Origin of the sequence: Winogradskyella pelagia (assembly GCF_017581965.1) — a bacterium.
In the GTDB taxonomy this organism is placed as follows: domain Bacteria; phylum Bacteroidota; class Bacteroidia; order Flavobacteriales; family Flavobacteriaceae; genus Winogradskyella; species Winogradskyella pelagia.
This window is the reverse complement of record NZ_JAGEVF010000008.1, coordinates 1-115,343: the sequence shown is the minus strand read 5'-3', so window position 1 is coordinate 115,343 and position 115,343 is coordinate 1. Positions and strand designations below refer to the sequence as shown.

Annotated in this window: 118 protein-coding genes (1 of these 118 running past the window's edge); 79 read left to right on the top strand and 39 right to left on the bottom strand. The window is 35.9% G+C overall.

Annotated features, from left to right (window positions below):
- A protein-coding gene (locus tag J4050_RS10950; protein ID WP_208154625.1) for a TolC family protein crosses the window boundary here: on the top strand, positions 1–385 show its final stretch. It extends 1,019 nt beyond the left edge of the window; the window shows 385 of its 1,404 coding nt (coding positions 1,020–1,404); the start codon falls outside the window, past its left edge; it ends in the stop codon at positions 383–385.
- A gap of 76 nt (positions 386–461) precedes the next feature.
- Positions 462–1,814 carry a UDP-N-acetylmuramate--L-alanine ligase gene (locus tag J4050_RS10945; protein ID WP_208154624.1) on the top strand — a complete coding sequence of 451 codons (1,353 nt, stop codon included), beginning with the start codon at positions 462–464 and terminating at the stop codon, positions 1,812–1,814.
- Between the two features lie 36 nt (positions 1,815–1,850).
- On the opposite strand, the gene J4050_RS10940 is transcribed toward J4050_RS10945, so the two are convergent.
- From J4050_RS10940 to J4050_RS10925, 4 genes are read right to left on the bottom strand one after another with little or no spacing between them, the layout of a single operon-like run.
- Positions 1,851–3,017, bottom strand: coding sequence for an MFS transporter (locus tag J4050_RS10940; protein ID WP_208154623.1), 1,167 nt, complete (start codon positions 3,015–3,017; stop codon positions 1,851–1,853).
- Positions 3,018–3,042: 25 nt separating this feature from the next.
- Positions 3,043–3,933: a dienelactone hydrolase family protein gene (locus J4050_RS10935; RefSeq protein WP_208154622.1), complete on the bottom strand. Its 891-nt coding sequence runs from the start codon at positions 3,931–3,933 to the stop codon at positions 3,043–3,045.
- A 55-nt stretch (positions 3,934–3,988) separates the two neighbouring features.
- Positions 3,989–4,582, bottom strand: a complete 594-nt coding sequence (locus J4050_RS10930) for an FMN-binding negative transcriptional regulator (RefSeq protein WP_208154621.1) — start codon at positions 4,580–4,582, stop codon at positions 3,989–3,991.
- Positions 4,582–5,025 carry a DUF1569 domain-containing protein gene (locus J4050_RS10925; protein ID WP_208154620.1) on the bottom strand — a complete coding sequence of 148 codons (444 nt, stop codon included), beginning with the start codon at positions 5,023–5,025 and terminating at the stop codon, positions 4,582–4,584. Before J4050_RS10925 ends, J4050_RS10930 begins: the two co-directional genes overlap by 1 nt.
- A gap of 59 nt (positions 5,026–5,084) precedes the next feature.
- On the opposite strand from J4050_RS10925, the gene radC reads away from it, so the two are divergent.
- The 4 genes from radC to J4050_RS10905 all read left to right on the top strand — a co-directional run bounded on the left by radC (position 5,085) and on the right by J4050_RS10905 (position 8,664).
- On the top strand, positions 5,085–5,783 hold the full coding sequence (gene radC / locus J4050_RS10920; RefSeq protein ID WP_208154619.1) for a RadC family protein: 699 nt from the start codon (positions 5,085–5,087) through the stop codon (positions 5,781–5,783).
- 96 nt (positions 5,784–5,879) lie between these two features.
- Positions 5,880–7,175, top strand: a complete 1,296-nt coding sequence (locus tag J4050_RS10915; RefSeq protein ID WP_208154618.1) for a polysaccharide deacetylase family protein — start codon at positions 5,880–5,882, stop codon at positions 7,173–7,175.
- Complete coding sequence (locus tag J4050_RS10910; RefSeq protein WP_208154617.1) at positions 7,172–7,858, top strand: YjjG family noncanonical pyrimidine nucleotidase; 687 nt, start codon at positions 7,172–7,174, stop codon at positions 7,856–7,858. The genes J4050_RS10915 and J4050_RS10910 overlap by 4 nt, the downstream gene beginning before the upstream one ends.
- Positions 7,858–8,664 (top strand): hypothetical protein, encoded by an 807-nt coding sequence (locus tag J4050_RS10905; RefSeq protein ID WP_208154616.1) that lies wholly within the window; start codon positions 7,858–7,860, stop codon positions 8,662–8,664. Before J4050_RS10910 ends, J4050_RS10905 begins: the two co-directional genes overlap by 1 nt.
- Here the strand turns inward: J4050_RS10905 and J4050_RS10900 are convergent.
- Positions 8,661–9,938, bottom strand: coding sequence for a replication-associated recombination protein A (locus J4050_RS10900; protein WP_208154615.1), 1,278 nt, complete (start codon positions 9,936–9,938; stop codon positions 8,661–8,663). The two genes, J4050_RS10905 and J4050_RS10900, sit on opposite strands and share 4 nt — an antisense overlap.
- A gap of 110 nt (positions 9,939–10,048) precedes the next feature.
- Between J4050_RS10900 and J4050_RS10895 the strand changes: the two genes are divergently transcribed.
- Complete coding sequence (locus tag J4050_RS10895; RefSeq protein WP_208154614.1) at positions 10,049–10,795, top strand: rhomboid family intramembrane serine protease; 747 nt, start codon at positions 10,049–10,051, stop codon at positions 10,793–10,795.
- Here J4050_RS10895 and rlmB read toward each other — a convergent pair.
- The 3 genes from rlmB to J4050_RS10880 form a co-directional block, all read right to left on the bottom strand.
- Positions 10,792–11,529 carry a 23S rRNA (guanosine(2251)-2'-O)-methyltransferase RlmB gene (gene rlmB, locus J4050_RS10890; protein WP_208154613.1) on the bottom strand — a complete coding sequence of 246 codons (738 nt, stop codon included), beginning with the start codon at positions 11,527–11,529 and terminating at the stop codon, positions 10,792–10,794. The two genes, J4050_RS10895 and rlmB, sit on opposite strands and share 4 nt — an antisense overlap.
- A gap of 59 nt (positions 11,530–11,588) precedes the next feature.
- On the bottom strand, positions 11,589–13,229 hold the full coding sequence (locus tag J4050_RS10885) for an aryl-sulfate sulfotransferase (RefSeq protein ID WP_208154612.1): 1,641 nt from the start codon (positions 13,227–13,229) through the stop codon (positions 11,589–11,591).
- A gap of 167 nt (positions 13,230–13,396) precedes the next feature.
- Positions 13,397–15,076, bottom strand: a complete 1,680-nt coding sequence (locus J4050_RS10880) for a POTRA domain-containing protein (protein WP_347879113.1) — start codon at positions 15,074–15,076, stop codon at positions 13,397–13,399.
- A 189-nt stretch (positions 15,077–15,265) separates the two neighbouring features.
- Between J4050_RS10880 and rpsL the strand changes: the two genes are divergently transcribed.
- From rpsL to J4050_RS10700, 36 genes are all read left to right on the top strand, one after another.
- Positions 15,266–15,640, top strand: a complete 375-nt coding sequence (rpsL, locus tag J4050_RS10875; RefSeq protein ID WP_008269190.1) for a 30S ribosomal protein S12 — start codon at positions 15,266–15,268, stop codon at positions 15,638–15,640.
- A gap of 22 nt (positions 15,641–15,662) precedes the next feature.
- Positions 15,663–16,139: a 30S ribosomal protein S7 gene (gene rpsG / locus J4050_RS10870; protein ID WP_208154611.1), complete on the top strand. Its 477-nt coding sequence runs from the start codon at positions 15,663–15,665 to the stop codon at positions 16,137–16,139.
- A gap of 5 nt (positions 16,140–16,144) precedes the next feature.
- Complete coding sequence (gene fusA / locus J4050_RS10865; protein ID WP_208154610.1) at positions 16,145–18,274, top strand: elongation factor G; 2,130 nt, start codon at positions 16,145–16,147, stop codon at positions 18,272–18,274.
- Positions 18,275–18,286: 12 nt separating this feature from the next.
- Positions 18,287–18,592 (top strand): 30S ribosomal protein S10, encoded by a 306-nt coding sequence (gene rpsJ / locus J4050_RS10860; protein WP_007650482.1) that lies wholly within the window; start codon positions 18,287–18,289, stop codon positions 18,590–18,592.
- 141 nt (positions 18,593–18,733) lie between these two features.
- The gene (gene rplC / locus J4050_RS10855) at positions 18,734–19,351 is read left to right on the top strand and encodes a 50S ribosomal protein L3 (protein WP_208154609.1); all 618 of its coding nucleotides are present in this window, start codon (positions 18,734–18,736) and stop codon (positions 19,349–19,351) included.
- Positions 19,351–19,980 carry a 50S ribosomal protein L4 gene (rplD, locus tag J4050_RS10850; RefSeq protein WP_208154608.1) on the top strand — a complete coding sequence of 210 codons (630 nt, stop codon included), beginning with the start codon at positions 19,351–19,353 and terminating at the stop codon, positions 19,978–19,980. Before rplC ends, rplD begins: the two co-directional genes overlap by 1 nt.
- Before the next feature lie 7 nt (positions 19,981–19,987).
- On the top strand, positions 19,988–20,278 hold the full coding sequence (gene rplW / locus J4050_RS10845; RefSeq protein WP_208154607.1) for a 50S ribosomal protein L23: 291 nt from the start codon (positions 19,988–19,990) through the stop codon (positions 20,276–20,278).
- A 10-nt stretch (positions 20,279–20,288) separates the two neighbouring features.
- Positions 20,289–21,116 carry a 50S ribosomal protein L2 gene (gene rplB / locus J4050_RS10840; protein ID WP_208154606.1) on the top strand — a complete coding sequence of 276 codons (828 nt, stop codon included), beginning with the start codon at positions 20,289–20,291 and terminating at the stop codon, positions 21,114–21,116.
- Between the two features lie 10 nt (positions 21,117–21,126).
- A complete protein-coding gene (gene rpsS / locus J4050_RS10835) occupies positions 21,127–21,405 on the top strand; it encodes a 30S ribosomal protein S19 (RefSeq protein WP_094969259.1) in 279 nt (92 codons plus the stop codon).
- Between the two features lie 5 nt (positions 21,406–21,410).
- Positions 21,411–21,818 (top strand): 50S ribosomal protein L22, encoded by a 408-nt coding sequence (gene rplV, locus J4050_RS10830; RefSeq protein ID WP_208154605.1) that lies wholly within the window; start codon positions 21,411–21,413, stop codon positions 21,816–21,818.
- Between the two features lie 9 nt (positions 21,819–21,827).
- Entirely contained in the window at positions 21,828–22,541 is a 714-nt protein-coding gene (gene rpsC, locus J4050_RS10825) for a 30S ribosomal protein S3 (RefSeq protein ID WP_208154604.1), read from the top strand.
- Positions 22,542–22,561: 20 nt separating this feature from the next.
- The gene (gene rplP / locus J4050_RS10820; RefSeq protein WP_208154603.1) at positions 22,562–22,981 is read left to right on the top strand and encodes a 50S ribosomal protein L16; all 420 of its coding nucleotides are present in this window, start codon (positions 22,562–22,564) and stop codon (positions 22,979–22,981) included.
- An 11-nt stretch (positions 22,982–22,992) separates the two neighbouring features.
- A complete protein-coding gene (rpmC, locus tag J4050_RS10815) occupies positions 22,993–23,184 on the top strand; it encodes a 50S ribosomal protein L29 (protein ID WP_208154602.1) in 192 nt (63 codons plus the stop codon).
- Positions 23,185–23,201: 17 nt separating this feature from the next.
- The gene (gene rpsQ / locus J4050_RS10810) at positions 23,202–23,459 is read left to right on the top strand and encodes a 30S ribosomal protein S17 (RefSeq protein ID WP_111685488.1); all 258 of its coding nucleotides are present in this window, start codon (positions 23,202–23,204) and stop codon (positions 23,457–23,459) included.
- Between the two features lie 2 nt (positions 23,460–23,461).
- Positions 23,462–23,830 (top strand): 50S ribosomal protein L14, encoded by a 369-nt coding sequence (gene rplN, locus J4050_RS10805; RefSeq protein ID WP_208154601.1) that lies wholly within the window; start codon positions 23,462–23,464, stop codon positions 23,828–23,830.
- 12 nt (positions 23,831–23,842) lie between these two features.
- Complete coding sequence (gene rplX, locus J4050_RS10800; RefSeq protein ID WP_208154600.1) at positions 23,843–24,154, top strand: 50S ribosomal protein L24; 312 nt, start codon at positions 23,843–23,845, stop codon at positions 24,152–24,154.
- Between the two features lie 2 nt (positions 24,155–24,156).
- Positions 24,157–24,708 carry a 50S ribosomal protein L5 gene (rplE, locus tag J4050_RS10795; protein WP_208154599.1) on the top strand — a complete coding sequence of 184 codons (552 nt, stop codon included), beginning with the start codon at positions 24,157–24,159 and terminating at the stop codon, positions 24,706–24,708.
- 2 nt (positions 24,709–24,710) lie between these two features.
- Positions 24,711–24,980 carry a 30S ribosomal protein S14 gene (gene rpsN, locus J4050_RS10790; protein ID WP_114300021.1) on the top strand — a complete coding sequence of 90 codons (270 nt, stop codon included), beginning with the start codon at positions 24,711–24,713 and terminating at the stop codon, positions 24,978–24,980.
- A gap of 108 nt (positions 24,981–25,088) precedes the next feature.
- A complete protein-coding gene (rpsH, locus tag J4050_RS10785) occupies positions 25,089–25,487 on the top strand; it encodes a 30S ribosomal protein S8 (RefSeq protein ID WP_208154598.1) in 399 nt (132 codons plus the stop codon).
- Positions 25,488–25,499: 12 nt separating this feature from the next.
- Positions 25,500–26,042 carry a 50S ribosomal protein L6 gene (rplF, locus tag J4050_RS10780; RefSeq protein WP_208154597.1) on the top strand — a complete coding sequence of 181 codons (543 nt, stop codon included), beginning with the start codon at positions 25,500–25,502 and terminating at the stop codon, positions 26,040–26,042.
- Positions 26,043–26,052: 10 nt separating this feature from the next.
- The gene (gene rplR / locus J4050_RS10775) at positions 26,053–26,409 is read left to right on the top strand and encodes a 50S ribosomal protein L18 (RefSeq protein ID WP_208154596.1); all 357 of its coding nucleotides are present in this window, start codon (positions 26,053–26,055) and stop codon (positions 26,407–26,409) included.
- A 6-nt stretch (positions 26,410–26,415) separates the two neighbouring features.
- On the top strand, positions 26,416–26,940 hold the full coding sequence (gene rpsE, locus J4050_RS10770; protein WP_208154595.1) for a 30S ribosomal protein S5: 525 nt from the start codon (positions 26,416–26,418) through the stop codon (positions 26,938–26,940).
- Between the two features lie 16 nt (positions 26,941–26,956).
- Positions 26,957–27,136 carry a 50S ribosomal protein L30 gene (rpmD, locus tag J4050_RS10765; protein WP_208154594.1) on the top strand — a complete coding sequence of 60 codons (180 nt, stop codon included), beginning with the start codon at positions 26,957–26,959 and terminating at the stop codon, positions 27,134–27,136.
- A gap of 18 nt (positions 27,137–27,154) precedes the next feature.
- Positions 27,155–27,607, top strand: coding sequence for a 50S ribosomal protein L15 (gene rplO, locus J4050_RS10760; RefSeq protein WP_208154593.1), 453 nt, complete (start codon positions 27,155–27,157; stop codon positions 27,605–27,607).
- 10 nt (positions 27,608–27,617) lie between these two features.
- Positions 27,618–28,973: a preprotein translocase subunit SecY gene (gene secY, locus J4050_RS10755; protein WP_208154592.1), complete on the top strand. Its 1,356-nt coding sequence runs from the start codon at positions 27,618–27,620 to the stop codon at positions 28,971–28,973.
- 12 nt (positions 28,974–28,985) lie between these two features.
- Complete coding sequence (gene infA, locus J4050_RS10750; protein WP_007094967.1) at positions 28,986–29,201, top strand: translation initiation factor IF-1; 216 nt, start codon at positions 28,986–28,988, stop codon at positions 29,199–29,201.
- Between the two features lie 26 nt (positions 29,202–29,227).
- Entirely contained in the window at positions 29,228–29,344 is a 117-nt protein-coding gene (ykgO, locus tag J4050_RS10745; protein ID WP_008269159.1) for a type B 50S ribosomal protein L36, read from the top strand.
- 99 nt (positions 29,345–29,443) lie between these two features.
- On the top strand, positions 29,444–29,818 hold the full coding sequence (gene rpsM / locus J4050_RS10740) for a 30S ribosomal protein S13 (protein WP_208154591.1): 375 nt from the start codon (positions 29,444–29,446) through the stop codon (positions 29,816–29,818).
- Positions 29,819–29,924: 106 nt separating this feature from the next.
- Positions 29,925–30,308: a 30S ribosomal protein S11 gene (gene rpsK / locus J4050_RS10735; protein ID WP_208154590.1), complete on the top strand. Its 384-nt coding sequence runs from the start codon at positions 29,925–29,927 to the stop codon at positions 30,306–30,308.
- Positions 30,309–30,472: 164 nt separating this feature from the next.
- On the top strand, positions 30,473–31,078 hold the full coding sequence (gene rpsD / locus J4050_RS10730) for a 30S ribosomal protein S4 (RefSeq protein ID WP_208154589.1): 606 nt from the start codon (positions 30,473–30,475) through the stop codon (positions 31,076–31,078).
- 94 nt (positions 31,079–31,172) lie between these two features.
- Positions 31,173–32,165 (top strand): DNA-directed RNA polymerase subunit alpha, encoded by a 993-nt coding sequence (locus J4050_RS10725; RefSeq protein ID WP_208154588.1) that lies wholly within the window; start codon positions 31,173–31,175, stop codon positions 32,163–32,165.
- 114 nt (positions 32,166–32,279) lie between these two features.
- Positions 32,280–32,759 (top strand): 50S ribosomal protein L17, encoded by a 480-nt coding sequence (rplQ, locus tag J4050_RS10720; RefSeq protein ID WP_208154587.1) that lies wholly within the window; start codon positions 32,280–32,282, stop codon positions 32,757–32,759.
- 108 nt (positions 32,760–32,867) lie between these two features.
- Positions 32,868–33,971: a glutamine-hydrolyzing carbamoyl-phosphate synthase small subunit gene (carA, locus tag J4050_RS10715; RefSeq protein WP_208154586.1), complete on the top strand. Its 1,104-nt coding sequence runs from the start codon at positions 32,868–32,870 to the stop codon at positions 33,969–33,971.
- A 152-nt stretch (positions 33,972–34,123) separates the two neighbouring features.
- A complete protein-coding gene (eno, locus tag J4050_RS10710; RefSeq protein WP_208154585.1) occupies positions 34,124–35,413 on the top strand; it encodes a phosphopyruvate hydratase in 1,290 nt (429 codons plus the stop codon).
- A gap of 150 nt (positions 35,414–35,563) precedes the next feature.
- Positions 35,564–36,850, top strand: a complete 1,287-nt coding sequence (locus J4050_RS10705) for a citrate synthase (RefSeq protein WP_208154584.1) — start codon at positions 35,564–35,566, stop codon at positions 36,848–36,850.
- Positions 36,851–36,914: 64 nt separating this feature from the next.
- Complete coding sequence (locus tag J4050_RS10700) at positions 36,915–37,826, top strand: dimethylarginine dimethylaminohydrolase family protein (RefSeq protein ID WP_208154583.1); 912 nt, start codon at positions 36,915–36,917, stop codon at positions 37,824–37,826.
- 14 nt (positions 37,827–37,840) lie between these two features.
- Here J4050_RS10700 and J4050_RS10695 read toward each other — a convergent pair whose 3' ends face one another.
- From J4050_RS10695 to J4050_RS10670, 6 genes are all read right to left on the bottom strand, one after another.
- Positions 37,841–38,716 carry a sterol desaturase family protein gene (locus J4050_RS10695; protein WP_208154582.1) on the bottom strand — a complete coding sequence of 292 codons (876 nt, stop codon included), beginning with the start codon at positions 38,714–38,716 and terminating at the stop codon, positions 37,841–37,843.
- An 11-nt stretch (positions 38,717–38,727) separates the two neighbouring features.
- On the bottom strand, positions 38,728–39,639 hold the full coding sequence (locus tag J4050_RS10690) for a sulfurtransferase (RefSeq protein WP_208154581.1): 912 nt from the start codon (positions 39,637–39,639) through the stop codon (positions 38,728–38,730).
- On the bottom strand, positions 39,623–40,096 hold the full coding sequence (locus J4050_RS10685; RefSeq protein WP_208154580.1) for a monoheme cytochrome C: 474 nt from the start codon (positions 40,094–40,096) through the stop codon (positions 39,623–39,625). The genes J4050_RS10690 and J4050_RS10685 overlap by 17 nt, the downstream gene beginning before the upstream one ends.
- Positions 40,096–41,316 (bottom strand): sulfite oxidase, encoded by a 1,221-nt coding sequence (locus J4050_RS10680; RefSeq protein ID WP_208154579.1) that lies wholly within the window; start codon positions 41,314–41,316, stop codon positions 40,096–40,098. The genes J4050_RS10685 and J4050_RS10680 overlap by 1 nt, the downstream gene beginning before the upstream one ends.
- Before the next feature lie 81 nt (positions 41,317–41,397).
- Positions 41,398–41,883: a nucleoside-triphosphatase gene (locus J4050_RS10675; protein WP_208154578.1), complete on the bottom strand. Its 486-nt coding sequence runs from the start codon at positions 41,881–41,883 to the stop codon at positions 41,398–41,400.
- Positions 41,884–42,900 (bottom strand): hypothetical protein, encoded by a 1,017-nt coding sequence (locus J4050_RS10670; protein WP_208154577.1) that lies wholly within the window; start codon positions 42,898–42,900, stop codon positions 41,884–41,886.
- A gap of 124 nt (positions 42,901–43,024) precedes the next feature.
- Between J4050_RS10670 and J4050_RS10665 the strand changes: the two genes are divergently transcribed.
- On the top strand, positions 43,025–43,708 hold the full coding sequence (locus J4050_RS10665) for a hypothetical protein (protein ID WP_243878617.1): 684 nt from the start codon (positions 43,025–43,027) through the stop codon (positions 43,706–43,708).
- A 50-nt stretch (positions 43,709–43,758) separates the two neighbouring features.
- Here J4050_RS10665 and J4050_RS10660 read toward each other — a convergent pair whose 3' ends face one another.
- The 6 genes from J4050_RS10660 to rsfS all read right to left on the bottom strand — a co-directional run bounded on the left by J4050_RS10660 (position 43,759) and on the right by rsfS (position 48,559).
- A complete protein-coding gene (locus tag J4050_RS10660; RefSeq protein WP_208154576.1) occupies positions 43,759–44,025 on the bottom strand; it encodes an acyl-CoA-binding protein in 267 nt (88 codons plus the stop codon).
- Positions 44,022–44,675, bottom strand: a complete 654-nt coding sequence (locus J4050_RS10655) for a phosphatidylserine decarboxylase family protein (protein ID WP_208154575.1) — start codon at positions 44,673–44,675, stop codon at positions 44,022–44,024. The genes J4050_RS10660 and J4050_RS10655 overlap by 4 nt, the downstream gene beginning before the upstream one ends.
- Before the next feature lie 2 nt (positions 44,676–44,677).
- A complete protein-coding gene (locus J4050_RS10650; RefSeq protein ID WP_208154574.1) occupies positions 44,678–45,487 on the bottom strand; it encodes a phosphatidate cytidylyltransferase in 810 nt (269 codons plus the stop codon).
- A complete protein-coding gene (locus J4050_RS10645; protein WP_208154573.1) occupies positions 45,487–46,095 on the bottom strand; it encodes an LUD domain-containing protein in 609 nt (202 codons plus the stop codon). The genes J4050_RS10650 and J4050_RS10645 overlap by 1 nt, the downstream gene beginning before the upstream one ends.
- 110 nt (positions 46,096–46,205) lie before the next feature.
- Positions 46,206–48,173 carry an ATP-dependent zinc metalloprotease FtsH gene (ftsH, locus tag J4050_RS10640; RefSeq protein ID WP_208154572.1) on the bottom strand — a complete coding sequence of 656 codons (1,968 nt, stop codon included), beginning with the start codon at positions 48,171–48,173 and terminating at the stop codon, positions 46,206–46,208.
- A gap of 14 nt (positions 48,174–48,187) precedes the next feature.
- On the bottom strand, positions 48,188–48,559 hold the full coding sequence (gene rsfS, locus J4050_RS10635) for a ribosome silencing factor (protein ID WP_208154571.1): 372 nt from the start codon (positions 48,557–48,559) through the stop codon (positions 48,188–48,190).
- Positions 48,560–48,653: 94 nt separating this feature from the next.
- On the opposite strand from rsfS, the gene J4050_RS10630 reads away from it, so the two are divergent.
- Positions 48,654–49,385 carry a biotin--[acetyl-CoA-carboxylase] ligase gene (locus J4050_RS10630; protein WP_208154570.1) on the top strand — a complete coding sequence of 244 codons (732 nt, stop codon included), beginning with the start codon at positions 48,654–48,656 and terminating at the stop codon, positions 49,383–49,385.
- Here the strand turns inward: J4050_RS10630 and J4050_RS10625 are convergent.
- Both J4050_RS10625 and pyrE read right to left on the bottom strand, forming a co-directional pair.
- Positions 49,382–49,777: an SRPBCC family protein gene (locus J4050_RS10625; protein ID WP_208154569.1), complete on the bottom strand. Its 396-nt coding sequence runs from the start codon at positions 49,775–49,777 to the stop codon at positions 49,382–49,384. The genes J4050_RS10630 and J4050_RS10625 overlap by 4 nt on opposite strands.
- Before the next feature lie 28 nt (positions 49,778–49,805).
- Entirely contained in the window at positions 49,806–50,450 is a 645-nt protein-coding gene (gene pyrE / locus J4050_RS10620; protein ID WP_208154568.1) for an orotate phosphoribosyltransferase, read from the bottom strand.
- A 113-nt stretch (positions 50,451–50,563) separates the two neighbouring features.
- On the opposite strand from pyrE, the gene J4050_RS10615 reads away from it, so the two are divergent.
- The gene (locus J4050_RS10615; protein ID WP_208154567.1) at positions 50,564–51,145 is read left to right on the top strand and encodes an NUDIX hydrolase; all 582 of its coding nucleotides are present in this window, start codon (positions 50,564–50,566) and stop codon (positions 51,143–51,145) included.
- 29 nt (positions 51,146–51,174) lie between these two features.
- Here J4050_RS10615 and J4050_RS10610 read toward each other — a convergent pair whose 3' ends face one another.
- Positions 51,175–52,920: a M14 family metallopeptidase gene (locus J4050_RS10610; protein ID WP_208154566.1), complete on the bottom strand. Its 1,746-nt coding sequence runs from the start codon at positions 52,918–52,920 to the stop codon at positions 51,175–51,177.
- 124 nt (positions 52,921–53,044) lie between these two features.
- Between J4050_RS10610 and ctlX the strand changes: the two genes are divergently transcribed.
- A complete protein-coding gene (ctlX, locus tag J4050_RS10605; protein WP_208154565.1) occupies positions 53,045–53,977 on the top strand; it encodes a citrulline utilization hydrolase CtlX in 933 nt (310 codons plus the stop codon).
- A gap of 4 nt (positions 53,978–53,981) precedes the next feature.
- Here ctlX and J4050_RS10600 read toward each other — a convergent pair whose 3' ends face one another.
- On the bottom strand, positions 53,982–54,737 hold the full coding sequence (locus J4050_RS10600) for a sulfite exporter TauE/SafE family protein (protein WP_208154564.1): 756 nt from the start codon (positions 54,735–54,737) through the stop codon (positions 53,982–53,984).
- 25 nt (positions 54,738–54,762) lie between these two features.
- Complete coding sequence (locus J4050_RS10595; RefSeq protein ID WP_208154563.1) at positions 54,763–56,817, bottom strand: tetratricopeptide repeat-containing sensor histidine kinase; 2,055 nt, start codon at positions 56,815–56,817, stop codon at positions 54,763–54,765.
- 539 nt (positions 56,818–57,356) lie between these two features.
- On the opposite strand from J4050_RS10595, the gene argS reads away from it, so the two are divergent.
- Positions 57,357–59,135 carry an arginine--tRNA ligase gene (gene argS / locus J4050_RS10590; protein WP_208154562.1) on the top strand — a complete coding sequence of 593 codons (1,779 nt, stop codon included), beginning with the start codon at positions 57,357–57,359 and terminating at the stop codon, positions 59,133–59,135.
- Positions 59,136–59,247: 112 nt separating this feature from the next.
- Positions 59,248–60,534, top strand: a complete 1,287-nt coding sequence (locus tag J4050_RS10585) for a carboxypeptidase-like regulatory domain-containing protein (protein ID WP_243878616.1) — start codon at positions 59,248–59,250, stop codon at positions 60,532–60,534.
- A 110-nt stretch (positions 60,535–60,644) separates the two neighbouring features.
- On the opposite strand, the gene J4050_RS10580 is transcribed toward J4050_RS10585, so the two are convergent.
- The 3 genes from J4050_RS10580 to J4050_RS10570 all read right to left on the bottom strand — a co-directional run bounded on the left by J4050_RS10580 (position 60,645) and on the right by J4050_RS10570 (position 64,438).
- A complete protein-coding gene (locus tag J4050_RS10580) occupies positions 60,645–62,951 on the bottom strand; it encodes a TonB-dependent receptor plug domain-containing protein (protein ID WP_208154561.1) in 2,307 nt (768 codons plus the stop codon).
- Complete coding sequence (locus tag J4050_RS10575) at positions 62,944–63,840, bottom strand: FecR family protein (protein WP_243878615.1); 897 nt, start codon at positions 63,838–63,840, stop codon at positions 62,944–62,946. The genes J4050_RS10580 and J4050_RS10575 overlap by 8 nt, the downstream gene beginning before the upstream one ends.
- A gap of 79 nt (positions 63,841–63,919) precedes the next feature.
- Positions 63,920–64,438 carry an RNA polymerase sigma factor gene (locus J4050_RS10570; protein ID WP_208154560.1) on the bottom strand — a complete coding sequence of 173 codons (519 nt, stop codon included), beginning with the start codon at positions 64,436–64,438 and terminating at the stop codon, positions 63,920–63,922.
- Between the two features lie 104 nt (positions 64,439–64,542).
- On the opposite strand from J4050_RS10570, the gene J4050_RS10565 reads away from it, so the two are divergent.
- The 3 genes from J4050_RS10565 to J4050_RS10555 all read left to right on the top strand — a co-directional run bounded on the left by J4050_RS10565 (position 64,543) and on the right by J4050_RS10555 (position 69,271).
- Complete coding sequence (locus J4050_RS10565) at positions 64,543–66,831, top strand: FIDD domain-containing protein (RefSeq protein ID WP_208154559.1); 2,289 nt, start codon at positions 64,543–64,545, stop codon at positions 66,829–66,831.
- A 170-nt stretch (positions 66,832–67,001) separates the two neighbouring features.
- Positions 67,002–68,333, top strand: coding sequence for a signal recognition particle protein (gene ffh / locus J4050_RS10560; protein WP_208154558.1), 1,332 nt, complete (start codon positions 67,002–67,004; stop codon positions 68,331–68,333).
- A gap of 59 nt (positions 68,334–68,392) precedes the next feature.
- A complete protein-coding gene (locus tag J4050_RS10555) occupies positions 68,393–69,271 on the top strand; it encodes a bifunctional 5,10-methylenetetrahydrofolate dehydrogenase/5,10-methenyltetrahydrofolate cyclohydrolase (protein WP_208154557.1) in 879 nt (292 codons plus the stop codon).
- Positions 69,272–69,277: 6 nt separating this feature from the next.
- Here J4050_RS10555 and J4050_RS10550 read toward each other — a convergent pair whose 3' ends face one another.
- Genes J4050_RS10550 through J4050_RS10520 form a run of 7 tightly spaced genes read right to left on the bottom strand, consistent with a single transcriptional unit; the run spans position 69,278 to position 74,561 of the window.
- Positions 69,278–69,700 carry a VOC family protein gene (locus tag J4050_RS10550; protein ID WP_208154556.1) on the bottom strand — a complete coding sequence of 141 codons (423 nt, stop codon included), beginning with the start codon at positions 69,698–69,700 and terminating at the stop codon, positions 69,278–69,280.
- Between the two features lie 2 nt (positions 69,701–69,702).
- Complete coding sequence (gene rluF / locus J4050_RS10545) at positions 69,703–70,464, bottom strand: 23S rRNA pseudouridine(2604) synthase RluF (protein WP_208154555.1); 762 nt, start codon at positions 70,462–70,464, stop codon at positions 69,703–69,705.
- 37 nt (positions 70,465–70,501) lie between these two features.
- Positions 70,502–71,227 carry an acetolactate decarboxylase gene (locus J4050_RS10540; RefSeq protein WP_208154554.1) on the bottom strand — a complete coding sequence of 242 codons (726 nt, stop codon included), beginning with the start codon at positions 71,225–71,227 and terminating at the stop codon, positions 70,502–70,504.
- Positions 71,220–72,047, bottom strand: a complete 828-nt coding sequence (locus J4050_RS10535; RefSeq protein ID WP_208154553.1) for an alpha/beta fold hydrolase — start codon at positions 72,045–72,047, stop codon at positions 71,220–71,222. Before J4050_RS10535 ends, J4050_RS10540 begins: the two co-directional genes overlap by 8 nt.
- A 1-nt stretch (position 72,048) precedes the next feature.
- Positions 72,049–72,423: a cupin domain-containing protein gene (locus J4050_RS10530; RefSeq protein WP_208154552.1), complete on the bottom strand. Its 375-nt coding sequence runs from the start codon at positions 72,421–72,423 to the stop codon at positions 72,049–72,051.
- 24 nt (positions 72,424–72,447) lie between these two features.
- On the bottom strand, positions 72,448–73,005 hold the full coding sequence (locus tag J4050_RS10525) for a hypothetical protein (protein ID WP_208154551.1): 558 nt from the start codon (positions 73,003–73,005) through the stop codon (positions 72,448–72,450).
- Positions 73,006–73,022: 17 nt separating this feature from the next.
- Complete coding sequence (locus tag J4050_RS10520; protein WP_208154550.1) at positions 73,023–74,561, bottom strand: helicase HerA-like domain-containing protein; 1,539 nt, start codon at positions 74,559–74,561, stop codon at positions 73,023–73,025.
- Positions 74,562–74,619: 58 nt separating this feature from the next.
- Here J4050_RS10520 and J4050_RS10515 point away from each other — a divergent pair, with 58 nt between their 5' ends.
- The 3 genes from J4050_RS10515 to J4050_RS10505 all read left to right on the top strand — a co-directional run bounded on the left by J4050_RS10515 (position 74,620) and on the right by J4050_RS10505 (position 76,350).
- Positions 74,620–75,066 (top strand): RidA family protein, encoded by a 447-nt coding sequence (locus J4050_RS10515; RefSeq protein WP_208154549.1) that lies wholly within the window; start codon positions 74,620–74,622, stop codon positions 75,064–75,066.
- A gap of 82 nt (positions 75,067–75,148) precedes the next feature.
- The gene (locus tag J4050_RS10510) at positions 75,149–75,781 is read left to right on the top strand and encodes a 7-carboxy-7-deazaguanine synthase QueE (RefSeq protein ID WP_208154548.1); all 633 of its coding nucleotides are present in this window, start codon (positions 75,149–75,151) and stop codon (positions 75,779–75,781) included.
- 2 nt (positions 75,782–75,783) lie between these two features.
- Positions 75,784–76,350, top strand: coding sequence for an NUMOD4 domain-containing protein (locus J4050_RS10505; protein WP_208154547.1), 567 nt, complete (start codon positions 75,784–75,786; stop codon positions 76,348–76,350).
- An 81-nt stretch (positions 76,351–76,431) separates the two neighbouring features.
- Here the strand turns inward: J4050_RS10505 and J4050_RS10500 are convergent, their stop codons facing one another.
- Entirely contained in the window at positions 76,432–76,977 is a 546-nt protein-coding gene (locus tag J4050_RS10500) for a DUF2911 domain-containing protein (protein ID WP_208154546.1), read from the bottom strand.
- Positions 76,978–77,313: 336 nt separating this feature from the next.
- On the opposite strand from J4050_RS10500, the gene asnB reads away from it, so the two are divergent.
- From asnB to J4050_RS10425, 15 genes are all read left to right on the top strand, one after another.
- Positions 77,314–78,975: an asparagine synthase B gene (asnB, locus tag J4050_RS10495; protein WP_208154545.1), complete on the top strand. Its 1,662-nt coding sequence runs from the start codon at positions 77,314–77,316 to the stop codon at positions 78,973–78,975.
- 218 nt (positions 78,976–79,193) lie between these two features.
- On the top strand, positions 79,194–80,333 hold the full coding sequence (locus tag J4050_RS10490; RefSeq protein ID WP_208154544.1) for an FIST signal transduction protein: 1,140 nt from the start codon (positions 79,194–79,196) through the stop codon (positions 80,331–80,333).
- A gap of 18 nt (positions 80,334–80,351) precedes the next feature.
- Positions 80,352–80,660 (top strand): EthD family reductase, encoded by a 309-nt coding sequence (locus tag J4050_RS10485; RefSeq protein ID WP_208154543.1) that lies wholly within the window; start codon positions 80,352–80,354, stop codon positions 80,658–80,660.
- A gap of 10 nt (positions 80,661–80,670) precedes the next feature.
- A complete protein-coding gene (locus J4050_RS10480) occupies positions 80,671–81,810 on the top strand; it encodes an FIST signal transduction protein (protein ID WP_208154542.1) in 1,140 nt (379 codons plus the stop codon).
- A gap of 2 nt (positions 81,811–81,812) precedes the next feature.
- The gene (locus tag J4050_RS10475; RefSeq protein ID WP_208154541.1) at positions 81,813–82,973 is read left to right on the top strand and encodes an FIST signal transduction protein; all 1,161 of its coding nucleotides are present in this window, start codon (positions 81,813–81,815) and stop codon (positions 82,971–82,973) included.
- Positions 82,970–84,022: a sensor histidine kinase gene (locus J4050_RS10470; RefSeq protein ID WP_208154540.1), complete on the top strand. Its 1,053-nt coding sequence runs from the start codon at positions 82,970–82,972 to the stop codon at positions 84,020–84,022. The genes J4050_RS10475 and J4050_RS10470 overlap by 4 nt, the downstream gene beginning before the upstream one ends.
- A 3-nt stretch (positions 84,023–84,025) precedes the next feature.
- Positions 84,026–91,612 carry an ATP-binding protein gene (locus tag J4050_RS10465; protein WP_208154539.1) on the top strand — a complete coding sequence of 2,529 codons (7,587 nt, stop codon included), beginning with the start codon at positions 84,026–84,028 and terminating at the stop codon, positions 91,610–91,612.
- Between the two features lie 8 nt (positions 91,613–91,620).
- Positions 91,621–92,925 (top strand): ATP-binding protein, encoded by a 1,305-nt coding sequence (locus J4050_RS10460; RefSeq protein WP_208154538.1) that lies wholly within the window; start codon positions 91,621–91,623, stop codon positions 92,923–92,925.
- Between the two features lie 11 nt (positions 92,926–92,936).
- Positions 92,937–94,961 (top strand): tetratricopeptide repeat protein, encoded by a 2,025-nt coding sequence (locus J4050_RS10455; RefSeq protein WP_208154537.1) that lies wholly within the window; start codon positions 92,937–92,939, stop codon positions 94,959–94,961.
- 3 nt (positions 94,962–94,964) lie between these two features.
- Positions 94,965–95,342, top strand: a complete 378-nt coding sequence (locus J4050_RS10450; protein ID WP_208154536.1) for a response regulator — start codon at positions 94,965–94,967, stop codon at positions 95,340–95,342.
- A complete protein-coding gene (locus tag J4050_RS10445) occupies positions 95,342–96,382 on the top strand; it encodes an adenylate/guanylate cyclase domain-containing response regulator (RefSeq protein ID WP_208154535.1) in 1,041 nt (346 codons plus the stop codon). The genes J4050_RS10450 and J4050_RS10445 overlap by 1 nt, the downstream gene beginning before the upstream one ends.
- A 109-nt stretch (positions 96,383–96,491) precedes the next feature.
- Entirely contained in the window at positions 96,492–99,626 is a 3,135-nt protein-coding gene (locus J4050_RS10440) for a WD40/YVTN/BNR-like repeat-containing protein (protein ID WP_208154534.1), read from the top strand.
- 4 nt (positions 99,627–99,630) lie between these two features.
- Positions 99,631–100,386, top strand: coding sequence for a DUF6090 family protein (locus J4050_RS10435; protein ID WP_208154533.1), 756 nt, complete (start codon positions 99,631–99,633; stop codon positions 100,384–100,386).
- Positions 100,387–100,398: 12 nt separating this feature from the next.
- Entirely contained in the window at positions 100,399–101,187 is a 789-nt protein-coding gene (locus J4050_RS10430; RefSeq protein WP_208154532.1) for a DUF6090 family protein, read from the top strand.
- Positions 101,184–101,948 carry a DUF6090 family protein gene (locus tag J4050_RS10425; protein WP_208154531.1) on the top strand — a complete coding sequence of 255 codons (765 nt, stop codon included), beginning with the start codon at positions 101,184–101,186 and terminating at the stop codon, positions 101,946–101,948. The genes J4050_RS10430 and J4050_RS10425 overlap by 4 nt, the downstream gene beginning before the upstream one ends.
- Before the next feature lie 28 nt (positions 101,949–101,976).
- Here J4050_RS10425 and J4050_RS10420 read toward each other — a convergent pair whose 3' ends face one another.
- On the bottom strand, positions 101,977–103,074 hold the full coding sequence (locus J4050_RS10420) for an acyloxyacyl hydrolase (RefSeq protein ID WP_208154530.1): 1,098 nt from the start codon (positions 103,072–103,074) through the stop codon (positions 101,977–101,979).
- Positions 103,075–103,232: 158 nt separating this feature from the next.
- Here J4050_RS10420 and J4050_RS10415 point away from each other — a divergent pair, with 158 nt between their 5' ends.
- The 9 genes from J4050_RS10415 to secDF all read left to right on the top strand — a co-directional run bounded on the left by J4050_RS10415 (position 103,233) and on the right by secDF (position 113,682).
- The gene (locus J4050_RS10415; protein WP_208154529.1) at positions 103,233–103,964 is read left to right on the top strand and encodes a hypothetical protein; all 732 of its coding nucleotides are present in this window, start codon (positions 103,233–103,235) and stop codon (positions 103,962–103,964) included.
- Positions 103,965–104,213: 249 nt separating this feature from the next.
- Positions 104,214–106,163, top strand: coding sequence for a DNA topoisomerase (ATP-hydrolyzing) subunit B (gyrB, locus tag J4050_RS10410; RefSeq protein ID WP_208154528.1), 1,950 nt, complete (start codon positions 104,214–104,216; stop codon positions 106,161–106,163).
- A 136-nt stretch (positions 106,164–106,299) separates the two neighbouring features.
- Entirely contained in the window at positions 106,300–107,316 is a 1,017-nt protein-coding gene (locus tag J4050_RS10405; protein ID WP_208154527.1) for a DUF6588 family protein, read from the top strand.
- A 283-nt stretch (positions 107,317–107,599) separates the two neighbouring features.
- Positions 107,600–107,827, top strand: coding sequence for a hypothetical protein (locus tag J4050_RS10400; RefSeq protein ID WP_208154526.1), 228 nt, complete (start codon positions 107,600–107,602; stop codon positions 107,825–107,827).
- 108 nt (positions 107,828–107,935) lie between these two features.
- A complete protein-coding gene (locus J4050_RS10395; protein ID WP_208154525.1) occupies positions 107,936–108,862 on the top strand; it encodes a malate dehydrogenase in 927 nt (308 codons plus the stop codon).
- An 86-nt stretch (positions 108,863–108,948) separates the two neighbouring features.
- Positions 108,949–109,608, top strand: a complete 660-nt coding sequence (locus tag J4050_RS10390) for a DUF4412 domain-containing protein (protein WP_208154524.1) — start codon at positions 108,949–108,951, stop codon at positions 109,606–109,608.
- Positions 109,609–109,638: 30 nt separating this feature from the next.
- Positions 109,639–109,806: a hypothetical protein gene (locus J4050_RS10385; protein WP_208154523.1), complete on the top strand. Its 168-nt coding sequence runs from the start codon at positions 109,639–109,641 to the stop codon at positions 109,804–109,806.
- Between the two features lie 70 nt (positions 109,807–109,876).
- Positions 109,877–110,488: a hypothetical protein gene (locus tag J4050_RS10380; RefSeq protein ID WP_208154522.1), complete on the top strand. Its 612-nt coding sequence runs from the start codon at positions 109,877–109,879 to the stop codon at positions 110,486–110,488.
- Positions 110,489–110,634: 146 nt separating this feature from the next.
- On the top strand, positions 110,635–113,682 hold the full coding sequence (secDF, locus tag J4050_RS10375; protein ID WP_208154521.1) for a protein translocase subunit SecDF: 3,048 nt from the start codon (positions 110,635–110,637) through the stop codon (positions 113,680–113,682).
- Between the two features lie 54 nt (positions 113,683–113,736).
- On the opposite strand, the gene J4050_RS10370 is transcribed toward secDF, so the two are convergent.
- Together J4050_RS10370 and lgt are read right to left on the bottom strand one after the other, a co-directional pair.
- Positions 113,737–114,231, bottom strand: a complete 495-nt coding sequence (locus tag J4050_RS10370; protein WP_208154520.1) for a DUF192 domain-containing protein — start codon at positions 114,229–114,231, stop codon at positions 113,737–113,739.
- Positions 114,232–114,239: 8 nt separating this feature from the next.
- Positions 114,240–115,058 (bottom strand): prolipoprotein diacylglyceryl transferase, encoded by an 819-nt coding sequence (gene lgt / locus J4050_RS10365; protein WP_208154519.1) that lies wholly within the window; start codon positions 115,056–115,058, stop codon positions 114,240–114,242.
- Positions 115,059–115,343 lie beyond the last annotated feature (285 nt).

The following is a 115,343-nucleotide window of genomic DNA, read 5'->3' as shown; positions in this document are numbered from 1 at the left end:
TAAAGGTGGCGTTAATATTAGTTTCCCTCTGTTTCTCAGAAAAGAGCGCGGAGATTTGAAATTGGCAAAACTAAAACTTCAGGATACAGAATTTGAGATAAATTCAACGCGAATTAATTTAACGAATAAGATTGAAGCCTTAAAGCAAGAGTTAGATTCTTATGTAGATCAGAACGAAATCACATTACAAATTATAGATGATTCTGCCGAGCTATTAAAAGCAGAGGAGCGAAAGTTTAGACTGGGCGAGAGTTCTTTATTTTTAGTGAATTCTCGTGAAGCGAAACTCATTGAGAGCCGGTTGAAAGGTATTGATATTGAAAACAAATTCTTCAAAACCAAGGCTAAACTATTTAATAGCTTAGCAATAAATCCAGATTTATAGACCCTTTTGCATCAATTGGTGAAAACTTATAATTCATTCATTTGGAATTTGATAGATCTAACTTGATATTTGCTATATGAATGTACATTTTATTGCAATTGGAGGAGCTGCCATGCACAACTTGGCTTTAGCACTTCATCATAAAGGTTATCGAGTTACAGGGAGTGACGATACTATTTTTGAACCCTCAAAATCTAGATTAGAAGCACAAGGTTTACTACCAGAAACCTTTGGGTGGTTTCCAGAAAAAATCACAACGCAATTAGATGCTGTTGTTTTAGGAATGCACGCTAAAGCTGATAACCCTGAGTTACTAAAGGCTCAAGAATTAGGTATTAAAATTTACAGTTATCCAGAATTTTTATTTGAGCAATCAAGGAATAAAACCAGAGTTGTCATTGGAGGAAGTCATGGCAAAACAACAATTACATCAATGATTCTCCATGTGATGCATTATCATGATAGAGATGTAGACTTTATGGTTGGTGCCCAATTAGAGGGTTTTGATGTTATGGTAAAGCTGACCGAAGACAATGATTTTATAGTTTTAGAAGGCGATGAATATCTAAGCTCGCCCATAGATAGACGTCCAAAATTCCATTTATACAAACCCAATATTGCCTTACTAAGTGGAATAGCATGGGATCATATCAATGTATTTCCTACCTATGAAAATTACCTGAAGCAATTCGGCATTTTTATCGATTCTATTGTAAGGGGAGGAAGTATTAATTACAACGAAGAAGATCTTGAAGTCAAACGAGTTGTTGAAGCCTCTGAAAATCAAATTAGAAAGATTCCGTATAACACTCCCGACTATACGGTAGAGGACGGACAAACATTGTTAGAAACTCCTGATGGTCCAATGCCTGTTGAGATTTTTGGTAAGCATAATTTAAATAATCTATCTGGTGCAAAGTGGATATGCCAACATATGGGAATCGATGAAGACGATTTCTATGAGGCTATATCTACCTTTAAAGGAGCGAGCAAGCGATTGGAGAAAATTGCAGAAAATGGTACGAGTGTCGCATTTAAAGATTTTGCACATTCACCAAGTAAAGTTGATGCTACTACAAGAGCTGTTAAAGAACAATATAAAAATAGAGAATTGGTAGCCTGTCTAGAACTACATACCTACAGTAGTTTAAATGCCGAATTTTTGAAAGAATATAAAGGCTCATTGGATGAGGCGGATACAGCTGTTGTGTTTTATTCCCCCCATGCCGTTGAGATTAAAAAACTTAAAGAAGTAAGTGAGCAGCAAATAGCGGAAGCATTTCAACGAGACGATTTAATTATTTATACCAATCCAGAAGAATTTAAGGATTTTCTATTTTCTCAAGACTTTGAAAATACGGCGTTATTGTTAATGAGCTCTGGTAATTATGGAGGTTTGGATTTTAATGAGGTTACAAAATTGTTCTAATTTTTAAAAGTGCCTAAAATTTAAATACCTTTTTTATTAGGTGTTATGTCTTAATCCTATTAAGCCTAAAACGGGTCCAACTGCCAAGATTATAAACAAAAACTGAGTGTTCCAGTTACCAATCAAACTATTGATAATCATTATACTAACTATGGTTATTGAAAAGCCAATACAATTAACAATGGTAAGCGCTGTGCCTTTAGATTTTTTTTCTGCATTTTGAGCCACTAGGGTTGAAAAAAGAGGTGAGTCCGCGATGACAACACAGCCCCAAAATAATAGAAACAGTAAAAAAAGAATAGGATTTGAAATGCTGAAGATTAATGGTGAAAGCAAACAACAAATACAGGAGAGCAATAGAAAAATAAAAGCCGTTTGTTTTGCGCCTATTTTCCTTGAAATATAACCACCAATGACGCAAGCAAGTCCCCCTATACCAATAATTAGAAAAGACCATAAAGAAACAACTAAATTAGAATTGGTATGGATTGCGTTATAAAACTCCAACATTAGAGGTACAAACGTCCAAAATGCGTAAAGCTCCCACATATGTCCAAAATATCCCAAAGCAGCTGCGCGAAAGGGTCGGTTATTAAAAACCTTAGAAAAAGCATTAGTGTCAAATCGTTTTGCTGCTATTCTATAGGGACCATTCGGAACTAAGATAACCATTGAAAAACCTCCAAAAACAGCAATTATTGATGTTGCAGTAATAACGTGTTCCCAATTCGCCTGAGGTAATATTTCACTCAATATATGAGGAAATGCAGTTCCAAGAACTAAAGCTCCAACCAAAAAAGATAACGATATCCCAAGTCCCTTATCAAAATAATCGGAGGCAATTTTCATTCCTACTGGATAAATCCCTGCGAGACAAAACCCAGTTAGAAATCGAAATAGGATTAATAACAAAAGGTTGTTGTTTGGCCTTATTAATAAGGTATTAAATAGTGCGCCAAGTAAAGCACAGATAACAAATACTTTTGAAGGAGCAAAACGGTCTGCAATAGTTAGAATAGCAAAGCTGAGAGTCCCCAAAATAAAGCCAAATTGTACGGCTGAGGTTAAATAGCCAAGTGCATTAGCATCTAGATTAAAGTTCAGTAAAAGGTCTGACATAACACCATTGCTGGCAAACCATAATGATGTACAGCAAAATTGTGCTAATACTATGATGGTGAGAATTATGCCCTTTCTGTTCATTTATGTAAGCCTAACAACAGGCTGTTTAGGCTTTTAAGTGCTTTCTAAAAAACGAAATAGTACGTTCCCAAGATAAATTTGCCGCTTCCTTATCGTATCTAGGAGTTGTGTTATTGTGAAATCCATGATTTACTCCTGGATAAATGTAGGCCTCATATTCTATCTCATTTTCTTTTAATACTTTTTCAAAGTCTGGCCAGCCTGCATTAACGCGTTTATCTAACTCTCCATATTGTAGAAGTAATGGAGCTTGTATTTTAACAGCATCTTCGGCTTCTGGTTGTCGTCCATAATACGGAACAGCAGCATCTAAATCTGGTAGTCTAACAGCCATCATATTAGAAATCCAACCTCCAAAACAGAAACCAACCACGCCAACGCTGCCATTACAGTTTTTATGGGTTTTTAAATAGTTGTAAGCGGCAATAAAGTCCTCTAGCATTTTATTTCTATCACGTTTTTTTTGCATGGCTCTACCATCATCATCATTTCCTGGATAGCCCCCTAAAGGTGTAAGAGCATCAGGTGCCAATGAAACAAAACCTTCTTTTGCAGCACGCCTTCCTACATCTTCTATATATGGATTTAGACCTCTATTTTCGTGCACAACAACAATGCCTGGTAGTTTTTTGTTAAGTTTTTTTGGTTTGGATAAAAGTCCTTTTATTTCACCACCTCCTTTTGGAGAATCATAAATGATGTAGTCAGAATCTAAAGTTGGATCATCTGGCTTCACCAATAGGGTATCTAAATAATTTGGAGATATGAAGCTTAATAGTGAAGGGAGCGTTAAACCTCCAACAGCATAAAGAGATAGTTTTTCAACAAACTGTCTTCTATTTAATTTATTATGGGCATAGTCATCATAAAGGTCAAAAACTTCTTGGTCTATATCTTCTTTTTTAATGCTTTTCATAGAGTTATTGGTTTTAAATTAATGTCTTATTCTTGGTCAAAATTTAAGGCCTGATTTATTGAAATACTTTATCTAAAAAATTTCGAATACTCTCTTGATTAGTTCTAATTAATTCTTCTCTTGCAGCTTTGGTGTCACTGGGTTTTTTGTCTTGTGACAGCTTGAATTTTCCTTCCCATTTAGTAATAGTAATCTCAAACATTTCAATGTAATTTAGGTTTCTGTCCAATCTTGGGTTATCTGGTTCTAGTGTATATTTATGGTCCGGCGCTTCTAAAAATTCCGTCATGGTTATTAGCGACTGTTTTAGGGCTAACTTACTCTCAATGGCTTTAACTGTACCTTGGATATGTACTTTTATGTAGTTCCAAGTTGGAAGCTGCGTGGTTTTATATATACTGGGAGAAATATAACATTCTGGTCCAGAAAAAATAATGGAAACCTCTCTATTATCTTTTAGAAGCGGCGCTTGCGGATTATAGATGTCAATATGGCCAATAAGTTTACCGTTTTCATAGACTAGCGGTAAGTGCGTAATGAATGGTTTATTTTGGTTTACAGAAATTAAAGTAGCTAATGGATAGGTTTTAATGACATCAATTAGATGTAATACGTTATCGTCTTGATGATGTTTTGGTGGATAATTCATTAGACGCCAAATTGCTTTAAGTGGTGGTCTAAATGTTTGTATTGCATTTTACCCCATTGGTCTTTTGATAATTTTCCAAAAGCTGGATGCGGTTTCCATTTTTTGCGGTCGCGAATTGAATTTAACTCTTTCAGTAAGTTCTTGATTTCATTTAATTCGGTCTCAAAGTCTTTATCTTCAGTAATTTTAAATCCAGGCGCTGTTGGCAAATTTTTGCGCCATGGTTTGTCACTATACATGGATTTTTTGAACAATAGATTAATCAACCAATTTGGTTTTACGCCATAGTCTTCTTTTCCTAAAATAATATTTAAGGGCATCTGGCAGTGATGAAGCATTTGTGCAGAATTCATCTTACCCCATACTGGTTTTGAATTGCTGTCTAACTTATTTAGCCGTGACGAAATTTCTTCATACACGCCATCGCCAAAGAATGATTTCATAGTATTTGATTTTACCAAATTGATTAGTGCTTTAAATTTACAATTTTTATATTTAGACCATGTCAGATAGACCCACTTCATTTTCAATTAAAAATTGGTCTCAAGACGATCAACCCAGGGAAAAACTTAGAGATAAGGGAAGGGCCGTTTTGAGCGATGCAGAACTTGTTGCCATTTTAATAGGTTCTGGAAGCAAGAATGAGAGTGCTGTAGATTTGAGCAAGCGTATTTTAGCAAGTGTTGAAAATAATCTCAATGCTCTGGGAAAGCTATCCATTAAACAGCTAATGGAATTTAAAGGTATTGGAGAAGCCAAAGCCATAACTATTGCTGCTTCTCTTGAGCTTGGCCGAAGGCGCAGGCTTGCAGATTCTAGAGTTGTAGATAAAATTGAATCGAGTCAATCCGTTTATGACCTAATGCTCCCAATACTAGGAGAGTTACCACATGAAGAATTCTGGATATTGTATCTTAATAATTCTAATAAGGTAATTGCTAAAAATCAGTTAAGTAAGGGTGGTATCACAGGGACTTTGGTAGATGTTCGTTTGGTCCTTAAAAAAGCGCTAGAGGTAGGTGCAACCGCACTAATTCTTTGTCATAACCATCCCTCAGGGACCTTGAAACCCAGTAACGCCGATAAAGCGATTACCCAAAAATTAAAAACTGCGGCTATAAGTCTAGATATTAAAGTTCTAGACCATCTTATCATTACCGAGAAGGCATATTTAAGTTTTGCAGATGACGGTATTCTCTAGAGATACTAGTTTCCAAATAATAAAATCAAAACTCTAAATGACTCAATTAACACTTGGGAATTTGTTATTTTTAGTTTTTGGAATTTGAAGTTCGTTATGCTTTTAGTCTACACCCACAAAATTACACCGCGTTTAAGATTTACCTTTAAGCACTTATGCAAAAGGATTTTAGGCCTTGAGGTGGGTTTTACCTCTAAAATAGAGGATTTTATAGCGCACGACAACCTAAAAATGTCTTACACCAAACAACCCTTATCGAGTGAGTTGTTTGTGAGAAGTCACAGCCTTTTGTTTGAACAAGGTCTCTCAGATATTGATATAAAGGTACAGCCTTGGGAAGAAACTAAGGCCTTCTTTTCAACTGGAGAACGTAGCGACCTCCCTTTTGATATTTTTGCAGCATCTTTTTATTTACTTAGTAGGTATGAAGAATATCTCCCTCATGTTAAAGATGAGTTTGGCAGATTTACGGCGCAAGAAAGTTTAGCCTACAAGAACCGATTTTTAAATCAGCCCGTTGTAGATATTTGGGCCTACAAGCTTAAAGCTTTATTAAAAACGAGATTTCCGCAGTTTAAATTCCCTGATAGAGCGTATAGAGTAAAGCCAGTGATTGATGTACCAATGGCCTATTATTTTAGGCAAAAAGGATTATTGAGAACAATTGGTGGTACTTTAAATGATATTGTGAGGTTTAGACTAAAACAAATGTATCAGCGCTACTCGGTCTTAATGGGTTTTAAGCGCGATCCTTATGACACCTTTAAATGGATAATCACAAAACAAAAACAACACAGTTTTAAGTTTCTAGTATTATTCTTAATTGGGGATTATTCAACTTATGATAAAAATATTAATAGTAGTAAAAAAGAGTTTGTTTCTTTAATAAAGTCTGTTGCAGACTACTGTGATGTGGGACTTAAGGCTTCTTACTTTTCATTGGATAATGTAGCCTTATTAAAGAAAGAGAAACTGAAAATGGAGGCTATAATTAATACTGAACTCAAAGCCGTTAGAAATTCATTTTCAAAACTTAATTTACCCATTTCTTATAGAAACCTTATTGAACTCGATATATTTAATGACTACTCAATGGGCTATGTGGACACATTAGGATTTAGAGCAGGAACTTGTACGCCATTTCAGTTTTATGATTTAGATTATGAAGTGCAGACACCTCTAAAAATCAATCCCTATCATATGTTAGATTTTGGTTTGTTGAAGTACAAATCACAATTAGATAAATCTGAACATCTTTTGAAACTCATGCAAGAAGTTAAAGCAGTTAATGGTACTTTTGTTCCAATATTTCATAATTATTCTTTTAGCGATATGGAACGCTGGGAAGGCTTCAAGGCATTATTTACTACAATATTGGAATCTGTTGAATGACAAACGGAATTAAACATATATTTTTTGACTTAGACCATACGCTTTGGGATTTCGATAAAAATTCACGGTTAACATTTGAAAGAATTTTCAATTTGCATGGTTTACCCGTTGAACTCAATACTTTTATACAAGTCTATGAGCCCATTAATCTTAATTATTGGAAACTATACCGGGAAGAACGTGTGTCAAAGGCAGATTTGAGATATGGAAGGCTTAGGGAAGCCTTCGACACCATAAATGTTAAAGTGGAAGATGAGATGATTAACAAACTCTCAGTGTCTTATATAGATTATTTAACCACTTTTAATCATCTATTTGAAGGAACTCGTGAAGTGCTTAATTACCTTTTTGATAAATACGAATTGCATATCATAACCAATGGTTTTGAAGAAGCGCAAGAACGTAAATTACAAAACGCCGAAATTAGGCAATACTTTAATACTGTAACAAATTCTGAAATGGTTGGCGTAAAAAAGCCTAATCCAAAGATATTTAACTTTGCCCTACATCAGGCCAAAGCTGAGGCAGAAGAAAGTATTATGATAGGCGATAGCCTAGAGGCAGATATTGAAGGCGCTAATAAGGTTGGTATAGAAGGAATCCTATTTTGTAGCCATAATCATTATTCTAGTGCTAATGTTAAAAAAATTAATCAGTTAATAGAATTAAAAAACTATCTCTAATGAAGAAAATACACTTAGTAATACTGTTTTGTTTAATGTTCGTTTTTGCTTTTGCCCAGAAGAAGAGCATAAATAATTACAAATATATTATCGTACCTATTCAATTTGATTTTTCAAAAGGCAAGGATACATGGCGGATTAATACACTTACCAAATATCTTTTTAAAGAAGAGGGTTTTGAGGTGTATTTTGATGAGCAGGAGCTTCCAAAAGACTTATTCAAAGACCGCTGCTTAGCACTATATGCTAATGTTGAAGATGTAAAAGGAGGGTTTTTAAAAACTAGGGTTCAAATAAGTCTTAAAGACTGTTATGGCGAAATCGTCATGCTTTCCAAAATTGGGGAGTCAAAGAAAAAGAAATACAAGGAAGCTTACGAAGAGGGCATTAGAGAAGCTTTTGAATCTATTAGAGATTTAAATTATACCTACTCACCAAAAGCAAAAGAAGAATTGAAAGTTGAAGATAATGTCGCTGTCTCTGCTATTGCCGCAGATGTCTCAGAAACCTTTAAGGCAACAGATTCAAAGGCAAGTCCAGAAATTAGAATTGAGGAAACTACAAATGAAGTAAAAGGCAAAAATGAAAAATCTTCTTTTTTAAAGTTAAAGCCTATAACTTTAGGTTATGAAGTACTAAATGACAAAGGAGAGGTTACCATGGTCTTGTTAGCCACCTCGTCGAGGGATATTTTTATCGTTAAGGATAAATCTGCCATTATCTATAAAAATGCCGATGGAAATTTTATGTACTCGGAAAACGATGGTACTAGTATAGTACAGAAACCCATAAGTATTAGATTTTAATAGCCATATTTTTCTTTCCAACGTTGTCTTAAAAAGTCACGTTGGGCTTTTTCCCTTGAATTATTTCCAGGATCGTATAATCTGGTATTACTAATTTCATCTGGCATAAATTCCTGCTCCACAAAATTATTTTCGTAGTTATGAGCGTATTTATAATCGTCACCATAGCCTAATTCTTTCATCAATTTAGAAGGTGCATTTCTTATGGCCAAAGGAACTTCAAGGTCTCCCGTTTCCTTAACTAATTGCTGTGCCTTATTAATAGCATTGTAAGAGGCGTTACTTTTAGCAGAGCTGGCGAGGTACGTAGCACATTGACTTAGAATTATTCGTGACTCTGGGTTGCCAATAATGGAGACCGCTTGAAATGTTGTGTTTGCCAATACCAGTGCAGTGGGATTGGCATTTCCGATATCTTCGCTGGCTAAGATTAATAACCGACGCGCAATAAATTTTACGTCTTCGCCGCCTTCAATCATACGGGCCAAATAATAAACAGCTGCATTTGGGTCACTACCTCTAATAGATTTTATAAATGCAGAGATGATATCATAGTGTTGCTCACCTGTTTTATCATATCTCACACTTTTATTTTGGACTTTTTTCATTACCAAATCATTGGTAATACTTATGTCTTCCTGATTAATAGAATTAATTATAAGTTCGAATAAATTTAAAAGTTTCCGTGCGTCACCTCCAGAAAGATGCAGCAAAGCTTCCGTTTCTTTAAGTTCAATATTGAGTTTAGATAAAATACTGTCTTTTTGTATCGCGCGTTGCAATAAGAGTTCTAAGTCTAATCTCTTAAAAGGTTTAAGGGTATAGACCTGGCATCTGGATAACAGGGCTGAGATTACCTCGAAACTTGGATTTTCAGTGGTGGCACCTATTAATGTTACCCATCCTTTTTCTACAGCTTCTAATAGTGAGTCTTGTTGCGATTTGCTAAAGCGATGAATTTCATCTATAAATAAAATAGGATTTTTAGAAGTGAAGAGACCTCCACTTTTTTTAGCTTTTTCAATGACGTCCCTGATATCTTTAACTCCAGAATTTATGGCACTTAGTTTGTAAAAAGGGCGCTCAGTCTCGTTAGCTATGACATTAGCTAGTGTCGTCTTACCAATTCCTGGAGGTCCCCAAAAAATCATTGAAGGTATAACACCGCTTTTAATTTGTTGTGTGAGCATACCATTGTTTCCAACAATATGTTGTTGACTTAAATAGTCCTCTAAAGTATTTGGTCTTAATCGTTCTGCTAAGGGTGTGCTCATGAGTCAAAATTACAAAATGACAATTATAATCTTTTATAAATTGATTAAAGCATATGACAATTTTACATGGTTTTGTATTTTGGTTACAATTTTGATCATACAATAGCGAAATGTCACACACCCAATTTAAGTTTTCTCCTAGCGTTGTTGTATATCCATTAATACTGCTATTTGCTGTTTGGTTAGTATTTTGGTATCAGGTGAGAATAGACCACGGTATAAAGTACATGGGTATAAGACCCCAAAAAATAGAGGGTTTGTTAGGGGTTTTTACAAGTCCATTTTTACATGGTGATATTGAGCATTTGTATAACAACTCCGTACCCTTGTTAGTACTAAGCTTAGCTCTATTTTATTTCTATAATAAAATTGCATGGAAAGTAATACTATTTGGTATTCTAATGTCTGGTTTATTAACGTGGCTAATAGCGGATAAGGGAAACCATATAGGAGCTAGTGGTTTGGTTTATGTTTTGGTCAGTTTTGTTTTCTTTAAAGGCATCTTTGCCAAGCACTACCGATTAATTGCATTATCACTAATTGTTATTTTTCTTTATGGAAGCATGATATGGTATGTGTTTCCTATAAAAGATGGAATGAGTTGGGAAGGTCATTTAAGCGGCTTAATAACGGGGTTGTTATTCGCTATTCTATTTAGAAAAAAAGTAGCAAAACCTGAACGCTATAAGTGGGAGGTGCCAGATTACAATGAAGATGACGATCCATTTATGAAACATTTTGATGAAAATGGAAATTTCATTGAAAATAATATTGTTGAAGACGAAAATTTAAACGCGGAAACCGATAGTATAAATGAATCCAAGGTTAATTATATTTTCAAAGAAAAAAAGGATTAAATACGCTGTCTGGTCGCTTCATATAGAAAAGCACCACAAGCCACAGAGACGTTTAGAGATGCAATATCGCCCAATATAGGTAACTTGGCCTGTTCGTCTACTAGTTTAAGAACAGAAGGGTTGATACCTTTGCCCTCAGAACCCATAATAATGGCGCATGGTTCATTAAACGAAATGTCAAAAATTAGACGCTCTGCCTTCTCTGTCGCTGCAATTACTTTAATTCCTGAAGACTGCATGTAAAAAACAGCGTCTTTGATATGGTCCACTTTACAAATAGGCATTTTAAAAATAGCTCCTGCACTAGTTTTAATGGTGTCGCCATTAATAGGTGCACCACCTTTTTTTTGAATAATGATAGCAGATACACCCGTGCACTCAGCCGTGCGAACTATGGCACCAAAATTTCTAACATCACTTAATTGGTCGAGAATTAAAAATAATGGTGGCTTGCCCTGTTCAAAAGAATCTAAGACAATATCATCTAAACTATGAAATTCCACTGGTGAAATATGAGCTACAGCACCTTGGTGGTTCCGACCACGAGCAAGTCTGTTCAGTTTTTCTATCGGAACATAAGAGTTGTTAATTCCTTCTTGCCTGAGAAGTTTTTCTAGTTCTTGGAAGAGTTCACCTCTCAATCCCTTCTGAATAAATACTTTATCTATTGTTTTTTCAGAACTGATTGCCTCAATAATAGATCTAATTCCGTAAATAGTGGTTTCTTTTTCCATAGGGTAAAAATATTAAAACCATTACGTCTATTGCAGCATTTCACGAATTAAATTAGCGCTTAGTTCTTCACTATTTTTTTTGTAACTTTTTCAGAGCCAGATGATAATTCTAAAAAATACAAACCGTTTTTTAAATTAGAAACTGGTAGCTGTTCCATGTAGTTAGACTCCATAACCAACATACCAAGATTGTTGTAGATTTTAATAAAATCAATATTATTTTCAGACCTTATCGTTAACACGTCGTTTACTGGATTAGGAAAGATAGATAGTTGATTCAATGCAAATTCTGGTGTATTTAGCGGATTACATGCTACGTTGAGGTCAGAATTTAACTCTATGGGAGCACCTGGTGTTAAATCTCTTCCATTAAAAGCAGGGTAATCTAGCCCGTATTTTATCGCTCTAAAAGTAACATTTGGAGTGTCCTCAGGATTATCACCTTGGGACATTATGCCTGCTGAACCTGTCGGATTGATGTAGCTCCAAACTATATTTTCATTTTCATCAATTTCTATAAAATAGCCTGAATCGCCATCGCATATAAGGATGTTTCCATTGGGTAGCATTTGAGCGCTAGATAGAATTCTCGAAAACAAATCTGTAGGAATGGGCTTTGTAAAAATATAATCACTAACAGCAGGCTCAAAAGCAGTATTCGCTGGCTGCACATAAAAACCTGGGCTAGTACTGGGTGGTTCTAAAATAAAAACTTCAGAAAAACTCGGCGACCGATTCAATCCATTGTTAAATAAAATAATCTGCCCTTCGTTGGGTAAGCCTTGAGGAATAAAATGCGGATAATGCTGACCAAATAAAAGTTGGTCACTTTCAGAACCACGGCGATAAGACTGAGGATTTCCCCACCGATAAAGAAAATCTCCACCTTGCCCGTAAATACCACCAGAGTTACCAGAAGCTTCAGTCGTGGAGGTAGAATGATCTATGATGTAAAGTTCATTGAGATTTCTTGAGCTTAATATTATTTGGTTTAAATTTTCATTGTACTGAATAGAATTTATGTGAAGCCAATTGGCTAATCCGCTTCGGCCGCTTAAAAAATTAATATCCAATAACTGCGGGTTTTCTGCAACATTGCCAAAATTGTCTTTCGAGCTGTCAAAATCTTGAATAAGATGATCTTTGATATTCCATTCCCAGACAACATTGCCGCCATTAAGACCTACAGGTTCAACCTCAATAATTTGTTCATTGTAAAGAACAGATTCAGTTAATAAAGCCGGATTTCTACCAGCTTGTATCGCTTCAGCATTAGACATTACTGTCGCCACTAAGATTAAGACGTTACCGTTGGGCATGGGAAATACATCATGATGCTGAACTCTAATTTCAGAGGAAACTTCGTAGCTCCAAATTAAATTTCCTTCCCAATCAAATTTTTCTACAATACCACCTGTTCCACCAAAAACGATATCTGTATTTCCAATCTTCCCGGCTCTTAGTAATGTGCCATCTTCCAATAAATATACTGCATTACCAGGAGGGTAGTTGCTAGTCCATTGATTAATAACCTCGCCACAATTATTTATTAAATAAGTTTCTGTTTGAGATGTAAAAAGAGTTAGCGCGTTAAATGTATCCGCTGTATTGTGACTAATCACGCCTACTGTATTTTGTGACTGTAAAGACGTGACAATAAGCAGTGCAGCTAATGAAACTAAATATTTCTGAAAAGACATAAGGCTAAATATTGGTTTAGTTGAATTGAAATCTAAATGCAGTTGTTCAATCTCCTTGGTAGTTGGAACATTTCAACCGATTATATATTTATTTTTCTAGCACGGTAAATTTAAGAAATGCCCTAGCTTGAAAACAGAATATTATTATAAATAAAAGCCAAATTATGTTAAAAAGTTGCTGTTAGACTTATATGTACCTTGGAGTCTGATAATCTGAATGGCCTGTTTTCGCTCTTTCCACTTGAGTAGTTCAGTCTAAATAAGCCTGCATTAGTTAAAAGTCCAAATCCAAAGCCAAACCCAAAAAGTTTTTCTTTGGCTTGGGTAAGCTGGTTTTCAAAGTAAGCCGCATCAAATACGCTATGAATATAAACAGAAGAACTGAGGCGGTATCTATATTCGGTATTTATTACACTATAAAGATTGGCTACTAAACTGTTTTCTTCGAAACCTCGAATAGAATTAATCCCGCCAAACCTAAAGAGCTCATTGTCAAAATAATTATCCGAGATAAGAAAAGCACCATTTAACCTCAAGAACACACTATTTCTCTCATTAAGATTAAAAATCTTATAAGTATCTAAGCGTGCCATATTTTGAGATAGACTTTCTACATTATTCTCCCTTTTTCCAGTGCCAATATTAATATCGGCTAAAAAATTAATTGGAAATAATGGGTCGTAAAATTGAGGTTTGATAAAGCTGTAACTTACAGTAAAAAAATTTGAGGTATAGTCATTTAATTCGTTTGTATTGTTTTCTAATAAATTACTAGAATTGGTAAAACTTATACCAGCACCAATCTTTTGTTGAGAGTCTATGAGATAATTTACTTTGGCATACTGGTTGGCATTTACAAATGTGGTGTCCTTTCTAAAAATATTAAGTCCAGCCTCAATTCCAACTGGAGAGCTAAAGATGTAAGGAAGATCAAGATCTACTCTAAACGTTTGCTGATCTATTTCATCACTTTTGTAGAACAAGTTTAAGGTTTCACCGTAGTTGAGATTGTTGATAAGCCTTAGGTCTAAGTATCCATCAAAGTCTAGTTTGTTTGTTTCTTCATTAGTTCCAAAACCTAGAAAACCATCAAAATTATTCGTTCTGTTCTTCTCTATATATAAATATAAGGTTGTTGAATCTGTAGTGAACAATACTTCAGGATCCTTGATTTTCTCTGCAAACCTCAAATCCTCTAGAAGTTCAATTTTCTCCTTGATTTCATTAAGATTAAACTGCTGATTGGATTTAAGCTTAAAAAAATGCTTAATGTAAGACTTGGGGAATTTCTCGTAACCTTTAATAACGATGTTGTCAATACGTCTCTTTTGGTTGGATATAATTTTAAGATCGGCGGAGATATAGGTTTCATTTTCTTTTCTAATATTGATAAGTTGAAGTGAAGAAAACGGATCACCTTGTTCCGCAATTTTAGAATTGAGTTCATTTAATATAGTTTCTACATCTTCTAAATTCAAATCAAAAAAATCTTGGTTAGGCTCAACGGTAACAAGTTTTAAAAGTTTGGTATTAAAGGTAGAGTCGTATTTAATTCTTATGCGACCTCGCTTCATTCCTAGTGTTAGCTTAGCTTCAAATAGAGTGTCATTTTGTTTTAAGATGCTATTGATGTAGGTATCTATAAAACCTTTTCGCCAAAGCCTTTTAACTGTAGCATTAATTTCAGATTCTAATTCAGAGTAGGAATCAAATTGTTCCTTATACCCAATTGAGTCAATTAATTTCGTTTTAGTTTCATCTTCTGCGGTTACATTCAGCCAAATATTTTGTGAAGAGCAAAGATTTGCTAGACCTATAAATAAAATAAGGGTAAGTGTTCTTAACACAATAGTAATTAATTCTAAATGGTATTATTAGTATTGCAAACGTAAAAAATACCAACATATATATAGTTAAGAAACGAATTGAATTATTTCTTTGGAAAATAAATTATCAAGTATTTGAATTATAAATATATATTTCTACCTTTGCAGCCCTCAAAAGTGAGGGTTAATTAAAATTTTTAGCAAAAATATATGCCAACAATTTCACAATTAGTACGAAAAGGAAGAGCCAAAATAACCAAGAAGAGTAAATCGGCTGCTTTAGATTCGTGTCCTCAGAGACGTGGTGTATGTACTCGTGTTTATACAACGACACCTAAAAAACCTAACTCAGCAATGCGTAAGGTGGCAAGGGTTCGTTTAACAAACGGTAACGAGGTTAATGCATACATTGGTGGAGAGGGTCACAACCTACAGGAGCACTCGATAGTATTGGTTAGAGGTGGAAGGGTAAAAGATTTGCCAGGTGTTAGATATCACATCGTTCGTGGTGCTTTGGATACAGCAGGTGTAGCCGGAAGAACACAACGAAGATCTAAGTATGGTGCAAAACGCCCTAAGAAGTAATTTAAAACTGTAAGAAGAAGACATGAGAAAAAGACAAGCGAAAAAAAGACCGCTTTTACCAGACCCGAGGTTTAACGACCAGTTGGTGACACGTTTTGTGAATATGATGATGTGGGACGGTAAGAAGTCTGTGGCGTTTAAAGTATTCTACGATGCCATTGATATCGTAGAAGAGAAAAAGAATAATGACGAAAAAACAGCATTAGAGGTGTGGAAAGACGCACTTTCTAACGTTATGCCTCACGTTGAGGTGAGAAGTCGTCGCGTTGGTGGAGCAACATTCCAGATTCCAATGCAGATTCGTCCAGATAGAAAAGTTTCTACTGCGATGAAATGGTTAATTAGTTACGCGCGTAAGCGCAACGAAAAATCAATGTCTCAGAAATTAGCTGCTGAGGTCTTAGCTGCTGCAAAAGAAGAAGGAGCAGCAGTAAAGAAAAGAGTTGATACGCACAAGATGGCAGAAGCCAATAAAGCATTCTCACACTTTAGATTTTAATTAGAATGGCACAAAGAGATTTAAAATATACAAGAAACATAGGTATTGCCGCTCATATCGATGCTGGTAAAACCACGACTACTGAGCGTATTCTTTATTATACAGGTGTATCTCATAAAATTGGAGAGGTGCATGATGGTGCTGCAACTATGGACTGGATGGAGCAAGAGCAGGAAAGAGGTATTACAATTACTTCTGCTGCTACTACCTGTACATGGCAATTTCCACTAGAAAATGCGCAACCAACTCCAGAGACTAAAGGATACCACTTTAATATCATTGACACTCCGGGTCACGTTGATTTTACCGTAGAGGTAAATCGTTCATTACGTGTATTAGATGGATTAGTGTTTTTGTTCAGTGCTGTAGATGGTGTAGAGCCACAATCAGAAACTAACTGGAGATTAGCTGATAACTATAAAGTTCCAAGAATCGGTTTTGTAAATAAAATGGACCGTCAAGGTTCAAACTTTATGGCAGTTTGTCAGCAGGTTAAAGATATGCTAGGCTCTAATGCCGTACCAATTGTAATGAATATTGGTGACGAGGCAGACTTTAGAGGTATTGTAGACTTAGTAAAGAATAGAGCTATTGTCTGGCACGATGAAACTCAAGGGGCAACTTTTGATGTTATTGATATTCCTGAAGAGTTAAAGGCAGAAGCATCTGTTTTAAGAGGGAAATTAATTGAAGAAGTTGCGAGTTACGATGAGAATCTTTTAGAAAAGTACATGGAGGATGAGGATTCAATTACGGAAGATGAAGTGCATGCTGCGCTTCGTGCTGCCGTTATGGACATGTCTATTATCCCTATGATATGCGGATCAGCTTTTAAAAATAAAGGTGTTCAGTTCTTATTAGACGCTGTATGTCGTTATTTGCCTTCACCAGTTGATAAAGAAGCTATTGTTGGTACAGATCCAGATAGCGGAAATGAAATAGCACGTAAGCCTGATGTAAAAGAACCATTTTCAGCCTTAGCATTTAAAATTGCTACTGACCCTTTCGTAGGGAGACTTGCATTTTTCCGTGCTTATTCAGGGCGTTTGGACGCGGGTTCTTACGTACTAAATAACAGGTCTGGTAAAAAAGAACGTATATCTCGTATCTACCAAATGCACTCAAATAAGCAAAATGCTATCAGTTTTATTGAGGCTGGCGATATCGGAGCTGCTGTTGGTTTTAAGGATATAAAGACAGGTGATACTTTATCTGAAGAGAAAAGCCCTATAGTTTTAGAATCTATGGATTTCCCAGATCCAGTAATTGGTATTGCCGTTGAGCCGAAAACTAAAGCAGATGTAGATAAGTTAGGTATGGCACTTGGTAAATTAGCTGAGGAAGATCCTACATTTACAGTAAGAACAGACGAGGCTTCAGGCCAAACTATAATTTCTGGTATGGGAGAGCTTCACTTAGATATTATCGTTGATCGTCTTAAGCGTGAGTTTAAGGTAGAAGTTAATCAAGGTCAGCCTCAAGTAGAATACAAAGAAGCGATAACAAGACTTGCACAACACAGAGAAGTTTACAAAAAGCAATCTGGTGGTCGTGGTAAATTCGCAGATATTGTATTTACACTAGAGCCAGCTGAGGAAGGTAAGCAAGGTCTCGAATTTGTATCCAGTATTAAAGGTGGTAACGTACCAAAAGAATTTATCCCTTCTGTTGAGAAAGGATTCAAAATGGCGATGGTTAACGGTCCATTAGCAGGGTACGAAGTAGATGCTATGAAAGTGACATTAACAGATGGGTCTTACCATGATGTAGATTCTGATCAGTTATCATTTGAATTGGCTGCTAAACTAGGATTTAAAGCTGCGGCAAAAGCTGCAAAAGCTGTAATCATGGAGCCGATTATGAAATTAGAGGTGTTGACACCAGAGGAATATATGGGTGACATTGTAGGTGACTTAAACCGTCGTCGTGGTCAAGTAAACAACATGAGTGATAGAGCAGGTTCTAAAGTTATTAAAGCAGAAGTGCCGTTATCTGAAATGTTTGGTTATGTAACTTCATTAAGAACATTGTCTTCAGGTAGAGCAACGTCAACTATGGAATTTGCTCACTATGCAGAGACACCATCAAATATATCGGAAGAAGTAATCAAAGCAGCAAAAGGCGTAGAAGCTTAAAACTAAAAGAAAATGAGTCAGAAAATTAGAATAAAATTAAAGTCTTACGATCATAATTTAGTTGACAAGTCTGCTGATAAGATTGTAAAAACTGTAAAAAGCACAGGTGCTGTTGTAACTGGTCCAATTCCATTACCAACTCACAAAAAGATTTTCACTGTGCTACGTTCACCGCACGTTAACAAGAAGTCTAGAGAACAATTTCAATTAAGCTCTTATAAGAGATTATTAGACATTTACTCTTCTTCTTCAAAAACAATTGATGCATTAATGAAGCTTGAATTACCAAGTGGAGTTGAAGTAGAGATTAAGGTGTAATGATAAACTGGGCGAAATGCTCAAAGACATGTCCGGAGCTGCGAGCGAAGGAAAAGCGGAAAAAATACAATTCAGGGCTGAAACGTATTTTTGGCCCTGAATTTTTTAAAACAAAACGTAAATAATAAATAAATAAATAATATGTCTGGGTTAATTGGAAAAAAAATCGGTATGACCAGCATCTTTGATGAAAATGGAAAGAACATTCCATGTACAGTAATCGAAGCTGGTCCATGTATCGTTACCCAAGTCAGAACTGAAGAAGTGGATGGTTATAATGCACTTCAATTAGGTTTCGATGACGCGACAGAAAAAAGCGCAACTAAGGCGGCTCACGGGCATGCTAAGAAAGCGGGTACTTCTGTAAAACGCAAAGTCGTTGAATTCAAAGGTTTTGGTGAGGAGTACAAGTTAGGTGATGCCATCACTGTAGAGCAATTTATAGAAGGAGAATTTGTGGATATTGCAGGTACTTCAAAAGGTAAAGGGTTTCAAGGTGTGGTAAAACGTCACGGATTCGGTGGTGTAGGTCAAGCAACGCATGGTCAGCACAACCGTTTAAGAGCTCCTGGTTCTATTGGTGCGGCTTCTTATCCTGCGAGAGTTTTCAAGGGTATGAAGATGGCCGGAAGAATGGGAGGCGAAACAGTTAAAGTTCAAAATTTAAGAGTTTACAAAGTAGTTCCAGAAAAGAATTTACTGGTTGTAAAGGGATGTGTCCCTGGTCATAAGAACTCTTATGTAATTATTGAGAAGTAATGAAAGTAGCAGTTTTAGATATAAATGGAAAAGACACTGGTAGAAAAGCTGAGCTTTCTAAAGAAGTGTTTGCGATTGAGCCTAATAATCATGCAGTATATTTAGATGTAAAGCAGTATTTGGCTAACCAGAGACAAGGTACGCACAAAGCAAAAGAGCGTGCTGAGATTACTGGTAGTACACGTAAAATCAAAAAACAAAAAGGAACTGGTACAGCTCGTGCAGGTTCTATTAAGTCTGGTGTATTTAAAGGTGGAGGCCGCATGTTCGGTCCAAGACCGAGAAACTACGGCTTTAAGCTTAACAAAAATGTGAAGCGTTTAGCACGTAAATCAGCACTGAGTATCAAAGCAACTGATAAGTCAATAGTAGTTCTAGAAGACTTTAATTTTGATGCCCCAAAGACTAAAGATTTTGTAGACGTATTGAAAGCCTTAGAGATAGAAAACAAAAAATCTTTGTTTGTATTGGGTGACTCAAATAATAACGTATATTTGTCGTCGCGCAATTTCAGAGGCTCTGATGTTATAACATCATCAGAATTAAGCACTTATAAGATATTGAACGCCAATAAGGTGATTCTTTTAGAAGGTGCATTAGAAGGAATTGAAACGAATTTAAGTAAATAGAACAGCGATGAGTATCTTAATAAAACCTATAATCACTGAAAAGGCAACCATGATGAGTGAGTTGTTAAATGCTTACGCATTTGAAGTGAATACAAAGGCGAACAAGATAGAAATTAAAAAAGCAGTTGAGGCTGCCTATGGTGTTTCTGTTGAAAAGGTTCGTACAATGAATGTCCGTCCAGATAGAAGAACCCGTTTTACAAAAACAGGTATTCAGCATGGTAAAACAAAAGCTATTAAAAAAGCTATTGTACAGCTGGCGGAAGGTGAGACAATAGATTTATATGCTAACATGTAATTAGACACAAATGTCAGTTAGAAAATTAAAACCAATCACATCAGCTCAGCGATTTAGAGTAGTCAATGGATTTGACGCCATTACTACTGATAAGCCGGAAAAAAGCTTGCTTGTTCCGAATAAAAGATCTGGTGGTAGAAACAGTCAAGGAAAAATGACTATGCGCTATATAGGTGGTGGTCATAAGAGAAAGTATCGACTAATAGACTTTAAACGAAACAAAGCTGGAATTCCTGCTGAAGTTAAGTCTATAGAGTACGATCCAAACAGAACAGCGTTTATCGCACTTCTTAATTATCAAGATGGTGAAAAGCGCTATATGATTGCCCAGAACGGTCTTAAAGTAGGCCAAAATGTAGTGTCAGGTAAAACAGGTGTGGCACCAGAAATTGGAAATGCTATGCCTCTAAGCGAAATACCTTTAGGTACAATTATTTCGTGTATAGAATTGCATCCAGGTCAAGGAGCCGTTATGGCTCGAAGTGCTGGTGCATTTGCACAATTAATGGCAAGAGACGGTAAGTTTGCAACCGTGAAGTTGCCATCTGGTGAAACACGTTTGATATTGGCAACTTGTATGGCAACAATCGGTGTTGTATCTAATTCTGATCATCAGTTAATTGTATCTGGTAAAGCAGGTAGAACTAGATGGTTGGGAAGACGTCCACGAACAAGACCAGTTGTAATGAACCCTGTTGATCATCCAATGGGTGGTGGAGAAGGTAAATCATCTGGTGGTCATCCAAGATCTAGAAATGGTATACCTGCAAAAGGTTACAGAACACGTTCTAGGACCAAAGCGAGTAACAAGTATATTGTAGAACGTAGAAAGAAATAATTAAGATAGTATGGCACGTTCATTAAAGAAAGGACCTTATATCCATTATAAGTTAGAGAAAAAAGTTGCTGAGAATGTAGCAGCCAACAAAAAAACAGTTATTAAAACATGGTCTCGAGCATCAATGATATCTCCAGACTTTGTAGGGCAGACTATCGCGGTTCATAACGGTCGTCAGTTTGTTCCTGTTTATGTAACTGAAAACATGGTAGGTCATAAGTTAGGAGAATTTTCACCGACAAGATCTTTTAGAGGTCATGCAGGTGCTAAGAATAAAGGTAAAAAATAAGAATCATGGGAAGTCGCAAAAAACAAATGGCTGAAGCTATTAAGGCTGAGAAAAAGCAGATTGCTTTTGCAAAGCTCAATAACTGTCCTACATCCCCAAGAAAGATGCGCTTAGTTGCGGATTTAATTAGAGGTGAAAAGGCAGAAAAAGCACTAGTGATTCTTAGATATAGCCAAAAAGAAGCAGCTCGTCGCTTAGAAAAATTAGTATTATCGGGTATTGCAAATTGGCAATCCAAAAATGAAGATGCTAATATTGAAGAAGCCGGTTTGTTCATCAAAGAAATCAGAGTGGATGGTGGAACAATGCTCAAGCGTTTACGTCCAGCTCCACAAGGTAGAGCTCATAGAATCAGAAAAAGGTCAAATCACGTAACAGTGGTTATAGACGCAATAAATAAAACACAAAGCTAAGATAGAGATATGGGACAAAAGACAAATCCAATCGGAAATCGTTTAGGTATTATCAGAGGATGGGAGTCCAACTGGTATGGTGGCAATGATTATGGAGATAAGCTTGCTGAAGACGACAAGATTAGAAAGTATGTTCACGCTCGTTTATCTAAAGCTAGTGTGAGTAGAGTAATCATTGAGCGTACTCTTAAACTTGTAACCGTTACTATCACAACGGCAAGACCTGGTATCATAATTGGTAAAGGTGGCCAAGAGGTAGACAAGTTAAAGGAAGAGCTTAAAAAGATTACTGGCAAAGAGGTTCAATTGAACATCTTTGAAATTAAGAGACCTGAGCTGGATGCTCATTTAGTAGCAGCAAGTATTGCTCGTCAGATTGAAAGCCGAATTTCATACAGACGTGCAATTAAAATGGCAATTGCCGCAGCTATGCGCATGAATGCTGAAGGAATCAAAGTTCAGATTAGTGGTCGATTAAATGGTGCTGAAATGGCGCGCTCTGAGCACTACAAAGAAGGCCGTATTCCTTTATCTACATTTAGAGCAGATATTGATTATGCTCTTGTAGAAGCACATACTACTTACGGTAGATTGGGTGTGAAAGTGTGGATTATGAAAGGTGAAGTTTATGGAAAAAGAGAACTTTCTCCATTAGTTGGTCTTTCGAAGCAAAAAGGAAAAGGTGGACGTGGTGGAAACAAAAACCAACGTCGTAGAAAGTAATTTTTTAAAGAAAAGAAAAAATGTTACAGCCTAAAAGAACAAAATTTCGTAAGCAGCAAAAAGGTCGTATGAAGGGTAACTCCGGAAGAGGTCATTTGTTATCAAATGGTACCTTTGGGATTAAGTCATTAGACTCTAAATTTATAACGTCTCGTCAAATAGAAGCAGCGCGTATTGCCGCTACTCGTTACATGAAGAGGGAAGGTTCATTGTGGATTAAAATATTTCCAGACAAACCAATCACTAAAAAGCCTCTTGAAGTACGTATGGGTAAAGGTAAAGGTGCTGTAGAATATTGGGCAGCTGTTGTAAAACCAGGACGTATATTATTTGAAGTGAGTGGTGTGCCATTAGAAGTAGCTCAAGAAGCACTTCGATTAGCAGCACAAAAACTTCCTGTAAAAACTAAGTTTATCATTGCTCGAGATTACGAAGCATAATAGTAAAAATTATGAAGCAATCAGAAATTAAACAGCTTTCAACAGCTGAGTTACAAGAAAGACTTAGTGAGACTAAAAAGAGTTATGCAGACCTAAAAATGGCTCATGCAATTTCTCCTTTAGAAAACCCAATTCAGTTACGTGCAATTAGACGTACTGTAGCTAGATTGGCAACAGAATTAACTAATAGAGAAGGACAATAATTGTATTCTGCTGAAAGATGGAAAAAAGAAATTTAAGAAAAGAACGTATAGGAGTTGTTACTAGTAACAAAATGGAGAAATCAATTGTGGTTTCTGAAGTTAAAAAAGTAAAACATCCTATGTATGGAAAATTCGTGTTAAAGACAAAGAAGTATGTCGCACACGATGAGAAAAACGACTGCAACGAAGGAGATACTGTAAAGATTATGGAAACTAGGCCTTTGAGTAAATCTAAGTGTTGGAGATTAGTAGAAATAATTGAAAGAGCGAAGTAATTATGGTACAACAAGAATCAAGATTAAAAGTAGCTGATAACACTGGTGCTAAGGAGGTATTAACAATCCGAGTACTTGGTGGAACCAAAAAGCGATATGCATCTTTAGGAGACAAAATAGTGGTTTCTGTTAAAGACGCTACTCCAAACGGAAGCATTAAAAAAGGAGCGGTTTCAACCGCTGTTGTTGTGCGCACAGCTAAAGAGGTAAGACGACCGGACGGTTCTTACATCAGATTTGATGATAACGCTTGTGTACTTTTAAACCCACAAGGTGAGATGAGAGGTACTCGTGTGTTTGGTCCTGTTGCAAGAGAGCTTCGCGATAAACAATTTATGAAAATAGTATCATTGGCACCTGAAGTGCTATAATTGATAATTAAAATGACAAAGCTTAAAATAAAATCAGGAGATACCGTACAAGTCATCGCTGGAGATCATAAAGGATCAGAAGGAAAGGTGCTCGTGGTATTAAAGGATAAAAACAAGGCTATCGTTGAAGGCGCAAACATGGTTAAGAAGCATACTAAACCAAGTGCACAAAACCCTCAAGGTGGTATTGTAGAAAAAGAAGCCGCTATTCATATTTCCAATCTGTCTTTAGTGACAGGTAAAGGAGAGCCAACAAGAGTTGGATACAGAATGGAAGGTGATAATAAAGTAAGGTTTTCTAAAAAATCCAATGAAGTAATTTAATTATGGCTTACGTTGCAAGATTAAAAAAAGAGTACAAGGACAAAGTAATTCCTGCTCTTACAGAAGAATTTGGATATGAGAATGTAATGCAGGTGCCAAAACTCCAAAAGATTGTGATATCTAAAGGTGTTGGTGCTGCAGTTGCAGATAAGAAGCTAATTGACCATGCTGTTGATGAACTTACAAAAATATCTGGACAAAGGGCGATAGCCACGATCTCTAAAAAAGATGTTGCATCCTTTAAATTACGTAAAGGAATGCCAATTGGTGCTAAAGTAACTTTACGAGGTGAAAGAATGTATGAATTTTTAGATCGTTTAGTAACCACAGCGTTACCACGTGTTAGAGATTTTAACGGAATAAGAGCTACCGGTTTTGATGGTAGAGGAAATTATAATTTAGGTGTAACCGAGCAAATTATATTCCCTGAGATAGATATCGATAAGATTAATAAAATCTCCGGAATGGATATAACGTTCGTAACCTCAGCTGAAACAGATAAAGAAGCTAAGTCGTTACTATCAGAGTTAGGTTTACCATTTAAAAAGAATTAAATATGGCTAAAGAATCAATGAAAGCCCGCGAGGTGAAGCGTGCAAAAATGGTTGCTAAATATGCAGAAAAGCGCAAAGCTTTGAAAGAAGCAGGTGATTACGAAGCATTACAAAAGCTGCCAAAAAATGCCTCTCCAATTCGCATGCACAATAGATGTAAACTTACCGGAAGACCAAAAGGTTATATGAGACAATTTGGTATTTCACGTGTAATGTTTAGAGAAATGGCTAACAAAGGCTTGATTCCAGGAGTTAAGAAGGCAAGTTGGTAAAATTACGAAGCGAATAAGCTTCTGTACAATTATCAATATAATTATTGTATAATCGGGATTTAGGTTCGTAAGAAAAGTAGCGAAAACCACTTCCTAAAACTAAAAACTATGTACACAGATCCAATAGCGGATTATTTAACGCGAGTTAGAAACGCGGTTAATGCTAACCACAGAGTGGTTGAAATACCAGCTTCTAACCTAAAAAAAGAGATAACTAAAATTTTGTTCGAACAGGGCTATATTTTAAGTTATAAGTTTGACGACTCAACGGCTCAGGGAACAATTAAAATAGCCTTGAAATACAACAAAGACACTAAAGAGTCAGTCATTAAAAAAATTCAAAGAATTAGTAAACCAGGTCTACGTAAGTATGCTGGCTCCAACGAAATGCCTAGAATCCTTAATGGATTGGGTATTGCTATTGTTTCAACCTCTCATGGAGTGATGACAGGTAAACAAGCGCAGAGAGAAAATGTTGGTGGCGAGGTATTATGTTACGTCTACTAAAAACAGGAAATTATGTCAAGAATAGGTAATAACCCAATAACAATTCCTGAAGGCGTAACTGTAGAAGTTAACGATAATGTAATCACGGCTAAAGGAAAGCTTGGTGAGTTAACTCAGGAATACTCAGAAATAGATATTAAAATAGAAGACGGTGTAATCAGTTTAGAACGTCCATCTGACAAAAAAGACCACAGAGCAAAGCATGGTCTTTACAGGGCGCTGATTGCAAATATGATAGAAGGTGTTTCCAAAGGCTGGACCAAAGAGTTAGAATTGGTCGGTGTTGGTTACAGAGCATCTAATCAAGGAAACAAGTTAGATTTAGCTATAGGATTTTCTCACAATATTGTTTTAGATATAGCTCCAGAAGTTAAGGTGGAAACCATTTCTGAAAAAGGTAAAAATCCAATAGTAAAATTAACATCTCATGACAAACAACTTGTAGGTCAGGTAGCAGCGAAGATTCGCGGATTTAGAAAGCCTGAGCCATACAAAGGAAAAGGAATTAAGTTTGTTGGTGAGGAGATAAGAAGAAAAGCAGGTAAATCAGCTTAATAGTTAAGTTATGGCACTAACAAAGAACGAAAGAAGACAACGAATCAAAAACAGAATACGAAAGGTAGTATCTGGTACTGAATCTAGACCTAGATTATCTGTTTTTAGAAGTAATAAAGAAATCTACGCACAAATCGTAGATGATGTAACTGGCAAGACTATAGCTGCAGCTTCATCAAGAGACAAAGAAATCGCTAAAGCAGCAGGTAATAAAACCGAGATTGCATCCTTAGTTGGAAAAGCGATAGGTGAAAAGGCCGTTAAGGCTGGTGTTGATTCCATTTCATTTGATAGAGGTGGATACTTATATCATGGAAGGGTTAAATCATTAGCGGATGGCGCGAGAGAAGCCGGACTAAAATTTTAAGACAATATGTATCAAAAATATAAAAACGCAGAATTAGTAAAGCCAGGCGGACTTGAGTTAAAAGACCGTTTAGTTGGCGTGCAACGTGTAACCAAGGTTACCAAAGGTGGTAGAGCTTTTGGTTTCTCAGCAATTGTAGTGGTTGGAGATGAAGCAGGTGTTGTTGGTCATGGATTAGGAAAATCTAAGGATGTAGCCACAGCGATTGCGAAGGCAGTTGAAGACGCTAAGAAAAATCTTGTAAGAATTCCAATTATAAAGGGTACCTTACCACACGAGCAAAAAGGTAAATACGGTGGTGCAAGAGTTAATATCATTCCTGCAGCTCCTGGTACAGGAGTTATTGCTGGAGGAGCTGTTAGAACCGTATTAGAGGCCGTAGGTGTTCATGATGTTTTGTCAAAATCACAAGGTTCTTCTAATCCTCACAACGTTGTAAAGGCAACATTTGATGCTTTATTACAATTAAGAGATGCTAGAACTGTTGCCAAGGAAAGAGGTATTTCACTAGAAAAAGTTTTTAACGGATAATAATCTATAGGATACGATGGCAAAGATTAAAGTAAAGAAAGTAAAAAGTGCAATTAACCGTACTAAAAATCAGAAGCTTATTTTAAAAGCTTTAGGTTTGAAAAAAATCGGTCAGGTTGTAGAGCATAATGCCACACCAAATATCCTTGGTATGGTTAAAAAAGTAGAACATTTAGTTTCTGTGGAGGAAGCTTAAAAAATATTAGCCTAAAAGATGGATTTAAGTAATTTAAAACCTGCAGAAGGTTCAGTTAAAAGTCAAGGAAAGCGAGTTGGCCGTGGTCAAGGTTCTGGTAAAGGAGGAACTGCGACAAGGGGACATAAAGGCGCAAAATCACGTTCTGGTTATTCTAAGAAATTGGGATTCGAAGGTGGTCAAATGCCCTTACAAAGACGAGTTCCTAAATTTGGATTTAAAAATATTAACCGTGTAGAGTACCAAGGTGTTAATCTTGATACCCTACAAGAGTTAGTAGATGAAAAGAAAATAAAAGGTACAGTAGATTTTGATACTCTCGTTGCCCTTGGAAAAGCTGGAAAGAATGATCTAGTGAAGATTTTGGGTAGAGGCGAATTAAAAGCTAAATTAACTGTAACTGCTCATAAATTTACTGCGACAGCAAAAGCCGCTATAGAGGCTGCTGGTGGTGAAGCCGTAACTTTATAAGATTTCACGGATGAAGATAATTGAAACATTAAAAAACGTTTGGAAAATCACAGAACTTAAGGATAGGATAATTCTAACCTTAGGTTTATTATTAGTGTATCGCTTTGGTGCTCAGGTAGTATTGCCAGGTATCAATATAGATGCTCTAGGTGGTTTACAAGCCGGAACAGATAGTGGAATATTAGGTTTATTGAATGCCTTTACAGGTGGAGCCTTTGCAAATGCGTCCGTATTTGCATTGGGTATTATGCCTTATATATCAGCCTCGATTGTTGTTCAGTTAATGGGAATAGCAATTCCTTATTTGCAGAAACTTCAAAAAGAAGGAGCAAGCGGGCAGAAGAAGATAACGCAAATTACACGTTGGTTAACAATTGGTATTTGTTTGGTTCAAGCACCAGGTTATTTAGCTAGTATACCAGGTTTGTCAGGAGCGCCTTCAATGAGTGCATTATTGGTTCCTGGATTTAGTGATAACATTTTCTACTTTTCTTCTGTTATTATTCTAGTTACAGGTTGTGTTTTTGCCATGTGGTTAGGAGAGAAAATAACTGATAAGGGTATAGGGAATGGTATTTCACTGTTAATTATGGTTGGTATTATTGCGACGTTACCACAATCATTTATGCAAAATGCATTGTCAAGAACCGAAGGTAATGGTGGTTTTATGATGATTCTTATTGAGCTAGTAATTTGGTTCTTAATCATTCTAGCATCAGTTTTCTTAGTAATGGCTGTGCGTAAAATCGCTGTTCAGTATGCTAGAAGAACTGCATCTGGTGGTTATGAGAAAAACGTATTTGGATCACGCCAATTTTTACCCTTGAAATTAAACGCATCGGGAGTAATGCCAATTATATTTGCCCAAGCCATCATGTTTGTTCCAAGTTTAGTTGGTCGTTCATTGTCTGAGGGTTCAGAAATTGGTCAGTGGTTACAAGCTCAGTTCAACGATATTTTTGGTTTGTGGTATAATGTGGTGTTTGGATTATTGATAATCATATTCACGTATTTCTACACAGCTATTACGGTACCAACCAATAAAATGGCGGATGATTTAAAACGAAGCGGTGGTTTTATTCCTGGAATTAGACCAGGAACAGAAACGGCTGAATACTTGGATAAGATAATGTCACAAATTACCCTTCCAGGTTCTATCTTCTTGGCATTGATAGCAGTATTTCCGGCTTTTATAGTTAATCTAATGAAAGTGCAGCAAGGTTGGGCCTTGTTCTTCGGAGGTACATCTTTATTAATTATGGTAGGTGTAGCTATAGATACAATGCAACAAATCAATTCGTATTTGTTAAATAAGCATTATGATGGTTTAATGAAAACTGGTAAAAATAGAAAAGCAGTCGCATAATTAAACGATAGTATGGCAAAACAAGCAGCAATAGAGCAAGACGGAACAATCATAGAAGCATTATCTAATGCAATGTTTCGTGTAGAATTAGAAAATGGTCACATTGTGACGGCACATATTTCTGGTAAAATGCGTATGCATTACATTAAATTATTGCCAGGAGATAAGGTAAAATTAGAGATGAGTCCTTACGATTTAACTAAGGCTCGCATAACATACAGATACTAATACGGTATCCTTAAAAACAAAAACAGATGAAAGTAAGAGCATCAGTTAAAAAACGAAGTGCTGATTGTAAATTAGTACGAAGAAAAGGAAGGCTTTACGTAATAAACAAAAAGAATCCACGATTTAAACAAAGACAAGGATAAAAGAAAAGTCATTAGTAATTAGTAGTTAGATGAATCTGTTCGAAATCGAAAGGTTTAGGATTCTAACAACTAAAAGCTAACAGCTAAAAACTAAATTATATGGCAAGAATTGCAGGTGTAGACATACCAAAACAAAAAAGAGGTGTTATCGCTTTAACTTATATCTACGGCATCGGTAAAAGTAGAGCAAAAGAAATTTTAGCAACTGCTAAAGTTGAAGAGAGCATAAAAGTACAAGATTGGTCAGACGACCAAATCGGAGCTATTCGTGAGGCCGTAGGGTCTTTCAAGATTGAGGGAGAATTACGTTCTGAGACTCAGATAAACATTAAGCGTTTAATGGATATCGGTTGTTATAGAGGAATCCGTCACAGAGCTGGACTTCCGCTAAGAGGGCAAAGAACTAAAAATAACTCTAGAACTAGAAAAGGTAGAAGAAAAACAGTTGCTAACAAAAAGAAAGTAACTAAATAATAATTAAGACAGTAGTCATTAGTAATTAGAAGTTAGATGAATCTGTTCGAAATCGAAAGGTTTAGGATTCTAACAACTAAAAGCTAACAACTAGAAACTAAAACATATGGCAAAGTCAAGTACAAAAAAACGTAAAGTAATAGTAGATGCTATTGGAGAGGCTCATATCACAGCATCTTTCAATAATATCATTGTTTCTTTAACAAATAAAAAAGGAGATGTTATTTCTTGGTCTTCAGCAGGTAAAATGGGCTTCAGAGGCTCAAAGAAAAATACACCTTACGCAGCACAGCTTGCAGCTGAAGATGCCGCTGGTGTAGCTAAGGAAGCCGGGCTTAAAAAAGTAAAGGTTTACGTTAAGGGTCCAGGTAATGGAAGAGAATCTGCAATAAGATCAATCCATAATTCTGGTATCGAGGTGTCAGAAATCATCGATGTAACACCACTACCACATAATGGGTGCCGCCCTCCTAAAAGAAGGAGAGTATAATACACTTTTTGCGTATTAAAATATCTGTCTAAATAAAAGACCGAAACAAATTTAATGCGTAAATTTGCAAACTTTAATCAAACAAGTATCAACGGAAGATTAAATCATTTTAGAAGGATAAGATTTAGACCTTAATTCTAGAATGCTTCCAAAACAATTCAAAAATGGCAAGATATACTGGTCCAAAAACTAAAATCGCTCGTAAATTCGGGCAACCAATCTTCGGAGATGATAAAGCCTTCGAAAAAAGAAATTACCCTCCAGGACAGCACGGTAATAACCGTAGAAGAGGAAAAAAATCTGAATATGCCATCCAGTTAATGGAGAAGCAAAAAGCAAAATATACTTATGGTATATTAGAAAAGCAATTCAGAAACATGTTTAAGAAAGCAACGGCTGCTCAAGGTATCACAGGAGAGGTACTATTGCAACAATGTGAGTCTCGTTTAGATAACGTAGTTTACAGAATGGGTGTAGCGCCATCAAGAAGCGCCGCTAGACAATTAGTTTCTCACAGACACATTACAGTTAATGGTCAAAAAGTAAATATTCCTTCTTATCAACTAAAAGCTGGCGACGTAGTTGGTGTTAGAGAAAAATCTAAATCACTCGAAGCTATTCAGAACTCTTTGACTAATTCTAGTCAAGTTTACGAATGGATAACTTGGAATAATGATACCATGGAAGGAACATATGTTTCTGTCCCTGCGAGAATTCAAATTCCAGAACAAATCAACGAGCAATTTATCGTTGAACTTTACTCTAAATAATAAATTAATCATATTGGTATTTAGCCAAAGGGTTTATTGGTGCTCTTCAAACCTTTAAACCGCGCAACTAAATAACAATTAAAACGAAGAAAATATGGCAATATTAAATTTTCAGAAGCCCGACAAAGTAATCATGATTGATTCTACTGATTTTGAAGGTAAGTTTGAATTCAGACCTTTAGAACCAGGATACGGCTTAACCGTAGGTAACGCTTTACGTCGTGTATTATTGTCTTCTTTAGAAGGCTTTGCTATCACATCTGTTAGAATAGAAGGAGTAGACCACGAGTTTTCTACAATCCCAGGTGTTGTTGAGGATGTTACTGAAATGATACTGAACTTAAAGCAAGTTAACTTTAAGCGTCAAATAGATGAAATTGATAACGAAACAGTGACAATTTCAATATCAGGTCAAGAGCAAATTACAGCTGGTGATTTTCAAAAATTCATCTCTGGATTTCAGGTTTTAAATACAGATTTGGTTATTTGTAATTTGGATCCAAAGGTTAATATCAATATGGAATTAACCATTGAGAAAGGAAGAGGCTATGTACCAGCAGAAGAAAACAAGAAATCTTCAGCTCCGATAGGAACTATTTTTACAGACTCTATTTATACACCTATAAAAAATGTAAAATATAGTATTGAGAACTTCCGTGTAGAGCAGAAAACGGATTATGAAAAACTCGTTTTCGAAATCATAACCGACGGTTCAATTCACCCTAAAGATGCATTAACGGAAGCGGCTAAGATTTTAATACACCACTTTATGTTATTCTCAGATGAGCGAATTACTCTAGAGGCTGACGAAATAGCGCAGACTGAGACTTACGACGAGGAGTCACTTCATATGAGACAGTTGCTTAAGACGAAATTAGTGGATATGGACTTATCTGTGAGAGCACTAAATTGTTTAAAGGCGGCAGAAGTAGATACTTTAGGAGACTTAGTGTCTTTTAACAAGAATGATTTAATGAAATTCAGAAACTTTGGTAAAAAATCTTTAACTGAGCTAGAAGAACTAGTAAATGTAAAAGGTCTTAATTTCGGAATGGATTTAAGCAAATATAAATTAGATAAAGACTAATTACTAGCTACTACTGCAGATGCAGAAAACACCTTGAAATTAGTATAACTATTAATAAATCATATTTTGCTCCTCAAAAAAAGAGTTTGGTAGCAAGATGATAAAACAAAAGTCATGAGACACGGAAAAAAATTCAACCATTTAGGAAGAAAAACAGCCCACAGAAAATCAATGTTGGCAAATATGGCATGTTCATTAATTGAGCACAAACGTATTAACACAACAACAGCAAAGGCAAAAGCTCTTAAGCAGTTTGTTGAGCCATTGATAACAAAGTCTAAAACAGATACAACTCACAATAGAAGAATTGTGATGTCTAGATTAAGACAAAAGGAAGCTGTAGCTGAATTATTTAGAGATGTTGCTGCTAAAGTTGGCGATAGACCAGGTGGTTATACTCGTATCATAAAGCTAGGAAACAGACTAGGTGATAATGCTGATATGGCAATGATTGAACTTGTTGATTATAACGAATTGTACAATGCTGGTAAACCTGCAAAGAAAACTACAAGACGTAGTAGAAGAGGTGGTAAGAAGGCTGCAACAGCAGTTCCGCCAGCAGTAGAAACTAAAGCTTCAAATGAAGAAGAATAATGTTAATAAGCATTTATAAATATAAAGGATAAACGTTTTTCGTTTATCCTTTTTTTTTGAATTTTGTAAACTCAAAACCTTGCTTTTAGGTTCTTCAAAATAGAAAGAATGAAATATAAACAACGTAAAAAAGCCCTTATTCTATTAGCAGACGGAACAATTTTCTATGGTAAATCCATAGGAAAAGAGGGCACTGCTTTTGGTGAAGTTTGCTTCAATACTGGAACCACTGGATATCAAGAAATATTTACCGATCCTTCCTATTTTGGACAGCTTATGGTTACAACCAATGCACATATTGGTAATTACGGTACCAAAGAAGATGAGGTTGAATCCGATACAATTAAGATAGCTGGACTAATTTGTAAAAATTTCAGCTTTGAATATTCTAGGCCATCAGCAGATATGTCCTTAGAAGATTTTTTCGAAAAGCATGATACGCTAGCTATAGCAGATGTTGATACAAGGGCGTTGGTGAGTTATATTAGAGAAAAAGGGGCAATGAACGCTGTAATTTCAACAGAGGTCGAGCGCTTGGAGGAATTGAAAGCAGAATTAGCTGAGGTACCATCAATGGAAGGTCTCGAGTTAGCATCCAAAGTATCTACAAAAGAACCTTATTTTGTGGGTGATGAAAATGCCAAATATCGCATAGCAGCCTTAGATATTGGAATAAAGAAAAACATTCTAAGAAATTTAGCAAAGCGTGATGCCTATATAAAAGTATTTCCTTATAATTCTAAGTTCTCCGAATTAGAGGCTTTTAATCCAGATGGTTATTTTTTATCAAACGGACCAGGTGATCCAGAACCCTTAGCTGAGGCACAAGAGGTTGCAAAAGAAATTATAAAACGAAATAAACCACTATTCGGAATATGCTTGGGTCATCAAGTTATTGCTCTTGCAAATGGAATCTCTACTTATAAAATGCACAATGGACATCGAGGAATAAATCATCCTGTAAAGAATCTAATAACAGGAAAAGGTGAAATAACCTCTCAAAACCATGGTTTTGCAATTAATAGAAAAGAAACAGAAACACATCCAGATGTGGAAATAACGCATTTACATCTCAATGATGATACGGTAGCTGGTATTCGATTAAAAAACAAGAATTGTTTCTCTGTTCAATACCATCCAGAAGCGAGCCCAGGGCCAAATGATTCGGTATATCTATTTGATGAATTTATTGAAAATCTATCAAAAAATTAATAAAGAAAACGCAATGATTAGAATATAACATTGCGTTTTTTTAGTTACGAAAACATTGTAGTAAATATTAATCGTAATTATGATTTTTGTTCTGTTTTACCTTACAGTTTTTCGTAAATTTGAAATCATTCAACCATAAAAATCACTATAACATGAGTATAATAGTTAATGTACACGCAAGGCAAATATTAGATTCTAGAGGAAATCCAACAGTAGAAGTAGATGTTGTTACAGAAAACGGCGTAATGGGTAGAGCTGCGGTTCCTTCCGGTGCATCAACGGGAGAGCACGAAGCTGTGGAGCTTAGAGATGGTGGAGATACTTATATGGGAAAAGGCGTTTTAAAGGCTGTTGAAAATGTAAACTCTGTAATCGCTCAAGAACTTCTCGGAATATCTGTTTTTGAACAAAATATGATTGATCAATTAATGATTGAAATTGATGGTACATCAAATAAATCTAAACTGGGAGCAAATGCAATACTTGGAGTTTCTCTGGCTGTTGCAAAAGCAGCAGCTAATGAGCTAGGAATGCCATTATACAGATATGTAGGAGGTGTTTCTGCAAATACGCTGCCATTACCTATGATGAATATTATAAACGGAGGCTCGCATAGTGATGCGCCTATTGCATTTCAAGAGTTTATGGTTATGCCAGTAAAGGCAGAGAATTTTACGCATGCCATGCAAATGGGAACTGAAATCTTTCATAATCTTAAAAAGGTATTGCATGATAGAGGCTTGAGCACAGCGGTGGGTGATGAAGGTGGATTTGCTCCAACTTTAGATGGTACAGAAGATGCTTTAGATACCATAGCAAAGGCCGTTGAAAAGGCGGGATATAGATTTGGTGATGAAGTTATGATTGCTTTAGATTGTGCAGCTGCAGAATTCTATAAAGATGGTAAATATGATTACACGCTATTTGAAGGGGACAAAGGAGTTGTTAGAACAAGTGCCGAGCAAGCAGCATATTTAGCAGAATTAGCAGCCAAATACCCAATTATATCTATAGAGGACGGTATGGATGAAAATGATTGGGACGGTTGGAAAGATTTAACTGACCGTATTGGAGATAAAGTACAGCTCGTAGGAGATGATTTATTTGTAACCAATGTAGAACGATTATCTCGTGGTATTGAGAATGGAATTGCTAATTCAATTTTAATTAAGGTTAACCAGATAGGATCATTGACAGAGACTATTTCTGCAGTTAATATGGCCAAGAATGCTGGTTATACCTGTGTAATGTCGCACAGATCTGGAGAGACTGAAGATAATACTATTGCAGATTTAGCCGTTGCTTTAAATACTGGACAGATTAAAACAGGTTCAGCTTCTAGAAGCGATCGTATGGCAAAGTATAATCAGTTATTGAGAATAGAAGAAGAACTTGGAGACATAGCTTATTTTCCTCAAGAAAATGCCTTTAAAGTAAAGTAATAATACAAATATCTTGATGATTTAAAACCCTTCACTTGTGAAGGGTTTTTTTATGCCTTGAACTATGTTAAATCCATTTTAATTCTAGTTCCGAAATCGTTTGATATTTCTTAAATTTGTAATCCTTCTAATAAAAACAATAACAACAATATGTCAGAAAAAGCTACGCTCGAAATTAATGGTGAAAAATATGAGTTTCCTATCGTTAAGGGAACTGAAAATGAAGTTGCAATAGATATAAAAACCCTTAGAAGTGCTACAGGAGGAGTTATTACAATAGACCCTGGATATAAGAATACGGGAAGTTGTGAAAGTGCAATTACATTTTTGGATGGTGAAAAGGGTATTCTGAGATATAGAGGTTATTCAATTGAAGAATTAGCGGATAAGGCAGATTTCTTAGAGGTGGCCTATTTACTTATTTTTGGAGAGTTACCTAGCCAAGAAGAATTAGATAAATTCCATTCAGATATTAAGGAAAACTCGGTTGTTGATGACGATGTAAAAAAGATTTTAGATGCTTTTCCAAAATCTGCTCATCCAATGGGAGTTTTATCTTCTTTAACAGCAGCACTAACTGCATTTAATCCATCTTCTGTTGATGTAGAATCTGAGGAAGACATGTATAATTCTATAGTTAGAATAATGGGTAAATTCCCAGTTTTGGTGTCTTGGGCAATGAGAAAAAAGCATGGCCTACCACTGGAATATGGTGATGATAATTTGGGTTATGTAGAGAATGTCCTTAGGATGATGTTTAAAAACCCTAATAGAGAGTATGAGCAAAATCCAATACTTATAGACGCATTAGATAAACTGCTTATTTTACACGCTGATCACGAGCAAAACTGTTCTACATCAACAGTGAGAATAACAGGTTCATCTCATGCAGGATTGTTTGTGTCATTGGCATCTGGTATTTCGGCGCTTTGGGGTCCACTTCATGGTGGTGCTAACCAAGCCGTTTTAGAAATGTTAGAAGCTATTAAAGAAGATGGTGGTGATACAAAAAAATATATGGCTAAGGCCAAAGATAAAGAGGATCCATTTAGATTAATGGGCTTTGGTCATAGAGTATATAAGAATTTTGATCCTAGAGCAAGAATTATAAAAAAAGCAGCAGATGAAGTGTTAGGAGATTTAGGAGTAGAAGATCCAATCTTGGACATTGCTAAAGGCTTAGAAAAAGAAGCTTTAGAAGATCAATATTTTGTTGACAGAAAACTTTATCCTAATGTAGATTTCTATTCAGGAATTATTTATAGAGCCATGGGAATTCCGGTTGAAATGTTCACCGTAATGTTTGCCCTAGGACGATTACCAGGTTGGATTGCGCAATGGAGAGAGATGCGTTTAAGAAAAGAGCCTATTGGTCGTCCACGACAATTATATATTGGTGAAAACTACCGACCATTTAGTCCTATAGAAAAGCGGTAATTAAAAAATAAATTAAGTTGAAAAGCTTCATAGATTATATGAAGCTTTTTTAGTGTAATACCTTATGAAATTAAATATCCAGAATGAAACCTCTCGATTGAGAGCGGTTATACTAGGTACGGCAGAAAGTAATGGGCCAACTCCAAAACCTGAAGAGTGCTATGATCCAAAAAGTTTAGAACACGTTTTGGCAGGTACTTATCCTAAGGAGGAAGATATGATTAAGGAGATGGAAGCTGTTGCGGATGTTCTGAAGAAGTACGATGTAACTGTTTACCGTCCTCAGGTATTAGAGAACTATAATCAAATATTTGCAAGAGATATTTCATTTGTCATTGAAGATAAAATTATAATAGCCAATATTTTACCAGATAGAAAGAGGGAAGTGGAGGCTACGGAATATGTTTGGATTACTGTAGACAAAAAAAATAGAATTATTCTGCCTGATGATTGCCATGTTGAAGGTGGTGATGTAATGCCCTGGAATGACTATATTTTTATTGGAACTTACTCAGGTGATGATTATGCCGATTTCATAACAGCTCGAACAAACAAGGAGGCTGTAGAGGCTATTAAAGCATTATTTCCAAACAAGAAAGTAAAATCTTTTGAGCTGCGAAAGTCAAATACAGATCCAAGAGAAAATGCACTACACTTAGATTGCTGTTTTCAACCTGTAGGAAAAGACAAGGCAATTCTTCATAAGAACGGGTTTTTGGTTGAAGAAGAGTACCAATGGCTCGTTGATTTTTTTGGAGAGGAAAATATCTTTGAAATTACCAAAGACGAAATGTATAATATGTTTAGTAATATCTTCTCTATTTCAGAAGATGTGGTGATTTCAGAGCGTAATTTTACAAGGTTAAATAATTGGCTTAGACAAAATGGATTTACTGTAGAAGAGGTTCCATATACAGAGATTGCAAAGCAAGAAGGTCTACTACGCTGTTCTACAATGCCACTTATAAGAGACTAAAATCCGATTTAAAGTTAGTTTTTACTTTTTCCGAAACCATAGGTGTTTTGACCTATGAAGTCTTGAGGAAATTTATCGTCACCTTTAAAACCAATTTCAATTGTCCCGCTATCTTCAGGGATATAATTAGTCTTAAATATATAATCCCATAGACTTAAACTAATACCGTAATTGACGCCATGTTTACCCTTAGGTAAATGATATGCATGGTGGTACAAATGCATAACAGGGTTATTTAGAATGTACTTAAGTGGTCCCCAAGTAATTTTAATGTTAGCGTGGTTTAAATGCCCGATTGCAATTGCGATAAAGTGTACAATAAATGCTTGCTCTGGTTCAAATCCACCAATGAGCATTACACCAAAAGTTTTTAAGGGCTTGTATAAAATATTTTCCATCCAATGGTACCTTAAATGTGCCGCAAAGCCCATTTCTTTCACACTATGATGGACTTTATGGAAATTCCAAAGTATGCGGTACCTGTGAAGAAGTACATGTGTAAACCACTGAACAAAGTCTAGGATAATAAAAAACACGAATAATTGTATGCCTGGTGCCCAGTTAGACATATCAATTATAGCTAAACTTTTAGCAGTAATATTTATTTCTGAAAGCAGAAGACCTATAATTTGATATACGCCACTGATAACAATGGAGAAAATGAAAAAATTAAAGAACATATAAAATGCGTCTAGCCAGAAATCTTTTCTAAATATAGCCTGATCTTTTCGCCATGGAAAAAAGATTTCTAAGAGCCATACGACTAAAGAAATAACAATAAGTCCCCAAAAATAATTTGTGTACCATGGAACTTCAAAAAGAATTGATTTCCAGGTCCAAGATAGCGTGCCTTCAAAGGCTTTTACAAATGCGTCTAAATAATTTTCCATTTCTCTTTTTTTTAAAGCATGTCAATATCAACAGGTAAATCATTATGATAACTCCACTCTACCCAAGATCCATCATAATTTTTTACATTTTTAAATCCTAATAATTGTGTCAATACAAAAGTAGTATGTGCTGAGCGAACACCACTGTGGCAATATAAGATTATAAAGTCTGTATTTTTTAAATCTAATTTATCGTAATTTTTTCTAATTTCTTCAATTGGTTTCAGTCTTTTATCACCGTTAAAATAAATATTATCAGCCCAATCCACGTGAATACTATTTGGAATCCTCCCAGCTTTTGATGCGCCATGTTTTTGATGTTTGCCTGAGTACTCATCTAGCGTTCTTGTATCTATTATTATCACATTACTCTTTTGGACTTCTAACAGTTCTTCCTTTGAAATATAATAATTCATTAATGAATTGGCTGGAAATTTAAAATTTGTAGGTTTTATAACTGGATTTTCAGTGGAGGTTTCTCCATTTATATCTACCCACGATAAAAATCCACCATTAAGTAGTTTTATATTTTTAAAATTATAATTCTGCAATATCCACCATAATCTTGAGGCTTCACACATTCCGCTATCATCATAAACTATAACAGTATCATCGGAGTTTATACCTAGTTTACTAAACAACTCTTCAATTTGACTTTTTCTAGCCATTACGCCAGAATAGGGATACGATCCGTCTTCAATATCATCTCTCGAAATATTAATTGCCTTAGCTATATGTCCTTTATTATAAAGGTTATTTTTTCTAAAGTCTAATATTTTAATATTGGGATGCTCTATTAAAGCCATTAGTTCATTTGCTTCTATGACATAATCACCATAAGATGCTAATGTATCCGATGCACGATGTTCTTTACAAGACCAAAACAAAATGGTCAATACGGCTATTTTAATCTTCCAACTCATACCACTCTATGCCAGACAATGCCATCCGCCTACCTTTCGCTTTAGGCGGATAATTTTTTACTAAATAATTGACTATAATTTCTTGGTTTTTTCCTAAGTCCCACAAGTTCTGAGTCTCTTGCATCCATTTTATTGTGGAATTCCAGCGCTCAGCATTCATTCTGTTTTGTGTTACTAATTTGGCTGAGTGGCAATTTGTACAATTATTAACAACAACCATTAAACCTTGGTCATCAACTAAGCCGGTTCTAATATGAATGCCATCAACGATTAAATCTTCATCAACCTCTAAAGGGACAGTAGAAACAGTTTTATTTTCAGAATTAAAATTGAAGGCTGTTGGATTATTTGCATAATAAACTAGTCCACCACCGGCAACAACAAACAATGAGAATAATGCCATTAACATCTTGTAGATGGTCTTAATTTGTGCACTGAATGTATTGTCTTTTTTCATTATTTAACCTTAACAGCAATTCTATGACAGGCGTTGTTTAAATAGCCTTTTGGATTCCACCCAGGTAAAATCATAGGTTGTGACACGCCGAGAGAGTCGGTGGCCTTTGCCCAAACTTCATAATATCCTTTTTTTGGAAAATCAACTGATGCTGAAAAATGTTGCCAAGCTAATCTATTAACTGGTGATTCAAGAGTGCAGCCTTGCCATGTTGCACCAAAGTCTATTGAGTATTCTACTTTTATTACTTCTAATTCTCCGGCCCAAGCATGACCTCTAATATTCAGTTTTTTTCCTTTGTTAATCATAGCACCAGATTTTGGATAAGTAATCAATGATTTTACAGGCATAGATTCTATGATGCACATATCTTCATCCTTTACTTTTGCACCTGGCTCAACGGGTTCACAAGGGACTCTGTAGGCAGTACCATTCATTTTTGCACCATCATGTATTTTATTGCGAATACTAATCCGATTTACCCACTTTCCAGATACGGATGCCGGCCATCCGCCAGCAACTAACCTTAAAGGATAACCATGCACAAGAGGAATATCTTTACCATTCATTTGAAATGCTAATAAGGTTTCGTCTTGAACAGCTTTAGCCACGGGACAACCTCTTGAAATTGCCTCCTTTTTAGGGTCTCTGCTAAGGTGTTGGTCGGCAGCATGAAAGCCAATGTAAACCGCATCATTTTTAATTCCTGTATCTTCAAGGATGTCTCTTAGTCTAACACCAGTCCATGAGGCACAATGAACAGCACCAACCGTCCATTGGTTACCTTTAGCGGGTGGGTCAAATTCAGCTCTGCCATTACCACCGCACTCTATGGTTAATTGATAAGTATATTGTTTAAAGTTTGCTTTAAGTTCCTGTAAAGTATAGGTTTTTGTTTTTTTTACAGACTCTCCATCAATAGTAAGTGTCCAGCTCTTAATATCAATATTTTCTGGAATTAGTCCATTATTTCTAACGAACATACTGGAATTAGGGGTAATTTTGTCGTCCAATAAATGTGCTTGAGCTTCGATATTCCATGGCTTATCATTAAGAACAACCATGTCTTTATGTTTGTTAAAAAGTTTGAATGGATCCGGATCTTGCAAAGCAATTGGCGTGTATCCGTCATACATTTTAGAGCCAAAAACAATTTCGGCGCCAATTAAAGCAGCAAAAGAACTTAATGTCGCTTTCTTAACAAAATCTCTTCTCTTCAAAATACTATAAATTTAACACTAACACATTAACTTTATAAATTAATCATTTTTACTCAATTCTTATGTAACTAATGTTACATATTAACCTAAGGAAGACAGACTGGATATGGTTAATACGTTACCGTTTGTAATCTTGTAGTGGTTTTTTATATTTTCTAATAAATAGTCTCGAACAACAAGAATAGTGTGCAGTTTTTTATTATTTCTAGTTTTTTCAATTGCCGTCAGTGCTGATGCATGAAGTCCTTGAGATTTTAATTCTAATTTTCCTAATTCATCTATAATAATGTATCCTGCACTTTTGGTTTTGACATTTTGGATTATAATTGAATTGGCCATTTTAAAAGCTGATTTGTAGAAATGGTACCGGCCAATAGAAATAACGTTTTCTTCTTCCGAGTCTGCTTGCATGGCAAACTTTTCTTTGGTTTCAATGTTAAAAAACCCCCTCTTCTTGTTATCATCAACAGGGCTCAATATGCCGTAAACATTTGTTTTTCCCTTAATCCAATTTATGAGCGCAGTACTCTTTCCCGTTTCTATTTGCCCTACTAATAAGTGTATCAATTATTTTGAAGTTTTAAAGTGAAAGCTGTATACAATACTTCTTGAAATAAAATACTGGACTCGATTTAGGCCTTTTAAGGATTTGCTCTCTTTCCAAACATAATTTACTATTGATTTTAAATGTGGTAATAACAAAAGTGTCTGTTGCAATTCTGTCTGGTATTGTGAGCGTCTTTTCTGTAAAAATTTATTAAGTAATTTAAGAGTCAATGGGCCAAGTATAATATACCAGGTGCCTATAATTATTAAACTTCTGGCGACAACATATAAACCTGTTTTCCATCCATTATTATTATTATTACTATTAAAGAATATTAAAGGAAGTAAAATTACTACTACAGTAATACACCAAAACAAGATTAACTTCCTTTTCTTCTTAGGATGTTTTGTCTTAGGGTCCGTTGCTATATCTAAAACTGGTGGGTTAAAATTATTGGGCAGTTTTATAGAGTGGACAGCCTTATAAACTCTTAGAATGAGCAACCCCGCAAGAAAACCCGAGACGCCATAAAATATTAAATAAACCAATATTAAATGTTTGGAAGATATATTAAGAGCCAAGGAATTGAATTTAGTGCTAATCCATGCGCCGTAGCTATCAATAGCGTTCCAAAGGGATTGACCATATATTATGGTTAAAACAATAACTTTTTGAAGAGCAGATTCTAAATAGGTAAGAACTCCTAGTAAAACTATTGTTACCCTGTTCACAGGTAATAAACTAAATAAGATTATTCCTAAAATTCCTTGAAAAGAAACGGCTAAATATGCAGGTAGAGGTGAATGAGGGCTTACACTGAGCTTCACCAGTAATACAATAATTAAGGCTTTAATTAGTGTTGAGCGTAAATTTTTAGCGTAAGAAGCAATAAGGGTTATGAGCAATATGGAAACACCGCCAACAATAATACCCGTAAATGGTGAGCTAAAGGCGTGCATAAAACCGCCTATGCCACATTCGTTGAGAGCCCACAATGCTGTCAGTCTATTGATTATTAATTTATTATTGTACTGCAATCCCGTCTAATTCTTAAATATCTCTAAAAATAATTGATCATTCTTTTCCTGTAATGTAACAAAAGTTACATAAACAGATAAATTAAAGCAATAGCTTGAAGAATTATCGAAAATTAATAAGGTTATGATTCATAAAGATTTTGAAACTAAGGTAGTTGGGTGGTCTTTTCTATTGGCTTCACTTTTATTGTGGTTGGGTTGGGCATTGTCTCCGCATCATATAGGAGAATACATAAAAGCTTCAGATTTTGAAGCAATAGGCGAAAATGTTTGGACCTGGATATGGATGTATCGTATTCATATATTTGGTTGGGTAACTCTTGGTATTGCTTTATTTGCACTTGTATCTGTAGCAGCAAGACGACCTTTTAGGGTACTGATTTTGCCTGGTGCAGGCATGATAATAATAGGAACCTTTACCTTGGCCATAGCGAATGCATATTTTTATAATTTTGGCGCTTGGGGTGTTGGTGAAACAGCTGGAAAATCTGCTGCAGAAATTGACACTTTTATGCGAGATATATTATACACTAATCAATATGTAACTTGCTTTATTAGGTTTGGAAGAATTTTTTCGGGAGTAGGATTTGTACTTTTGGGATTCGCATTTTTAAAATGGCATATGGTCAATAAATTATTAGGGGTTTTTACCTTGCTTTTTGGTTTGGCCGCAATGGGCATTATTTTAGCCATCCCAGATAATTTTGAAATTTATAAACCATTATTCCATATTAAAGTGGTTTGGGCTCTAATTATGGGGGTTTTAATTTTAAGAAACGGGATTCATTTGCCTAAGGCAATTGATTAAATCTAAATAGCCTTAGTTTAGATTCTTACTTTGTTTAGGTAAAAACTAGGTTATTTTCTATAGAGAAAATAGTTTTTTACCAGCGCTATATATTCCTTTTTTGCTTCATCTTCACTGATGTCCTGAACTTGAAACAAAGCATTGGTCTTAAAGGCATTTATAATAGGCTTTTTACTATTAGGACGTCCGTAATCATTGGTAGCTTTTTTATAGTAGGCATAAAGGCGTAACAAAAAATCTGCAGGAAATGGTTCCGTATGGTCGTTTACTCTCTTAACGGCTTCTTGAAATAATTTTTCGAGTTCTTCGGAAGTCATGACATCTCTGCTATAATTGTTTCTCCACCTCTTACCTTTTGATTAAGGGTGACCTTAATTTCGGAATTTAAGGGCAAAAATACGTCAACACGTGAGCCAAATTTAATAAAACCTGAATCAGAACCTTGCTTTACAGCAGTGTTAATTTTTGCATAGTTAACAATTCGCCTGGCCAAGGCTCCTGCAATTTGTCTGTAAAGAATAGGACCGGTACTATTATTTTCTACGACAACGGTTGTCCGCTCATTTTCCTCACTTGCTTTAGGGTGCCAAGCCACCAAATATTTTCCTGGGTGGTATTTACTATAAGAAACTGATCCACTCACAGGGTGTCTTGTTACGTGAACATTAAGGGGCGACATAAAAACGGAAACCTGAATACGCTTATCTTTAAAGAATTCACTTTCTTCAACCTCCTCAATCACTACAACTTTGCCATCTACTGGAGATAAAACGTTGTTTTCATTTATATGAGTATTACGTTTCGGATTTCTAAAAAACTGTAAAATTAGAATGAAGAAAACAAGAATTATAATCATTAAGCCCTTTCTAAACCACTCATCAGTTATAAACTCATCAATTAAAAAAAATGACCCTACGACAAAGACAAGTGTTATAAAAATGATTTTGTGTCCTTCTTTATGAAACATAACTACGCAATTCTTAAAAATAAATATATAAAAGGTGCAGCAAATATAAGGCTATCCAAGCGATCCAATAATCCACCATGTCCTGGCATAATAACACCACTATCTTTTACACCAGCTTGCCGCTTAAATTTAGATTCTATTAGGTCGCCAAAGGTTCCGATTACACTTACGATTATGGCTAATATTAGCCAGTGATTAAAACTTAGAGATGCTGTATATAAAGTAATGAAGTAACTAGAAACACAAGCGAAAAAAAGGCCTCCGAGAAAACCTTCAACTGTTTTCTTTGGTGATATGCTCGGAAAAAGTTTTTGGCGTCCAAAATTTTTACCGATAATGTAAGCGGCACTATCATTAACCCAGACAAGAATAAATGCACCTAGTAATAATAGAGGTGTAAATGTATTGTCATAGTTAGCTATCTGCATCATAAACACAAAACCACTAGAAAGATAAAACGTAGTAGTTATGTAGCGTTTTGACTCAAATAGCGGGATTTTTTTAGTAGTGAATAAATCCTTAATCAAAATAAGGTTAACAAAAATAGTAATCACTAAAAGAATTTGAATTGCTTCTTCACTACCTGTCGTAACTGTATTACTCAGACAAAAATAGCTAAAACAAGAATAAAGTATGATAAAAATTAAGTACTGAAAAAGTGATTTGAGATGGATTAATTTACTGAATTCCGCCAGGCTAATAATACCAAAAACAGCTAGGACAATGACCAATCCAGTTTGAAAATATAATGCACCAATTAATAATAAGGCATATATAAAACCAGAAATAGCTCTTGTGTAAAGTTCTTTCATTACAAATCTTCAAGTAGAAGCAGGTACAAGTCTTTAGCGCTGCTGCCATAGGTGAGGAAATCCTTATCATCAGCGGCCTTAAAATGCTTAATGGTAGTAATATTGGTTGGTATGGAAGATTTACTTTTGTTTTTAATACCTTTTAGACCTTCCCCAATATTTTCAACAAATTGGCTTGTTGTGGCATAGATAATAAAATGATGCGGTAACTCCTTAAGTTTCTTTTCTGCAATTTGATTAGAGGATATTAATAAAGAGCCGTCATCTGATATTAGATATTCGCAAGTTGACAAGAAATAAGAACTCTCATCTGCATTTTTAGTACTTTTGAGATTAAAATCTTTGAATAATTGATTCAGCCTTTCATCTATAAGAAATACCTTGTCATCTTGCCAATTATTCTCTTTTAATATCGCATTAAAACTTTCCTTAACTTCTATCATATTTTCGCAATACAAAAATTTACCGCCATTGGCTTTAAAATTTATAGTAAAGCGCTCATCGGCAGGAAGCTTCACCTCGGGCATATACTTCCCACGTTCTTGGTCTGGTATATTCTCTTCAGTTTTTTTAGATTTTAGACCGAAAAGTTTGCGAAAAAGGCTCATTCAAAAGTTGCTATTAATACAGATATTTCGTGCATTTATCAAATATAAAAAAACTTAAACTAACTAAATGTCAATTTAAGTTTTTTATATGAAGCGCTGGTTATCTCGGCTTATTCTTCTTCTTCAATTTCCGTTGCAGGCTGACTAGTGAGTTCTTCCTCCTTAGGGCCATAAGGTCGACTTCCAAATATTTTTTCTAAGTTATCCTTGAATATAACCTCTTTATCTAAAAGTACCTCTGCGAGTTGTGTTAATTTATCTTTGTTTTCGTCTAGCAGTTTAACGGCACGTTGGTATTGCTCCTCAATAATGTTTGATATTTCTTTATCAATAAGTTCTGCAGTTTGCTCACTATAAGGTTTAGTAAAGCCATATTCTGATTGCCCTGAAGAATCGTAATACGTGAGGTTACCTATCTTATCGCTCAATCCATAGATAGTAACCATTGCTCTGGCTTGTTTGGTTACTTTTTCTAAATCACTTAGAGCTCCGGTAGATATTTTACCAAAAATAACTTGTTCGGCAGCTCTACCACCAAGTGCAGCGCACATTTCATCTAACATTTGTTCAGGTCTAACAATAAGTCGCTCTTCTGGTAAATACCAGGCAGCTCCTAGGGACCGTCCTCGCGGAACTATGGTTACTTTAACCAGTGGTGCTGCATGCTCAAGCATCCAACTAACCGTGGCGTGTCCTGCTTCGTGGAAAGCCACTGCTCTTTTTTCATCGGGCGTTATTATTTTATTTTTCTTTTCAAGACCACCTATTATTCTATCAACAGCGTCTAAGAAATCTTGTTTATTAACAGCTTTCTTGCCTTTCCTTGCGGCAATGAGAGCTGCCTCATTACACACATTAGCAATGTCTGCCCCTGAGAAGCCAGGAGTTTGTTTCGCTAGAAAATCAATATCTAAGGACTCCTCTTTTTTTAAAGGTCTTAAATGGACTTCAAAGATTTCCTTACGTTCTCTAACATCTGGCAAATCCACATAAATTTGTCTGTCGAATCGGCCTGCACGCATTAATGCACTATCTAAGACATCTGCCCTGTTGGTTGCAGCCAGGACAATAACATTGGTGTTTGTACCAAACCCATCCATTTCTGTTAATAACTGGTTTAGGGTGTTCTCCCGTTCGTCGTTGGAACCTGAGAAATTATTTTTTCCTCGAGCGCGACCTATTGCGTCAATCTCGTCTATAAAAATAATTGATGGAGACTTTTCTTTGGCTTGTTTAAATAAGTCTCTTACCCGTGATGCTCCAACCCCAACAAACATTTCCACAAAATCAGAGCCAGAAAGCGAGAAAAATGGAACTTTAGCCTCACCAGCTACTGCCTTGGCTAATAGAGTTTTTCCGGTCCCTGGAGGGCCTACTAAAAGTGCTCCTTTAGGAATTTTACCACCTAAGGAAGTGTATTTTTCAGGATATTTTAAAAAGTCTACTATTTCTTGAACCTCTTCCTTGGCACCTTCCAGACCAGCAACATCTTTAAAGGATGTTTTTGTATCTGTTTTTTCATCAAACAGCTTTGCCTTAGACTTCCCAATATTGAAAATTTGGCCTCCGGCACCGCCACCGCCACCTGAAGACATGCGCCGCATGATAAATATCCAAACGCCTATAATAAGAATAAAAGGTAACAACGTTAATAGAAAATCACCCCAAACGTTGTGTTCGGTTTCATAGGTTATTATCGTATTAAGATTGTTGGTCCTAATAATGTCATTTATTTCCTTTTCAAAATTCTGCAAATCTCCAAACTCAAATTTATAGTTCGGTACTGCTGAAACAGTAGGAAACATTGATTTGGGTTTAGAATTTTTATGAACTTCCTGTTCTTGGGCCTCATTAGTTATGAATACCCTTGCCTCACGTTTGTTAACTATTTCTACCTTTTCTACATCACCCTTCTTTAGATATTCTAAAAACTGAGCTGGAGTTGTCTGTTTACCTGTAGATCCACTAAACCCACCAGAAAATAATTGAATTGAGAGAAATACCGCAATGATGACACCATATATCCAATATGGATTCACCTTCGGTTTTTTATTTAAATTTTTATTGTCTTTTGCCATTTATAGCCTCTTCTTTAATAACTTGTTTCAATTTGGGTCATTTTTGCATCACCCCATAAACTTTCTATATCGTAATAATCTCTTGTTTGCTTTTGGAATACATGAACAACAACGTTAATATAATCCATCAAAATCCATTCGGCATTATCCGTACCTTCTACATGCCATGGCTTATCTTTTAATGTTTTGCTAACTTGTTTTTGAATTGAACTTACTATAGCGTTAACTTGTGTGTTAGAAGTCCCTTCGCAGATAATGAAGTAATCGCAAACTGTATTTTCTATTTCCCTTAAATCTAAAATTGAAATTTCTTTTCCTTTAACCTCTTCAATGCCGGCAACAATTGTTGTTATGAGTTGGTCTGCATTCTTTTTTTCTATCGTCATTAAATTAATTTAAATTTACGCAAAGTTATTATTTTTTTAGTTCATGTATGCCTTGTAATTCATAAGAAATGCATAAAAAAAAGTACTTCACTTAATGTTTATAATCAAACTTGATGCCATTGACTCAACCAATTCTTATCTAAGGAGAACCGCTAGCGTATCTATACCTAAGGATTATACAGTGGTATGGAGCGAATTTCAAACTCAAGGGCGAGGTCAAATGGGTGCACATTGGCAATCTGAGGAAGGCAAAAACCTAACATTCAGTATGTTTAAGAGAAATACTGAATTTGATATTGATGATCGCTTTGTAATATCCATGTTGGTGTCTCTAGGTATTTTTAAGTCTTTAAAGAAATTTCAATTGCCCAGATTGGCAATAAAATGGCCAAACGACATTTTGTCAGAAGAATTGAAGATTTGTGGTATTCTTATAGAGAATATTATTAAAAACAACCAATTAGTGGGTTCTGTTATTGGAATAGGACTTAACGTAAATCAACGTTTCTTTCACAATTTGCCAAGTGCAACCTCCATGCATTTACTTACTGGTAAGTTGCATGAAAAGGAAGAATTACTAGCGGAAATAGTTACTTCTATAAAAATTCAATTTGAGAACGCAAAGTCCAAAACCATCGAGGAGATTACTGAAGAATACGAGTCTCTATTATTTAGGCTAGACAAGCCTTCCACTTTTAAAATTGCTGGGGAAAAAGTATTTTCTGGAATTATAAGAGGTGTAACACCTAGTGGGCGTCTCAAAGTCTGGCTAGAGGACCAAGACATTAAAACGTTTGATTTTAAAGAAATAACATTGTTATATTAAATGGCAGTCTTCATATTATGAACAAGGGTTTCAATAAATTTAGATATAGGACCCTTAATCATCATTGCCATCATAGCGTTGAATTCACCATCAAATAATAAATTAACTTCGCTTTTATTTTCTTCTAAACTGGTGATGTTAGCAGTTAAAGAAAAATCGAGTTTGCCACCGCCTGATCCCAAAACAATTTTCTCATTGGGAATGCTCTCCCTCTTCTTTAAAACAATTTCAGGCATTCCTTTTAATGCGAACAGAAATTTGTTGGCCTCAATAATTTCAAACTTATTGATATTCTCTGGCATTAGGGCTTCAAAGTTCTTAACGTCAGAAAGAAATTCAAAGGTTTCTGAAGCTGTTTTGTCTATAACTACTTTTGGAGATTCTAAATTCATGTTAGTGTGGTTTACCTTTTCAACTTCATCAATTAATGTTCCATCCAGAAGGGTTGGCATTCCATTGTGTCAGTATGTCTTGTTGATTTTCTGAGATATAATTAGTGTCCAGGGCCTGTTCTAATAGATTGCTATAATCACTAAGTGTTAATATTTCAATTTCAGAGGCTTTAAAATTATCTGTAGCAATAGGAAACCCGTACGAAAAAATAGCAACCATCCCTTTTACATTGGCATTTGCCAATTTAAGAGCTTTTACAGCGTTTAAACTACTTTTACCTGTACTTATTAGATCCTCGACAACAACTACATTTTGGCCTTCTTTTAGATAACCTTCAATTTGGTTTTGTCGACCATGTTTCTTTGCCTCGGGCCTCACATAAATAAAAGGTAGATTAAGATATTCAGCGACAAGTGCACCTATACCAATGGCACCAGTCGCCACTCCAGCAATTACATCTGGCTTCCCGTAATGCTGTTCAATTATCTTAGCAAGATTCTCTCTAATAAAATTTCTTATTAATGGGTAGGATAATATAATTCTATTATCGCAATAAATAGGTGATTTCCAGCCAGAAGCCCATGTGAAAGGCTCTTCTGGCTGCAATTTTATGGCATTGATTTGAAGTAAAACTTCGGCTGTTTTCTTCGCAACTTCCTTTGTGTAAATCATAGTGCAAAACTAATTAATTTTATATGTAGAATCTCTTCAATTTAAATTATTTTTGACCATATTGAGGTTCAAATTAATTGAATTCAACTATTAAATCGGTAATATAGACTTATATGTATACCATTTTCGTCGGTAGCAAACCAATTATCTTAACTACTGAAATAAAAAAAGAAACTAATTTTAGGTCTTTTCTCTTAAAGACGGTTAATATTGGTAAGGTTATAAAGCTACTTAACACTACTTCTCTTAAAGAGGTACATTTAATTCATCATAATCCAAATACCTTGTTGAAACACTTTTTAAAGTTGTTGCCAGTAGTATATGCTGGGGGAGGAAAAGTGTTTAATAGTGCAGGTGAGGTTCTTTTTATTTACAGAAACGATAAATGGGATTTACCCAAAGGTAAGACTGAAAAAAACGAGTCGATCGAAGAAACTGCCATGCGCGAAGTTGAGGAAGAAACTGGAGTAAATGGTCTCTCAGTTACTAAAGAGTTACCTACAACGTATCATATATTTAAAAGAAATGGTACACACAAAATAAAAGTGACGTATTGGTTTGAAATGAAAACCAGTTTTAAAGGTGAGCTTTTTCCTCAAGAGAATGAAGGTATAACCAAGGTTAAATGGCTAGACAAGGACGATGCTGAAAAAGCTTTAGAAAATAGTTATGCTAATATAAAAATACTTGTATAGTTGATTATGGGTAATCTTAGATTACTTTTTTAATTTAATCTAAAAACAGGATATTGAAGGTGGCTCCTTTCATAGTTCGCACTTTTTTTATGTAGCCAATCTAATTGCGCATACCAGTTAGTTGCAAAATCCTTATCGTAAGATTTCTTTACATTAAATTCTATTTGCAATCGTGGATTACTTTTTAAAAGTGTTTGTGCTTTTTCCTCCCAGACGTAGGGAGAGAATCCTTCTTTTTGTTGTAGAATAGTATCAAAGAAATTCCAATTAAAAAATGAGTCTGTAGCCGCTGGTTCTAATGTTTCAACTAAATATCTCATGGCAGCTTGGTTTGTGGGAACGATTATATCTCCTTTTTTGAACATTAATTCTATTTCTTTTGATTTAACGGATGTTCCATAGTGGAGATAATGCCCTTCATAAGCATTTCTTCTTGTGTTGTAATCTTCGATTTTATAAGCTTCTACCCTTAAAGTAGTATCCCTTTGAACGGTTTCCATTTTTACATCATTCAACTGAAGCAGTTCAAGTATATTATGCCAACCTCTAGGTATGATATATGCTTCGGGAATAGTGACTTCTTGCTTTGATTTAAAAAAATTTTGGTAATTAACTTCTTTTATAAAGGGTTTGGTTCTGTTAAAACGAAGACGCTCACCACCTGTTAAGGTACTTGTGGATATTTCACCTTCATAGCCTTTAAATAAAAGTTTTGATGATTTGGTAGTATCTAACTCCCACTGAATTGGATAAGGGTCACCAACTTGCCAGGTTTTTTCGTTTTGTAATCGTGCCTCTCGGATGTCGACTCCGTTTTCCTCAATAATCTCTATCATACTTCTCATAAGTTCATAGGTGCCTTTCACTCTTTTATCATAAGGTTTTAACATATGGGTTTCAACCATCATGCCTAACGTATTGAATAAAGTGGTATAGCCAGTAGAGTATCTTGGTGAATCAAAAAACTGTGAGAATCCAATTTCTGGTCTTTTGTTAAAAACATTGACATAAGGCGTAATGTCCCATGATTTGGTATTGAGTTTAGATTCTAATTTTGGCATCACCGTGTTATGTAAATAGGAGCCTAATTCACCGCCAAGTTTATTATGTTGAGTAAAAAGATGAGTTAGCGTATATTGATAATCTGCTCCATTGCTAACATGGTTATCTATAAAAACGTCTGGTTGAACGAGATGAAATATCTGGGCAAAGGATTTGGCGTTTTTTGTGTCGGATTTAATAAAGTCCCTATTTAAATCGTAATTGCGTGCGTTTCCTCTAAATCCGTATTCCTCTGGTCCGTTTTGATTAGTTCTTGTAGTAGAGTTTCTGTTAAGGCTACCGCCCACATTATATATAGGAATTGTGCATATTATAGTATTTTCTGGTGGGCCAGTTTCACCAAAAGCCAAGTCTCTAAATAATTGCATTGTGGCATCGATACCATCAGATTCCCCTGGGTGAATGCCATTGTTAATTAAAAGAATTCTATTTTCCTTTCGTAATTCTTGGAAATCATCTCCCGTACCCTTTGAATTGTAGCTTATAAGATGCAAAGGATAACCAGCGTCCGTTTTTCCAAGAGTTTGAATTGAGATTTCAGAAAAGTGTTGCTCTAGTAACTCATAAAATGCAATAGTTTCAAAGTAAGTAGCAGTTTGGGTTCCATTACTTTTTTCGAAGACAGTTAAATAATCTTCACTATCTAGACTTTCTTTTTTGGATTTTGTATTACAAGCTACAAGTAATAATATAAAGGGTAGGATTTTTTTCATCTATATAAAACTATATATAATTATTAACGCCTCAAACTTACTGATTTTGGACGATAATTCTTTATCTGTTTGTGATAGCAAAGCATAAAAAGTCTAATTTTACATCACTTTTTGAAAACACTCCATGAGACAGACCACAAATACTATTTTAATGATAAGGCCTATTAATTTTAGGATGAATGAACAGACAGCAGTCAACAACTATTTTCAAGAAGATATTGCCATAAAAAACGCTGAAATTAATACTAAAGCACAAGAAGAATTTGACACGTTTGTTGATAAACTTAGGACGGTAGGTGTTAATGTTATTGTAGAAAGTGATGATAAGCTTATGGATACACCAGACTCCGTGTTTCCTAATAATTGGGTCAGTTTCCATAACTGTGGTGATGTTGCTATATATCCTATGTTTGCCGAAAATAGAAGAAAAGAACGCAGGGATGAAGTTTTTATGCGCTTAGAGGATGAAGGATTTAAAATAAAAGAGATTATGGATTATACCTCTGCTGAAGAAGAAGGTGTTTTTTTGGAAGGTACGGGAAGTATGATTTTAGACCGTATTAATCGTAAAGCCTATTGTGCTTTATCGCCTCGAGCAGATGAGGACCTATTTATTGAGTTTTGTGAGGATTTTGAATATTTACCAATTATTTTCAGGGCAAATCAAACTACCGACAACCAACGTTTACCCATATATCACACTAACGTAATGATGTGTATTGCTGAAGAATTCGCAGTGATTTGTTTAGAATCTATAGACAATAAAAAGGAGCGAAAAAATCTTCTTAAACATCTTAGAGATGATGGTAAAGAGATTATTTCTATTTCTGAAGCTCAAATGCATCAGTTTGCAGGTAATATGCTTCAGGTAAGGGGTGATGAGGATAAACGTTATCTTGTTATGAGCGAAGCTGCACATAATAGCCTTACCCAAGAACAAATCGATAAAATCCAGAGTTATTGCCCAATTTTGTCTAGCTCACTAGAGACTATTGAAACCTGTGGAGGCGGTAGTGCAAGATGTATGATGGCTGAGGTATTTTTACCTAAAAAATAATTCCCTAGAATAAATAAACAGCGGCAATACCTATTAGTACTATTGAGTAAACTATTTTAAAACGCTTATCGCTGGCTTTGGTTCCAGCTTTGGCCCCAAAATAGTTGGCAATGAAATAACTGAAGAATAAAATAAGTACAATTGTCCAGTCAATGGATATTTCCATATTGTACTTAATATAAGCTCCATAACTCACGGGAGGAACGAGAATGGCTAGGCTTAAGGCTCGAGCAAATTCTTTTTTTAGTTTAAAAATACCAATAAGAACCGGAACCATAAGAACTCCTGCACCTATGCCAAAAAGTCCACCAATTGTACCCGTTAAAGCACCAAGAATTAGAATCCAGGGCCAAGAAACAGAGTCTCTATATTTTATAGCAGAAAAAGTCTTGGTTCTAAATATGGGAACTAATTGAATTAAAGCAATTACAATTAGAATAAGCGAAAAAAGTAACTTAACATCCTGTTCTCCAATTAAAAAGGCAAAAACAGCTCCAAAATATGAGAAAAGACAATACGATATTACGCCAACGGTGATGTTTAACCATTGTTGCTTGACATAGTCATAAAGGGATATAACCCCAAGAAGACTCATTGGACCAAGCATCATGGTTAAGATATTTCCTTGAGATTGAAGCTGGGAAAAACCACAGACTAGAACTAAAAAGGAGACTAAAAATGGACCGCCTCCAATACCAGCATAACCACCAATATAACCGACTGCGAGCCCAAGAATTATATAGAAGTAGATGTCACACATGGGTGAATTAATATAGTAATTTGATTTACGCCTGAGGCGCGACCTTAGGAAGTTCAATAAAGAATTTACTGCCTACGTTTTGGGTACTCTCAACCCAAATTCTACCGCTATTCAATTCTACCAAGTCCTTTGCTATGGTTAGACCTAGTCCTGTTCCTTTTTCATTTTTGGTGCCAACTGTTGTGAAGTTTTTGTTCGCATTAAATAGCTTATCTATATTTTCTCTAGAAATACCAACACCTGTATCTTCAACGCAGATTAATGCTTTACCATTAACATCTTGGTTAGAAACAGTAATAACATCACCAGTTCTGCTAAATTTAACTGCATTGGTAATTAAGTTCTGAATAACGATTTCAATCATGCTCCTATCAGCATATACGAAATCGCGCTGAGACTCATCGATTAAAACAATTTTTTTGTCTTCAACTTTTTGGTCAACAAGAGCCATTTTTGTGTGGAACACCTCTTGTATGTTAAACAGCTCTGGCTTAGGCTCTAGACTTTGTAATTGCGATTTTGACCAATTGAGCAGGTTGAAAAGTAGAGATGAAGCATTATCTGCATTTTCACTTAATTCTGGTATTAATTCTCTAAACTCTTCTTTTGATATGCTGTCTTCCTTAAGTAAATCGAGAAAGGCTTTGATTGATGATATACTATCCTTAAGGTCGTGGGAAACAATAGAAAAAAGTTTATCCTTAACCTGATTGACTTCTTCCAGATGATGCGTTTGTTCTAGAATGGCTTCATTTCTAATTTTCTCTTGTGCTAATAAATCCCTTTGGTCTGTTAGGCTATCCTTATAACCTTTTGTTTTGATTAGACTATAGATTAAAAGGCCAAGTAGAAACATCAAAGTTACCACAAAACCATAAAACACATAAGAATCGTTAAACCATTTTTTAGAAGAATCGTACGTACTATCTTTTATTTGTGTTTTAGGTTCGTCAAATAAGCCAGATTCATTTTCTTTTGGTAGTTCTGAACTTGGAGTAAAGGCCTCTGCTGTTTCTTTATTTAATTGATCTCTAAGGCCGTAATACTTATTTTGCCAAAAGAATGCATTCTGATAATAACCCCTTGTTGAGTCGAGAGCAACATGAAGTTTATAATTATTTAGAAGTGCTGTTTTATCGTCTATCTTAAGTGCAATGTTGTATGCTTCATCCAATTGCAAAGCCGCGAGTCTTACTTTATTTCTTTCGAGATTTAATTTACCAATGGCGTTAAGTGATCGTAGTATGCCTTCTTGGTTGTTTTCTTTTCGATTGTATCTAAGACCCTCTACGAGGACCTCCGAAGCTTTTTGATATTCTTTAAATTCCAGGTACTCGCTTCCAAGTTTTGGGAGTATTTCCCCTCTTAGTTTTTGGTCAGTTTCTGGATTCAGCAACGCTAAGACTTTTTCAAAGTACTCTATAGCTTTTCTATGCTCCTTTCGAATTGAATAGAGCTCCGCTATTTTTTTTGTTGAAATCTTAACGCCTATTCGGTCATTAATTTGTTTTCTAACCTCTAAAGCCTTGAAGTTAAAATTAAGGGCTTTATCTATTTGGTTTGTTTTAAAATAAGCTTCTGCCAAATTATTATAAGCCAAGCTCAGTTCATTTAGGAGATTACGTTCTTCAAAAATACCAATGGCCGCAAGGGAGTTTTTTAAGCCTACCGCATAATTACCTCGTTTAATTTCAACTAGTCCAATGCTATTACTCACTTTGGCAACACCTAAAGTATCCCTTATTTGTGCAAAGTAGTTTTTGGATTTGGTGTAATTGTCTATCGCATTGTAGTAATCATTACTTTTAGTATAAATCAAAGCCCGGTAATAACTGCTCTCGGCAAGACCACGAATGTAGTTTAAGCTTTTGGATAGTTTTGCAGTTTGGTTGACATACAAGAGTGCTTTTTTATACTCACCAATAGCGTACAGCTCATCAATTAATTCGATGGATAGATTAACCTTTGTAGAATCTTGTTGCTGATAAGCCAATTGCACAGAAAGGTTGTCAATTTTATCATTTTGACTGAAAATGAAAATTGAAACTAAAAAAAATGCGTATGTCAATACGTGTTTCATCCGCGATACATCTTTGGATGAAGTGCAATGTTTTGCTGTAAATAACTTTTAAAGAGGGATTTAAAAAGTAAGTCAACACAAAACAATAACAATTGGGTTAATGTTTGATAATTAAGCCTCATTAATGTTTGGGACATTGATTAATAGCCTACCAAAAATGCCATAATGTATGGGAATACGCTAATTATTAGGTTTTATTACCAATAAATTAGATGAAATGATAGATGAAATTCATAAAAAAAATGACGTATCGACTAAGTGCAGAAAACATAGAAAAACTACACGTTTATCGATGAAATGCATTATTATTATAATCTATTGATATACAAAGTTATACGTTCTAATAAATTGTCATAAGACGAATTTTCCTGTATGATGTGGCTTTAAAATAGTGTAACAATAATTTATAGAAAATGCGATAGAAAAGCATTCGAAAAAACTCCGAATCCTTTGTTTAGGATTAAAGCCTACTTACTAAAAAATAAGTCGAGAAATCTCATATCTTTGCCTTCGTTTAAATAGGCAATATATTTTCTAAAATGACACTTGAAACAACCTTAGAATTCCATGTAAAAAATGCAGTAGCTTCAATTTTCGATAGAGATTTGGATAAAGTTGAATTTCAGGCTACCAGAAAAGAATTTGCTGGAGATATCACAGTTGTGGTGTTCCCAATGCTCCGAATAGTAAAAGGTAATCCTGCGGTTATTGGTGAGCAAATAGGTCAGTATTTAAAAGATAATGTAGATCTAATTAATAATTTTAATGTAGTCAAAGGTTTCTTGAATATTGAAGTTGACAATTCATACTACTTAAATCTTTTTGCAGATATAGCTAAAGACATTAAGTACGGATTTTCAAAAACTATAGCAAAAGAGGCTGTTATGGTAGAATATTCGTCGCCAAATACAAATAAACCATTGCATCTTGGGCATGTAAGAAATGTACTTTTAGGTTATAGCGTTGCAGAAATTTTAAAGGCAGCTGGTAAAAAAGTGTATAAAACCCAAATTGTCAATGATAGAGGTATTCACATTTGTAAAAGTATGTTGGCCTGGCAACGATTTGGACATGGAGAAACGCCAGAATCGACAGGGTTAAAGGGAGATAAACTTGTTGGGAAGTACTACGTCGCGTACGACAAAGCTTTTAAAGCTGAAGTTAAAGGTCTTGTTGCCAAAGGTATGGATGAAAAGGAAGCAGAAGTAAACTCGCCAATATTCTTATCGGCAAAAGAGATGCTTCGCCAATGGGAAGCCGGAAATGAGGAGGTTGTTGCTTTATGGAAGCAAATGAATTCGTGGGTTTATGATGGTTTTGAGGATACCTACAAAGCCATAGGAGTAGATTTTGATAAAGATTATTACGAAAGTGATACCTATCTTCTAGGTAAGGAATTTGTATTAGAGGGATTAAAATCTGGCGTATTTTTTAAGAAAGAAGATGGCTCTGTTTGGTGCGACTTAACTGATGAAGGGCTAGATGAAAAGATAGTTTTAAGAAGTGATGGCACAGCTGTATACATGACTCAAGATATAGGTACAGCAATTCAAAGAATAAAGGATTTTCCCGATGTCGGAGGTATGGTTTATACCGTTGGGAATGAGCAAGATTATCACTTCAAGGTCCTGTTTTTAATTTTAAAGAAATTAGGCTTTAGCTGGGCTGAGAATTTGTATCATTTAAGCTATGGTATGGTTGACTTACCAAGTGGTAAAATGAAAAGTAGAGAGGGAACTGTTGTAGATGCAGATGATTTAATTGATGAAATGGTAGATACGGCCAAGGATATTTCTAAAGAACTTGGTAAACTAGAAGGCTATTCGGAAGAAGAGAAGAACCAATTGTATAAGGTCGTCGGACTTGGAGCACTAAAATATTTTATTTTAAAAGTAGATCCTAAGAAGCGCATATTGTTTGACCCAAAGGAATCTATCGATTTTCAGGGTAATACAGGACCATTTATTCAATATACCTATGCTAGAATTCAATCTATACTGAGAAAAAGTGATATAAATAAGGGGTCTGAGGATTTCTTAAATATTATTTTGCATCCTAAAGAAAAACAGTTGCTGAAGCAACTAGAACAGTTTCCTCAAATTATTCAAAATGCTGCCGATCAATACAGTCCCGCACTAATAGCAAACTACACTTACGATTTGGTTAAAGACTTTAATTCGTTTTACCAGAATGTATCCATACTAGGTGCAGATAATGATAAGGAAAAGGCGTTTAGAGTAGCCTTGTGCAATGCTGTTGGCGGCACCATAAAAAATGCCTTTGGTCTTTTAGGGATTGAGGTGCCAAGTCGTATGTAGCAACACATTTTGGAGCGTAAGCACTTTTTTTAACAAATATGCATCCTTGATTTTATTGTAATTCTCCGTATCTTTAGTTAGATAAGTTTTTGTTAACCAAAAATGGATTGTTATGAAAAAAAATAAATTTAAAACGGCTGTAATAAAGCATCTTGTGTTTTATCTAGCCATGATGTTTCTTGGTCCCCTTTTTGCTCAGGTCAATTTCACTGAATTTTATGGTAAGGTTGTAGATAAAAACTCTAATAAACCTTTAGAGGCTGTAAGTCTAAGTATAACCAATAAGAATATTGGTACTGTTACCAATAGCGAAGGAGATTTTGTTTTAAAAATACCTAACGAATATCTTAATGCGCAGCTGTCGATTAATTTATTAGGATACAACCCATATGTGATAGAATTGTCCAATTTACCAAAAACAGATGCCGTCATAGAATTGGTTCAGGTAGTAACCCAATTATCCGAAGTTAGTATTTCTGCCTATAAAGATGCCAAGTTATTGGTTGAGAAAGTCTTTAAGAATAAAATAAAGAATGTTGAAGATCGGACTATAAATATGACAGCCTTCTACAGGGAAACGATCAAGAGGCGAAATAGAAATGTGTCTTTGACCGAAGCTGTTGTCAATATTTTAAAACAACCCTATGATGTACCAGTTAGGGATGCGATTTCCTTAAATAAAGCAAGAAAAAGTACTGATTATAAGCGTTTAGATACCTTATCTATGAAATTACAGGGTGGTCCTTTTTCAGCTATTTACATGGATATAATGAAATATCCAGATTTCATTTTTGATGAAAACTTTAGCAATTACAAATTTACTTTTAACGAACCTTCAACGATTAACGATAAAAAGGTATATGTGGTAAGATTTGAGCCAATAAATAATGCCTTAAATATCATCTATAAAGGCAAGCTTTTTATTGATGTTGAAACTTTGGCCTTAGTTAGTGCAGATTATGCGTTGGATTTAAGAAACAAAAGGCGAACAAAAAATCTTTTAGTAAGGAAGAAGCCTAGAGACATTATAGTTTATCCAATAGTTGCTGAATATAAGGTGAATTATAAATTAAATGGAGACAAATGGTATTATGGGTATTCTAATCTATTTCTTAAGTTTAAGGTCAATAAAAAACGCTCCTTATTCAATAAAGTCTATACCCTTTCTAGTGAAATGGCGGTAACCGATTGGGAAGTTGCTAACTCTGAGAATAGGTTTAAAATGAGAGATAGGTTAAGGCCTACAGTGATTATTGCCGATGCTATTTCTGGCTTTTCTGATCCAGAATTTTGGGGTCAATATAACCTAATAGAGCCAGAGAAATCTATTGAGACTGCTATTGAAAAAATTCAAAAGAGTATTGAAAGAGAGAGGGAAAGGCAGGATAAAACAAAATAACGGAACTCCAAGTTAACGTGTTGACAAGGAAAATAGAAACAACATCTTAGTCTTGTTTCAAAGTACTTATATTCAGATTATTTATTAGTTAGAAATACAATTGAAGTAGTTTAAAAATTTACTCTAAAGCTAAAATTTGGAGTAAATTCTAAAGCTCTATTATCTACCTGAACGATGGTATTAGTTCCTTCAAGAGAGTAGAAACGATTAATAATATTTGTTCTATTAAAAACATTCCAAATAGAAGCGCCTATTTGAGCATTGGCTTTATCGGAGAGTTTAAAATTATAAAGGGCAGAAAAGTCTGTTCTAAAATAACTGGGCAGTCGTGCTTCGTTTGGCTCGTCAAATTCAATAGTGGTATTGTTAGGGTTTTGAATTTCGCTTACGGCCGTATATGGTCTCCCAGAATGCCAATTAAGACCTATACCAATTTTTAAATGCTCAGTATTATAGGTCACAGAAGCATTGGCCACATGTCTTACATCTAGAGTATTTGCAAAAGAATTTCCCTCATTTAATCTCATAAACCTATAGTCATTATTGCTAAAGGTGTAACCCAGCCACGTGCTGAGATGTTTAAATCTTTTGTTAATTAATACATCGACACCAGTTACAGAATAAGATCCTACATCATCAATAAATTGAAATTGATTTTGAAATCCTTGACTACGGGCGGTAATGTTGTCTACATTTTTATAATAGGCTTCGGCAGAAATAACCCAGCCTAATTTACTGTAGCTCAATCCTAGGGACACTTGTTGGCTATTGATGATTGGAACGTTTTCTTCGTCGGCTAGCTGCCATCGTCTTTTTTCAATACCAAAGAAATCTTGCTGTAAATCTATAATTTGGGTTAAAGATTGGCTTTTTAGCTCTCCAATTACTTCGAGCCTAAAATCCTTAAAGAATTTCTGATTTATTACCAGTCTCGGTTCAATATTTAGTTTTGAAAATTTTTCGAAGTAGTTTCCTCTTAGCCCTAACCGCACAAAACTGCTTTTAGAGTTAGAGTACCACTCAACTTCGCTAAAGAGGGCATGGGTTCTAATTACTTCTTTAATAAAGCTTCTGAAATCTGGATTAGTAACTTCTTCTAAGTTTGAAACACCAACCTCGTTAAATTGATAGCCAGCTAAAAACTTGAAACTTTCAAAGGTTTTAGTCGCATCTAATCTAATACCATAATCGTCAACCTCATTTTCTTGAATAAGTTTTTGGCCCATTGTTACTTTGGCATTGTCAGCATCTAAATCATAATTAGAAAAATAGGCTTGAATGGAAGTGCTTAGGCCATTTTGCCACATCTTAGAGTAGTTTACTCCGACGCCTAAACTTGCTTGATTTATACTGCTTCGTTGTTCAATATTCTCATTGGTGTTGGAAGTAAATATTTGGTTGTAGTCTAAATTATTGTAAAGGTTAAGGACATTTACTCTTAATTTCGAAGTAGCGCTAATGTCATATATCAATTTGGCATTTATGTCATGAAACAAAAATGCATCATCCACATTCAATTGAGTTGAAGCATCGTTAATTGCGTTTAATTCAGAATCTCTAAAAATACGATCAAAATAAGCATCAAAGGTAGCTGATTTGAATACGTCCGTAAATGACCTTCGCGCGGCAACTCGAAGTGTGATTTTTTTTGAAATAGGTACTGCTATTAGCCCATCTGCGCTTATCATGTTTAATCCTGCACTACCTTTAATTGAACTACTCAACTCATCAGAAGTTTGTATAGAGAACAAACTAGATACGCCATCACCATATTTGGCGCTTGTGCCATTTTTAGAAATGTCTAAAGTTTCAGTTAAATAGGGGTTAAATCCTGAAATTAAGCCAAAGAAGTGACCAGATTGATACATCCTAATACCATCAAATAAGATTAAATTCTGGTCATTTGTTCCGCCTCGGACATTAATGTTAGATATCTTTTCGTCCACACTTAGTATTCCCGGTAATTTCTGAGCAATTTGCAAAACATCTGGCTCAATCAATCCTGGGAAAATCTCAAAAGCGGAACGTTGAAAATCGACACTCCCAGAAATAGTCTTAGATAAGCCTTTGGTAAGATAATTGGTTACAACAACTTCTTGTAGTTTTTGAATATTTTCTAAGCTACTGTTGTTCTTTTCAGAAATAGTAATAAATCGTTTGCTTAGTTTCTTAAAATTAAGTCCAGTTGATTTAGAGAGTGCCTTTAATGCTTCGTCTAAAGTTAAATCACCTAAAGTAGGAGCAATAGATATTCCGTCAATGGTTTTATCTGCAAAAGAAAAACGCACATTGTATCGCGTCTCAAGTTCAGTAATTAAAGTACGAAGACTTACCTTATCTTTAATTTGGCAATTTACTGAACCGAATGAGCTTAAAACAAAAATACATATCAGTATACTGCGCAGTAGCTTATTCACGTGCTAAAATGATGGTATTGCCTTTAATTTCGTAGTTTAAATTTAAGGGAATACTAATGGATTTTAAAGCAAGTTCTAAGTTTTTATTGGAGAAACTTCCAGAAAATAGTCTTGATGTGTCAATACCTTGGTGGTCAACTTCTACATTATATTGGCTCTCTAGCTCCATTAAAACATATTTGAGTGGTACACTGCTAAACTGACTTTCACCCCACAACCAAGTAGGTTGCCTAGAAGTGTCATTTTTCTTAGCAACTTGTTTCCCATCTATTATTGTAAAAGACATCCCGGGAGATAGAGTTAAAGATGTGTTATTGTGCTCAACAGCTACTTTACCCTCAAAGCAGGTAACATCAAAAATCCCATCTCTTTGCTTAACGTTAAATTCTGTTCCCAGTACACTAACAATGCCATCTTCTGTGATAACATTAAATTTTTTACCCTTAGCTACTTTGAAAAATGCTTCGCCTTCGAGAGAGATATCTCTATTAGAATCCCAGAACCATTTATTATAAGAAATGCTTGAACTGGCATTTAGTTTAACAGTAGAATTATCAGGGAGCACTATAGAAGACTGCTGAGCAATTTCTGTTAAAATTTTAGTGTCACTGTTGATAACATAATAAAAAATAGAAACGCCTAAAACAACTACGGCTGCGATTCTAATCACCGAATTTAATAACTTCATGCCATTAGGCTTTACATGTTTTTCTCCTAATTGCAGTTTAGAGAATTCATCCTTGGCATTAAATTCTGGCGCATCAATAGACTTTAAGCCATTGTCGATTTTTTTGAGTTGTTCAAATTCATCGAGCTGCTCAAAAACCCGCTGTTCCTCAGAACTTAGGTCATGGTCTAGCCATTTTTTTATGAGTTCTTCTTTTTTCATTATACGTTAACTATATGTAAAACAGTTAAAGTTCAGTTTTTCCTACCCTTTACTTTTTATATTTTATTCTACCCTATTATTATTTGAGTTCTTCTATATCATTTCTTAACTTTTTAAGGGCACCATATATTCGTTTTTCAACGGCTTTTGTGGAGATATTTAAAAGTTCTGCAATTTCTTTAAATCGTTTACCCTCGACTCTGTTCATTAAAAATGCAATTCTTTGCGCCTCCGTTAAATTTGCTAAGCATCGTTCTAGTTTGACCTGAAATTCTTTTTCTTGTAACAGAAATTCGGGAGATTCATTTGTGGAATTTTTTTGTGGAATTTTTTTAAACTTCAATACTACTTTTTGGTGCGCAGTTTCATTAAGCATCAAATTGTTTGCTGTGGTAAAAAGAAAGCTTTTAGCTTTAGATGGTTCAATTTTCCCACAATTCTGCCAAAGTTTTATAAATGCATCTTGGACCTTATCTTTTGGGTTTAGACGCTCCCCAAATTTGTAATATAAAAAGTTATGAAGGTTTTTGGCATGTTTGCTATAAATACGCTCAAACAAGCTTTCATTACAGATATTATCCTTTATTGATTTGTTCATTGCCCTAATCTATCGCCAAATTAAATAAAAAAAATTACACTAGTAGGGTAGGAGATTTTGAGACTAGCTTGTTTTATAGGCAAATCACTAAATCTTAATACGCTATGAAGTTTAAATTCAATTTATTTTTTATCCTAATTTTCGGATTCGGCTTATTTTTTACGTCCTGTCAAGATGAAGTAGTAGAAATTACGCCACCAGAAGAACAAGAAGTTATTACGCCACAGTCTCCTGTCGCTGCCTCAATGAGCGCAATGACTGCTAATAATGGATCTAATGATGATGTGCTTGATAATACGAGTTGTTATTCTGTTGAATTACCAGTGACCATTGTATCTGGAAATATTACAATTGTAATTGAAAATACAGAGGATCTTGTTGAGCTCGCTGAATTTTTAGCCCAATTTGAAGACGATGACGATGTGTTTGATTTTGTCTTTCCAATAACTCTAATATTTAACGATTATACAGAAATTGTTATAGATAGTGAAGAAGAGCTTGAGCAATTGGTTGAGGATTGCGTTGATAATGATGTTGATGACGTTATAGAATGCATAGACTTTGTATATCCAATTTCATTCTCTGTTTTCAATCTAGATTTCGATTTAATAGATACCATTGTGGTCAATAATGACCAAGCGCTATATGGATTTTTAGATTCTTTAGAAGATGATAATGACGCTCTAATTGTAAGCTTAAACTATCCCGTAACTTTAGTTTATGCTAACGGAGAAACTGTTGAGGTTAATTCTAATTCGCAATTAGCTGAGGTCATTGAGGCAGCAGAAGATTCTTGTGATGATGACGAGCCTCAAGTTTGTACTCAGGAAGAATTGGAGGCTAACCTCACAGAATGTTTGTGGGAGGTTAACGACCAGTTTAATGATTTTAATGATTTCTACATAGATTTTAATTCAGATGGGACCTTACAAATATTAGCAGGACCAAACACTCAAGCAGTACAAGGTAATTGGGAATTGAGTGCAATTGCTTCTGGCCTGGTTCTAAATATTTCTGAATTGACGGCTTTCCAAGAAGACTTTGGTGGCGAATGGAATATTGTTGAATGTGATGACGACGAAATTGAAATTGTAAAAGGTGATTTTGTCTTGGAACTAGAGAAAGAATGCGATGACACATCAAATTGCGACCCATATTCACTTGGTGAGTTTCTGACCATTTGTGGTTGGGAAATTGAGACTTATACGAGCTTTCCAGAATTTGAAGGTATTGATTTAATATTCTATGAGAACGGAACATTTGATATCGTTCAAAACGGTGATACTATCAGTTCGCAGAACATGTGGAATATTGGTGTTGAATCCAATACGGCAGTATTGTATTTAGATACTGATTTCGAAGACTTAGGTGCAGATTGGCAATTAATAGAATGTGATTTTGATGATGGTTTTGAATATGCATTTCAAAATGGTGACAATATCATGGTGATTGAAAAAGATTGCGATGATACCAATAATGAGGTATTTGAGTGTTTCTTAAGTTTTGATCCGTTCCTTGAAATATGTGATGAAGGTAACGATGGTCCTTATGAAGTCGATTTAAACCTTGTTTTTGCTAATTGCCCTGCCGATAGCATTACCTTTTTTGAATCTTTAGAGGATGCAACAAATTTCGTTAACCCAATTCCCAATCCTCAGTCATATGTAGTTGTAAATACACAGTCTGCAGTTTATGCTAAGATTGAATTAGACAATCAGTTTATTCTTCTTGAAATTGGAATATTTATTGAAGATTGCGGTAACGATAATCCTTTTGATTGTTATGACTTAGGAGGCTATGTATTAGAAGAATGTGACGAAGACAATGATGGCTTTGCGGTATTCAATATTTACGAGGCAGTACCATCTTGTGACAGTAACGTCAGTACCGTAGTAACTTTCCATACAACTTTACAAGGTGCCGAGAATAATACTGATTTCCTTGAAGGTGCAACGGCTTATACAAATATGTCTAATCCACAAACTGTTTATGTAAGAGTAGCCTTATTCGATAATCCTGCAGAGTATATTGTTTATCCAGTTGAGCTAATAGTATCCGATTGCGCAGGTAACGATGAGTGCTCTGAAGGTGCCATAAGTGACTATTTGCAAACATGTACATGGGTGCCGGTGAGTTTTAATGGCGATGATAATTTAATTGATTACACGATGGTTTTCAATTCACAAACCTTAGTGGTTGAAGGCAATGGTATGGCGGCAACAACAACATATTCCGTACAAGGGAACAATCCTACCTTCGTATTTATAGATGGAATTAATTTACCCAATATTCAGGCAATAACTGGCGATTGGACTGTGGTTTCATGCGAGCCAGACCGCCTTGTCCTACTACGAAACGATGATGTTCTTATCCTCGAACAAGACTGTAATTAATTCTGAATCGCTTTTTAGGTTAGTAAGTTTAGGTTGATTAAAAGGGTCACTTTAATTAGTGATCCTTTTTTTATTGTCAATTTTTAAAAAACTATGGCTTTAATAGAAATCCATCTTCTGTTATCTAGCTTAAATTCTTAAATTTGCAACTCCAAAAGTAGATTGAGATTATGTTCAATAATTTAAGTGATAAGTTAGATAAAGCATTACACGTATTAAAAGGTCATGGCAGTATTACAGAAGTCAATGTGGCCGAAACCCTAAAAGAAGTGCGACGTGCACTTTTAGATGCGGATGTTAATTTCAAAATAGCCAAACAATTTACCAATACGGTAAAGGAAAAAGCGTTAGGTCAGAACGTACTAACAACATTACAGCCAGGCCAGTTGATGGTTAAAATCGTTAAGGACGAGTTAACCCAGCTTATGGGAGGTGATGCTGAGGGTATCAATCTTTCTGGCAACCCAAGTGTTATCTTAATGTCTGGTTTACAGGGTTCGGGTAAGACCACTTTTTCGGGTAAGCTAGCCAACTATTTAAAAACGAAGAAGACTAAGAAACCACTCTTAGTAGCTTGTGATGTGTACAGACCTGCAGCGATAGACCAGTTACATATAGTAGGAGACCAAATTAATGTTGAGGTTTATAGTGATATAGGTAATAGTGATCCGGTCGCTATTGCTCAAGCCGGAATTGCCCATGCCAAGGCGAACGGACATAATGTGGTTATTATAGATACTGCAGGTCGTTTGGCTGTAGATGAAGCAATGATGACCGAAATCTCCAATATCCATAAAGCTATACAACCTCAAGAAACACTCTTTGTGGTAGATTCCATGACGGGTCAAGATGCTGTGAATACGGCAAAGGCGTTTAATGATATTTTGAATTTCGATGGTGTCATTCTCACTAAATTAGATGGTGATACTCGTGGTGGTGCAGCTATATCCATTAAATCCGTTGTTAATAAGCCTATTAAATTTATCGGTACAGGTGAGAAGATGGAAGCCATAGATGTGTTCTATCCTTCGCGTATGGCAGACCGAATCTTGGGTATGGGTGATGTTGTATCACTTGTTGAGCGTGCCCAAGAACAATATGATGAGGAAGAGGCACGTAAGCTTCAAAAGAAAATTGCAAAAAACCAATTTGGTTTTGATGATTTTTTAAAGCAGATTCAGCAGATTAAGAAAATGGGTAATATGAAAGACCTCATTGGAATGATTCCTGGGGCAGGGAAAATGATGAAGGATGTAGATGTTGATGATGATGCCTTTAAAGGAATAGAAGCTATTATCCATAGCATGACACCAGATGAAAGATCAACTCCATCAGTCATAAATGCGAGCAGAAAAAAGCGTATCGCCAAAGGTTCAGGAACGTCAGTACAAGAAGTAAACCAGTTGCTGAAGCAGTTCACCCAAATGAGTAAAATGATGAAAATGATGCAAGGCGGAGGCGGGAAACGAATGATGCAAATGATGAAAAATATGCCAAGATAGACTGGTATTAAACGTTAAAGTAACAAACACCTGCATATAGCAGGCACAATGAAAATAATATGACACTATTAGACGGAAAGAAAGTCAGCAATGATATAAAGAATGAGATAAAGGCCGAGGTTGATAAAATGAAGGCCAACGGAGAAAAGGTCCCTCATCTTGCGGCTATAATTGTAGGTAATGACGGTGCTAGCTTAACATATGTGGGTAGTAAGGTAAGAGCATGTGAGCGTGTTGGTTTTGAATCTACAATGGTCCGTATGTCTAATACAACTAGTGAGGTGGAACTCTTAGATAAAATTGAAAAGCTCAACACAAATGATGATATCGATGGTTTCATCATTCAACTCCCTTTACCACCTCAAATTAATACTCGTAAAGTGCTAATGGCCGTTCATCCAGATAAGGATGTTGATGGTTTCCATCCTATGAATTTTGGTAAGATGGCTTTAGATATGTCAACCTTTATTCCGGCCACACCTTTTGGGATATTAGAGTTGTTAGACCGCTATAATGTAGAAACTGATGGAAAACATACGGTAATCATTGGGCGCTCTCATATTGTAGGACGGCCTATGAGTATTTTAATGGGAAGAAAGGGGTTCCCAGGTAATTCAACAGTGACATTAACTCATAGTCACACAAAAAATATCACCCAGATAACATCTCAAGCCGATATTATAATATCAGCATTAGGTGTTCCAGGATTTCTCAAGGCTGAAATGGTAAAGGACGATGCTGTAATTATCGATGTTGGTATAACCCGAGTTCCAGATGATTCTCCTAAAGGTTACTATATAACAGGCGATGTAGATTTTGAGAATGTGAGTAAAAAAGCGAGTTTTATAACTCCAGTCCCAGGAGGCGTAGGTCCCATGACCATTGCTATGCTTTTAAAAAATACCTTACTCGCAAGAGAGCGACATAACAAAAAATAACTTTTTTTACTTGGCGAAGAGTTGACTTTGGTCCTTAAATGCTTTAAACTCCAACGCATTACCGCTCGGATCTTTAAAGAACATGGTGGCTTGCTCGCCAACTAAACCTTCAAAGCGTATGTAAGGCTCTATAATAAATTCAATACCCTTGGAGCGTATTAAATTCGCAAAATTGTGAAATTCTTCCCAATCCAAAACTACACCAAAGTGTGGCACGGGAACATCTTTTCCGTCTACAGGGTTTGTGTGTGGGTCTCCTTCTGTTTTAGATTTAAAATGAATGACCAATTGATGGCCAAAAAAATTGTAATCCACCCAATGGTCACTACTACGGCCTTCTTCTAATTCTAAGGTTTTTGTATAAAATGTTCTGCAGGCGTTTAAGTCGTCTACTGGTATAGCTAAATGAAAAGGTGATAATGCTGGCATAGTTAGCGTTTTGGGTTTCGTTTTTGTTTTGGTTGAAATGTTTTTTTAGAGTCCTTAATAAGATTGCTGAGCTCTTTAAACTCTTCTTTAGTTAATTCTCGGTATGTTCCAAGGTTAATGTTTAGTTTAATATTCATAATACGAATGCGCTTTAAGGTTTGTACTTCGTAATTGAGGTACTCGCACATTCGTCTAATTTGACGGTTCAGGCCTTGAGTTAGGATAATGCTAAATGTATAACGGTCAATTTTAGTTACCTCACATTTTTTAGTCCTTTGACCAAGATCTTCAAGGTAAATGCCACCGGACATACGTTCAATAAAGGTTTGTGATATAGGCTTGTCTACAGTTACGATATACTCTTTTTCGTGGTTATTACTAGCACGAAGTATTTTGTTAACAATATCTCCGTCATTGGTTAATAGAATTAGGCCTTCGCTAGGTTTGTCTAGTCTACCAATGGGAAAAATCCGTTTAGGATAATTTATAAAATCTATTATGTTGTCCTTTTCTACACGTGTATCTGTAGTGCAAACAATACCTACAGGTTTATTAAAGGCTAAGTAAACAAAATCATTTCGTTTTCCACTTATCGTTTGACCATCTACTCTAACAATGTCTTTCGGCGCTACTTTCGTTCCCATTTCAGGAACTGAGCCATTTACAGTTACTCTACCGGCATCAATCAATCTATCGGCTTCTCTTCTAGAACAATAACCCGCTTCACTGAGATACTTATTTAGTCGTTTTAAATCTTCAGACATAATGCAAAAATAGGATATTGCATTGGTATTTTCATGGCTAATCTAATTTGGGAAGAAGTAAATTCATTTGGTCGATGGTTATATCGTCTAAGTGCCCCATGTATTTTGTGTCTTTTGTTATTAAGTGCATGTGCGAATATGCATCATGGTGGGTAAAAATCCCTTGATGCGTCTTTGAATAAAACCCAATAACTACCACCTCTTGGTTTTCAATAAGAAATTGCCTCTGACCTACATGTGCTTCCTTTGGAGAACTTACATTTGTTCCTTCAGGTAGATTTTGTACGTGAATTTCTGCTTTAGCAATTTTCCCCAGTAATTTAAAGACTATAGGAAAAGAATCATGATGTTTTGTCGCTATGAAGTGTTCAATAGACTTGATGGTTTTAACCGTTTTAGGTAATACTAAGGTATCCCAGACGGAAGCGTTGGCATAAACAAAAAAGGGCGCGCTTAAACCGTATTGTTCTTCAACTCTCAAATTATTTTTATCGTCGATAATGGATTGGTAGGTTTTTCCATTTATTATCATTAGTTCACCTCGCATATAACTTTTGGGTCCTATGCCATAAAGACCTTCTTTATTGTCAATGGTATCTAATAATACTTTTGGATATAGTTCACCTTTCCACATAGCATCTTTCATAGCACCAACCACATAAACTTTGTTAAGGGGCTTAGACTTAATTTTTGCTGCGTCATTGCAAGACCAAGCCAAACCCAAGCCAACGAGCAGTAGACCTATGACCTTAGACTTATTCATTTATAAAATTTAATAGTTTTGGAGTAATCGAATGGTCTTTTAAACTATGGCCAAATCCAGAAGTAGTAATTAATTCTGCAAATTTAAATCTATTGGCAAAAAGTAAAGCGTCCTCATATGGAATGATTCTATCTTTCTTATCGTGAACAATCAAACCCTTAATGTCAAAATTAGCTGTAAAGTTAGCAGCTGAAAAGTAGTCAACAGATTTCCCAAAGCGCTCTAGAACGATACGATCTAGGCCTTCAGATATTTTTCTGTTATAACCCATCATACTTTTATATCTCGAGAACACACCCGTGAAATGCGCAGGAGCTCCTAAAAGGATTAGCTTTTGTATCGAAGGAACTTTGTGATTGTTTTTGCAAAATACACTAGCCATACCACCAACAGAATGGCCCACAACCACCTCGGGACTGAACCGTCTTACAGCTACATTAATAAATTCAGAATAGAGTATAGCGTTAAACTGATTTCCGTCCGACCGTCCATGAGCAGGAGCATCTAGAGCAATAACATCGTAATCATTGTCCCTAAATACCTTAAGAAGATAATCCCATCGTGAGGCATTACTTTCCCAGCCGTGTGCTAATAGTACGGTTTTTTTGTTACCATGCCATCGGTATGTAGCGATATTTAAATTATCGTAGCTAAGCTCTTCATAAATTGCTGAACTTATAATCTTCCGTTGAGTCTCTGTATACCTCCCTTTACGTGGTGAAGCAAAAAGATTTAAAGCTTTATTACTAGCATATTTTGAGGAAATAAAACTGGTAGCATTAAGGGCACTACCTATAGTTTTGATTACAAAGCGGCTCATGTTATTGGTCTTCTCTGTTTACAGCATCTATTGAAAATGCAGGAGTACAGATAGCAATATACTCACAAGGCTCGGTAAAAGGGTTAGAATATTGTATACGTGTATGCTTTTCAATTTTAATGGATTGGCCGGCTTCTAGAACAATAGTTTCGCCGTCAATAATAAATTGTTTTTTGCCTTTTATAATAAAAGTATATTCATCGAATTTTGGGGTTTGAAAAGGTTCGCTCCATCCAGGTGGAGCTACCATGTGAGCTATACTAATATCTGAGTTACCGTCTGAAGCTAATCCAAAATGTTCTTTAATAGTTTTTCCGTCATCTGTTGGAACAACAAATGGTGATTTTTGTATTCTGTAGTTTTTTGATGTATTCATTTTTAATACTTGGATTGTTGTAACCTACCAATGGAGCATAAAATATTTAATTTTTGCTTTTTCAGGTATTTGAATAGGGTCTATACTTAGGCTCATGTCAAAACGTAAACTGGCAGGTAGTTCTTTTTTATCTATAGTAAAGGCTGCGTTAATTTCATTGACAGAAACAACGATAGAATTGATTAAATTGTCAATTTTAGAAATTTTATATGCCTTTTGAAGTTCACCAAAAGTACTTAATACAGAGATGTCTTTTTCGGTTTTATAACGTTCGTCAATAATACGGACCGTCGAGATAACTGCTGTAGAATCCAAGGCTTCTCTGGGTGATAAATCCAATAGCTTTTTGCCACCCTTTTCATAAACCTCTATAATATTAACGGAGCCCGCAAATTCATCCCCTGCGACAAAGCGAACCACTGAATCATTAGCGAAAACAGCATCTAAATGTTTAACGGTTGTGCTGTCTGTGAGCAAACCAATATGGTTTTTTTTAATTAAGAACGGGTCTGGGGCGCTTTCTTTGCCACAACTCGTGAGGAATACTGTACATAGTAGTACAACGATAATAAAATTTTTCATAGATTTTTGAGCTTGATTTATTTAAGCATTTTTGTAAGGATTCCTAAAACACTCCTTATTACGGTTGGGCTAGACAGTACTTTAACTATAGGGTTTTGTCTTGTGCTTTTGCGTTTTGTTGTGTTACTTCTTTTTTTACTTTCAGCTCTTTTGAGTGCTTCTTTTTCTTCTTCAGCTTTTTGTTTAGCCTCTTCTGCCTCAGCTTGCTTTATTTTTTTATTCAGCATCTCATATGCACTTTCCCTATCAATTTCTTGGTTGTATTTTTTGGTAAGTTCAGATTGTGCTAACAATCTAGAAAGTTCAGAAGCTGACAAAATATCCATACGACTCATTGGAGCACGCATCATAGTTGCTGCCAATGGTGTAGGTTTTCCTTTTTCATTTAGTGCAGAAACTAAAGCTTCTCCAATACCAAGTGATGTTAATACTTCTGCAGTATCGTAGTAATCTGTGTCAGGATAATTCTCAGCTGTGAGTTTAATGGCTTTTCTGTCCTTAGCCGTGAAAGCCCGTAAAGCGTGTTGTACTTTTAAGCCTAGTTGGCCTAATACCTCTTCAGGTACGTCAGTAGGATTCTGGGTTACAAAATATAAGCCAACACCTTTACTCCTTATGAGCTTAACGATACTTTCAATCTGATTGAGTAGAGCGCCTGAAGCTTCATTAAAAATAAGGTGCGCTTCATCAATAAACATCACAAGCTCAGGTCTTCCGCTATCACCTTGCTCTGGGAAAGTAGAATAGATTTCTGCCAATAAACTCAGCATAAAAGTTGAAAACAATTTCGGTCGGTCTTGGATATCAGTAAGTCTGATAATGTTAATATAACCTCTGCCGTTTTCGTCAATCCTAAGTAAATCTTGAGTATCAAATGACGTTTCACCAAAAAATAAATCTCCTCCTTGCTGTTCTATTTCAATAATCTTTCTCAAAATTGCTCCTGTAGATGCAGTAGAGATGCGCCCATAGGCTTCTTGAAATTCTTTTTTGCCGTCACCAGTTGCATATTGAAGTATTTTCTTGAAATCCTTTAAATCTAGAAGAGGAAGTTTATGGTCGTCGCAATATTTAAAAATAACCGATATAATCCCGGCTTGAGTTTCAGTAACATCTAGAATCCGAGATATTAATACGGGACCAAACTCACTAATAGTCGCCCTAAGTCTTACGCCATCTTGTTCCGAAAGAGTTAGAATTTCAACAGGGAAGGATTTTGGGTCAAATGGTAATCCGATTTTTTCATGACGTTCATCAATTTTAGGATGGCCAGGGCTTGGTTTCGCAAGTCCACTTAAATCACCTTTAATGTCCATAAGTAATACAGGCACCCCTTTTTCAGAAAGGTTTTCTGCTAATACTTGCAAGGTTTTGGTCTTTCCTGTTCCTGTAGCTCCAGCAATTAAACCATGTCTGTTCATAGTTTTAAGAGGGACATTTACATAGGCATTGGTCATCGTCTCGCCATTAAGCATTGCAGAACCAAGGGTTATATAATCTCCTTTAAATGTATTGCCGTCTTTTATATGTTTAATAAAAGCATCTTTATTATCCATTTGTCCAAAAATTTGTATAAAAATACTGTAATTTTAGTCAAGATTAAAACCAAAGTCAATGAAGTCTAGCCAATATATCACAGCCCTTTTTTTCATACTTTTCTTAAGCACATGTAAAAACAAAAGTAATGAGATCATATTCCACAAATCCCACGAGCCAACTCGTGCAAATGTTCCATTTAGCGATGCCGTTGAAACCAATGATCTTTTATACTTAACAGGCCAAATAGGAAAAAATCATAAAATAGGAAAATTGGTCACTGGCGGAATTGAAGCTGAAACTGAGCAAGTGATTAAAAATATAGAGGCTGTTTTAAAACATCACGACTTGGATTTGGACCATGTGGTAAAATGCACGGTGATTTTAAAAGATATCGAGGATTTCAAAGCTTTCAATTCGGTTTATACACGCTATTTTACAAATAAGCCCGCACGGACAACTTTTGCCGCTGCTGAATTAGCTGGAGGTGCGAATATTGAAATTGATGTAATAGCAGTCAAATAAGAAGCCATTGATTCCAGAAACAATTTTGGTTTCGTCTAAACTCACACTAAATACTAGTTTGTTTTGAATATCTTTGCGCCTTATGACGCGAAGAGAACAACAAGAGCTTATTGATAAAGGTTTGCTTCTACCACTTATGGAGGAGTTTTATACCATACAGGGAGAAGGCTATCATAAAGGAACGGCAGCATATTTCGTTAGAATAGGTGGCTGTGATGTAGGATGTCATTGGTGCGATGTTAAAGAAAGTTGGTTGGCTGAGTTACATCCACCTACAGAAACGTCTAAAATTGTAAAAAATGCCATTAATTACAGCGATACTATTGTGGTCACTGGTGGAGAGCCTCTCACTTGGGATATGGGTCCATTAACAGAGCAGCTCAAGGCCAAAGGCGTTCAAACGCATATTGAAACGTCTGGAGCCTATAAGCTAACAGGTACCTGGGATTGGATCTGCCTATCTCCAAAGAAAATGAAAGGACCAACTGAAGAAATATATGCTCAGGCAGATGAATTAAAGTGTATAATTTATAATAATGACGACTTTAAGTTTGCCGAAGATCAAGCTATGAAGGTTAATGCCAATTGTATTTTGTATCTTCAGCCAGAGTGGAGTAAGAGAGACAAGATGATGCCAAAAATTGTTGACTACGTTATGGCAAATCCTAAATGGAAAGTGTCTCTTCAAACACATAAATATTTAAATATCCCTTAATTATGACATTTGAAGGTATTCAAGATTTAAGACAAGAAATCTGGAAACCTGTTAAGTTTGATACTACGATTAATCCCGATGAAAACTATCAGGTTTCAAATTATGGACGTTTAATACGTATTAAAGAAGGTACACCATTTCTTTTTAAACCTTACATTATGAACGGTTACCCTTATTTTAGGGTAAAAAAGACCGAAAAGAAAAAATTTAAGACTTTTTATTTGCACAAGGTGGTGGCGCAGCATTTTTTAGAACAAGGTGATGGTGTATTCGTTATCCATTTAGATTATGATAAACTCAATAATGAAGTCTCTAATTTAAAATGGGCTACTAAGCGAGAAAAGGAGTTGCACCAATGGAAAAATCCGGTTTTTATCAAAGCAAAGAAAAACCAAAAACGGACTTATGCCAAGCTTTCTGAAAATAACGTACGCCTTATAAAGAAAATGATTAATGACCCCAATCGAAGGACAAGACTTAAGATAATCGCCAAACGATTTGGTGTTTCAACTATGCAACTTCAACGCATCAAAACTGGCGAGAATTGGGGAGACGTACCATCGCTCTAAAACAAAATAGGTCATAAACAAAAAAAGTCTCAATGATATGATTGACCATTGAGACTTTAATTTTATACGTAAGTATTACTCTTATTTAGTAAAGGGAACAGCAATACGCATATTGCCCCAACCTAAATGCATATGAACACCATCTTTTGATTCTTCAAATGCAATAGAAAACGCTTCAAGAGATTCTTTCCCTTCAGATACAGGTACTGCTAATCGTGCAACATCATTTTCTTGTTTGTAGAAATAACTTCCCCAAACATTGAGATCGGTATTTATAATAGCCGTCCATTCTTTTTCTCCAGGAATTACATAAAAAGTATATGTGCCAGCTTCTACTTTGGTACCTCCTAGCATCATGTCTGTATAAAGTGTAAGTTCGGCTGCTTCGTTTGCTCCAGTGCGCCAAACTTTTCCTGCAGGTGCTAACTCTTCCATAGAGCGTCCTTTGAGTTGTGGACGGCTGTAGGCGATTTTTATGAGTTTGTCCGAAACCTTGTAAGAACTTGGAAAAGAGGCCACATCCATTGGGCTTTTGTCTAAACCACTAAAATCTTGAGCATTGACATTTAATGATACTGAGAAAATTAGGGCAATGGTAATTGAGGTTAAAAATTTGTTTGTTTTCATTGGATTTTATTTTAGTTATTTTGGTTTATTTTTATAGAATTAAGTTTACTGTAACTTCTACTTTGTCGCATGTAGGGTCTTGTCATTACAAAAAGCTGAGGTCTTAAAACTTCTAATGACCTAGTTTTTTCAGGTTTACGACTAATTTCTTAAAGAGCACGTATTCAACCATGTTTCATATTGTAAAAATAAGCATAAAATATGTACCCTGTAACTTTCAATCTACTACATATAATAGATTAAGAGTTATAATAATTAACCAATAAATCCTTATTAGTTTTAGAAATAAAATAAATATTAAATATTTGTAGTAAAGTAGAATTAAATGATAAGATTATGTGTGGAATTGTATGTGCCTTCGATATAAAACAGTCTTCAGAAGTTTTAAGACCTCAGGTTTTAGAAATGGCTAAAACCATTAGACATCGCGGTCCGGATTGGAGCGGAATCTACAGTGGTGAAAAGGCTGTTTTAGCTCATGAGCGTTTAGCTATAGTTGACCCAACTTCTGGTAAACAACCTTTATTTAGTGCTGATAAGAGTTTAGTATTAGCTGCTAATGGTGAGATTTATAATCACAGAGAGCTTAGAGAGCAGTTTCCAGAGTATCAATTTCAAACCCAAAGTGATTGCGAAGTTATTTTGGCACTTTACAAGGACAAAGGTCCAGATTTTATTGACGACATGAATGGTATTTTTGGCTTTGCATTATATGATGTGCAAAACAATTCTTATTTCATTGCCCGTGATCACATGGGTATTATTCCATTATATATGGGTTGGGATAAGCATGGGACATTTTATGTGGCTTCCGAACTAAAAGCTTTGGAAGGTATTTGTAGCAAGATTGAATTGTTTCCGCCTGGTCATTATTTAAGCAGTATAGATGGCCAATTGGTACAATGGTATAAGCGCGACTGGGAAGATTATGACAAAGTAAAAGATAATGCAACAAGTATTGGGCAATTAAGACAGGCTTTAGAAGATGCAGTGCACAGGCAATTGATGAGTGATGTGCCTTACGGTGTGCTCCTTTCGGGAGGTCTAGATTCATCCGTAACATCAGCTATAGCTAAAAAATATTCGGAGCGTCGTATAGAAGCAGATGATAAAGAAAAGGCATGGTGGCCGCAGTTACATTCATTTTCGGTAGGTCTAGAAGGTTCACCGGATTTGGCTGCTGCTAAAAAAGTGGCGGATCATATTGGCACTGTTCACCATGAAATTAAGTTTACTATCCAAGAAGGTTTAGATGCTATTAAAGATGTAATTTATCAATTAGAAACATATGATATTACTACTATAAGAGCTAGTACACCTATGTATTTAATGGCTAGGGTTATTAAGTCTATGGGAATTAAAATGGTGCTATCTGGTGAAGGAGCTGATGAGTTGTTTGGTGGCTATTTATACTTTCATAAAGCTCCAAATGCCAAAGAGTTCCATGAAGAAACAGTTCGGAAACTGAGCAAGCTTCATATGTATGATTGTTTAAGAGCCAATAAAAGTCTAGCAGCTTGGGGTATTGAAGGTCGCGTACCTTTTTTGGATAAAGAGTTTATGGATGTGGCCATGCGTTTAAATCCTAATGATAAAATGATAAATGTTGAGCGTATGGAGAAGTGGGTAATCCGAAAAGCTTTTGAAGATATGCTACCAGAAAGTGTTGCTTGGCGCCAAAAAGAACAATTTAGTGACGGCGTTGGGTATAGCTGGATTGATTCCTTAAAAGCCATTGTTGAAAAAGAAATTACAGATGAGCAAATAGCTAATGCGCATTTTAGATTCCCAATACAGACGCCACAAAACAAAGAAGAATATTACTATAGAACCATCTTTGAAAATCATTTTCCAAGTGATGCAGCAGCTCTAAGTGTACCACAGGAACCAAGTGTGGCATGTAGTACAAAAATAGCATTGGAATGGGATGAGGCATTTAAAAACATGAATGACCCATCGGGAAGAGCTGTAGCCAAAGTGCATATGGATGCTTACTAGAAAATAAAGTAGTATTAAACTAGAAACTAGTTTTCAAAGGAACAAAAATGCCGCGTTTAGCGGCATTTTTGTTTAATCTAACTTTAGCTATGATGATTTCTATTGCAGCCAAAAAAGGAGTTTGTCGAAAAGAAAAATTTAATACTATAATCGTAAGAATTTCATTATTTTTATAGGATATCCCATTCATCCTAACCTTAACCTCTCAATATTACTTTATGATTGCTAAAACTCTAAGCACGTTTTCCTTAAAAGAGACTACATTTAAATTAACCGATGCTCTCAAAGATGGATTCAAACCCACTTTAGCCTTTGTTTTTTTATCAATTGAGCAAGACAGAAAGGCTGTAAGCGCGCTTTTATCAAAAAATAATATTCAAATTTTTGGAGTCACCACCAATGGGGAGTTTATTGATGAAACTATTGAAAAGGGTTCTATTAGTATACTACTTACAGATATTCATCCTGATTATTTTGAGATTCATTTTGAGGCCTTCACCGATAAAAATTATAAGGAAGTAGCTGTTGGTGTAGCACGCAAAGCGAAGTCTAAATTTCAAAATCCAGCATTTCTAACAGGTTTAAGTCACCCTGCCACCGATGGAGAAGAAATCCTAAGGGGTATTGAAGGCATAGTTGGCAAAGACGTCAATGCCTTTGGTTGTGCGGCTGGAGACGATTTTTCCTTTACGGACACCTATGTATTTACAAATACTATAGAAAGTAAAGAAGCAATGTTGGCGCTTATACTAGACGAGAATAAAATTGAGATTCAAGGCGTTGCCAGTTGCGGATGGAAGGCCGTTGGCACTGAAAAAACGGTAACCAAAAGTGAAGGAAATCATGTGTATACAATTAATAATGAATGTGCAGTAGACATAACCGCTCGATACGGTGGCATCCAAAATGTGACCCCTGATAATAAGGATTTACTTCTAGAAATCGCGGCAAACTTTCCATTGCAATTACAAAGAGAAAAAGGCGATCCCGTAATGCGACCGCCATTGATTGTGGATTGGAGCGACCGATCCTATTACACAAGTGGCACTGTACCGGAAGGCTCCAAAGTAAAATTTTCCATTCCACCTGATTTTGATGTTATGGAAAAAGTTATCAAAGACCTTGAGAATTTGAAGTCTACAAAAATGCCTGAAGCTGATGCCTTGATAGTCTTTAGTTGCGCTGGACGATTAATGGCTTTAGGTCCATTAATGACTGAAGAAGTTGAAGGTGTTAAAAAGGTTTACAATGTCCCAATGGTGGGTATGTTTAGTAACGCAGAATTGGCCAGAGCTACAGGAGGAAATCTCGAAATGCATAATCTTACAACCTGTATGGTTGCACTCAAAGAAAAGTAACAATTAATCAATCTAAATATGTTTAAAATTTCAGTTCTTTACAACAATCCAGAAAATCCAAGTGCCTTTGATGCTTATTACAAAGACAAGCATATGCCACTTGTTAATCAAATTGAGGGGTTATTAAAATATGAAATTACGAGAATTTTGAGCGGACCAGGTGGCGCTCCGTCTGATTACTATTTAATGGCAGAGCTCTATTTTAGAGATGAGGCTCAAATGCAAGAATCCATGGGTTCTCCTGAAGGGCAGGCCACAACGGACGATTTAGCAAATTTCGCCTTTGCAGGTGTGCAAATCTTGATTGGTCATACCCTAGATTTGTAAATAAATCCATATGAAAGCAATTACCATCAAGGGACCAGATTATAATTCTGTTGTGAATAAAACAGAAAAGATGCTAAAGAAGGGCCATACTCCAAATTTAGCTATTGTGTTTCTGTCTATTGACCATGATGATCAAGAACTAGCTGTTTATCTAAATTCAAAGGGCATTCAGGTTTTTGGTGCGACGACATCAGGTGAATTTATTGATGGTGTAATTGAAGAATACAGCATTACTTTAATGTTACTTGATGTAAATCCTGAGTATTTTAGACTAGTATTTCTAGAGACAGGTGATAAAAGTAGTTTCGATATTTCTAATAAATTAGGACAAATTGGCAAAGCAACCTTTTCAAATGCTGCCTTTATTATCGCTTCGGGATGGTTGTCCCAGGATGGGGAAGCCATAATAGAAGGCATCACTGAAGGCTATGGTAAAGAGGTAACGATTTTTGGTGGCATGGCTGGTGATGACCTTGCATTAAAAGGGCCAAAAGTGTTTACTTTTAATAAAAGTAGTGACAAGGGTATTGTTGCTCTTATAATCGATAAGTCTAAAATTGAAGTTAATGGTATAGCTACCTGTGGATGGAAGCCCATCGGTACCACAAAAACCATCACAAAAAGTGAGGGTAATATTGTTTATACCATAGATGATAAACCTGCTTTGGATATGATTATGAAATATCTAGGAATTGAAATGGATGTGGAGAGTGGAAAGGAAATTGTGAGTCAATTATCCTCCTACTATCCCTTACAAATGGAAAGACCTGGTGTGTCACCAGTAATGCGGACCGCAATGTTTGCCAATAAAGAAGATAGGTCTCTCATCTGTGCTGGTAATGTTACCCAAGGTGCAAAAGTACGTTTTTCACTACCACCAGATTTTGATGCGATTGAAGCGGTTGTTGACGAATGTGAACAACTCAAATCCTCAGCTCAAATGGATGCAGATGCAATCATTATGTTTTCTTGTATCAGCAGACGCTTATCTTTTGGTGTTATGATGCCTGAGGAATTAGAGCAAGTGCAGCAGGTTTGGAATGCCCCAATGATTGGATTTTTCAGTTATGGTGAATATGGTAAATCCAAAACTGGGAAGCACGAGTTTCACAATAACACCTGTTGTGTTGTGACGTTAAAAGAAAAATAATAATGAAAGCAAAATCTATTCAAGGCAAATCAACAGAAGCTGCCAAAATAGCCATAGAGAACAGTATGTCAGATGGCTTCTCTCCAACAATTGCAATCCTCTTTATTTCTGTTAAACAAGACAGAAAGGCCATCTATCAATGGCTAGATTCCAAAAATATCGATGTTTTTGGTGCAACCTCTTGCGGCGAATTTATAAATGGTCACCAATCGGAGGGTGAAATTGCAATACTGCTTTTAGAATTATCCAAGGAGAACTACACGATTCTATTTGAAGATTTTGAAGATGGAAATCTGGATAAAGCTGCTTTAAATTTGGCAAACAATGCTTTAAAACAATTCAGCAACCCCTCACTCATACTTTGTAGTCCTGGTATCAACCAAAAGGGAGATCATTTTGAGGGAGAAAAACTCGTAGAAAGTTTAGAAAGAAATCTTGGGCCTGATAAAATCTTCTTTGGCGGAAAGGCAGGAGACGATTGGCAGCTAAAGGAAACTTTTGTTTTTACCAATAAAAAAGAAGCTAAATATGGCATAGTCGCCTTAGTCCTAAACGGAGATAAAATCGCATTAAAGGGTATGGCCGTTACAGGTTGGAAACCTCTTGGGATTACTAGAACCGTTACCAAGAGTAAAGGCCAACTCCTTTATGAAATCGATGGTAAATCTGCGGTGGAATTGTATTTGAAGTATCTGGGAAAAGAAGATAAAATGGCTGAAAAAGATTTTAAAGTATTTGAAGACGTGTCAATTGAGTATCCCTTTATCGTAGAACGAGACAACAACGAAACCATACTAAAAACACCAATGAGAATTGATGCTACCGAGAAGGCACTTGTGATTGACATCCCAATGCCAGAAGGTTCAAAATTTTGGTTTACAAGCCCACCAGAATTTGATATTGTTGAAGAAGTCATTGAAAAAGCTACCCAATTAAAACAAGATACTAAAGAAGGTGCAGATGCCCTATTGATTTTTTCTTGCGCTGGCAGGAATCCCATTCTTGGTCCTATGATTAATGATGAGAACAATGGCCTTGCTGAGGTATGGCAAACCCCTATGGCTGGGTTTTTTACCTATGGTGAATATGGAAGGGTTTTAAATGGAAGGCAAAATTTTCATTCAGGCGCCTGCTGTTGGGTAACGCTAAAAGAAAAAGAATGAACAAGGACCTGCAAATCATAAAAGATGTAATTGAAGCCTCTAAACACATCTCGTCAGAGGATGAAGACCGAATTATTAGAGCACTCAAAAAAGCGAGTTCAGCCCTAGAAATATTAGAGTTCAAATTAGAACGCACTAACAAAGTAAAGCGAACCACGGCTATACTTCTAGAAGAAACCATTGAAGAACTAGAACAGAAACGAGCAGCCATTGAAAAAACAAATGAAGCCCTTAACACATCCTTGCAAGACTTAAAAATGGCACAAACACAATTAATCCAAGCTGAGAAAATGGCCAGTTTGGGTGAACTTACCGCTGGTATTGCCCATGAAATCCAAAACCCTCTCAATTTTGTCAATAATTTTAGTGAGGTAAGCAAGGAGCTCCTAGAGGAAATGTTGGAAGAATTAAAAAATGGTGACACCGAAGAAGTAGAAGCCATTGCCAGCGACGTCATTGCAAATCTCGAAAAAATCTTGCATCATGGCCAACGTGCTGATGGCATTGTAAAAGGAATGTTGCAGCATAGTCGAAAGGATTCTGGTGAAAAGGAGGATACGGACATCAACACGCTTGTTGATGAATACCTGCGTTTGGCCTATCATGGCTTAAGAGCTAAGGACAAATCTTTTAATGCTAAATTAATCACCAATTTAGACGACTCTATTGAATCACTTCAAGTCGTACCTCAAGACCTTGGAAGAGTACTATTAAACTTAATCACCAATGCGTTTCATGCCTGCACTGAAAAACAAAAGGCCTTGTCGGAATTAGATGCGGAGAAGTTCCATCCAACTGTTGAGGTGTCTACCAAAAAAGAAAAAGACGGTATAAAAATAGGCGTTAAGGATAATGGTAATGGTGTTCCCCAGAATATCAAGGATAAAATTTTTCAACCCTTTTTTACAACAAAACCGACAGGTCAAGGTACTGGACTTGGATTAAGTCTTAGTTATGATATAGTTAAAGCCATAGGTGGAAACTTGACTTTAGAAACTAAAAATAAAGAGGGCAGTATTTTTACCATTCAGATTCCTTTAAATCAGTAATCCATGCAATTAACCAAAACCAAAGAAAAAGAAATTTTAAAGGTCTATAACACATGGATGCAGGCGTATTTAAATGATGATGTCATAACCTATAATTCATATTTTGACGACGATTATCATTTTATTGGTTCAACTGATAATGAAGAATTTTTAGACAGAAAAGAGACTACCAAGTTTTTTGAATTAACAGGGGAGCAATTTGCAGGAATGATGGACTTACGAAATGAAACCAAAACGCTTGAACAATTTGACGAGCATATTTTCATAACACACTTCTGTGACGTCTGGTTTTTAAATAAAGAACAATGGACTTATTATGGACGATTCCGACTGTCCTCCATTATGCATCGTGCGAAACAAGGCTGGCGCTTTCTCTATCAACACTTTTCTATGCCTGACTCTAAGTCTGAAGAAGGTCAAACCATTGGATTTGATAAAATTAACGCAGAAAATCAAGAGCTCAGGGAGGCTATTCAGCGAAGGACAACTGAGCTAGAGCAAAAGAATAGGGAATTAGAAATAGCAAGTGCATTGAATCATATCAGAGCAGAAGCAACATCTATGAAAAAATCTAGCGATTTGTTAGATATCGTTGTCACTATGCGTAACGAATTCATTAAACTAGGGCACGAAGCCCAGTACTTCTGGCACATGATGTGGGGTACGGAAACCTATGAAAAGGCCATGACGTCCGGTGATGGGAGTCGAATTGGTTTTGTAATGACACTGCCCAGACATATACATGGTGATATCCCATTGTTAGCAAAATGGGAGAAAAGTAATGAACCTACCGTTGTACATGCTATGAATGTCGAAGAAGCTATCGATTACGTTGATAAGATGGTAAACCTCGGGGATTTTAAAAGCATTGATCCTCAGGCACCAAGTCAAGACGATATTCGACATATTGGAGGCTTAACGTTCATCATGGCGCGCACCACCCATGGAGAAATAGGTTATAGTTTACCAGGAATAGTAAAAAATCCACCTAAGGAAGCCCTTAAATTATTAGTACAATTTGCGGGTGCCTTTGATTTAGCCCACCGTCGTTTTCTTGATTTAAAAAAATCAGAACAGCAATCACGCGAAGTTGAAATAGAATTGGCACTGGAGAAAGTACGAAGCCGCACCATGGCCATGCAAAAAAGTGAAGAATTGTCAGAGGCCTCTTTTCTTTTGGATGCTCAGGTAAGAGAACTTGGCATTAAAACCTGGGGCTGTGCCTTTAATATCTATGGGGAAGAGGAATCAAAAGAATGGTTTGGTAACGAGAAAGGGGAACTCACTACATATAACGTACCCAGAACAGGAATTTTTAAAGAATACTATGACAAAGGTCAAGACGGCGAAACTCTACTAATAAGGGAATTCTCAGGAGAAGACTGTGTCGCTCATTATGAATTTATGAGCACGCTCCCTGGTATTGGACAGGTACTAAAACAACTAAAGAAAACCAATAAAGGGTTTCCTACCTTCCAAATTGATCATGTCGTGTATTTTAGATATGGATACCTTCTGTTTATTACAAGAGAATCGGTACCGGAAGCTCACGATATCTTCAAAAGATTTGCGAAGGTATTTGAGCAAACATATACACGCTTTCTCGATCTACAAAAAGCAGAAGCGCAAGCTAGAGAAGCCCAGATTGAAGCCGCTTTAGAACGTGTTAGAGCAAAGTCCATGGCAATGCAGTCAAGTGATGAACTTGAGACCATTATTCAAGTGGTGCATGACCAGTTTGTTGATTTAGGGATTACTCTAGATCATGCCGGATTTATAATGGACTATAAAACCAACGACGATATGATAATCTGGCTAGCGGATGAGCATAAAGTAACGCCTCAAATTCGATTGTCCTATTTTGATTCGCCACATTGGAACAGTTACATTGAGGCAAAAGAAAAGGGACATCAGTTATTTGTGAATCATCTTGACTTTAAAGTAAAAAATAAATTTTATAAAGAGATATTCAAATACATTCCTCAACTCCCTAAGGAAGCAAAGACCTTCTATCTTCAAATCCCGAGCCTTACAATTGCTACAGCGCTAGTTGATACTATTGGTTTATATATTGAAAACTTCTCGGGAGTGCAATACAATGAGGAGGACCAAAAGATTCTTTTACGTTTTGCAGAAGCTTTTCAGCAAACCTACACACGATTTTTAGATCTTCAAAAAGCAGAAGCACAAGCAAGAGAGTCTCAGATTGAAGCGGCGCTAGAAAAAGTACGTTCGCGTTCTCTTGCTGTTCATAAAAGTGAGGAATTTAAAGAGGTGGTCAGTATTGTATTCGAAAAATTAAAAGAACTGCAAATACCTGCCACAGCTGTGGGCATTGGTGTTAAAATAAAAGGGTCGAAAAATCTCAATTCTTACGTGTGCGGTGAAAATGAAGCCGGCTTGGTCATTACTAATTACCGTTTACCTTACTTTAACAATGAGATTTCTAAAGATTTATGCAACGTCTTTGATAAAGAATCAAACCTTTTTAAAGGGCATTACTCTAAAAAGGTAAAAGATTCTTTTTATAAATATATACTAGAAGAAACACCTGAGTTTAAGAGTTTACCAGACGATATCCTGAGTATGATCTTTAATAGCCAGTCATACACCATAACTATGGTTGCCTCAGACCAAGTAGTTTTCAACATCAATGATTTTGAAGGCAATGACCTAGCAGAACATGAAATAGATATTCTTAAACGGTTTTCGAGGGTGTTTAATCAGGCATACATAAGGTTTTTAGATCTCCTAAAAGCAGAGGCACAAGCTAGAGAGTCTCAAATCAACTTAGCAGTAGAGCGCGTGCGCGCGCAGGCTTTAGCCATGCATAAGTCTGAAGAGATTATGAAGGTTGTAGCGAAATTGAAAGATGAAGTCATGTCCTTAGACATACCCAATGTAGTGGCTGCTACCATTTTCCTTAATGAAGGAGATGATAAAGTAAGAATGTGGGATCTCTCTACACTAGACATAAACGATACTAATGATTACGAAGTACCGTTTGATATCACTTTTAAACTCAAAAAAAAAGATCCAGATTTATATGTAAAGCGCGTTTGGGAAAATAAAGATGATTTTTTTGTAGAAGTACAAAAGGGGAAAGATTTTAAAAGAATTATTGCATGGCTTCGTGAGAATGATCAAATTAAGGTGGCTGATGAAGTTGAAGAATATACAATAAGCACAGAGCTAAAGGAATTATATCATGCCGTAAAGAAACTTAATAATGGAAAGTTAGTTATCGATTTAATGGATCCACCTTCAGAAGAAATGCAAACCATACTCACTAAAATGGGAGCGGCTTTTGATTTGGCTTATAAACGTTTTGAGGATTTACAGAGAGCAGAAGCGCAAACAAGAGAGGCACAGATTGAGGCCGCATTGGAGAAAATACGATCTCGGTCCTTAGCAATGCACAAACCTGAGGAACTTCAGGAGGTCGTTGCTGTAGTTGCCAAGAAACTGAAAGACTTAGGTGTTATATTCGATGCAGGTGGTGTGATTCTTTGCACGTATTTTCCAGATAATAAAGATGTAATGCATTGGATTTCCGCTGATGACTTTTCATATTCAGGAAATTATCTCGTGCCCTATTTTGAAAACCCAATATTTGACAATGCCTGGGATTCAAAAATGCGAGGAGACGCTTATTTTTCAGAGGAATTTTCTGTTGAAGTGAAGAACGATTTTTTTACACATTGCTTTGAGCATAGTGACTATAAGAACTTTCCGGATGAATTTAAGCAACATGCGCTTCAAGCAAAACAACATCATCTTTCAGCGGCTTGGTCTAAAAATTCGGCTATAATAATTCCTTCACTCACAGGCGTGATACCTTCAGATAGTGATGCAGATATACTAAAGCGCTTTGCCAAAGTTTTTGAACAGGCGTATATCCGTTTTATGGACCTTCAAAAAGCAGAGGCTCAAGCCCGCGAAGCCCAAGTTGAAATGTCACTTGAGAAGGTGCGTTCAAGAACAATGGCAATGCAGGCCAGTTCAGAATTACCTCAAGCGGCTAACACTTTATTTTTAGAAGTTCAGGCACTTGGTATACCAGCTTGGAGTGCAGGCTATTGTATTTGGGAAGATGACAGCAAAACAAGTGCTTCGTGTAATATGAGTAGTGAAGGAGTTATTCAAAAGGAGTTTTCACTGCCAACCATTGGTGAAGGGTATGATTTCTTTACGCCGCAAAAAAATGGTGAGTCTTTTTATGTTAAGGAACTCGGTGGTAAAAAGCTTGTTAAGCACTACGAGTTTATGACAAACCTTCCAATAGTTGGGGAGATTTTTAAGGATTTTGAAGCAAAAGGTATCGCGCTTCCAACGTTTCAAATATTCCATATCTGCTATTTTAAACATGGCTATGTGATGTTTATCACTTATGAATCAGTGCCAAATGCTCATGATATATTTAAACGATTTACAGGAGTATTTGAACAGACCTATACTCGATTTTTAGATTTAGAACGCGCAGAAGCACAGACTAGAGAAGCTCAAATAGAAATGGCTCTTGAGAAAGTAAGATCCCGAACTATGGCCATGCAAAAAGGTGAAGAGCTTCAAGAAGTTGTAGTTCTACTCTATAAAGAACTCATTAAACTTGGTGTAACCAACTTTGTTACTTGTGGTTATGTAGAAATAAATGAGGCAACTCAAAGACAATCAACTTGGGTTACCAATCCTGGTGGCGATTCCTTAGGCTTATTCCATCTTCCACTAACTGGTGATGCCACCTTTGATGCACGTTATAAAGCCTGGAAAGAACAACAGGAAGTCTTCCATCAAACTGTAGCGGGTAAAGTAAGACAAAAGCATCTCGAATATGCCATTACTACATTTAACTCCAAAGAGGCAGAAGAGATGGTGATGCAGCAATTTCCGGACCCTACAGTGTTTTATTGTTTTAATTTTCCGCAAGGCTACCTCCACATTGTTTCAGGATCGCGATTGGATAAAGCCGAGGAAATCCTCATGGCGAGATTTACAAGAGTATTCGAACAAACCTACACACGCTTTTTAGATTTAGAACGTGCGGAAGCACAAGCTAGAGAGGCACAAATAGAAATGGCTCTGGAAAAAGTCCGTTCCAGAACAATGGCAATGCAGCATAGTGATGAATTACAAGACGCAGCCCAAGTACTTTTTAATGAAATAACAGGTCTTGGAATTCCTTCTTGGAGTTGTGGCTACAATGTATTAAGTGATGATAAAAAGTCTTGTGTAAGTTGGATGAGCAGTGAAGGGCAGTATCAAAAACCCTTTACACTTATTTTTGAAAAGGAAGCGTCATTTATTGAAATGTATGAGTTCTTTAAAAGTGATGAAACTTTATTAGTTCAGGAGCTCAGTGGAAAAGCTATTGAGGATCATTATGATTATATGAAAACCTTACCGACATTGATTCCTATTTTCAAGGATTTTGATGCCTTAGAAATACCAATACCGGAGTATCAGATCAACCATTTATGCAAGTTTAGCAAAGGGTATCTTTTGTTTATTACGTACAAAAAAGTTCCCGATGCACATAATGTCTTTAAAAGATTCACTAAAGTTTTTGAACAAACCTATACGCGTTTTCTCGATTTAAAACAGGCAGAAGCAAGAGCGCGAGAGTCCCAAATACAGTCCGCATTAGAACGTGTACGCTCACAGTCCATGGGCATGCAAAGCACAGCAGATTTTGGGGAGGTCACTACAGAGATGTTTACTCAATTACGAAACTTTGGAGAGGACTTATTTGCAACTGGGATTGTGTTTTGCGATAAGCGCAAGGGCCATGTAGAACAATGGCATAGCATACCTGGCGGTGGTATGTTAAGTCCTATGATCGTTCCTATTGATTTAGATTATATTCACCAATACCGCTACGACCAATGGAAAACTGGTAAAGAATTATTCTCCATTGAGATACCAAGTGATTTTATTGAACAGCATTTTGAAGATATCTTTAAGTTGCCTTCTGCCCAGATAACACTCAAAGACTTAGAAGAACGCAATGCGCCTATGCCGGCACCGCCACCTTGGGAAATTGATTACGGTGCTTCCTTTAAAAATGGCTATTTATTGATTTCCTCACTCAAACCTCTGGAGAATACAGATATTCTTCCACGTTTTGCTAAAGTTTTTGAGCAGGCCTACACGCGCTTTTTAGATTTACAGACTGCTGAGAAAAACGCATATAAAAGTAGGGTAGAAACAGCGCTAGAGCGTGTTAGAGCACGTGCGCTAGCTATGCAAGAGCCAGATGAATTAAGAGACGTGGCTAGTGTGCTAAGAACAGAAATGGGACTATTAGGTATCGAGGAATTAGAGACCTGTAGCATCTATATTTTAGATGACGATGTGAGTAATGCAGAATGCTGGTATGCCCTTAAAGATGCCAAGTCCAAATCAAAGAAATTGATAAGTGATCATATTTCCATGGATTTTAGTAAAACATGGGTGGGCAAACAGATGCTCAATTTTCACGATTCAGATAATGAAACCACCTCTATCGCCATGAAAGGAGCTCAGCGCAAAGAATGGATTCACTATTGTGCTGAACAATCCAAAGCGCTACAAACCTATTACGGTGATGACATACCAGAGCGTACCTACCATTTGCATAAGTTTTCTAATGGTGCCATTGGTGCTGCTTCTGCTGTTGATATTTCAGAGGAAAGTTGGGTGCTGCTTAAGCGATGTGCCTCGGTATTCTCTTTGGCCTATTCACGATTTAAAGATTTAACGCAGGCTAAAATTGATTTAAAACGTCTTAAAACCGAGAAAAAACGTGCTGAAGAGGCTTTATCCGAACTGCAAACTACCCAAAAACAACTCATACAGTCCGAAAAAATGGCTTCGCTTGGTGAACTTACAGCAGGTATAGCTCACGAAATTCAGAACCCCTTGAATTTTGTCAATAACTTTTCGGAAGTAAGTAAAGAACTCCTAGAGGAAATGCAGGAGGAAATAGACAATGGCGATGTAGAGGAAGCGAAAGCGATCATGGAAGATATTATACAAAATCTTGAAAAAATAAATCATCATGGTAAACGGGCAGATGGTATAGTAAAAGGCATGTTACAGCACAGTCGCGCTAATGGAGATAAGAAAGAACCAACAGATATCAATGCCTTAGCCGATGAATACCTAAGATTGGCCTACCATGGTTTAAGGGCAAAAGACCAATCTTTTAACGCAGAATTGGTAACCGACTTTGATGAGTCTATTGAAACTGTAGACATCATACCGCAAGATATAGGGCGTGTTATCCTTAATTTGTTGACCAATGCATTTTATGTGGTTAATGAGAAAAAGAAAACGGGTATTGAAGATTATAAACCTACCGTGTCAATTAGCACAAAAAAGAAATCTAAAGTCATAGAAATTAGAGTTACAGATAACGGTAACGGTATGCCAGAATCTTTAAAGGAAAAAATATTTCAGCCATTTTTTACCACAAAACCTACCGGTGAAGGAACGGGATTAGGCTTATCTTTAAGCTATGATATAATTACTAAGGGTCATGGTGGTGATTTAAAAGTAGTTTCTAAAGAAGGTGAAGGCACTACATTTACTATTGAAATACCGCACAAATAATGGCGCAAATGGACAAAGACAAAATAAAAGAATTGGAAAAAGTAGATGCCAGATGGGCGGCCTTATGTCTTGGAGATTTGCCAATTAGTCGTTCAAAAGACTTTGTCCTTCCAGATGTCATGGGCTATGGAACAACGATAAATGAATACATTTCTAATTTTGACGAGTTTAAACAACTTCTTCAATTAGGAATTGACACGCGTGAAGCTCTCAAAGACATTAGTTACAGCATTACCCCTATTTTTAAAAAGAATCTCGGTGATGCCAATACGGTTCTTACGGTAAATGAAATCACTCTTACCTACACTCTAGATGGAAACAAAAAAGTCTTAGACCTGAGACTCTCTACTATTTATGTTTTTAAAGAATCAAAATGGAAGGTTTTGCACTGGCATGGGTCTTTAGGAATGGACGAAGAAGATGGTACTTGGCATCAGGAGGAATGGAAGCGTGAAAACGAAAAACTACAACAGAAAGTTAACGAACAAACCGAGGAATTAAAAAAGTCATTTGAAGAGCTAAAAGCCACCCAAAACCAATTAATCCATGCCGAGAAAATGGCAAGTTTGGGAGAACTCACCGCAGGTATTGCTCACGAAATACAAAACCCGCTCAACTTTGTCAATAATTTCTCAGAAGTGAGCAACGAACTCATTGATGAAATGGCAGAAGAGTTAAACAATGGTGATATTGAGGAAGCCAAAGCCATTGCTGAAGATGTAAAGCAAAACTTAGAAAAAATAAATCATCATGGTAAGCGTGCGGACTCTATTGTAAAAGGAATGCTACAGCATAGTAGAAATAGTACTGATGATAAAGAAGAAACAGACATCAATAAGCTAGCAGATGAATACCTGAGGTTAGCATACCATGGACACCGTGCAAAAGACAAAAGTTTTAATGCTACCTTAGAAACTAATTTTGATAAGTCTATTGATTTAATCCAAGTGATTCCTCAAGACATTGGTCGTGTCATATTAAATTTAGTAACCAACGCCTTTTATGCCGTAGATGAAAAACAGAAAGCTTTATATGAAAAAGGAAATAGCAATTATAAACCAACGGTTACGGTAACCACCAAAAAGGAAGAAAAATTAGTTTCAATAGCTGTTAAGGATAATGGAGGTGGAATACCAAAATCTGTGAGAAAAAAAATATTTGAACCTTTTTACACCACAAAACCAACAGGCAAAGGAACTGGATTAGGGCTTTCAATGAGCTATGATATAGTTACTAAAGGTCATGATGGTGAATTAAAAGTAGAGTCAGAAACAGGTGGAGAGACTATATTTATAATAGAATTGCCCTTGTAAATCAAAAAACAATGACGATAAATAAGATAATTTCATACCTAGCATTTTTCCTTATCAGTCTTTCTTTTGGACTAATCTCTGCTCAATCGGATCGCGCTAAGGACTTACTTGAACAATTAGAAAATACTGCTCAAGATAGTGCCAGAATATACTTAAATAAGCAGTTGGGCTATTATTATCAGCACAGCAATCAAGAAAAAGCTCTTTATTATTTCAACGATGGTGTGGAAATAGCCAAAAGTTCAAAAGATAGTTTGCAATTGGCAAACTTATATTATAGTATAGGGTACACTTATGGCTTAAAACAAGAATTACCCAATGCGATAGAGAACTATCTTAAGGCGGTTCGTATTTACGAAAATTTAGGAGATAACTGGCGTTTGGTCAACACCTACATGGGAATAGGTAATCTTTATATGTCTGATGAAGATATAGATAAACAAGCAGAGTATTTAGGCTACGCTGAAGAACTTGTATTAAAAGGAGAAGACAGTATACAGCTGTGTAATTTTTACAACTATAAAGGAGTAATTTATGATCAAAGAAAGATTTATGATTCAGCTATAGTTTTTCTCAGTAAAAGCCTAAAGATCGGACGGATAATTAATGATCCTAATTCAATCGGTTCCGCTTTATCAAATTTAGGACTGACCTATAAACATGCAGGCCAAGCTGATAAGGCTCTTAGTTATTATAATGAGGCACTAAAAATTTATGAAAATTTAGATGACAATTTTTTCCTAAGTATTCTCTACAATAATATAGGTTCAGCACATTCGCAAAAAAATAACTTCAAATCTAGTGAAAAGACATTCTTGAAAAGTTTGGATTTGGCTTCGCAAGTAGGGGCACAGCAAGTTTTACTACAGAATTACAAGGATTTAGCAAGTATGTATAAGAAGCAAAAACTGTTCAGTAATCAAGCTAAATATCTTGAGAGATACTATACGTTAAAAGATAGCTTATTCACAGTAGAAAAAGACAATCAGTTTTCTCAATTAGAAAGTGATTATGTCATAGAAAAAAAGGACTTAGAGCTTCAAGCCCAACAACTAGATCTTGAGAAAAAACAAATTCAGAATACTATTTACATTGTTCTTTTTTGTGCTAGTATTCTTATTCTAGGGACGCTACTCTTTTACTTCATAAAGTCTCGTAAAAAAAATGAGTTATTACAGTCGCAGAACCAACTTATTATTGAGCAGAAGAATGCCATAGAAACCACCTTGTCAGACCTAAAATCTGCACAATCACAACTTATTCAGTCTGAGAAAATGGCAAGTTTGGGTGAGCTCACTGCTGGTATTGCTCATGAAATTCAAAACCCACTCAACTTTGTCAATAACTTCTCTGAGGTCAGTAATGAACTTATTGATGAAATGGCAGAAGAGTTAAACAATGGTGATATTGAGGAAGCCAAAGCCATTGCTGATGATGTAAAGCAAAACTTAGAAAAAATTAATCATCATGGTAAGCGTGCGGACTCTATTGTAAAGGGAATGTTACAACATAGTCGAAACAGTGCTGGCGAAAAAGAAGAAACAGACATTAATAAACTCACCGATGAATACTTAAGACTTGCATACCACGGACATCGTGCAAAAGACAAAAGTTTTAATGCCACATTAGAAACTAACTTTGATACTAACCTTGAAAAAATAAATATTGTTCCTCAAGACATAGGACGGGTGATTTTAAATCTTATCACTAATGCGTTTTATGCTGTGGACGAAAAGCAAAAGTTGTTAAAAGCGCAAGGTGATTCAAACTACAATCCTACAGTTTCTGTTAATACAAAAAAAGATACGAACCAAGCTATGATTATTGTAAAAGACAATGGCAACGGCATACCAGAATCTGTAAAAAGGAAAATATTTGAACCCTTCTTTACAACAAAACCTACAGGTAGAGGTACTGGTCTTGGCCTCTCCATGAGCTATGATATAATCAAGGCCCATGGAGGTACCATAAACATAAACACTAAAGAGAACGAATACACGGAATTTGAAATTCAACTTCCTCTAAAAACCAACTAAGACATGACAAAGATATTAGTAGTAGACGATGAAAGAGATGTGCAAATCCTCTTTCAACAGCGCTTTAGAAAAGAAATAAGAAAAGGAGAGCTCGATTTTAAATTTGCCTTTTCTGGTGAGGAAGCCTTACAAGTTCTTAATCAAATGAATCATGAAACCGTCCTGATTCTGTCAGATATCAATATGCCGGGAATGAGTGGATTAGAGTTGCTAGAAACCATTAAAAAAGATTATAACGAACCGCCTCCCGTGGTGATGATGGTTACTGCATACGGTGATGAGGAGAATTTCAATACGGCCAAAAAACTTGGTGCTGATGATTTTCTTACTAAACCCGTGGATTTTAAATTATTAAAAGAAAAGTTAATTCAGAATATATAATGGCCAAGATATTAGTAGTAGACGATGAGGCAGATTTAGAGGTGCTCATCAAACAAAAATTCAGAAAAAAAATTCGGCAAAAAGAATACGAATTTCTATTTGCTGAAAATGGCAAGGTCGCATTGCAACGCATTCAAGACAACCCTGAAGTAGATATTGTACTGAGTGATATTAATATGCCAGAAATGGATGGCTTAACGCTACTTTCTGAACTGCATGAGTTAAGTCCCTTGATTAAATCGGTGATTGTATCGGCTTATGGCGATATGGATAATATCCGAACGGCTATGAATCGTGGTGCTTATGATTTTATCACCAAACCTATCAACTTTGAGGATTTAACCATTACCATGGAGAAGACTTTAAATCACGCCAGGCATTTAAAGGAAACCCTCCAAGCTATTAAGGAAAATAATATCCTAAAAATGTACGTTGATGAGAATGTATTAAACTTCATGGGCAATAAGGAGTTTGAGTCTACAATTATGTCTAATGAAACCATCGAGGGCACAGTTATGTTTATCGATATTTGTGGATTTACCAAAATAAGTGAGACAATTTCTGCAGATCAAGTTGTAAAAATGGTGAATACCTATTTTGATGAAATGGTTAAGGAAATTATTGAGCATAAAGGCTATATTGATAAGTTTATAGGTGACGCGATTATGGCTGTTTTTAAAGGAGAATACCATTTAGATAGAGCTATTGATGTGGCCTTAGCAGTATGTGATAAAATTACGACGCTTACAGATGTTGGAGGTGATTTAGATTTTGTACCAAGGGTATCTATTGGTATAAAGAGCGGTGAGATGGTCTGTGGTAATATTGGTTCTGCAAGTCTCAAGCGCTTAGATTACACAGTAATTGGAGATACGGTAAATACGGCAGCACGCTTACAGGATTTCGCTGGTGAAAACCAGATAATTATTTCTGAAGATTGCTATCATAAAGTTAAGGAATCGTTTAAGTGCGCCAAGGTAGGTAGTATAAAACTCAAGAATAAGACTGCACCTGTGACCATTTACGAAGTATTGGAATAATAGAATTCTACTTTATTTATGAAATGGGTTTTACACATTTTTTCTGTAACTTTTGAGAATTATTCTAAAGTATATTTAGGGAAACCATATTAACCAACACAACTTTAACATGAAAGTAATTCAACTGGCCTTGTGCATATGCCTATGTGCAACTATGAGCTCCTATTCACAAAAAAGAAATCAAAAAAAAGGTTCACAACCAGTAATCGTTGATAGTTTAAGTCAAGGTCTGCAATGGCGTAATATTGGGCCCTATAGAGGTGGGCGCAGTGTGGCCTCAACTGGCGTGGTGGGACAACCATTAACCTATTACATGGGCTCAACTGGTGGTGGTGTTTGGAAAACAACAGATGCAGGAATTACATGGCGAAATATTTCAGATGGTCATTTTAAGACAGGGACAGTTGGTGCTATTGCCGTAGCAGAATCAGATCCAAATGTTGTGGTTGTGGGGATGGGGGAACATGCCGCTCGTGGTGTTATGACCTCTATGGGTGATGGTGTGTATAAATCTATGGACGCTGGTAAAACTTGGACGCACTTAGGCCTAGAAACTACAAGACATATTTCGGATGTGATAATTCACCCTAATAACCCAGATGTTATATATGTGTCCGCCCAAGGGGCGCAATATGGTCCTTCAAAGGAACGTGGCATATATAAAACGGTTGATGGTGGTGTAACTTGGGAAAAGGTACTATTTGTCAATGACATTACAGGAGCCTCAGCACTTAGCATGGATTTCAATAATCCAAGAATATTATATGCAGCTATGTGGCAACACAGACGTTACCCATGGTATATGGAATCTGGTGGTGAGCATTCTGGTATTTATAAATCCATTGATGGCGGCGCATCTTGGGAACCCCTAAATACTGGCCTACCTGAAGTTTTAGGAAAAACGGGACTATCAGTTTCTAGAGCTAATTCCGATCGTGTATTTGCCGTTATCGAAGCCGAAGGTGATAAAGCTGGCGTTTATCGCTCTGACGATGGTGGTAAAAAATGGATTCAAGTTAATAAGGACCGTGTCAATATCACAAGATCCTGGTATTATATGGAAATCTATGCCGATCCGCAAAATCAAGACATTGTATATGTACTAAATGCACTAGTAATGAAATCAATAGATGGTGGTAAGACTTTTTCAAATATTCCTGTACCTCACGGCGATAATCATCATTTATGGATAAACCCCAATAATAATCAACATCTCATTAATTCTAATGATGGTGGTGCAAATATTTCCTTTAATGGTGGAAAAAGTTGGAGCACTCAAAAGAATCAGCCAACTGCCCAATTCTATAGGGTGATTGCAGATAATCGGGTGCCATATTATGTGTATGGTGGACAGCAAGATAATAGTACTGTAGCCATAGCAAGCAGAACCAGGGATGCTGGTATTGGCTGGAAAGATTGGTATGCTACTGCAGGTGGTGAAAGTGCCTTTTTAGCTTTTGATCCAGATGATCCTACAACAGTATATGGTGGTACATATCAAGGAAATATAAGCAAATGGTCAGCGAAATCTACAAACCAGAAACCCATTAAACAATACCCAGAACTTGGCTTAAGTGTAGCGCCCAAAGATTCCAAATATCGCTACAATTGGAACGCGCCAATTATTAGTTCGCCACATGATAGAAATACCATTTATCATGCGGGAAATGTAGTGTTTAAAACAGTAGATGGTGGGTTGTCTTGGGAAACGGTAAGTCCTGATTTAACCAAAAATGAAATAGATAAACATGGCCCTGGCGGTGGTCCCTTTACCAACGAAGCTGCCGGTGGTGAAAATTATAATACGATAACTGCACTAGTAGAATCTCAGCACGAAGAAGGCATTCTTTATGCGGGAAGCGACGACGGCTTAATCCATATTACAAAAAATGGAGGTAAATCTTGGGATGCCATTACACCAAAAGGTATTAAAGACGGTATTGTAAATAGTATTGAAGTCTCTGAGCATGATGCTGCTACAGCTTATGTAGTAATTATGCGCTACAAGTCTATGGAATTAGGTTCTTATATCTATAAAACTACAAATTATGGTAAATCATGGACGAAGATTACAAATGGATTAAATGATTCCAATGGCTTCGCAAGGGTGGTAAGGGCAGACAAAAACAGAAAAGGATTGCTCTATGCAGGGACCGAAGTTGGACTTTACGTCTCATTCGACGATGGTAAACAATGGGATAGGCTACAATTAAATTTGCCTGTGGTACCGATTAACGACCTAACCATTCAGGATAATGATTTAATTGCAGCCACCGCGGGTCGTGGCTTTTGGATACTTGATGATTTAGGAGCTTTGCAGCAATTTAAGAACAAAACCGAATTACAATTATTTAAACCCAAGAACACCTACCGAATTTTCGGAGGGACCTCAAAAGCACTAGGACAGGGTCTAAACCCTAAAAGTGGTGTAGCATTTCAATATTTTATTCCTGAGGGTACAGATACTTTAGACTTAAAGTTGGAGATTTTAAAATCAGATAAGGTCATTCGAAGTTATTCTAGCACACCACCAAAAGGCTTTAAATCATGGCCTGGAGGACCTTCAAAACCTGCGGTACTATCTTCAAAAACAGGTTTAAACACCTTTACTTGGGATTTTGCTACGGAACCTCTTCCTGCGATTGAAAACGTCTTTATTTTTGGTGGATTGGGCGGCCATTCGACACCACCAGGAGTATACAAGGCGCGCCTTACACAAGATGATGTTATACTTGAAACCGATTTTGTGGTTTTGACAGATCCAGCAATTGAGGCAACACCATCAGATTATGATGCTCAATACAAGGCGATGGAAACTATTGCCTCTACTGTAATTGATATACACCAATCCGTCAATAATATGCGTTTGGCAAAATCACAACTGAAGCATTATGCTAATATTCTAAAGGATAAGCCGCAAGCTGAGGACTTAAAGAATTTAGGGGATTCATTAATAGAACGTATTACGGAATGGGAAGTGAATCTCATTCAACCTAAGCAACAGACCTTTCAAGATGTCATAAATTATAGAAATATGCTCAATGCTCAATTGATAAATTTAATGGGCTATATTGATAGTAGTCAACCCGAATTAACGCGAGGTGCTAAAGACCGATTACAAGATTTGTTAGCAGAATGGCGAAAGTTTAAAGCAGAGCATGATGCTATTATTTCTACTGAAATGAGAGCTTATAACGCGGCATACAAATCCCTTAATTTGCCTGCTATTATTTTAAAGGATTAGGCGAATGAGTAAGGTTTTTAATAAAATTCGTTATGCGCTTTTGAGTGATAATAAAACCGGAAAGTATTTAAAATATGCCATTGGCGAAATAATACTTGTAGTTATTGGAATCTTAATTGCCTTGCAAATAAATACTTGGAATGAGGAGAGAAAAACAGCTATTGAAGAAGGTCTTTATCTCAACAGGTTATTGGCTGAAAACAAGGAGGATTTAGAATCGTTTTCAATCGAAATTAAAAATCTAGAAAAGGGTATAGAAACAATTTTAACCTTTTCGGAGGCTTTTAAAACATTAAATACTCCAGACACCTTGTTGGTAAAAGCGGCCAACGGTTATTTCCAATTTGGGAGTATCTATCCAACATTTACGTCTTCTACATCTACTTTTGATGATTTATCAAGTACGGGAAATTTAAAAGTGATTTCCAATTCAAGTTTACGCGATAAATTGGTAAAACACTATGCTTTTCACAAACAAACCGCAGAACGTATTCGTATTGGAATTGGATGGGCACTTCCCGTGGATGGTGCCTTTACGTATGAGCATAGTATAATGCGTTTTGAGCCATCTTCTACATTTCTTTTCCCACATTCATCAATGGAAGACTTAGCACTAGACTTAAAAAACAATAGATTCGATTTTATAAATGTAGCCGCAGCACAATATTGGTTAAAAAATGATGCCATTACACAATTAAAAGGTCTAAGCAGCGAAACTAAAGATGTGATAGAACTTCTTGAAAACGAAATAGCAAAATAAAGCTAGATATCAATGATTAAATTCTTCCGTCATATTCGCAAAAACTTACTTATGGAGAATAAAACTTCTAAATACCTTAAATACGCTGTAGGTGAAATCATATTGGTAGTTATAGGTATTCTTATTGCCTTACAGATTAATAATTGGAATGAAGAACGTAAAGTACGCGCGCAAGAAGTCAATTACCTAAAAAATCTAAAAGCAGATTTAGAAAAAGAGATTGAAAATACCAAGCAATTTGCAAACTACCGTTATGGTAAGGCACAGGCATGTTCATCATTGCTTAATGGAACGGCTCCGAATTCAATTGAAGCTGTTGCAGAGTATACCAATCTTTACGAACGCGTATTTGCATGGAGTGAATTTGTTCCCAACAATAATACCTTTAAAGAACTATTAAGTTCGGGTAACCTGAGTCTTATAACTAATGACAATATAAAAAATGGTCTTTTGGAATTGGATAAAAGATATACTCAAATCACAAATGGAGAGCACCACATGCGTAGGGAGTTCGAGGCCTATTTATATGACCCTCATGTAGAACATATTGACGCCGTTAGTTTCTTTGATACAACACAACCAGTTTATGGTTATCCTAATAGGCTTACGGCTAAGGATATTCCTTTTGAAAAACACGACAAACTTATTAAAGAAGCGGCTTGGCAGCACAATAATGCTATTTTTAAAAATGGCTTGAGGCTCGCCTTTATGAATAATGGTTATTTGGCAGGTGTTCATAAGGAATTGGTATATGATATTGAAGAGATTGTAACTTTAATTGACCAAGAGATAACCAAATGATTAAATTTTTTAGACCTATAAGACGAAATCTCATGGAAACCGGAAAAACTAGTAAATACCTCAAATACGCTATTGGGGAAATACTCTTAGTGGTTGTGGGTATTCTTATTGCTTTACAGATTAATAATTGGAACGACCAGCGCAAATTAAAACAGCAAGAGACTACCTATTACTGTAAAATACAAGAAGATCTTAATGCTGATATTTTAAACATTAATGAAAGCATCGCCTCCTTGAAAAAAAGACAAGATGCAACAAGGAGGCTTTTAACTAATTTACTTAAAATGCAAGAGGATAAGGCTGTATTGTTTAAAGACTATCTGGCTTCAATACGGTCACAAGTTTTTGTCCCTACAAAAGCGGCGATAGAGGATATTACATCTTCAGGTAAACTTGAAAACTTGAGAAATCAAGACCTAAAAAGTGGTATTCTCAACTATTATGTAGAACAAGATTATACTTTAAGGATCATTGAGTCTAACAACCAGCAGATAATGGAAAAAGTTTTCGCATATATGGATTACACTGATTTTGGTATACAAGAATTACCATTGTATGAACATATTTATGGAGACGAACTCCAACAGCTTTTAAAAAGTAAAGACTGGCAAAAAGACCCTAACAGTAGACTTTTCCGATATTTTAGAGACCATATGAATATGACTTTAATTATAACGGAGCGAGAACAAGACTTGCTTAGCCAATTAAAGGAGACAGCCCTCGGCCTAAGTCAAAAACTAGAATCTTATTGCGTCAATTGAATAGAAGAGATGTTTGGTCTAAATGCACTTAAAAGGTATAGCCTACACGGATATCAATAAAGTCAGCGACATGCCTATGTGCCTTTAAACTAAAACCAGCGAATATATGCTTATTAAAATTATAGGTTAATCCGTAACGTTGGTAAATATCATCATTGATGCGGTAATCGTTGTAATAGTAAATACCAAGTTCTTGGCTAAAGGTCACTTTGCCTAACCAAAACTCATGTCCAACCAATGCTGCTCCTTGGAAAAAATTGGTATTAGCAACATCGAGTTTAATTTGTTCTCTCCTAGAATAGTCAAAAATCAATTCAGTGCCTACCGTAAGCGCGCTTCTTCCGCCAATCCACCTACTGTATTTTCCCATAAATCCAAAGACGTAAAACTTGTCCTTCTCGCCTACGGCCGCATTGCTCCAGCCAGAGAAATGAGCTAGGGTAAAGCGCTTTTTATTTTTGGGAGGTTCTCGCTTACCATTCTTTCTCAAATTAGGATAAACTACAGGTTCCAAACTTTTATTTACACCGAGGCTTAATGAAGGAAAATTAAGACCTTTATTAGGCGTGCTAACACCACCATTAGAAGTATGATTGTACTTTGCGGCAAGTCGTAGATTCCACGAGTCAGTTAGTCTGTAGTTAATTCCTAAGCCAACCATTAAGGCAAAACTAAGATTGGTACTATAAGATTCATTCAAAGGATTGGTTTGCTCATCGTAAGGTTGTGTGAGGTAAGCACCTCCTAAGCCCATTCTAAAGAAAATATTAGTCCGTTTTTGTGTTCTAAAATAAGGTTCTACATATCCCATGGCTAAAAAACCACGTCCTAGAACATCAGGGTTATCCCAATTCCAATAAGCTAAATCAACTCCAACTCTTGGAAAACAATTGCAAAAATCCCATGCCCTTTTAGTAAGTAAAAGTTTACTCCAATCTAGTGTAATCGCAGAAGGGTATGCGTCATCAATTTGGCGGAGGCTCGGTGTGTGTTTTAATAAATAGCCATAATCTAAGTTAACACCCAAAACAGTGATTTTTTCGTCATTAAATTCAGCTTTGGATTGTGCACCTAAGAACGAATATAAAAAGGCAATAAAGAAAAAAACAATGATGCACTGATTCATAGCAATTTTTGGCAATTAATAAGCAATAATTCTTTTTCTGAGTTAAAGATATTGTTTTATAAAAACATTTAAAAGAAACTGTGAATACATCAAATGGGATAATTTATTTTATGGTGTCAAAAGAATTTTACTTTATATTTAGTGAGCAAATCAACATCATGAAACTTACATTAGCTTTTTTAATATCAGTTGTTATCTGTGGTTATTCAGTTGCTCAAGAAGAGACGGTAGAAGTTCCTGAGCCTTTGATGTTTGACCTAGTTAGAGGATTAGGGGCAAAGCAAGGTGAATTAGAAATTAATACATTGGCCGATTTTCCATTGAATAATGCTGGTGAAAGAAGTATTGAATGGGCACCAGAAATAGAATATGCACTTTTTGATGGCTTTGCCGTAGAGGCCGAATTTCCCTTTGAAGATGAGCATTTAGAAGCTTTCAAAGTAGCTTTACAATATACCCTAGGCCAATCAAAATCAAACAAATTCATACACGGATTACAGTTTATAAGTGAGATGTACCGTTTTGAATCCATAACGGAATTGAGTTTATTGTATATCCCAGCATACAGGTTTAACGAAACATGGAGTATCTTAGGCCTCTACGGGTTAATGTATGAAACTGGTAGTGATGCTGCCTCTAAGGATACCACAGTTCTTCTTAATACTACAATTTTTGCGAATATAAGTGATCAATTGGTTTTGGGCTTTGAGATTAACAATACAGACCCAACACTTCAAAAACGAGACGACAACGAGATGGAATTATTACTCTTGCCGCAATGTCAATATCAATGGAAAAACGGTTTCGAAATCCAAGTAGGTTTAGGGCCGCGATTTGCAGAAAATGACACCGAATTTTCAGGTGTTCTAAGAGTAATTAAAAGCTTTTAGAAAGCTTCTAAGCAACTATTGTAATTTAACGAGTACAGATAGGCTAAAAAATCACAAATATTCAATTTAAGATACTTTTCAGACACTTTAAGCGACTTTTAGGTAATTAACAAATGTTGATAATTATTAAATTCAATCGATAAAAGGCTTTTAAAAAGCGTTAAAATTTCTTATCTTTGATAGTACTCAAGAGAGACGCCAAGGCGTCTTTTTTTGTGTCAATAAATCGAACTAAATGTATTCAAAATAATGAGCGAAAAGAAAGAAGAATTTAATAAGCACAATTACTCTGCTGATAGTATTCAGGCATTAGAGGGAATGGAGCACGTCCGTATGCGTCCATCCATGTACATTGGAGATGTAGGAACAAGAGGTTTGCACCACTTGGTATATGAGGTTGTAGATAACTCCATAGATGAAGCGTTAGCAGGTCATTGTAATAATATCACAGTAATTATCAATGAGGATAATTCTATTACCACAGAAGATGATGGTCGTGGTATTCCTGTAGATTTACACAGAAAAGAAGGTGTTTCTGCCCTTGAGGTTGTAATGACTAAAATCGGTGCTGGTGGTAAATTTGATAAAGATTCTTATAAAGTTTCTGGTGGTTTGCACGGTGTAGGTGTAAGTTGTGTTAATGCCTTGTCGGAGCACTTAAAAGCCACCGTTTACAGAGATGGTAAGATATGGGAGCAGGAATATGAACGCGGTAAGACGATGTACCCAGTTAAACAAGTTGGTACTACAGATAAAAGAGGGACAACCGTTACTTTTAGACCTGATACTACAATATTTACCCAAACAGTAGAATATAACTACGATACTTTGGCGAGTAGAATGCGAGAATTATCTTTCCTTAATAAAGGAATTACAATTCACCTTGTAGATCGTCGTCACAAAAAAGAAGATGGCTCTTTTGAAGGTGAAACATTTCACTCGGAAAACGGTTTACCGGAATTTGTTAAATATTTAGATGGTAATCGTGAGCCTTTAATGAAAGATGTTATTGCCTTTGAAGGTGAAAAGAATGGCGTACCAGTTGAGGTAGCCATGGTTTACAACACGTCTTATGCAGAAAATTTACATTCTTATGTAAATAATATCAACACACATGAAGGTGGTACACACCTTTCTGGTTTCCGTCGTGGATTAACGCACACATTAAAGAAGTATGCTGATGGGTCAGGAATGTTGGATAAATTAAAGTTCGATATTTCTGGAGATGATTTCCGTGAGGGATTGACTGCAATTGTGTCCGTAAAAGTACAGGAGCCTCAATTCGAAGGTCAAACCAAAACAAAACTAGGTAACCGCGAAGTTTCTGCATCAGTTTCACAAGCTGTTTCAGAGATGTTAACAGATTACTTAGAAGAGCACCCAGATGATGCTAAAATTATAGTTCAAAAAGTAATTTTAGCTGCTCAAGCGCGTCACGCGGCCCAAAAAGCTCGTGAGATGGTGCAGCGTAAAACAGTAATGAGTATTGGTGGATTACCTGGGAAATTATCAGATTGTTCAGAACAAGACCCAGCAAAATGCGAGGTATTCTTGGTCGAGGGTGATTCCGCAGGCGGTACGGCCAAGCAAGGACGCGATAGAAATTTTCAGGCTATTTTGCCATTAAGAGGTAAGATTCTTAACGTTGAAAAAGCGATGCAGCACAAGGTTTTTGAAAATGAGGAAATTAAAAACATCTTCACAGCATTAGGCGTTACAATAGGGACAGAAGAGGATCCAAGAGCATTAAACTTATCAAAATTACGTTACCATAAAATTGTGATTATGTGTGATGCCGATATCGATGGTAGCCATATTGCGACATTGATTTTAACCTTCTTTTTCCGTTATATGAGAGAGCTCATAGAAGCAGGACACGTGTACATTGCAACACCGCCTTTATATTTGGTTAAAAAAGGTGCTAAAAAACAATATGCATGGTCTGATAAAGAGCGTGATACTATTGTAACTGAGTTTGGAGACAGTTCTAAAATTCAACGTTATAAAGGTCTTGGTGAAATGAATGCTGAGCAGCTTTGGGATACCACTATGAATCCAGAATTTAGAACAATGCGCCAAGTACAGATAGATAACGGTACTGAAGCAGATCGCATTTTCTCAATGCTAATGGGAGATGAGGTTCCACCGCGCAGAGAGTTTATTGAAAAGAATGCTATTTATGCAAATATCGATGCATAGATAATTTAAAAATTATAGACAGTGTAAAAGGCAATTGTACGAAGGTACAGTTGCTTTTTTTATTCGATAAAAAACAAATAATATCGGTAAAAGGTATTTTTTACTATATTTGAAGTCCAAATCTAAACTTAATCTTATGAAAAAATTAGCCTTGTTATTCGCTTTTGTGATAACACTTACCGCGGTTAAAGGACAAAATGATATTGACGTTATATTGGCTGCAGGCGTAGAGGATGCACAACGCTTTGCTAATGATTACTTAGCTCCAGGAACTAATGGTTTGATGCATAGTATGAATGCCAATTGGTTTAATTCAGCTAAAGTAAAACCCTTAGGAGGATTTGAAATTTCTATAATGGCAGGTGCATCACTCATTAACGAGGATGATAAAACATTCTTGTTAAATACGGCTGACTATAATAATGTTGAATTTGTGCAAGGACCCAATTCCCAATTAGTAGCTTCTGTCCTTGGTGAAAATAATCCTGATATTTTTGTAGAAATAGAATATGACGATCCCATATTTGGTTCTCAAACGGTAACTGTAGAATTACCTCAGGGTATTGGTGACGCTAGTGGTAATTTATTGCCAACGGCATTTCTTCAAGGTGCGGTGGGATTGAGCTCTGGCTTGGAGCTTAAGGCACGCTTCATACCCTCAATTAAAACTAACGAGGTTAGTATAGGAATGTATGGTGGAGCTCTACAGGCGGAATTTACAGAATGGTTGCCTGCAGATAAGGTTTGGCCTATAGCTCTTTCAGGTTTAGTAGCCTACACACACTTAAATGGTTCTTATGATATAACCGATTCTTCTGGTATTGAAGGTGAAAATCAAGTGTTAGAAAATAGTACGAATACATGGCTATTTCAGTTGATAGCCTCAACGAAGTTACCAGTAATTAATTTTTATGGTGGAGTAGGATATCTTAGTGGTACTTCAGACTCAGATTTAAAAGGAAATTATCGAGTAACAGACGGAGTTATAGTTTCTGAAACCATTGTTGATCCATTTTCGGTATCTAGTAATGTTTCAGCATTAAGAGGGACAATCGGTACAAGGTTGAAGTTGGGATTTTTTAGACTTAATGCAGAATACCATATCTCAGAATTTGATGTATTCTCGTTGGGAATAAATTTTGGATTTAGATAAAAGAAATATTCTTGAATAAAAAGTGCAATGATCGATTGCACTTTTTTTATTGCATTCATTTTTTATTGTTTGGATAGCTAACAAAGTTGATTTAAACAGGTAGATTGGCCAGAAAACTCAATCGGTTTTCCGTTCAACTTAAGTTTAACTGACCGACTGAAAAATATCGCATTCGCTTTTTTGTTCAAACCACAATTCAAATTCCTATTTTCACGCACGCGAATGCCATTTATGGTATTCATACTGTCACGGCTATAACTCACACTAACTTAAAATCAATAAAATGAAATTAATCAATTCTAGATTTAGTTCTAAAATTGAAGTTAACGGTGACCCTTTGGCGAAAAGAACAACCGCTGCTGGTGTAACAGGCTATAATGCGGCTGGTAATTTGGCTAAATCTTATTATTTTAGGAAAGAAGATAACTTGTTTTGGTTAGAAACAAAGAAGGCGAAATGGAAACAACTAGGTGAATACGTATTTATGTACACTAAAATGCAATTAAAGTAAACCTAGGTTGTGCCTTCTCATTGTTAATACTATGATATATGTCATGGAAAATTATAGGTAAAGCCTTATTTTTGTAGTCAATTTTAAGTAAAACTAAAAACAAAAAATATGAAAGTAACTGTAGTTGGCGCTGGTGCTGTTGGAGCAAGCTGTGCTGAATATATCGCTATTAAAAACTTTGCTTCAGAAGTGGTCATTTTAGATATTAAAGAAGGCTATGCCGAAGGTAAAGCTATGGATTTAATGCAGTGTGCATCTTTAAATAGTTTCGACACTAAAATTGTAGGGAGCACAAATGACTATTCTAAAACAGCTGGGAGTGACATATGTGTCATTACCTCTGGTATTCCGCGTAAACCTGGTATGACCCGTGAAGAATTAATAGGTATCAATGCAGGTATTGTTAAAACAGTTTCATCAAGTTTGGTTGAGCATTCTCCAAATACAATAATCATAGTGGTTAGTAATCCAATGGATACTATGACCTATTTAGTGCACCAAACGACTGACTTACCAAAGCATAAAATTATTGGTATGGGTGGTGCTTTAGATTCTGCAAGATTCAAGTATAGATTGGCTGAAGCCATGGAAGCACCTATAAGTGATATTGATGGTATGGTAATTGGTGGCCATAGCGATAAGGGCATGGTACCATTAACGTCTCATGCTACAAGAAATAGTATTAAAGTATCTGAGTTTATCTCGGAGGAGCGTTTAAACCAAGTTAAGGAAGATACTAAAGTTGGTGGAGCAACTCTGACAAAATTATTGGGAACTTCGGCTTGGTATGCACCTGGAGCTGCAGTTTCTGCTTTAGTTCAAGCTATCGCCTGTGACCAGAAGAAAATGTTCCCATGTTCGGCCTTACTCGAAGGTGAATACGGATTAAGTAATCTTTGTATTGGTGTACCTGTTTTGTTAGGCAGAAACGGTATAGAGAAAATCATTGATGTTCCTTTAAACAATGCTGAAAAAGCACATTTAGCAGAAAGTGCTGAAGGCGTAAAGAAAACAAATGGTCTTTTAGAATTATAAATTCTTTAATAAATATATCAAAAACCTTACCTACTGTATTGTTGGTAAGGTTTTTGTATTTATCTTGTCAACATAAAAATTAAATAATGAAAAAAATACTCTTACTTAGTTGTGTTGTGGTCTTAAGTTTGGTTGCTACAGCTCAAGAAAAATTAACAGAAGGTGTAATTACAACCAAGCAGACCATTTCTTCAGATAATCCTCAAATGCAGGCGCAACTAGATGCCATGGGAGATATGATGTCTAAAACCTTTTTTAAAGGAAATAACTCACGTGTTGAAATGGATAATCCCATGACTGGTCCTATGACAGTGATTTCAAGTCAAGAAAAAATGAAAACCTTGACCTTGATGGATAACCCAATGATGGGCAAGAAGTTTGCTATGCAAGATGTAGAGGTAACACCAGAAACTCTAGAAAACGTCAAAGTAGAAGATGGTTCTGCCACCAAAACCATTTTAGGTTACAGCTGTAAAGAAAAAATAGTTACTGTGAACCAAGATGGTACAGAAGTTAAAATGTCCATGTTTGTGACAGACCAGATAGTACCAGTAATGACGCAACAGACGGCTAGTTTAGGTGATAAAATAAACGGTTATCCACTTTATATGGTTATTAATATGAGCCAACAAGGTATGGCAATGACCATTACCATGGAAGTTACAGATATTGATAAATCATCTGTTTCAGATGATAAATTTGATATGACTCCTCCAGAAGGGTATACAAAAATGGAAGGAATGTAATAAACTGAAACACTGTTTATGCAGTTTGCAATGACTAAAAAGAAAGTTTTAGCACTTATAATATTTGTTGGAGTAGGCCAACTTGTTGCTTTTCTTTACGGCCTATGGTTAGAGTTCCCAAATGGGCATATTATAATGTTAATTTCATCCTTGGTAGGCTTTATTTTTGGTTATAAAGAAGAACCTAGTAAACAATAAACTAGAATTACAAAATAACAGTAATATAAAGAGTAGCGTATTCGCTGCTCTTTTTTTATATTTGGCCGAAATGCGTTTAAAACTTCACATATCTGTTTTAATCTTATTGCTGGCTTTAGTAGCAGCATACGTTAATAGTACAAATCTGCCTAATCAGCAGATTGTAATTCAGCTCACTAATGGAGAAAATCCACTTAGCGAGACCGAGGAGCTTGCCATAGAAAGAATTAAATCTACTTTATTTTCTAATGGCGCGGAACAAATTTCAATAAACAGGCTTGAAAATGGTCATCTAAAAATAACCTACTTCAGTACTTCTGAAATCTATGAGATTGAGAAAGCTCTATCTAATGAAGTTGGTTTTGGTTTTCAAGTAGGAGGAGGGTTGCCAGATTCAGAAGTGCCAAATAATCACTTTGAGTCTGACTACCTTTTACAAGTTTCTGAATTACAGCCAGACCATAATTCTAACTGGGACTTTGAATCTACGGAGATAACCACCTCTCATTTCAAGACTGATAGGTTTACCAAAGTAAAACATAAGTTTTCAGGCAACTTCTTTTATTCTAAAAATACGTTCTGGCACACTTATAAAACCTGTGAAACAGCCTTAACGATTGAGAATTACAAACAATCTCCAAACTTTAACATACCAGAAGTTAGAGCAGGACCTTTCACTTAATCAGTTTCATAGATTTACAATTAAGTGATTTATGAATGCCACTACACGTATTCGCAATACAAACTCTTTAAAAAAAAATTAATTGTCGGATTTAACCGTAAAACCTATATTTGCGCGATTTAAATTAGACTATAAATAAAAAAACCATGCAAAATAAAGGATTAATAAAACTTTTTGCGTTTTTATTCGGTCTGGTGAGTATTTACCAATTATCGTTCACCTTTAAGGCCAATCAAATAGAAGATAATGCAAAGCAGGCTGCCATTAGCCTTGTGCCGGAAACTGAAGAAAATTATCAGGCAAAAAGAAATGAAGCCGAAATTAGGTATCTAGATTCCCTAAAAACTTCGAAAATAGAAGTAGATGGTAATTTTGAGCCAATTGAAGTCTATAACCTTGGCGTTACGCAATATACCTATTCAGACGTTCAAAACAATGCCATGAATTTAGGGTTAGACTTAAAAGGAGGTATTAATGTTATTTTACAAATATCTGTAAGAGACATTTTAAAAGGCTTGGCTAACAATAGTAAAGACCCTGTTTTCAATAAAGCTTTAGATGACGCTGAAGAGCTACAGAAAGATGCTCAAGAATCTTATTTACAGTCATTTTTTAGAGCCTGGGACGAGATTAAGGGAGATACAAAACTAGCTTCTCCAGATATATTTGCCAATCGTTCGTTGAGTGATGAAATTAAATTTGATATGTCTGATGCTGAGGTTAAGGACATCATTGAAATTAAAATTGACGAATCTATTGTCTCTGCTTTTGAGGTACTGAGAAAGCGTATTGATAAATTTGGGGTAACATCTCCAAACATTCAAAGACTTGGTAACTCTGGTCGTATCTTATTAGAATTACCTGGAGCTAAAGATATAGAACGTGTCAAGGATTTGGTGACTAAAACGGCACAGTTACAGTTTTGGGAAACTTTTAAAACACAAGAAGTTTTACCATATATCCTTCAAGTAAATCAGGCATTAGTAGAAGCCAATGCAGCTAAAGAAGAATTAGAAGAAGTAGCTGAGGGCGAAGTTGAGCAAGATTCTACCTCTAGTGTTATTGATGATTTAACGGGACAGATTGAATCTGATACTACAGATATAGAAAAAATAAATCCATTAGGCATCCAAAGTTATGGAAATGGAGGGTCTGTGGTTGCTGTTTTCTTGGCAAAGGACAAGGAGAAAGTCATGGCAGAATTAAATAATCCTAAGAACAGGTCATTGCTTCCTGCAGAAATGCGTTATACCAGATTTGTTTGGGGACTTCAACAAGAAGAATCCGAATATTCAGAACTGTATGCAATTAAAGGGAATAGAGATGGACAGCCTCAATTAAGTGGCGCTGTAATCACTGATGCTAGACAGGATTATGATCCATTGAGTAGACCAGCGGTAAGCATGCAGATGAATGCTAAAGGCGCAAAGATTTGGGAAGCGATGACAAAGCAAGCTTACGAAACTCAAGGATATATAGCCATTGTATTAGATGATATTGTGTATTCGGCACCAGGTGTTTCTAGTGGACCAATTGCAGGTGGTAATTCACAAATTTCAGGTACATTCTCACTTACCGAAGCTATTGATTTAGCTAACGTTTTAAGAGCTGGTAAATTACCAGCATCAGCTGAGATAGTTCAAGCTGAAGAAGTTGGACCTTCTCTGGGACAGGAAGCGATAGACAGCGGAATGAAATCGTTCCTTATTGCATTGGCTTTTGTGTTGCTTTGGATGATTTTCTATTACGGCAAGGCTGGTATTTTTGCGGATGTTGCATTATTATTAAACATACTTCTAATTTTTGGAGTGTTGGCAAGTTTAGGTGCCGTTTTAACATTACCAGGTATTGCAGGTATTGTATTAACCATAGGTATTTCGGTAGATGCAAACGTGCTTATTTTTGAACGGATAAGGGAAGAACTTGCTAAAGGCAAATCACAAAAAGAATCTATTAAAGATGGTTTTGCTAACGCACTATCATCTATTTTAGACGCAAACATTACTACAGGTTTAACTGCACTAATCTTATTTGTTTTTGGAACCGGACCAATTAAAGGTTTCGCAACAACCTTAATCATTGGTATTCTCACATCTTTATTTACGGCGATTTTCATTACAAGATTATTGATTGACTGGTGGGCAAATAGAGGAGGAAGCCTAGATTTTTCAACCTCAATGACCAAAGGTCTATTTAAGAATGTAAACATTAATTTCTTAAGAAAGCGAAAAATTGCTTATGTTATATCTGCGGTACTCTTACTAACAAGTATAGGTTCCCTTTTTACGGTCGGTTTAGATGAAGGTATCGACTTCGTTGGTGGTAGAACGTATTTGGTTAGATTTGATCAAGACGTAAGTGTTGAAGAGGTAAAAGGCGATTTAAACGATGTTTTTGGAAGTGCTGAGGTTAAAACCATTGGTGGTGCTAACCAACTGAAAATATCTACCAAGTATAAAGTAGAAGAAAATTCAACAGAGGCTGATGAAGAAGTACAGTCAAAACTATTTGATGCTTTAACGAAGTATTTACCAGATGGAATGACATATGAGCAATTCCTAGATGGATCGGGTGATGCAAAGGTTGGTAAGATGTTCTCTAGTAAAGTGAGTCCAACAATCGCTGATGACATCAAAAAGTCGTCGGTATGGGCTATATTAGGGTCATTGGTAGTGGTGTTCCTATATATTTTATTTAGGTTTAAAAGATGGCAATTCTCACTTGGAGCTGTTGCTGCCGTTTTCCATGATGTATTGATTGTATTAGGTATCTTTTCATTAACATGGCGATTTATGCCATTTAGTATGGAGATTGATCAAGCTTTTATTGCTGCGATTCTTACAGTAATTGGTTATTCCTTGAATGATACGGTAGTTGTATTTGATAGAATTAGAGAATTCTTAAATGAACATACCTCTTGGGAATTTGGTAAAACCATTAATGCTTCACTAAATAGTACATTAAGTAGAACATTAAACACCTCTGTAACAACATTGGTGGTGTTATTAGCTATGTTTATATTTGGTGCAGATTCGCTTAGAGGATTGCTGTTTGCATTGATTGTTGGTGTAATAGTGGGTACTTACTCATCTATGTTTATAGCCACACCATTAATGTATGATACCGCTAAAAAAGGTGATGCTGCAGAGTCTTTAAAGAAGAAAGTTAAAGAAGAGGACGAAGCCATAGCCTAAACGAATATAATAGTACATATAAAAAAGCCTCTCGATATCGAGAGGCTTTTTTAATTATTCAATTTCAAATAGCATTGTGTCTCCCTTTGCGAGTTGCCATGTGTCCGATAAGCCAGCATTGACTTCTAAAACATATTTGGCAGGTGCCTCAGAGGGTAAAGAGGCTTCATTAAAAGGTTGAGCATTCTTTTGGATACTTATAATTGTTTTTGTCTCATCCAAGTAGATAATATCTAAAGGAATTTTGGTGTTCTTCATGTAAAAACTACGATACGACACATCAGGAAAAATAAATAACATGCCGTGATTTGTTTTTAGTTCTGTGCGGTACATTAAACCCGTTTGGGTTTCATATTCGTTGTCTGCCACCTCGATGTCTAGCTTGGCAATAATGGAGTCGCTAGACGATTTGATTAAAGATAGTGTACCTTCTTTTTTAAAAGGAATAGTGACCTTAGTTGTTGGAGATGTAGTTTTCTTTTCCTTACAGTGACTAAATGATAAAGTTATAAGGGCCAATGCTATGCCTTTACGCAACAAGCGATTCATTAATATCTTTATTTGGTTTTAGGCTTATAGATAAACATAAAGTATAAACCTATGATTACAAACGGTATACTTAGCAGCTGACCCGTATTTAGTAGCCAATCAGCACGCTCAGGGTTTTGGGCTTCTTTAACAAATTCTACAAAGAATCTTATGGTCCAAAGTAATACTAAAAACAGTCCGAATAGAAACCCTTCTTGATTGGCTTTTTTGGTTTTCCAATAAAAATAGAACAGTGCCAAAAAAACAAAAATATAGCAAAAGGCTTCATAGAGTTGGGCCGGATGCCTCGGTTGGGTTTCACCAAGCTGCTTAAATACAACACCGAAATCACTATTGGTATATTCTCCAATTATTTCAGAATTGATGAAGTTTCCAATCCTTACAAAAACAGCTCCACAAGCAACAGGAATTACAACGCGATCCAAAATCCATAAAACGCTACGCTTTAGCACTTTTTTGTTATAGAGATACATAGAAATAATCATGCCAATAGCGGCACCATGGCTCGCTAATCCCTGAAAACCAGTAAATTCTATGCCACCTTTAAACTTAAAAGGTAGAAATATGCTGAAAAAATCTTCAGTAATAAGTTCAGCCTGGTAGAAAATAACATGTCCCAATCTGGCACCAAGCATAATACCAAGTACAGAATAGATAAATAACGAATCAAGAGATTCGTTTGTTTCATTTTCGTTCTTATAGATACGCTTCATAATATAGAAACCTAAAATAAAGGCAACTATCCACATCACGCTGTAAAAATGAAGCTTAAAAAAACCGATTTCAATAAATTTGGTAGGATCCCAGTCTATTTGTAACAATACCATATATGCTCAATTATGCTGTAAATATAGTATTTTGATAGGTATTGTTGTTGCCATTAACGTAATATTAAAGGTCTTTTGGTGGCACAGGATCAAAACTTTTTCCGCCCCAGGGAGACGGAGCGAATGAAGAAATGTACGGTGTACATTTTTAGCGAACGTGCGAGATGGCGCGTGGGCAAATTTTCAGTTGTCATCTTTTTTTGGCACAGGATCGAAACCTTTTCCGCCCCAGGGCGACGGAGCGAATGAAGAAATGTACGGTGTACATTTTTAGCGAACGTGCGA

Bases quoted from the DNA above. Each gene is read 5' to 3' on its own strand.
- J4050_RS10400 (WP_208154526.1), top strand. From the start codon at position 107,600: ATGAAATTAATCAATTCTAGATTTAGTTCTAAAATTGAAGTTAACGGT.
- rplX (WP_208154600.1), top strand. From the start codon at position 23,843: ATGACAAAGCTTAAAATAAAATCAGGAGATACCGTACAAGTCATCGCT.
- J4050_RS10645 (WP_208154573.1), bottom strand. From the start codon at position 46,095: ATGAGCCTTTTTCGCAAACTTTTCGGTCTAAAATCTAAAAAAACTGAA.
- J4050_RS10655 (WP_208154575.1), bottom strand. From the start codon at position 44,675: ATGTTTCATAAAGAAGGACACAAAATCATTTTTATAACACTTGTCTTT.
- J4050_RS10385 (WP_208154523.1), top strand. From the start codon at position 109,639: ATGACTAAAAAGAAAGTTTTAGCACTTATAATATTTGTTGGAGTAGGC.
- rpsG (WP_208154611.1), top strand. From the start codon at position 15,663: ATGAGAAAAAGACAAGCGAAAAAAAGACCGCTTTTACCAGACCCGAGG.
- J4050_RS10885 (WP_208154612.1), bottom strand. From the start codon at position 13,229: ATGTCTTTTCAGAAATATTTAGTTTCATTAGCTGCACTGCTTATTGTC.
- J4050_RS10535 (WP_208154553.1), bottom strand. From the start codon at position 72,047: ATGAGCCGCTTTGTAATCAAAACTATAGGTAGTGCCCTTAATGCTACC.
- J4050_RS10725 (WP_208154588.1), top strand. From the start codon at position 31,173: ATGGCAATATTAAATTTTCAGAAGCCCGACAAAGTAATCATGATTGAT.
- J4050_RS10665 (WP_243878617.1), top strand. From the start codon at position 43,025: ATGATTCATAAAGATTTTGAAACTAAGGTAGTTGGGTGGTCTTTTCTA.
- rpsC (WP_208154604.1), top strand. From the start codon at position 21,828: ATGGGACAAAAGACAAATCCAATCGGAAATCGTTTAGGTATTATCAGA.
- secY (WP_208154592.1), top strand. From the start codon at position 27,618: ATGAAGATAATTGAAACATTAAAAAACGTTTGGAAAATCACAGAACTT.
- pyrE (WP_208154568.1), bottom strand. From the start codon at position 50,450: ATGATTTACACAAAGGAAGTTGCGAAGAAAACAGCCGAAGTTTTACTT.
- J4050_RS10895 (WP_208154614.1), top strand. From the start codon at position 10,049: ATGTCACACACCCAATTTAAGTTTTCTCCTAGCGTTGTTGTATATCCA.
- rplO (WP_208154593.1), top strand. From the start codon at position 27,155: ATGGATTTAAGTAATTTAAAACCTGCAGAAGGTTCAGTTAAAAGTCAA.
- rpmC (WP_208154602.1), top strand. From the start codon at position 22,993: ATGAAGCAATCAGAAATTAAACAGCTTTCAACAGCTGAGTTACAAGAA.
- J4050_RS10935 (WP_208154622.1), bottom strand. From the start codon at position 3,933: ATGAAAAGCATTAAAAAAGAAGATATAGACCAAGAAGTTTTTGACCTT.
- J4050_RS10475 (WP_208154541.1), top strand. From the start codon at position 81,813: ATGAAAGCAAAATCTATTCAAGGCAAATCAACAGAAGCTGCCAAAATA.
- J4050_RS10425 (WP_208154531.1), top strand. From the start codon at position 101,184: ATGATTAAATTTTTTAGACCTATAAGACGAAATCTCATGGAAACCGGA.
- J4050_RS10445 (WP_208154535.1), top strand. From the start codon at position 95,342: ATGGCCAAGATATTAGTAGTAGACGATGAGGCAGATTTAGAGGTGCTC.
- ctlX (WP_208154565.1), top strand. From the start codon at position 53,045: ATGAGACAGACCACAAATACTATTTTAATGATAAGGCCTATTAATTTT.
- J4050_RS10705 (WP_208154584.1), top strand. From the start codon at position 35,564: ATGTCAGAAAAAGCTACGCTCGAAATTAATGGTGAAAAATATGAGTTT.
- rplB (WP_208154606.1), top strand. From the start codon at position 20,289: ATGTCAGTTAGAAAATTAAAACCAATCACATCAGCTCAGCGATTTAGA.
- J4050_RS10660 (WP_208154576.1), bottom strand. From the start codon at position 44,025: ATGACTTCCGAAGAACTCGAAAAATTATTTCAAGAAGCCGTTAAGAGA.
- J4050_RS10550 (WP_208154556.1), bottom strand. From the start codon at position 69,700: ATGCCAGCATTATCACCTTTTCATTTAGCTATACCAGTAGACGACTTA.
- J4050_RS10525 (WP_208154551.1), bottom strand. From the start codon at position 73,005: ATGAAAAATTTTATTATCGTTGTACTACTATGTACAGTATTCCTCACG.
- J4050_RS10465 (WP_208154539.1), top strand. From the start codon at position 84,026: ATGCAATTAACCAAAACCAAAGAAAAAGAAATTTTAAAGGTCTATAAC.
- J4050_RS10435 (WP_208154533.1), top strand. From the start codon at position 99,631: ATGAGTAAGGTTTTTAATAAAATTCGTTATGCGCTTTTGAGTGATAAT.
- eno (WP_208154585.1), top strand. From the start codon at position 34,124: ATGAGTATAATAGTTAATGTACACGCAAGGCAAATATTAGATTCTAGA.
- rluF (WP_208154555.1), bottom strand. From the start codon at position 70,464: ATGTCTGAAGATTTAAAACGACTAAATAAGTATCTCAGTGAAGCGGGT.
- rplE (WP_208154599.1), top strand. From the start codon at position 24,157: ATGGCTTACGTTGCAAGATTAAAAAAAGAGTACAAGGACAAAGTAATT.
- rplQ (WP_208154587.1), top strand. From the start codon at position 32,280: ATGAGACACGGAAAAAAATTCAACCATTTAGGAAGAAAAACAGCCCAC.
- J4050_RS10490 (WP_208154544.1), top strand. From the start codon at position 79,194: ATGATTGCTAAAACTCTAAGCACGTTTTCCTTAAAAGAGACTACATTT.
- J4050_RS10570 (WP_208154560.1), bottom strand. From the start codon at position 64,438: ATGAACAAATCAATAAAGGATAATATCTGTAATGAAAGCTTGTTTGAG.
- J4050_RS10690 (WP_208154581.1), bottom strand. From the start codon at position 39,639: ATGAGTTGGAAGATTAAAATAGCCGTATTGACCATTTTGTTTTGGTCT.
- J4050_RS10610 (WP_208154566.1), bottom strand. From the start codon at position 52,920: ATGAAAAAAATCCTACCCTTTATATTATTACTTGTAGCTTGTAATACA.
- argS (WP_208154562.1), top strand. From the start codon at position 57,357: ATGACACTTGAAACAACCTTAGAATTCCATGTAAAAAATGCAGTAGCT.
- J4050_RS10500 (WP_208154546.1), bottom strand. From the start codon at position 76,977: ATGAAAACAAACAAATTTTTAACCTCAATTACCATTGCCCTAATTTTC.
- rpsK (WP_208154590.1), top strand. From the start codon at position 29,925: ATGGCAAAGTCAAGTACAAAAAAACGTAAAGTAATAGTAGATGCTATT.
- rpsS (WP_094969259.1), top strand. From the start codon at position 21,127: ATGGCACGTTCATTAAAGAAAGGACCTTATATCCATTATAAGTTAGAG.
- J4050_RS10650 (WP_208154574.1), bottom strand. From the start codon at position 45,487: ATGAAAGAACTTTACACAAGAGCTATTTCTGGTTTTATATATGCCTTA.
- radC (WP_208154619.1), top strand. From the start codon at position 5,085: ATGTCAGATAGACCCACTTCATTTTCAATTAAAAATTGGTCTCAAGAC.
- J4050_RS10700 (WP_208154583.1), top strand. From the start codon at position 36,915: ATGAAATTAAATATCCAGAATGAAACCTCTCGATTGAGAGCGGTTATA.
- J4050_RS10520 (WP_208154550.1), bottom strand. From the start codon at position 74,561: ATGGATAATAAAGATGCTTTTATTAAACATATAAAAGACGGCAATACA.
- J4050_RS10900 (WP_208154615.1), bottom strand. From the start codon at position 9,938: ATGAGCACACCCTTAGCAGAACGATTAAGACCAAATACTTTAGAGGAC.
- secDF (WP_208154521.1), top strand. From the start codon at position 110,635: ATGCAAAATAAAGGATTAATAAAACTTTTTGCGTTTTTATTCGGTCTG.
- J4050_RS10910 (WP_208154617.1), top strand. From the start codon at position 7,172: ATGACAAACGGAATTAAACATATATTTTTTGACTTAGACCATACGCTT.
- rplP (WP_208154603.1), top strand. From the start codon at position 22,562: ATGTTACAGCCTAAAAGAACAAAATTTCGTAAGCAGCAAAAAGGTCGT.
- J4050_RS10455 (WP_208154537.1), top strand. From the start codon at position 92,937: ATGACGATAAATAAGATAATTTCATACCTAGCATTTTTCCTTATCAGT.
- J4050_RS10585 (WP_243878616.1), top strand. From the start codon at position 59,248: ATGAAAAAAAATAAATTTAAAACGGCTGTAATAAAGCATCTTGTGTTT.
- J4050_RS10600 (WP_208154564.1), bottom strand. From the start codon at position 54,737: ATGTGTGACATCTACTTCTATATAATTCTTGGGCTCGCAGTCGGTTAT.
- J4050_RS10505 (WP_208154547.1), top strand. From the start codon at position 75,784: ATGACATTTGAAGGTATTCAAGATTTAAGACAAGAAATCTGGAAACCT.
- J4050_RS10390 (WP_208154524.1), top strand. From the start codon at position 108,949: ATGAAAAAAATACTCTTACTTAGTTGTGTTGTGGTCTTAAGTTTGGTT.
- asnB (WP_208154545.1), top strand. From the start codon at position 77,314: ATGTGTGGAATTGTATGTGCCTTCGATATAAAACAGTCTTCAGAAGTT.
- J4050_RS10905 (WP_208154616.1), top strand. From the start codon at position 7,858: ATGAAGAAAATACACTTAGTAATACTGTTTTGTTTAATGTTCGTTTTT.
- J4050_RS10540 (WP_208154554.1), bottom strand. From the start codon at position 71,227: ATGAATAAGTCTAAGGTCATAGGTCTACTGCTCGTTGGCTTGGGTTTG.
- J4050_RS10555 (WP_208154557.1), top strand. From the start codon at position 68,393: ATGACACTATTAGACGGAAAGAAAGTCAGCAATGATATAAAGAATGAG.
- J4050_RS10470 (WP_208154540.1), top strand. From the start codon at position 82,970: ATGAACAAGGACCTGCAAATCATAAAAGATGTAATTGAAGCCTCTAAA.
- infA (WP_007094967.1), top strand. From the start codon at position 28,986: ATGGCAAAACAAGCAGCAATAGAGCAAGACGGAACAATCATAGAAGCA.
- rplN (WP_208154601.1), top strand. From the start codon at position 23,462: ATGGTACAACAAGAATCAAGATTAAAAGTAGCTGATAACACTGGTGCT.
- J4050_RS10460 (WP_208154538.1), top strand. From the start codon at position 91,621: ATGGACAAAGACAAAATAAAAGAATTGGAAAAAGTAGATGCCAGATGG.
- J4050_RS10930 (WP_208154621.1), bottom strand. From the start codon at position 4,582: ATGAATTATCCACCAAAACATCATCAAGACGATAACGTATTACATCTA.
- rpsE (WP_208154595.1), top strand. From the start codon at position 26,416: ATGTATCAAAAATATAAAAACGCAGAATTAGTAAAGCCAGGCGGACTT.
- J4050_RS10530 (WP_208154552.1), bottom strand. From the start codon at position 72,423: ATGAATACATCAAAAAACTACAGAATACAAAAATCACCATTTGTTGTT.
- rplD (WP_208154608.1), top strand. From the start codon at position 19,351: ATGAAAGTAGCAGTTTTAGATATAAATGGAAAAGACACTGGTAGAAAA.
- J4050_RS10615 (WP_208154567.1), top strand. From the start codon at position 50,564: ATGTATACCATTTTCGTCGGTAGCAAACCAATTATCTTAACTACTGAA.
- J4050_RS10565 (WP_208154559.1), top strand. From the start codon at position 64,543: ATGAAGTTTAAATTCAATTTATTTTTTATCCTAATTTTCGGATTCGGC.
- rplV (WP_208154605.1), top strand. From the start codon at position 21,411: ATGGGAAGTCGCAAAAAACAAATGGCTGAAGCTATTAAGGCTGAGAAA.
- J4050_RS10430 (WP_208154532.1), top strand. From the start codon at position 100,399: ATGATTAAATTCTTCCGTCATATTCGCAAAAACTTACTTATGGAGAAT.
- J4050_RS10370 (WP_208154520.1), bottom strand. From the start codon at position 114,231: ATGAATCGCTTGTTGCGTAAAGGCATAGCATTGGCCCTTATAACTTTA.
- rplC (WP_208154609.1), top strand. From the start codon at position 18,734: ATGTCTGGGTTAATTGGAAAAAAAATCGGTATGACCAGCATCTTTGAT.
- J4050_RS10925 (WP_208154620.1), bottom strand. From the start codon at position 5,025: ATGAAATCATTCTTTGGCGATGGCGTGTATGAAGAAATTTCGTCACGG.
- rpsJ (WP_007650482.1), top strand. From the start codon at position 18,287: ATGAGTCAGAAAATTAGAATAAAATTAAAGTCTTACGATCATAATTTA.
- ffh (WP_208154558.1), top strand. From the start codon at position 67,002: ATGTTCAATAATTTAAGTGATAAGTTAGATAAAGCATTACACGTATTA.
- rpsL (WP_008269190.1), top strand. From the start codon at position 15,266: ATGCCAACAATTTCACAATTAGTACGAAAAGGAAGAGCCAAAATAACC.
- J4050_RS10945 (WP_208154624.1), top strand. From the start codon at position 462: ATGAATGTACATTTTATTGCAATTGGAGGAGCTGCCATGCACAACTTG.
- gyrB (WP_208154528.1), top strand. From the start codon at position 104,214: ATGAGCGAAAAGAAAGAAGAATTTAATAAGCACAATTACTCTGCTGAT.
- J4050_RS10510 (WP_208154548.1), top strand. From the start codon at position 75,149: ATGACGCGAAGAGAACAACAAGAGCTTATTGATAAAGGTTTGCTTCTA.
- rplW (WP_208154607.1), top strand. From the start codon at position 19,988: ATGAGTATCTTAATAAAACCTATAATCACTGAAAAGGCAACCATGATG.
- J4050_RS10940 (WP_208154623.1), bottom strand. From the start codon at position 3,017: ATGAACAGAAAGGGCATAATTCTCACCATCATAGTATTAGCACAATTT.
- rpsM (WP_208154591.1), top strand. From the start codon at position 29,444: ATGGCAAGAATTGCAGGTGTAGACATACCAAAACAAAAAAGAGGTGTT.
- rpsQ (WP_111685488.1), top strand. From the start codon at position 23,202: ATGGAAAAAAGAAATTTAAGAAAAGAACGTATAGGAGTTGTTACTAGT.
- J4050_RS10485 (WP_208154543.1), top strand. From the start codon at position 80,352: ATGTTTAAAATTTCAGTTCTTTACAACAATCCAGAAAATCCAAGTGCC.
- J4050_RS10685 (WP_208154580.1), bottom strand. From the start codon at position 40,096: ATGAAAAAAGACAATACATTCAGTGCACAAATTAAGACCATCTACAAG.
- rpsN (WP_114300021.1), top strand. From the start codon at position 24,711: ATGGCTAAAGAATCAATGAAAGCCCGCGAGGTGAAGCGTGCAAAAATG.
- fusA (WP_208154610.1), top strand. From the start codon at position 16,145: ATGGCACAAAGAGATTTAAAATATACAAGAAACATAGGTATTGCCGCT.
- J4050_RS10415 (WP_208154529.1), top strand. From the start codon at position 103,233: ATGAAACTTACATTAGCTTTTTTAATATCAGTTGTTATCTGTGGTTAT.
- rplR (WP_208154596.1), top strand. From the start codon at position 26,053: ATGGCACTAACAAAGAACGAAAGAAGACAACGAATCAAAAACAGAATA.
- J4050_RS10630 (WP_208154570.1), top strand. From the start codon at position 48,654: ATGTTTATAATCAAACTTGATGCCATTGACTCAACCAATTCTTATCTA.
- J4050_RS10915 (WP_208154618.1), top strand. From the start codon at position 5,880: ATGCTTTTAGTCTACACCCACAAAATTACACCGCGTTTAAGATTTACC.
- rsfS (WP_208154571.1), bottom strand. From the start codon at position 48,559: ATGACGATAGAAAAAAAGAATGCAGACCAACTCATAACAACAATTGTT.
- J4050_RS10395 (WP_208154525.1), top strand. From the start codon at position 107,936: ATGAAAGTAACTGTAGTTGGCGCTGGTGCTGTTGGAGCAAGCTGTGCT.
- J4050_RS10625 (WP_208154569.1), bottom strand. From the start codon at position 49,777: ATGAATTTAGAATCTCCAAAAGTAGTTATAGACAAAACAGCTTCAGAA.
- rpmD (WP_208154594.1), top strand. From the start codon at position 26,957: ATGGCAAAGATTAAAGTAAAGAAAGTAAAAAGTGCAATTAACCGTACT.
- J4050_RS10440 (WP_208154534.1), top strand. From the start codon at position 96,492: ATGAAAGTAATTCAACTGGCCTTGTGCATATGCCTATGTGCAACTATG.
- J4050_RS10450 (WP_208154536.1), top strand. From the start codon at position 94,965: ATGACAAAGATATTAGTAGTAGACGATGAAAGAGATGTGCAAATCCTC.
- carA (WP_208154586.1), top strand. From the start codon at position 32,868: ATGAAATATAAACAACGTAAAAAAGCCCTTATTCTATTAGCAGACGGA.
- rpsH (WP_208154598.1), top strand. From the start codon at position 25,089: ATGTACACAGATCCAATAGCGGATTATTTAACGCGAGTTAGAAACGCG.
- J4050_RS10380 (WP_208154522.1), top strand. From the start codon at position 109,877: ATGCGTTTAAAACTTCACATATCTGTTTTAATCTTATTGCTGGCTTTA.
- J4050_RS10515 (WP_208154549.1), top strand. From the start codon at position 74,620: ATGAAGTCTAGCCAATATATCACAGCCCTTTTTTTCATACTTTTCTTA.
- ftsH (WP_208154572.1), bottom strand. From the start codon at position 48,173: ATGGCAAAAGACAATAAAAATTTAAATAAAAAACCGAAGGTGAATCCA.
- J4050_RS10695 (WP_208154582.1), bottom strand. From the start codon at position 38,716: ATGGAAAATTATTTAGACGCATTTGTAAAAGCCTTTGAAGGCACGCTA.
- J4050_RS10480 (WP_208154542.1), top strand. From the start codon at position 80,671: ATGAAAGCAATTACCATCAAGGGACCAGATTATAATTCTGTTGTGAAT.
- lgt (WP_208154519.1), bottom strand. From the start codon at position 115,058: ATGGTATTGTTACAAATAGACTGGGATCCTACCAAATTTATTGAAATC.
- rpsD (WP_208154589.1), top strand. From the start codon at position 30,473: ATGGCAAGATATACTGGTCCAAAAACTAAAATCGCTCGTAAATTCGGG.
- J4050_RS10595 (WP_208154563.1), bottom strand. From the start codon at position 56,817: ATGAAACACGTATTGACATACGCATTTTTTTTAGTTTCAATTTTCATT.
- J4050_RS10420 (WP_208154530.1), bottom strand. From the start codon at position 103,074: ATGAATCAGTGCATCATTGTTTTTTTCTTTATTGCCTTTTTATATTCG.
- ykgO (WP_008269159.1), top strand. From the start codon at position 29,228: ATGAAAGTAAGAGCATCAGTTAAAAAACGAAGTGCTGATTGTAAATTA.
- rlmB (WP_208154613.1), bottom strand. From the start codon at position 11,529: ATGGAAAAAGAAACCACTATTTACGGAATTAGATCTATTATTGAGGCA.
- J4050_RS10405 (WP_208154527.1), top strand. From the start codon at position 106,300: ATGAAAAAATTAGCCTTGTTATTCGCTTTTGTGATAACACTTACCGCG.
- rplF (WP_208154597.1), top strand. From the start codon at position 25,500: ATGTCAAGAATAGGTAATAACCCAATAACAATTCCTGAAGGCGTAACT.
- J4050_RS10575 (WP_243878615.1), bottom strand. From the start codon at position 63,840: ATGAAAAAAGAAGAACTCATAAAAAAATGGCTAGACCATGACCTAAGT.